Genomic DNA, 113,383 nt, shown 5'->3' with positions numbered 1-113,383 from the left:
GTACGACCTGCCGTACACCTCCGGCCCGTTCCTGGTGCAATACGCCAAGGCGTGGCGGACCATCGCCAAGCTGTCATTGCCGGACAAGTACCTGAAATACACTGCCGACAACGCCCCGGAAACCCGCAGCGTCAAGATGTTTGACGATTTGGAGCCGCGCGAACGGCGCGGGCTGAAGTCCGCCTTTGCGGCCGTGCGCGAACGCAGGAAGACCCGGCGTAGCGTCAAGGTCTGACGAGAGAACGTAAAAGCCCCCGAACGCTTGCGAGCGTCGGGGGCTTTTACGTTGGATTGCGGTGCGGCTATCCCAGGCCGGAGACGGATAGCCACATGGTTGCCCAGGCAGCGACACCACATGCGGAAATGGCTGCCACGCTTGCGATTCTGCGGAAGTAACTCGTCATCTGTCAGCCCCTGACCCTCATTGGCTGTCTCCGTCGCAGCCACTGATGGCAACGCTAATCGGTGTGTGCTGTTCGCGCGATCCGAGAAGGGCCTCGCAACCAAGAGTTAGGACGTTGTTAACACAGAAAGCAACTGGCGAACCGCTATCACCCGTTTCGCCGATGCCCCCGTCAGCTCGTCGAGCATGCATTCGGGATCTGCCGGTGGGCCAAGGTGCTGGCAGCCGCGCGGGCAGTCATCGATGGCCCCGGCCAGGTCGCTGAACGCGGCCACCACATCGGACGGCTGGATATGGGCCAAACCGAACGACCTGATACCCGGGGTGTCGATGACCCAGCCCGACGGATGCAGCGGGAGCGCTATCGATTGGGTCGAGGTGTGGCGCCCCTTACCGACCCCAGTCACCTCACCTGTGGCTCGGTGGGCCTCGGGGACAAGGCGATTCACCAATGTGGACTTGCCCACACCGGAATGGCCGAGCAGCGCGGTGAGACGGCCGGACAGTATTTCCATGATGGGTTCTAGCGGCGCATCGCGTCCCACCTTGATGACCTGCAGGTCGAGATCGGCGAATTGCATGGCGAACGAATCGGGGTCCGCGAGGTCGGTTTTGGTGAGGGCCAGGATTGGGATGAGGCCTCCCGCATAGGCCGCGATAAGCGTGCGCTCGACCAGTCCGGTGCGCGGTGGGGGATCGGCGACCGCCACCACGATCAGCAGTTGGTCGGCGTTGGCCACAAAGATGCGTTCGAAGGGGTCGGTGTCATCGGCGGTGCGGCGCAACACCGTTCGCCGTTCCTCCAGCCTTACGATGCGGGCCAGTGCGTCGGGGCGCCCGGATAGATCGCCGACCAGGCTTACGGTGTCGCCCACCACAATCGGGGTACGGCCGAGTTCTCGTGCCCGCATTGCGGTGACGTGACGGCGGGCGTCCGGTGCCGAACCATCCTGCAACACACAACCCCAGCGGCCGCGGTCCACGGTGATGACCATCGCGGGCACCGCGTCGGCATGCTCGGGACGATTCTTGGTGCGAGGCCGCGAGCGTCGGCCCGGCCGGATGCGGGCGTCGGACTCGTCGTACTCGCGTGGGCTCAAGAGGCGCGACCGCCCGGTCCCGATGAGCCGTTTACGCGAGGAGCTTCGGCCTGGGCGAGCATGTCGGCCCACATTCCGGGGAAGTCGGGCAGCGTCTTGCTAGTGGTGGCGATGTCGTCGACGGACACTCCCGGGACCTTCAGGCCGACAAGGGCTCCGGCCGTGGCCATCCGGTGATCTGCGTACGAGCCCCAGACCCCGCCGTGCAGACCTGTGGCGACTATCCGCAGCCCGTCCTCAGTTTCCTCACATCGCCCGCCGAGGGAGTTGATTTCGTGGGCGAGCGCCTTGAGTCGATCTGTTTCGTGCCCTCGCAGATGGGCGACGCCGCGCAGTGTGGAGACGCTCCCGGGCTCGGCAAGAGCGGCCAGAGCCGCCACCGTCGGGGTCAGCTCGCCGACCTCGCCGAGGTCCAGATCGACACCGCCATAGCCGCTCTGGCCGGTGACCTCCAGATGCGAATCCGTCAGCGAGACGCTGTCTGCGAACCGGCGCACCACGTCCTCGATCTGGCGTGCGGGCTGAGTGGATTTTCGCGGCCAGCCGATGATGCGCACGGTTCCGCCGGTAGCCAACGCCGGTGCGATAAAGGCCAGTGCGTTCGATAAATCCGGCTCGATCACCCAGTGGTGCGCCGGAATTGGCTGTGGATCGATATGCCAGCGGCCCGGGGTGGAGTCGTCTACCGCGATGCCCGCCTCACGCAACATCGTCACCGTCATGACCACATGCGGCCCCGAGGGCAGCACGTCCGCCGTGTTTACCGCCGTCAGGCCGTCTGTGAATGCGGCGCCGGAAAGCAGCAGGCCGGAAACGAATTGGGACGAGCCGGAGGCGTCGACGCCAACCTCGCCGCCGCGCACCTGCCCGGTGCCGGTCACTGTGAACGGCAGGTGCTGCCCGTCGATGCCGACTCCGATCGCACGCAGTGCGTCCAGCAGGGGAGCGATGGGCCGGGCACGTGCCTGATCGTCACCGTCAAAGATGGTGGGGGCGTGGCGAAGTGCGGCTACCGGCGGCAGGAAGCGAAGGACCGTTCCGGCCAGGCCGCAGTCGACGGTCGAGGTGTCACCGTCGCCGGCTCCGGGGGAGATCGTCAGGTCGGTGCCGTCGCCCGCGACATCACATCCCAGCGCGCGTAGCGCGCCGATCATGAGGTCGGTGTCACGGCTGCGCAATGCGCCGGACACCGTTGAGGTGCCGCCCCCACGTGCGGCCAGCGCGGCGAGGACGAACGCCCGATTGGTCTGAGATTTCGAGCCGGGCATGGTGATGGTCGCGTTGACGGAACCGCCGATCGTGGGTGCCTGCCAGTGTCCGCTTGTCACCGTCCTATTGTCCCGGACGCACACCTGCGGTGACCGCACCGGCCCCTACCGGTGGCACGATGGCGATATGTGCGGACGGTTCGCGGTGACGATCGACCCGGCGCTGCTCGCCGCCGAGATCGACGCGGCGGACGAGATCGGCAGGGTGAGTCAGTCAACCGAATCGCAGCAGCTTCCCACCATCCCGAACTACAACGTCGCACCGACCGATCCGGTACTCACGGTAGTGGCAAGACATCGCGAGCCCGGCGACGTTCCCACCCGTCGTATCCGCGCCATGCGCTGGGGTTTGGTGCCGACGTGGGCCAAGGCACGCGAAGACGGCCGGCCGCAGGCCAAGGGCGCGCCGCTGATCAATGCCCGAGCCGAAACTCTCGCCACGGCCGCAACCTTCCGTGTCGCGGCGCAGTCCAAGCGGTGCCTCGTTCCGATGGATGGGTGGTACGAGTGGCGTAAACAGGAAGGCGCCAAGACGGCGTTCTATATGAACGCCGGCGAGGGGAAGCGATTGTTCGCGGCGGGTTTGTGGTCGGTGTGGAAGCCCGCCGGCGTACAACGGCAGGACGCGGCGCCCCTGTTGAGCTGCACGATCGTCACCACCGATGCCGTCGGCCCATTGCTGGAGATTCACGATCGGATGCCGTTGATGCTGGGGGCCGAATCGTGGGATCGATGGCTGGATCCGGACCAGGACCTGGATCAGCGCCTGCTGCAGCCCGCGGGCCAGACAACCGGCATCGAAACGCGGCAGGTGTCATCGCTGGTGAACAGTGTCGCGAACAATGGTCCGGACCTGCTCGTACCGGATGACGGGTCCCCGGCCGTGGGGGAGCAGATCACCCTGCTGTGACGGATGCCGTCACAGCGTTGGCGAGCCGGACCAGGTCGCTGGGTGCCAGCGCCATCTGCAGCCCGCGCTTTCCGGCACTGCACAGGATGCGATCCCAGGTGAGGGCGGACGAATCGATAACGGTGGGCAATGGTTTTCGTTGCCCGAGCGGAGAGATCCCGCCGACCACGTAGCCGGAACTGCGCTCGGCTGCCGCCGGATCGGCCATGGTGGCCTTCCCGCGGCCGAGAGCCGCCGCCGCAGCCTTAAGCGAGAGGGTCGCGGGGACCGGGATGACCGCGACCGCTAGATCCGTCCCGCGGTCCAGTGAGATCAGCAGTGTCTTGAAGATCTGCTCGGGAACTAAGGCGGTGCCCACCGGCGCGCCCGCCAGCGCGCGTACCGCCTCGTCGCCAAACGCGTTCTCTCCGGGGCGGTGTTCATACGGCAACAGTTCATAGTCGACCCCGGCAGCGATCAGCGCGGCGACGGCCGGAGTAGCAGCTTTGACGGCCTTGGAACCCACGATGTGGACAGTAGCGCTCCGGGTCCAGTGAATTTCGAGTTGACAGTCGAGATACTTTGGGAAATACCCCGGCATGCGTCGGTGTTGAGCACTATGTCCGCAACGAGCGGACTATGGTCCTCAACACGGAAGGGGTATTGCAGGTGACAATGGCGTGCCTCGAACGTCCGATGTCGGTGCCGATCCGTATGGTCGGTGTCGCTACCGAAAGGACCGCCGTGACAAGCATGGACAGCGCTGCAGAACTCCCGGGTCTGGTTCGTGTCGAGACGGAGGCTGAGCGGGCCGCACGCTTCGAGCGTGACGCGTTACCGCTGCTGGATCAGCTGTACGGCGCCGCCTTACGGATGACGAGAAACCCCGCGGACGCGGAGGACCTGGTTCAGGAGACGATGGTCAAGGCCTATGCCGGGTTCGGAACCTTCAAAGAGGGCACCAATCTCAAGGCCTGGCTGTACCGGATTCTGACGAATACCTACATCAATATCTATCGCAAGAAGCAGCGTCAGCCGGCGGAGTATCCGACCGAGGAGATCACCGACTGGCAGCTGGCCGCGAATGCCGAGCACACCTCGACGGGGCTGCGGTCGGCCGAGATCGAGGCGCTCGATGCGCTGCCTGACGACGAAATCAAAGAAGCGTTGAATAAGCTGCCGGAAGAATTCCGGATGGCCGTGTACTACGCGGACGTCGAAGGCTTCCCCTACAAGGAGATCGCCGAGATCATGGACACCCCGATCGGCACGGTCATGTCGCGGTTGCACCGCGGCCGCCGGCAGCTTCGCGAATTGCTGGCCGAAGTGGCCAAGGACCGTGGCTTCCTGCGCAAGAATGAGTTGGCGGAGGGCCGGGCATGACCGACGGTGAACTGAAGAAGAGTGCCGGCAGTGCCGACAAGGGTGGCAACTGCGAGGTATCGGGTTGCGCCGAGGTGATCGCGGAGGTGTGGACCCTCCTCGACGGTGAATGCAGTGCGGAGAACAGCGCGCGGCTGCGGCATCATCTCGAAGAATGCCCGGGCTGCCTACAGCATTACGGCATTGAAGAGCAGATCAAAACACTCGTAGCCCGCAAGTGCGGTGGAGAAAAGGCACCTGACGGGCTACGTGAGCGTCTTAAGTTGAAGATCACTCAGACCACTGTCATCGAGCAGCGGGCTGAGAGCTCTTAGCGCTAGCTGTTGGGACGCTTGCCGTGGTTGGCGGCGTTGTGCTTACGGCTGCGCTTCTTGCGACCACGCTTGGCCATGGGAATCTCCTTACCGATCAAATGGGTTCCGGGTGTGAGCCCGGCTGACAGGCCAGCTGCGCATAACGCGCGCCGGTGTGTGTACCCATTCTCTCATGCCGGTGAGGGTGGTTGAACGCGTGGATCCCGTACGTGTGGTTCGATACTGAGGACCAGTAACCGGATGTCGACGAGAGCGAGGTGGCGCGCAGGTGGCCGAGGAAGTACACGCCGAGATCGTGGCCAGCGTGCTGGAAGTGCTCGTCGAGAAGGGTGACGCAATCGCTGAAGGCGACACCATTGTCCTGCTGGAGTCCATGAAGATGGAGATTCCGGTGCTTGCCGAAGTGGCGGGAACCGTCGGTGACGTGAGCGTTTCTGTGGGCGACGTGATCCAGGCCGGCGACTTGATCGCCGTCATCGACAACTAGATCGCCACCACATGTCGACTCTCGGTGACCTGCTTGCCGAGCACACCATGCTGCCAGGTGAAGCGGTCGATCACCTGCACGCTGTCGTTGCCGAATGGCAGCTGCTGGCAGACCTCTCCTTCGCCGACTACCTGATGTGGGTGCGCCGCGACGACGACGCCTTCGTCTGCGTCGCCCAGTGCCGCCCCAACACCGCGCCGACCATCATCGACAGCGACGCCGTGGGCACCATCGCCAAGACTTCAGACGTTCCGCTGGTAGAAGCGGCGTTCACCTCGGGTGCCATCGAGCGTGAAAGTGACTCGGACCTGACCGAGCACGCCTCCGAGCTCAACGTGGAGGCGGTCCCGGTGCGTTGTGGGGACCGGACGGTGGCCGTACTGACCCATCAGACCGCGTTGGCCTCTCGGCTTAAGAAGGGCGTGCTGGAACGGGCGTATCTGGAGTGTGCGGGCGATCTGCTGCTGATGCTCACCGAGGGAACGTTTCCGAACGTGGCAGATCAGGCGATGTCGCGCTCCAGCCCCCGGGTAGGCGACGGGTTCATCAGACTCGATGTCTCCGGTGAGGTTCGATACGCCAGCCCCAACGCGTTGTCGGCGTATCACCGCATGGGATTGGCCAGTGATCTGCAGGGACATGACCTCATGGAGGTCACCAAGCCGCTGATCTCGGACCCCTTCGAGGGACAGGAGCTGGCTGCGCACATCCGCGATGTGCTTTCCGGCGGTCCGAGTATGCGCATGGAGGTCGACGCACGCGGTGCCGCGGTGCTCATCCGCACGCTGCCGCTCATCGTGCGCGGTGCATCGGTGGGGGCGCTGCTGCTGACCCGTGACGTGACCGAGGTCAAGCGCCGCGATCGGGCACTGCTGTCCAAGGACGCCACCATCCGCGAGATCCACCACCGGGTGAAAAACAATTTGCAGACCGTGGCCGCGCTGCTGCGGCTGCAGGCCCGACGGACCCAGAACGAGGAAGCCCGCGAAGCGCTCTTCGAGTCGGTCCGGCGGGTGTCGTCTATCGCGTTGGTCCACGATGCGTTGTCGATGTCGGTGGACGAGGAGGTCAACCTCGACGAGGTGATCGACCGGATCATGCCGATCATGACCGATGTGGCCACCGTCGACACCAAGGTCCGTGTCTCCCGGGAGGGTGCGCTGGGAGTGCTCGACTCCGACCGTGCGACACCGCTGATCATGGTGATCACCGAGCTGGTGCAGAACGCCATTGAGCACGCCTTCGAAGAGGGTGCTCAGGGCCAGGTGATCATCAGGGCTGAGCGGTCGGCGCGCTGGCTTGACGTCGTCGTGCACGACGACGGGCGCGGACTTCCCGACGGATTCAGCGTGGAGACGTCGGACCGGCTGGGATTGCAGATCGTCAGGACGCTGGTGTCGGCGGAGATCGACGGCTCACTGGATATGCGCAGCGACCCAGCGGGTGGAACAAACGCGGTGCTTCGGGTGCCGTTGGGCCGGCGTGCTCGCTTGATGGCCTGACGTTTCTGCGCGGCACGCGATCCGGCCCCGAACAGCAAAGAACCCGGCACCAACTGTGCCGGGTTCTGTAATGCTGCGGCGTTAGACGGCGCTGCGGGCGCGAGCGCGAGCGTTGCGACGCTTGAGGGCACGGCGCTCATCCTCGCTGAGACCACCCCACACACCAGCGTCCTGGCCCGACTCCAGCGCCCAGGTAAGGCACTCGGTCGTCACCGGACAGCGGTTACAGACGAGCTTTGCGTCAGCGATCTGGGCGAGGGCCGGTCCGCTGTTCCCTACGGGGAAAAACAGTTCGGGATCCTCGTCGCGACAGACCGCCTTATGGCGCCAATCCATAGTTGTGCACTCCTTTTTCATCGCGCGCGCCAGAAGCGCACGAGATCAATGTTTTTCGGCTGTTAACGCGTGCGTACCAAATGTTTCTGCACTGTTGCTTCCGATCGTTTCACAAGCTCAGCAGAAGTCAATAGCGTGAGTTAACACGTGGTCAATCTCACTTGGGGGTGGTGTCTGCGGACTCCACATTCGTTTGTACTACACTAAACCGATCTGCGCCTTGAATCTGGCGAGATTCCCCTATTTTCCCAGGTTACCTAGTGCTACCGGTGAGTAACATCACGGCCCGCCGAACCTCGACTACATGAAGTAGTACAGCCCACCCGGTCCAGGTGTGACGTGGACCGCGTTTCGCCTGTGAGTCGGCTGTGTCCGGAACGGGCTGGCGCCCAACACTATTGCGCCTCAGGTAGGGCTCAGAAACGTGCGTCGACGGGTTTTGCCGGCGCAACTACGTCGAGAACGTCGGGCTCCGCCGTGAACGTCAGGTCACTGCGCATCCCCAGGAAATCACCGTCGACCTGCGTGGCGATCGGTGCTGACGCCCGTATCCGCACCCAGGGGACATCGTCTTCCCGCAGCAGATGACTGGCAGAGGGACGGTCCAGGCGAGGTGTGCCCACCATGTGGCGTACCAGGCGAAGATTCGCCATCACGTTCATGCTCTTCGACGCGAAGACGCCCAAACCGCTCTCGAAACCGGTGCCAGGATTTGTCCAGATGGCGCGCTCGTTGGCGTACGTCCACGGGTTGGAGTTGTTGATGAACGCGAAATGGATACCCGTTTGCGGCTCGTGGCCGGGCAGCTCGACGGTGAGGGTCGGCTGGCGCCGGGCGGCGCGGAAGAAGCTCAGTACCGCGCGCGTGACATAGCGCCCCGCCGTCACCTGCTTGCCCTTGTTGCGGTGAGCCTCCATCGCGGCAACCACCTCGCCGTCCAAGCCCATACCCGCGTTGAAGATGAACCAGCGCTCGCCGCAGTGCCCAAGTCCGATACGGCGCCATCGTCGCTGTTCGCGACGGTGCTCGTCCAGAAGATCGACGACTTGATTGGTGGCCTGAACCGGGTCTGCCGATATGCCCAGCGTCCGGGCGAACACATTGGCCGAACCGCCCGGAACCACCGCGATGGCGGGCAACGGACCGGGCGCCGGATGTCCCGGTTGACCAAGCAGCCCGTTCACCACCTCGCTGACCGTGCCATCGCCGCCGTGTACGACGATGACCGCCGCCCCATTGTCGGCGGCACGGCGGGCCAGCTCGCTGGCGTGACCGCGGTGGTCGGTGTGCAGAACCTCCAGGTGCACACGGCTTTCGAGTGCGTGAGCCAACAGGTCACGCCCAGCCGCCGTCGTCGAGGTGGCATTGGGATTCACGATGAGGACCGCACGCACGGGGCATGAGCCTAGTCGGATGTTCTCCGCGCAAGCTGCTCATCACAGTGGCGATGGGTCCACATAGGCTTGTCATGTGACCACAGCTGTTCCGAACACCGTCCGCCGCGCCGGGATGATCGTTGCCGGTGAAGGCGCCGTCGGATTGGTGATCGCGGTGGTTCTGGTGGTGCGCGCGGCCAGCGGCGCCGATCAGCATCTGGTGAACGGGTACGGCACGGCCGCCTGGTTCGCAACATTCGGCACTGCGGTGCTTGCCGCGGGTCTCGCCCTCGCCACAGGGAAACGTTGGGGCAGAGGTATCGCGGTGATGATGCAGCTGCTGCTCCTGCCCGTCGCCTGGTACGCGGCCGTCGGGTCGCATCAGCCCGCGCTGGGTGTACCCATCGCCATCGTCGCGGTGGTCGCGCTGGCGCTACTGTTCAGCCCCACCGCCCAGATGTGGGCCAGCGGTGACGAGGTCGCCGCTGACGAATCCGACTAGCGTCAGCGGTTTGAGGCCAGCTCCGCCAACGCCGGGCCCTGTAGCCGGTAGGTGATCCAGTCCGATTGCGGATTGGCGCCCAGCGAGTCGTAGAACGTGATGGACGGTGTGTTCCAGTCCAGTACAGCCCAATCCAGTCGTGTGTAGCCGTTGGCCACGCATTCTGCGGCCAGTGCCGACAACAACGCCTTGCCCAGGCCGGTACCACGCTGCTCGGGCTTGACGTATAGGTCCTCAAGGTAGATGCCGTGTTGACCGGTCCAGGTGGAGAAGTTCAGGAACCACACCGCGGTGCCACAGACCACGCCGTCTGCCTCCGCGACGTGCGCGAAAAGGGCTGGAGCCGAACCGAATAGCGCCTTGTGGAGCTGTTCCTGGTTGATCTGGCACTCATCACGCGCCTTCTCGTACTCCGCGAGATCCTCGATCAGGCCGACAATGGCCGGGACGTCGGTTTCGGTGGCACGGCGTACCCGGGTGTTACTCACTGTTGGATTCTCTTCGCCCAAGTGGCTCATCGATCTCGGCTCCTAATCCTGCCAATACGGTCCGGAATTTGACGGTGGTCTCGGACAGCTCGTCTTGGGGGTCCGATTCGGCAACAAGGCCGCCGCCGGCGTAGGCGCGGATCCCGGTGCCGTCGGCCGACAGTTCGGCGCAGCGGATCGATACGGCCCAGCGTCCGTCCCCGCTGCCGTTACACCAGCCGACCGCGCCCGCATAGAATCCGCGATCACCCTCGATGCGCGCGATCAGGTTGGCGGCCGTCTCGGTGGGGGTGCCGCATACCGCCGGAGTGGGATGCAGTGCCACGGCCAAATCAAGTGCAGTGGTAGAACTTTGGCGTAGCCGGGCGCTGATCGAGGTGCTGAGGTGCCAGAGTGCGGCGGTGCGGCTCAGCGTCGGCTCCGGCGGAACCTGGACATCGACGCATAGCGACGCCAGGTCCTCACGCAGCTGATCGATCACCACGGAGTGTTCGTGACGGTTCTTGTGCGAGCCCGCAAGGTTTTCGCCCGTGCGCCGATCCAGTGATGGATCGTCGGACCGAGGGGCGGAACCGGCGAACGGGTGACAGATCACCATGTCTCCGCGGCGTTCCACCAACAGTTCCGGACTGCAACCCACCAGGGTGTGCCCGCGGAATCGGTCACCGGCGGGGGAGAGGTCCACACAAAAACTGTTGGCGTCGGTGTCGTTTCGGATCAGCCGATGCGTCAGCATCAACGCATCCACGGGTGCGTCGGCTTGCATTTCGAGCACGCGCGCGAGGACGACCTTGGATAGCCCACTGGTGGTGTCGCGAAGCACATCGATGGCCTCGGTGACGCGCCGCAGATGTTCGGAGGGCTCCGGTATTTGTTGTGTTACAAGAATATTCGGCATGGTGCCGTAGAACTCTTGTGGCTGCCTGTGTTCGACCGTCACCGGAACTGTCAGCGCTGCCGGTGTGGAGGTGTCAAAAGGAAGTGCACCGACCAGTATGTGGTGCCGTCCGGTGCGCAGGGCCTCCGCGGCGCTCGCGATGTCGTCGTACGCGGCCTCGCGGCCGTACGCGTACAGCGCATCGGCGGCTCGCGACATTACGAAATGTGGGCGCGCGGGGGAGTCGGTGGCCGTCATGTCAGCTTGACGGTACCGGGTGCCGATACCCGGTCAGCCCCAGTGCGGCCACCTGGCGCTGGCCGTGCTCATGCCCGCCCACCGCAATGGAGGCCGTAGCCATACCGAGGCGAGTGCCCTGTTCCAGCGGAAGATCGATCCACCGGGTCATGAGCGCGCGCGAAAAATGGCCATGACCCACCAGCAGCACATCGCGTTGGCTGAGCTCGGCGGCGATCTTGGCGATGACCTGATCGGCTCGGGCCTGTACCTGAGTCACCGATTCGCCACCGGGGCAGCCGTGCGTCCACACCAGCCAACCCGGGTCGTTCTCGCGGATCTGCGGCGTGGTGAGGCCTTCGTAGTCGCCGTAGTCCCATTCGGCCAGATCCTCCCAGGCCTCGGCGACGTTCAGACCTGCCAGCTCGGCAGTCTGAATCGCGCGCCGGCGCGGACTGCTCAGCACCAAGGGCTCATTCAGATCGAGATTGGCCAGTACCTCTCGTGCCGCCACGGCCTGGGCACGACCGATTTCCGTGAGATCTAGGTCGGTGCGACCGGTATGTCTGCCGTTCTTTGACCATTCGGTTTCGCCGTGGCGTAGCAACAACATTCGGTTTTGGGGGGCGGACACAGGTTGATTGTGCCGTACCGACTTCCGTCGTGATCGCCTTCGGCATGCCAGTATGTGGGCGTGACTCGGGTGCTGGCGGTAGCCAATCAAAAGGGCGGGGTGGCCAAAACCACGACGGTCGCGTCCCTCGGCGCGGCGTTGGCCCAGGCCGGTAAGAAGGTTCTGCTGGTTGACTTGGATCCGCAGGGCTGCCTGACGTTCTCGTTGGGGCAGGACCCGGACCGGCTGGGGGTCTCGGTGCATGAGGTGCTGTTGGGGCAGGCAGATATCAAGGAAGCGCTGGTCACCACGGCTGAGGATCTGACGCTACTGCCCGCGAACATCGACCTGGCCGGCGCCGAGGCGATGCTGCTGATGCGAGCCGGCCGCGAGTACGCGCTGAAGCGGGCGCTCGAATCGCTGGGGGACGGGTTCGATGTGGTGATCATCGACTGCCCGCCATCGCTGGGCGTGTTGACTCTGAACGGCTTGACGGCGGCCGACTCGGTGATGGTGCCGCTGCAATGCGAGACGTTGGCGCACCGGGGAGTGGGCCAGTTCCTGCGGACGGTGACTGATGTCCAGCAGATCACGAACCCTGGGCTGACGCTGCTTGGTGCGCTGCCCACGCTGTACGACTCGCGAACCACGCACAGCCGCGATGTGCTGCTGGATGTGGCCGATCGTTACGAGCTGCCGGTGCTTGCGCCGCCGATTCCCCGGACAGTGCGGTTCGCGGAGGCGAGTGCCTCGGGTGCGTCGGTGCTTGCGGGCCGCAAGAACAAGGGTGCGGTGGCCTATCGCGAGCTGGCGCAGAGCCTGGTGAAGCACTGGAAGAGCGGCAAGGCCATGCCGACTTTCGCCCCGCCCGTGGACTGATATCCGTTCTCCCGTCGAGTCTGCATTTCACGACGGTTTCCGGCCTGAAAACGTCGTGAGCCGCAGACTCGGCACAGGGGATTCACCCCAGCGCGAAGACTCGTGACCCGCGCTGTTCGATCAACGTATTGCCGATGACAGCGCTGATGACAGGCCCCTTTTCCTCGGCCGGGCCACGTTGCACTGCAATGGATTTCCGGAATTCTCCGGTGGTCATGTTGAAGACGTCGATCCCGCCTTCGACGGGGATCAACAGCTCACCGGCCATGGCAGTGCCCGGCCCCAAGGGCTTTTTGGTGGTGGGAAGCACGAATCGGTAGGAGAGATCGAAGGCGCCCAGTACCAACACCTGATTGCCCGTCCACCAGGTGACAACGTCGCCGGCTTGGGCGGCGGTGTTCGACTGGACCACCTCACCCGGCAGGGCCGTGGCGCCGACGCGCATGCCGTGGTCGTCGAACACCACCAGCTCATTGTGGGTGCCGGGCAGGTATACGGCCGACCGGGTGTCCGCGACAGCGAGCACCTTGGCAGCCGAGCCACGTTCAACCCCCGGCAGCGCCTTCGAGTAGAGCTCCTCGGGTTTGTCGTTGTCCTTCGGTGTCGGCTTCTGCAGCGTCAGCCGCAGGGTGGAGTCCTGCGGGCAGGTCTCCAGCACTGCGAGCACGCTGGACCCCACGGCACCCGATTTCAGCGTGCAGTCCACTCGGGGCTGGCTGTTGGGATTCAGGGGAGCCACGACCCGTCCGTACTCCAGGGTGCGCACCATGTCCGAACGCCACAGCTCGAGCCGGGTACTACCGAGTGCCAGCACGTAAGTGCCGTCGGTCGACAGTGAGACCTTCGGGTCATTCGCGCTGCTGCGCAACGGACCCCTACGGCCGGTCTGCCCGTCGATCATGGTGACCTGGCCGCATCCGCGTGCATCTCGATAGACCGCCACCGCGTCGTCGATGAAGCCGATCGCGCCGCACAGATCGAGGTTGCGGCGCGCATAGGACCACAGCTGTGCACCGGTCATCGGGTCATGGCCCACCACGTCGTGCCCATCGGCGCTGACGATCGCACCGCCCGCGATGACCGGTCCCTTCGTGGCTGCACTTGCGGCCGACCACAGCTCGCGCACCGAGTCGGGAACCCGGGTAGCGCTCATCGGGCGTTTGATGTTCCCGGCGGCGGGGTGGCTGACGGTGGCGCGAGCATCGCTGGTCCACCAGATTGTGGTGCCGGTAACGGCGACCGCGACGGCGATCACCGCCGCAGCAATGATGTCGGCCCGGGTGCGCCGCTCCGGTGCGATCACGCCGTGGCGGTGGTCGCAGCCGGACGACGGCGCCGACGACGGCGCGCGGGAGCGGGCTGGTCACCTTCCGTGGTGGCCACCGCCGCAGGCGCTTCGGCGACCGAATTGTCGGCGGCCTCGCCTGCGCGAGTACGTCGACGGGTGCGGGTGCGCTTGGGCTTGTCGCTTTCTGTGCGCTCAGCGCGGGGCTCGCGGCGCTTTGGTCCGCCGGTGAACTTGGCTCCGACCGAGCCGGCGACGCCAGTGGGGATGTTCATCTCGGTGAACAAATGCGCTGAGGTCGAATAGGTTTCGTCGGGATCGGGCACACCGAGGCCGAGTGCCTTGTCGATCAGCTGCCAGCGCGCAATGTCGTCCCAGTCTACGAGGGTGACCGCGATACCGGTGCGTCCGGCACGGCCGGTGCGTCCGATGCGGTGCACGTAGGTCTTGTCGTCCTCGGGACACTGGTAGTTGATGACGTGTGTGACATCGTCGATGTCGATACCGCGGGCGGCCACGTCGGTGGCGACCAGCACGGTGATCTCACCGGAGCGGAAGGCGGACAGTGCCTTTTCGCGAGCGATCTGACCGAGGTCGCCGTGTACCGCGCCGACGATGAAACCGCGCTCCGCCAGCTCGTCGGACACCTTCTGCGCGGTCCGCTTGGTGCGGGTGAAGATCATGGTGGCGCCGCGGCCCTCGGCCTGCAGGATGCGGCTGACCAGCTCGATCTTGTCCAGGGCGTGCGCCCGGTAGACGAACTGCTCGGTCGTATCGTGCACCGACGATGAGTGGGGAGCTTCGGCCCGGATGTGGGTCGGACGATTCATGAAGGTGCGGGCCAGGGTGATGATCGCGTCGGGCATCGTCGCCGAGAACAGCATCGATTGCCGCCCCGATTCGGCGGACGGCGCCAGCGCAAGAATGCGCTCGATATCGGGCAGGAAGCCCAGGTCCAGCATCTCGTCGGCCTCATCGAGTACCAGCATCGCCAGACCGCCCAGCTGCAGGTGCCCCTGCTGCGCGAGGTCCAGGAGTCGACCCGGCGTCCCCACTACGACGTCGGCGCCGGCACGGAGCGACTCGATCTGCGCCTCGTACGGGCGTCCGCCGTAGATGGCGACAACGCTGAAGTCGCGGTCACCGGCCGACAGGTACTTGGACGCTCTGGTGAGGTCTTCATAGACCTGGATGCACAGCTCGCGAGTCGGTACCACGACGAGGGCGCGGGGGGTGCCGTTGAGCGGTCGGTCCTCGACGCCGGTGGCGATGCGATGTAGCAGTGGGACGCCGAATGCGTAGGTCTTGCCCATGCCGGTGCGGGCCTGGCCGATGAGGTCGGAGCCGGCGAGGGCGAGGGGAAGAGTGAGCTCTTGGATGGCGAACGGATGCTCGATTCCCGCTTCGCTCAGGGCCCGGACAATCTCGTCGCGAACGCCGAGCTGGGCAAAGGTGTGTTCGATATGACTCATGTGTGGGTGTACGTACCTTTCGTGTTTTCGCTCAGCGCGCACGATCGGTAGGTCGGATTCCTAGGATTCCAAGGGGCCGGGCTCGCATCTGGCGGCGAGGGCAGCACGTGCACGCACATTTCCTGTGGGAGAACTCTCTGAGCACTTCATGGTCAGCGCGTTCGTCCCGTATCCATGATAGCGGGTGAGCTGCGATTTTCCGATTCGCCGTGGTTTGCCGCGCGGATCGGTGTTCTCCTGTGGGCGCCCGACTAGAGTTCCAGACATGACTGGGCCTGATTCCCTTCGCGCAAGCGGCTCGTCGGCGGACCTCGATCCTCCCGGTGTCAATCAGCTGTTCGCGGTGATCGCGTACGGCGAGATCGCGGCTTTCTACCGGTTGACGGACGAGTCCAAGATGGCGCCCGATCTGGCCAGCAAGATCGCCATCGCCAGCATGGCCGCCTCGCAGATGCGCCACTACGAGGTTCTGCGAGATGCGATGGAGGCTCGAGGAGTTGACGTCCTGACTGCGATGGAGCCGTACGTCAAGACGCTGGAGAACTACCACTCGCTGACTCTGCCGCGTACGTGGTTGGAGGCCATGGTGAAGGCCTACATCGGCGACTCATTGGCGGCCGATTTTTATGGCGAAGTAGTCGCCTCGCTGCCGGGTGAGTCGGCTGCGGTGCTCAAGTCGGTGCTGGGAACCACGGGGCATTCGGAGTTCGTCATCGACCAGGTGCGTCAGGCCGTCAAGGACAACCCGCAGCAGCGCAACCGACTCACCTTGTGGGGTCGGCGGCTGCTCGGTGAGGCCGTCACGCAGGCGCAGCATGTGCTGGCCGGGCACGACGAGCTCGCCGAGCTGGTGATGTCCGGCGGTGCCGGTTTGGGGAACCTGAACGAGTTCTTCGAGCGGCTGCAGGGGGCACACGCCGAGCGGATGGCGGTTCTCGGGCTGGGCGGTTAACCGCTAGCGAACTACTTCGCGCAGCGGGCGATGATGCCGTTATTGCTTTGCACCGCCAGCATCTGGTTCTCGCTGTTGGTGATCGAGCAGTTGATCTGACTCGCGAAGCTCGTCGCAGTGATCGAGCCGCCGGTGATCCCGGGGCTGGGGGTCACAATCATCGTCCAGGGCAGCGAGGCGCCGAGCACGGTCCGAGTCGCGCCGTTGCCGTCGGTGTAGGTGATCGTGAGCAGATCACCCGGTGTCTGGTTACCGGTCACGTAGTACGCGAATGCCGCAGGTGTGATGGGTCGCTGGCCTTCTGGCGGCAGCATGGGGTTGGAGGGGGGTGGCTCGGGTGCGGGTGCCTCCGTGGACGGCACCGTGCTCGGCGTCTCTTGCGCGGGTGTGGTTGTCACGGTTGTCGTCGAGGGTTGCGCCGACGTCGCCGACGGTGAGGGCGCAGGGGGAGTGGTGGTCACGGGCGTCAGCGAGGGCGCGGGTGTGGTGACGGCAGCGGCCGGCGGCTTGTCATCACCACCGCTGAGCACGACCGCCGTCGCGATGACGGCAATCGCCAGCACCGCCCCGGCAATGGACGCGACCCACTTCCAGTTCTCGTTGGAACCCGGCGGCCTGTACTCGAAGTCCTCGTCGAGGCCCGAGTACCCGCTGTACTGGGGCGTCGTCTCGGATTCATACGGGTCGTCGTAGGGGTCGCTTGAGTACCGAGAATCTCCGCGATAACCGACCATGATCAGCGCTTCCTCTCAGCCCCATATCAAATGTGAAACCTGATACTGATGTTACTGCTGTGATTAGCGGACTGGCAGGATCATGCGAGGTGTGTCGGCCGGACTGGCGTCGGCTAACCTCTGCAGTACACGCTTAATGACCTGGAAGGTGCCTTCGTGGAGATCAAGATCGGTGTCACAGATAGCCCGCGCGAGCTGGTCATTTCTAGCGATCAGACCCCGGCTGACGTCGAAAAGGTCGTGTCCGCGGCGTTGTCCAAGGAATCGGATGTGCTGAACCTCACGGACCAGAAGGGTCGCAAGTACCTGATCGCCGCAGCCCGAATCGCCTACGTGGAGATCGGTGCTGCCGACGCACGTCGGGTCGGCTTCAGCGGTTAGTTCAGCGGCTGCAGCGGAACATGTGAGAGCCCGCCCCAGGCGAAACCGACGGTGGCGTTGACCGCGTCGTCCTTGGAGATGGGCTTCTCGTTGTCCAGCCAGTAGCGCGCGCTGACCTGGCTGATTCCGACCAGGCCGACGGCCACCATGCGCGCGTGGTGGGGGTCAAGCCCGGAATCGTGGCTGACCAGGTCGAATACCGCATCGGTGCAGGCGCTGATGGCGCCCTCGACGCGTTCGGAGACCTGCGGGACGCCCACCAAGTCGTTTTCGAAGATGAGCCGATAGCCCTGGCTGTCGTGCTCGACGAAATCGAAGAAGGCCATGACGGCCGCGCGCAACCGCTGACGGTTGTCGGTGGTGGTGCGCAAAGCCTGCCGCACACTGGAGACCAGATTATCGGCATGCTTGTGCAGTACCTCGAGGTACAGCTCCAGCTTGCTCGGAAAGTGTTGGTAGAGAACCGGCTTACTTACGCCTGCGCGTTCGGCGATCTCGTCCATGCCCGCGGCGTGGTAGCCGCGATCGACGAATATCTCACTGGCAGAACCGACCAGCTGACCGCGACGCTCATCGCGAGGCAGTCGTCCACCACGACGTGTATTTCCCTGAGTCGAATCCTGCGTCGCCACCGCCGAGTTCACCCTGCCTCGACGCCCGGCCAGATTCGCAAGATCACGCATGTCCTTATCCTCTGCGCGCACGCGACTTAAAGGTCGCTTACGCCATGTCACTCAAGTGGCTATTCGATCCGCTTGAACCCGAACTACAGACAGTACTCCTGGCATCTGGCGGCGTGCCCGAGGCGTGATGGCCTGTCGCTATGCCATCCTTGCCCGGTGACCTACGACCGGCACCAATGGGCGCATAATCGTAGGTCCATGCCAGAAACATTGGACGATGCTCTTCGCGCGAGCGGCTCATCGATGAGCCGGCTCCCCGCGCAGGAGTCCTCCGAACGCTACGAGCCGCTGCGCGCCCAGCGCGATCCGCTCGCCGAGGGAAGCGGACGCGTCCGATCCGACCGGCGAGATCGCGACCGCTGGCGCAAGCAGACCTGGCTCGGCCGTTTCATCTCCACCTACGGATGGCGCGCGTACGCCATCCCGTTACTGGTCGCGCTGACTGTCTTCGTCGGGTACCAGACCGTTACGCAGCGCGAACCCGCCCACGCGGGTACCGGCCCCAACGAGCCTGTTGCGGATCCTCCGTCCATCGGCGCGCTGGGTGACGCGATCATTGGTGCCCCACCCAAGGGCCTCACCCAATTCGATGCGACGCTGCCCACCGGTGTGCTGCCCGAGGGCGAGCCTTTCACCGAGGCGGGCGCCAAGTCCTGGCATGTCGTACCGGGTACGACGCCCCAGATCGGGACGGGTGCCGCGAAGGTGTTCGCGTACACCATCGAGGTCGAGGACGGCATCGACACCATGGGTTTCGGCGGTGACGATCTCTTCGCGCGGATGGTGACCGAGACGCTGGCCAGCCAGAAGAGCTGGACGCACAACCCTCAGTTTGGATTTGTTCGGATCGACTCCGGCACGCCTGATTTCCGGATCTCGCTGACCTCGCCTGCCACGGTTCGCGAAGGCTGTGGTTACGAGATTCAGCTCGAAGCCTCTTGCTACAACCCGCGTTACGGCGAGAACGGTGACCGCCGCGTGTTCATCAACGAGGCGCGGTGGGTGCGCGGTGCCGTCCCGTTCCAGGGAGACATCACGTCGTACCGTCAGTACGTCATCAACCACGAAGTCGGACATGCCATCGGTTATCGGGTGCACGAACCGTGTGAGCAGGACCAGCAGCTGGCGCCGGTGATGATGCAGCAGACGTTCAGCACCAACAACAACGATGCGGCGAAGTTCGACGCGGACTCGATCAAGCCCGACGGCAAGACCTGCCGCACCAATCCCTGGCCGTATCCGATTCCGTAGCGGGCGGTCCCGGCTCGGGAAGGGTTGGCATCCCGATACTGTTGATGCAGTTGTAGCCCCTCAGACAGCCCTGAGGAACCCGAATCACAGGAGTCACGGTGCCCACATTGCCGCCGTTGGTAAGCCCCGCCGCAGATCTGACCCGCGAGGAAGTCGCGCGGTACAGCCGGCATCTGATCATCCCCGACCTGGGTGTTGACGGGCAGAAACGCCTCAAGAACGCCAAGGTGCTCGTCATCGGCGCCGGCGGCCTCGGATCTCCGACCCTCCTTTACTTGGCCGCCGCAGGTGTCGGCACCATCGGCATCGTCGAGTTCGACGTGGTCGACGAGTCCAACCTGCAGCGCCAGATCATTCACGGCCAGTCCGATATCGGCAGGTCCAAGGCGCAGAGTGCGCGCGATTCAGTGCTGGAGATCAATCCGCTGGTCGAGGTGCGGCTACATGAGCTGCGTTTGGAGCCGGACAACGCGGTCAACCTGTTCAAGCAGTACGACCTGATCCTGGACGGCACCGACAACTTCGCGACGCGTTACCTGGTCAACGACGCTGCGGTGCTCGCGCACAAGCCGTATGTGTGGGGTTCTATTTACCGCTTCGAGGGCCAGGTGTCTGTCTTCTGGGAAGACGCGCCCGAGGGACTCGGTCTGAATTATCGAGATTTGTACCCCGAGCCGCCGCCTCCGGGCATGGTGCCGTCCTGCGCGGAGGGCGGCGTCTTGGGCATCCTGTGCGCTTCCATCGCCTCGGTGATGGGTACTGAGGCCATCAAACTGATCACCGGAATCGGTGACACGCTGCTTGGCCGGCTCATGGTGTACGACGCGCTGGACATGACCTACCGCACCATCAAGATTCGCAAGGATCCCGCCACCCCGAAGATCACCGAACTCATCGACTACGACGCGTTCTGTGGCGTGATCAGCGATGAGGCCTCCGCTGCGGTCGCCGATTCCACTATTACCCCGCGTGAGCTGCGCGAATTGCTTGATGCGGACAAGAAGGTGGCGCTGATCGACGTACGCGAACCCGTCGAATGGGACATCGTCCACATCGACGGTGCCGAGCTGGTGCCCAAGTCGACTCTGGAGTCCGGAGATGGCCTCGCCAAGCTGCCGCAGGACCGTCAGGCGGTGCTGTACTGCAAGACGGGGATTCGGTCGGCAGAGGCGCTGGTAGCCGTGAAGAAGGCGGGTTTCTCTGATGCGGTGCACCTCCAGGGCGGCATCGCAGCCTGGGCCAAGCAGGTGGACCCCGACATGGTCATGTACTGAACGGTGGGCATCAGCAACAGCCTCACATTGCGGGACGTCCCATCTGTGACCGCCGACACGAACACCGAGCGAACACAATCCAGTTCATTGCAGGCGGTAACGTATCCCGCGTGACTGTGGACCGCCCGCCCGAGCACGTGCTCGCGACCTACGGGCTCAGCGGCGTCAAGCCAGTCCAGCTCGGCCCGACGTGGGAGGGCGGCTGGCGCTGCGGTGAAGTGGTGTTGTCACTGGTAGCGGACCATGCGCGTGCCGCGTGGTCCGCCAAGGTGCGCGACACGCTATTCATCGACGGAGTGCGATTGGCCCGGCCAGTTCGGTCCACGGACGGCCGGTACGTCGTATCGGGTTGGCGTGCGGACACATTCGTTGCCGGTGCGCCCGAGCCCCGGCATGACGAGGTGGTGTCGCTGTCGGTACGACTCCATGAGGCCACCTCCAAGCTGGAACGCCCCCGATTTCTCACTCAGCCCCCGGTGGCGCCATGGGCTGACGTCGACGTGTTCATCGCGGCCGACCGCGCAGCCTGGGAGGACCGTCCACTGCAATCCTGGCCCTCCGCAGCCCGGGTGTCGCCCGGCTCGCCGGATGGCCAGCGATCCATTGACCTGATCAACCAGTTGGCGAGTCTGCGTCGGCCCACCAAGAGCCCACCGCAGCTGGTACATGGCGATCTGTACGGCACCGTGCTTTTCGCGGGCGCCGCCGCGCCCGGCATCACCGACATCACGCCGTACTGGCGACCAGCCTCGTGGGCGGCCGGCGTCGCGGTGGTGGATGCCCTGTCATGGGGTGACGCGGACGACGGTCTCATCGAGCGTTGGGCGACCTTACCGGAGTGGCCGCAGATGTTGTTGCGGGCCTTGATCTTCCGGCTGGCCGTGCATGCACTGCACCCTCGTTCGTCGGCGCAGTCCTTCCCGGGGCTGGCGCGTACCGCGGCTCTGGTGCGGCTCACGCTGTAACGCAGGTCACTTTAGAGCCCTCTTGTGGCGTGAGTGGCTTGCTCACCGTCACATGACAGACTCATGTGAGCGAGATGTGATGGCTCGGTCATCGCCAGCAGCGCCGCTGCAACAAGATTTTTCTACCGTGCTGTCATGGCGAACAACACGGCAGCAGCCCCAATTGCACGGCGAGGACGCTGGATTGAGAACTGGGATCCCGAGGACGTCGTCGCCTGGGATAACGGCGGTGCGAAGGTCGCACGCCGTAACCTGATCTGGTCGGTGGTCGCTGAACACGTCGGATTCTCGGTGTGGTCCATCTGGTCGGTGATGGTTCTGTTTATGCCGCAGAACGTCTATCACATCGACGCGGCCGGAAAATTCTTCCTGGTGGCCATGCCGACTCTGGTCGGTGCGGTGCTGCGGTTGCCGTACACCTTCGCCACCGCCTGGTTCGGTGGGCGTAACTGGACCATCTTCAGTGCCCTGGTGCTGGCGGTCCCGACCGCGCTCACGTTGTATTTCATGGCGCACCCGGAAACGTCGTACACCACCTTCATGATCGTGGCGGCAGTCGCGGGCTTCGGTGGGGGAAACTTCGCCTCGTCGATGACCAACATCAATGCCTTTTACCCGCAACGGTTCAAGGGCTGGGCGCTCGGCCTCAACGCCGGTGGCGGCAACATCGGAGTACCGGTGATCCAGGTGCTCGGCCTGCTGGTTATCGCCACCGCCGGGAACCGCTCGCCGCACTGGGTGGCGGGTATCTACCTGGTACTGATCGCCTTCGCTGCCGTGGGCGCGGCACTGTTCATGGACAATCTGGCGAACCAGAAGACCGATGGCCGCTCGCTGATCAACGTGATGAAGTACCGGGATTCGTGGATCATCGCCTTCCTATACATCGGCACTTTCGGTTCCTTCATCGGCTTCAGCTTCGCGTTCGGCCAGGTGCTGCAGCTGAACTTCCTTGCCGGGCTGGCGCACAGCGGCTTGACCCCGGCCCAGGCCGCGGCGCAGGCCTCGCTGCATGCCGCACAGATTGCGTTCATCGGGCCGCTGCTCGGCTCGCTTGCCCGTCCGTTCGGCGGCTGGCTGTCGGACCGCACGGGCGGCGGCAAGATCTCGCTGTACGCCTTTGTCGCGATGATCTTCGGCGCGGGCATCCTGGTGGCCGCGGGAACCATCGACGACCGCGCGGCCGGAGCGCCCTCCGGGGCCATCATGATCGCTTACGTTGCCGGATTCATTGTCCTGTTCATTGTCTCCGGAATCGGCAATGGCTCGGTGTACAAGATGATTCCGTCGATCTTCGCCGCCAAGGCGCATAGCGCGGGACTCGACGAAACCTGGTCGCGAACCATGTCGGGTGCGTTGATCGGCGTGGCCGGGGCCATCGGCGCGCTCGGTGGTGTCGCGATCAACCTGGTGCTCCGCGCCTCCTACCTCAGCGCTGCCAAGTCGGCCACCATGGCGTTCTGGGTCTTCCTCGCTTTCTACGTCCTCTGCGCCGTGGTCACTTGGTACGCATACGTGCGGCGACCGGTGGGCGCCCCGGTTCCGGCCATGTCCAGCTCTAAAGACGAAGTGACGGTGTGAAACTCATGAACAAGAAAGTCGTCGTCATCGGCCATGGAATGGTCGGTCACCGATTTGTCCAGGTGCTGCGCGAGCGCGACGCCACCGACCAGTGGCAGATCACCGTTCTCGGCGAGGAAGCCGACGCTGCCTACGACCGCGTGGCGCTGTCCTCGTATATCGACAGCTGGGACCGGGACACGCTGGCACTGACCGGAAACGACTACGCCGACGACCCCATGGTGACCCTTCAGCTCGGGGATCGGGTGGTCGGTATCGACCGGACGGGCCAGACGGTCACCACCGAGGCCGGTGTCGTGCTGGACTATGACGCGCTGGTCATGGCCACCGGGTCCTATCCGTTCGTGCCGCCGGTGCCGGGCGGGGACGCCGACGGCTGCTTCGTCTACCGCACCATGGACGACCTGGACGCCATCAAGGCCGTCGCCGACAAGTCGCCGGGCTCAGCCGGCGTCGTGATCGGGGGTGGGCTGCTCGGGCTGGAGGCCGCGAATGCGTTGCGCCTGATGGGATTGTCTCCGCATGTCGTGGAGCTCAATCCCCGGCTCATGCATCTGCAGGTCGACGAGGGTGGTGGCGCCCTGCTGACCCGATTGGTGAGCGATCTCGGGTTGACGGTGCACACCAGCGTCTCGACCCAGGCCATCGAGACAACAGCGGACGGCGCGCTCTCCGTGCAGTTGTCGGACGGATCCTCGATCGACGCCTCGGTCCTGGTGTTCTCTGCGGGCATCCGGCCGCGCGACGAGCTCGCCCGCGAGTGTGGGCTGGAGCTGGCAGAACGTGGGGGCATCTTCACCGACCTCGGCTGCCAGACAAGCGATCTGCACATCTATGCCATCGGCGAAGTCGCCGCTATCGAGGGTCGCTGCTACGGGCTCGTCGCACCGGGATACACCACGGCCGAGATAGTCGCGGACCGCCTGCTCGGTGGAGTCACCGAGTTTCCGGGGGCCGATCTGTCCACCAAGCTCAAGCTGCTCGGGGTGGATGTCGCCAGCTTCGGTGATGCCCATGCCGCCGCAGAGGGTGCGCTCGAGGTTGTCTTCAACGACGCCACCAAGGGCACCTACGCCAAGCTCGTGGTCTCCGATGACGCACGAACCCTGTTGGGCGGCATACTCGTCGGTGACGCCAGCTTGTACGGCACCTTGCGGCCCATGCTCGGCCGGGAGCTGCCCTCGGATCCGGCTTCCCTGATCGCTCCGTCCGGCGCCGAGATCGGTGTGGGCGCACTGCCCGACGACGCGCAGATCTGCTCGTGCAACGCGGTCACCAAGGGCGCGATTTGCGGTGCGATTTGCGCGGGCGCCACCGACGTGCCCGCGCTGAAGGCGGCCACATGCGCCGGAACATCGTGCGGTAGCTGCATTCCCATGCTCAAGCAGATCCTTGCCGCGCAGGGAGTCGAGCAGTCCAAGGCGCTGTGCGAGCATTTCGCCCAATCGCGCGCCGAGCTGTTCCAAGTGGTGCAGGTGACGGGTATCCGGACCTTCTCGGAGCTGATCGCCAAGCACGGCACCGGAACTGGCTGCGATATCTGCAAGCCCACCGTCGCGTCGATCTTGGCCTCTACGTCCAGCGATCACATCCTGGAAGGGGAGCAGGCCGCGCTGCAGGACACCAACGACCACTTCCTGGCCAACATGCAGAAGAACGGCACCTATTCGGTGGTGCCGCGGCTCCCCGGCGGTGAGGTGACCCCGGAGAAGCTCATCGTGATCGGCGAAGTGGCCCAGGAATTCGGGCTGTATACCAAGATCACCGGTGGTCAGCGTATTGACCTGTTCGGTGCTCGCGTCGAGCAGCTCCCGTTGATCTGGAAACGGCTCATCGACGCCGGCATGGAATCCGGCCAGGCCTACGGCAAGTCGCTGCGCACCGTGAAGAGCTGTGTGGGTTCGACGTGGTGCCGGTACGGGGTTCAGGATTCGGTGGCGATGGCCGTCGAACTCGAATTGCGCTACCGCGGGCTGCGTTCCCCACACAAGCTCAAGATGGGGGTTTCCGGGTGTGCGCGCGAGTGCGCCGAGGCGCGGGGCAAGGACGTCGGTGTCATCGCCACCGAGAATGGCTGGAACCTGTATGTCGGAGGCAACGGTGGCGCCACCCCGGTGCATGCCAAACTGCTTGCCGGCGATCTGGATTCAGAGACGCTGATCAGGTACATCGACCGTTACCTGATGTTCTACATCCGCACGGCGGACCGGCTTCAGCGCACGGCTCCCTGGCAGGAAACGATCGAGGGCGGCCTGGATCACATCCGGGCGGTGGTGTGCGAGGACGCGCTCGGTATCGCCGACGAGCTGGAAGCCGCGATGGCCCGCCACGTTGAGGGTTACGCCGACGAATGGGCGGCCGTCCTGGCCGACGAGGACAAACTGCGTCGGTTCGTGTCGTTCGTGAACGCGCCCGAAGAACCGGACTCGACTATCGCCTTTGACGACAGTGGTCCGCGGAAGGTGCCGGTGCTGTTGGGTACACCGGGATTCAGGTCGGCCGCCGAGTCTGCAACCTAAGGCGTCGGCGGCGGTAATACCCGGGTAACACAACCCAGGTAGACATGACAGAACACAACGAGAAGAAAGGCCGGAGATGACAATTCTGGACGCTCGCCCCCGTTTGAGGCGGTACCAGTACGTGTGGTCGACGGTCTGTGCGGTGGATTCGCTCACCCCCGGCCGGGGTGCGGCGGTTTTGCTTCCGGACGACGTGCAGGCCGCGCTGTTTCTGCTACCAGACGGGGAGCTCTACGCGGTCGGTAACATCGATCCATATGGCCAGGCCGCGGTCATGTCGCGCGGTTTGACCGGAGACCGTGGTGGTGAGCCAACGGTGGCCTCGCCGCTGCTCAAGCAGGTCTTCTCGCTAATTGACGGGCGTTGTCTCGATGATGCGTCGCGCCGGTTACCAGTCTTCGAGGTGCGGGTGAGCAATGGAAATGTCGAAATCGGAATGCTCAGGAGTCGACACCGGGACTCGGTTGCCGCCTAACGAGCAAGATCGTCGGCTCGACGGCTTCACCATTGGTGTCACGGCCGCGCGCCGGTCGGAGGAATTGATCGCGCTCTTGGAGCGCCGCGGGGCCGCCACCGTGCACGCCGCGGCGATCAGGATCATCCCGTTGGCCGACGATGCCGAGCTGCAGCTCGCCACCGAACTCGTCATCGCCAACCCGCCCGATGTCACGGTGGCCACCACGGGAATCGGGTTCCGCGGCTGGATCGAGGCAGCCGACGAATGGGGCGTGGCCGAAAGTCTCAAGTCGGCGTTGGAGTCCGGGCGCTTGGTCGCCCGCGGGCCCAAGGCCACCGGGGCGATTCGTCAAGCGGGGCTGCGTGAAGAGTGGTCGCCCGCGTCGGAGTCGTCGGCGGAGGTGCTGGATCGTCTACTCGAGGAGGGTGTCGAAGGCCGGCGCATCGCCGTACAACTTCATGGTGCTGCCACCGAGTGGGAACCGATCGCCGACCTCTGTGAGGCGTTGACAATCGCTGGTGCACAGGTAATTCGGATCCCGGTGTACCGCTGGGAGCCGCCGGAGGATCAACGGCCGATGGATCGCATGATCTCCATGGCCATCAACGCCGATCTGGATGGGATAAGTTTCACCAGCGCGCCCGCGGTGGCGTCGATGCTTGGTCGTGCCAAGGCAACCGGTCGGCTGGATGAGCTGCTGATCGCGTTGCGGGGAAGAGTGGCGCCGCTGTGCGTCGGACCGGTGACCGCTGCGCCGCTGGAAGTGCTGGGTGTGTCCACGACGCAGCCCGAACGCGCGCGGCTGGGCGCGTTGGCCCGACACATGGCCGACGAGCTGACCAGGCGGGCACCGCGTTTCCAGGCCGGCGGGCATGTGGTGAGTGTGCGCAGCTGTGGGATCGCCGTCGACGGTGAAACACGGCAGATCTCGCCGGCGGGAATGGCGTTGATGAAGCGGCTGATGGTGCGCCCCGGTCAGGTGGTATCCCGCGAGGACCTGTTGGGCGTGCTACCTGGCGGTGGAGACGACACCCACGCCGTCGAGACGGCTATGACGCGCCTACGATCGGCGCTTGGTGCGCCGAAAGTGATTCAGACAGTGGTCAAGCGCGGTTACCGGCTGGCCATCGATCCGACCATGATTGGGGAATGTGGTGGATGATGGTCTTCGCGCACGCGGCTCATCCGGCCCTGATGGTCTTCGCGCACGCGGCTCATCCGGCCCTGATGGTCTTCGCGCACGCGGCTCATCCGCGGTTGAATTCGTTCTGGTCGCGCATGGAACGCGTTCCGCCGCCGGGGTGGAGAACATCGCGGCGCTCGCCGAGGCGGTATCGCTGCGTGTCGGTTCGGTGCGCACCGCGTTCGTCGATGTGCTGGGGCCGACCCCGTCGGAGGTACTGTCGACGATCGAGGGTCCCGCGGTTCTGCTTCCGGCCTTTCTGGCATCGGGATACCATGTGCACCACGATATTCCGCAGCACGTCGAGCTGAGTGGACATTCCGATGTAGCCGTGACGCAAACGTTGGGGCCCGATCCGGTGTTGGCCAGGGTGATGGCCGAGCGGCTACGTGAGGCGGGGTGGCGCCGTGGTGATGCGGTGGTGCTGGCCGCAGCGGGTTCCTCTGACCCCCATGCCCGCCATGAGGTTCACGCCGCCGCGAGCATGCTGGCGCGGCATACCGGGCCCGTCGGGGTGGGCTATGTCGCGACAGGTGAGCCACGGGTACCCGAGATGGTCGCGGCGGCGCGCGCGAGCGGCCGACGTGTCTTCATTGCGTCATATCTGTTGGCGCAGGGGTTGTTTCAGGAGCGCCTCGCCGAGTGTGGCGCCGATGGTGTCGCGCAGCCGTTGGGCGTGCATCCCGAGATTGTGGAACTCCTGGTGCGACGGTTCGCGTCGGCCGCGGTGGTACCGGGTGCGCTAGAAGCCATAGCGGACGTCGCGTAACGGGATTCGACCGTCCACCGCCAGTACGCCCTCGGCCCTGAGTAGTTCGAGCTGGCGAGTCCGGATGTGAGGTGCGGGGCGACCGCTTGCCCCGATGACGCGATGCCATGGCAGATCGGCAGAGTCGGTGCGCATGATCCAACCCACGATCCGCGGGCTGGAAAGGCCTGCCGCGTCGGCGATATCGCCGTACGTGGCCACCCGTCCGACCGGTATGGACGCGACCAATGAGCGCACCAGCTCGACTTGTTCCTCGGTAACTGTCGCCATGATTACTCCAGGTGTGACCGTATCGCGGCGACAGTCTCAGCAGGCCGAGATTGGGACACCATGTGATCGCAGTCGGCGTTCACCAGTTCGAACCGATCGCCAAGCCTGGCCGTAAGCCCATCCAGCAGCCCGGTGGTCACGTAGGGCGGCGTGGTCCGGGTAGCTCGCAACAAAGTGACACGAATGCTGCTGGTAGGTAAGGTGATATCGCGTGCCAGCTCACTCCATGCGGTGACCACGGCGGGCAGATTCATGCGCCAGCCCCATCGGCCGTTTGGCAGCTGGATCAGGTGTTCATCGAGTTCTGCTTCGATGACGTAATCCGGTACGTCCGACCAGGCTCCTGCGACCTTGTCCGATCGTGCCTCGGCGCGGTCGGTGTAGTCCGGGTAGGCCACCATCTGTTCGGCGATCTGACGCATCCAATCGCCGTCCAGCCCGATCGCCGGATCCAAGAGCACGAGCGACTTTACGAGGTCGGGTCTGCGCGCGGCCAGGTGCAGTGCGGTGGCGCCGCCAAACGAGTGCGCCACCACCACGATGGGCCCGGTCTGGATCTCGTCCAGCACGGCGGCGACCGCATCGGCGTGGGCTTCCAGCGACCACGGCGCGGTCGCGGGGGAGTGTCCGTGGCCCAGCAGGTCGGGCGCCAGGGCGGACACGTCGGCGAGATGCTCGTCGAAAAGCGGCGCCCAGCGCTTGCCATGTCCGGTGAGTCCGTGCAACGCCACGAGACGCGCGGGTTCATCGGGGCCGTATCGGTAGGTGTTCAGCGTGGGTGTCACCCGTGGAATCCTGCCACGATCCTCGCGCGGTCCTTGAACGGATACCCAGGTCAGGTCCGCTTGTCGGACCCTCGTGCTGTGATCTGCACATGCCGATGCCGACCGCCTCGACCCGATCCTGGGACGGTGCCGCGGCGGATCTGCTGGCTCCAGAACGGCAGGGCCGGTTCGTGGTGGTCGGCGGTAGCGGAACCGGGAAGACAAGCCTGTTGGTCGACATTGTGGCCGCGCGCATTGCCGCGGGTGCGAGCCCGGAATCCGTTCTCGTGCTCACCGGTTCCGCCCGGGCGCGCGCCGACCTGCGGAGCCGGATCTCGGCTGCCGTGTTCGAGCGACGGGGATCCATCGCCATCCGCGAACCCATGGTCCGCACTGTGCACTCGTATGCGTTCGCCGTGCTTGCCGCCCACGCGGCACGCCAGGGCAATCCACCGCCGCGCTTGATCACCGCTGCCGAACAAGACAGCATTGTGCGGGAGTTGTTGTGTGGCAATGCTGAAGACAACAGTGGTTCCTGGCCTGCTTCGCTGCGGCCCGCGTTGACGACGGCCGGTTTCGCGACAGGTGTTCGAGATCTCATGGCGCGTTGTACCGAGCGCGGGGTGGATGCCAGGGAGCTTCGTGCGATCGGGCGACGACACAATCGACCGGAGTGGGTCGCGGTCGCCGATCTTGCCCGGCAATATGAGGAAGTCATGCTGCTGCGCTCGGCGGTGGGGATGGCGACTCCGCAAGCCACGGTACCGGCACTCGGTGCCGCCGAGCTGGTTGGGTCGGCGCTGGAAACCTTCGCCATCGAGCCGGGAATTCTTGCCGCGGAACGTGATCGCATCGATCTTCTGCTCGTCGACGATTCCCAGCATCTTGATCCGCAGGCAGCGCTGCTGGTGCGGCTGCTGGCGGGGGGCGCCTTGTTGTCGGTGTTCACGGGTGACCCCAACCAAACCGTGTACGGGTTTCGTGGCGCCGACACCCAGCTGTTGCAGACCGGTCCCGACAGCGCGGCCACGACGATCACACTTGACAGTTCGTACCGGTGCGCCGCACCGGTCGCCGAACTTGCGAATGCGGTGGCGGGTCGGCTGCCGGGAAGCTCACCTGCGCGCACGATCGCGGGGACGGAAAACCCCTCGGCTGCGGTTCGTCTTGCCGCCGTGGCCACCGAAACCGCAGAGGCGTCGCTGGTTGTCGACCTCCTGCGGCGGTCTCACTTGATCGACGGCGTGCCATGGTCTCGGATGGCGGTGATCGTCAGGTCGGTACCGCGCAGTGGTGCGGCTCTGCGGCGGGCGCTGCAGTCGGCGGGCGTTCCCGTACATGCGGAATCGTATGACGGTCCTCTTGCCGCTGTTCCCGCCGTGCACGCGCTGCTGCTGGCGGTCTCTGCCGCACACGGCAGACTGAACGACGAGGACGCGGTGACGCTGGTGACCGGCCCGATCGGGCGAGTGGATCCGGTGGCGCTCAGGCGCTTACGGCGCCAATTGTTGCGCGCGGAAGAGGCCCGGGGCGGGGACGGAAGCAGTGCTGAGCTGTTGCGTGCGGTTCTTGCCGATGCCGATGACAGACGCGTCGCCGCACTCACCGACATACAGGCCGCGCCGCTGCGGCGGGTGCGAGCAGTGGTCGCCTCGGCACGTGAGGCCGTCACTTCCGGCGCCAGCGCTCTCGACGTGCTGTGGGCCGCATGGGCCCGGTCGGGTCTGCAGCGGCGCTGGGACGGGTTGTCTCAACGCGGAGGTCCGGTGGGTGCTCAGGCAGATCGGGACCTCGAAGCGGTGTCCGCGCTGTTCGACCTGGCATCCGAACATGTGGCACGCACACCGGGCATCGGCGTGACGGGATTGATCGACCACATCAGGTCACTGGCGCTCGCGGGTCAGCGCGCGGCCGGTGAGCCTGCCGCGGTCTCCATCGTCAGCGCGCACGCTGCCGTGGGCCGCCAGTGGGATGTGGTGGCGATCCCCGGTGTACAGGAAGGGCTGTGGCCCAACACGGCGGTGCGGGGCGGGGTGCTGCGCACCCAGGAACTGATGGATGTATTGGCGGGCATCGAGCATGTCGCCCATATCGACGGGGCGGCGGTGGCGTTGGCCGAGGAACGTCGGCTGCTGCTGCTCGCCGTGGGCAGAGCCGCTCGCCGGGTTCTCGTCACCGCCGTCGACAACGAGAACGCCGATATCGGCGGGGGCCCGGCGATGGCTTCACGCTTTCTCACCGAACTCATGGCGGCGCATCCGGAATGGGTGATGCCGGAACGTCGTCCGGGAGCACCGGAGTCCCGGGCGCTGACCGTTGCGAACCTCGTTGGCGAACTGCGCGCCGTCGTCACCGCATCCACCGACGCGGTGAGCGAGGCGCGCCGGCGCGCCGCCGCCCGACAACTTGCCCGGCTCGCGAACGCCGGTGTTGCCGGCGCGGACCCTGAATCCTGGTACGGGCTTGCCGACGTCAGCAGTGCGGAACCGCTGTGGCGCGCCGAGGATGGTCCGGTCCGCCTGTCGCCGTCCAACATCGAGATGCTCATGGCCTGCCCGCTGCGCTGGCTGTTGGAACGGCACGGTGGCACTGACCTCACGGACCCGCGCCGGGCGCTCGGAACCTTGGTGCATGCACTCGTCGGCGAGCATTCCGCGGATGCCGACACGATGCGCCGGGGGCTCGACGAGGCGTGGGAGTCATTGGAGTTTGAGTCACAGTGGTACGCGCGTAACGAGCTGCGTAGGCATCAGGAGCTGTTGGAGGCCTTCACTACATGGCGCGCGGTGACGCGCGGTGAACTCACTGAGGTTGGTCGAGAGATCGGCGTCGACGGAGTGCTCACGCACGCGGACTATCCGCAGGTGCGGCTGGTGGGCCGCATTGACCGACTGGAGCGGGATGCCGCAGGGCGTGCCGTGGTCATCGATATCAAGACCGGGAAGAGCCCCGCCACCAAAGACGATGCGCAACAACACGCGCAGCTCGCTACATATCAGGTCGCTGCTGCCGAAGGGCTCATCGCCGGTCAGCCCGCGGGCGAGCCGGGCGGCGGCCGGCTGGTGTACGTCGCCAAACCGAACCTTGACGACGGCGCCACCCAACGTCACCAGGATCCGTTGACCCCCGCCGCTCAGAACACCTGGCGTGAAACCATTCACGCCGCCGCGGCCAACACCCAGGGCCCCATGTTCATCGCGCGGGTCAACGAGGGATGCGGGCACTGCCCATTGCGGGCATGCTGCCCCGCGCAGGCTGATGGGCAGGCGGTGTGCCAGTCGTGAGCACGTACTCGCCATCCGAACTATCCAGGGCGTTAGGGCTTTTCGAGCCTACCGAGGAGCAGGCCGCCGTCATCGGGGCTCCACCCGGTCCCATGGTGGTCATCGCGGGTGCCGGCGCGGGCAAGACAGAGACGATGGCCGCCCGGGTGGTGTGGCTGGTGGCCAACGGTTACGCCACCCCCGGCCAGGTGCTCGGGTTGACGTTTACCCGCAAGGCCGCGGGCCAGTTGTTGCGTCGGGTCCGATCGCGGCTCGCTCGGCTGGCAGGAAGCGGGATCATGGCCCCCGTCACGGCCGATGAACCAGATCCGGTGATCGCCACGTACCACGCCTATGCCGGAACCCTGCTGCGCGAGCACGGATTGCTGCTGCCCATCGAGCCCAATGCGCGCCTGCTGACCGAAACGCAGCTGTGGCAGTTGGCGTTCCGGTTGGTCTGCGACTTCGATGGAGATCTGGATACCGAGAAGACGCCCGGGGCGGTCACCGCTCAGGTGCTGGCTCTGGCCGGTCAGCTGTCGGAGCATCTGGTGGACGCCAGCGATCTGCTGTCCTCGCATGACGAACTGGAGCAGCTGATTCATACTCTGCCGCCCGGCCCCTATCAGCGGGAGGGGCGTCCGAGCGCGTGGTTGTTGCGTCTGGTCGAGACGCAGCGTGAACGAGCACAGCTCGTCGCGATCGTGGAACAGTTGATGCAGCAGATGCGCGCCCGCGGCGTTCTCGATTTCGGAGCGCAAATGTCACTGTCGGCTCGTCTGGCTGCCGATCACCCCGTCGTCGGACAAACTCAGCGGGATCGGTACCGCGTGGTGCTGCTCGACGAGTACCAGGACACCGGACATGCTCAACGCATCTTGCTGTCGTCCTTGTTCGGTCGGGGCGTCGATCCCGGGCTGGCGTTGACTGCGGTGGGCGACCCGATCCAGTCCATCTATGGCTGGCGCGGCGCGTCGGCGACCAATTTGCCCCGGTTCACCACCGATTTCCCGCTGCCGGACGGATCACCCGCCCCGACAAGGGAACTGCGCACCAGCTGGCGTAACCCGCCCGAGGCGCTGCACCTGGCCAATGCGGTGTCCGAGGAAGCGCGACGACGTTCGGTGGCAGTCCGGCCGCTGCGCCCCCGGCCGGACGCTTCCGCCGGCACCATCGCCTGCGCACTGTTCGGCGATATCGTCGCCGAACGAGAATGGGTCGCCACAAAACTGGCCTCGGTGTACGAGGAGGCACGTCGTGGCGGCAATCGTCCGCCATCGTCGGCGGTGCTGGTCCGGCGCAACAGCGATGCCGCTCCCATGGCTGAGATCCTTGCCGCGCACGGTGTTCCGGTCGAAGTGGTCGGATTGACGGGTCTGCTCGGTCTTCCGGAGGTGGCCGACACCGTGGCAATGCTGCGTCTTGTCGCGGATCCGACCGCAGGTCCGGCCGCTTTGCGCGTGTTGACCGGTCCGAGATGGCGCCTTGGCGCTCACGACCTGGCGGTGCTGTGGCGACGGGCGACGGGATTCGGAAGAGCCAGCACCGGCATGGTGGGCGAGCACGCGGACATCCCGTGCCTGGCCGATGCCATCAGCGATCCCGGCGCGCCCGAGCAATATTCGTCGGAGGGCTGGACGCGCCTGGCTGCATTGCGACGGGAACTGTCCGCGTTGCGTGCCCGTCTTGGTATGCCGCTCACCGACCTGATCTCCGAGGTGCAGCGAGTGTTGGCGCTCGATGTCGAGCTCGTCGCCGGTCGTCGCATGGGCGGCTTGGAGCAGCTGCGCGCATTCACGGATGTCGCTGCCGGCTTCGCCGAGGCCGCCGACCAGAGCGACCCGATTGGGGTGATCGCCGCGTTTCTGCAATACCTGGACGCGGCGTGGGAGGTTGAAAAGGGCTTCACACCGGTGGAAGTCGCGACCAGCCCAGGGCGGGTGCAGATCCTGACTGTGCATTCGGCCAAGGGGCTGGAATGGGATGTGGTTGCTGTCCCGCATCTGAGCGCTGGAGTGTTCCCGTCGGGTGTGGCCGCGCCGACCTGGCTGACAAGCGCGACCGAGCTGCCGCCATTGGTGCGTGGTGACCGCGCCACGTCGGGGGATCGTTTCGGAGTCCCTCAGCTGGACACCGAGGGCATCACGAACCGTAAACAGCTCTCCGATGCCATCGCACGGCACAAGGACAGCCTGGCCACTCGCCGGATCGACGAGGAGCGTCGACTCTTGTATGTGGCAGTGACCCGATCGGCCGAACAGCTCTTTGTTTCTGGGCATCATTGGGGCCAGACCGGACTCAAGCCCAAGGGGCCGTCTGACTTTTTGATTGAGTTGCGCGATGTGATCGAAAAAGCTGCCGCCGAGGGTATTCCATGCGGAACCGTCGAGGAATGGGCTCCCGCTCCCGCGGCGGGTGAGCGTAATCCCATGCTCGACCAGACCGTCGAGACACGATGGCCCGCCGACCCACTCGCGGGCAGGCGGAGCGAGATCGAAGCGGGAGCGCAGATGGTCCGGGAAGCGCGCGCCGGTACAGCACCTCGGGCCGAGGATGAAGACGAGGATCTCGACGGTTGGGCCGCTGATGTCGACGCGCTGCTTCGTGAACGAGAGCAAGCCCATCGTCGTCCGGAAATTACTCTTCCGCAGCATCTTTCGGTGACAAGTCTCGTCGAGCTGCGTCACGACCCGCAGGCGCTGGCGCGCCGGTTGACGCGTCCGCGTCCCACACGTCCGGACCTTGAGGCGCGCCGTGGCACCGCATTCCACTCCTGGGTGCAACGTCACTACGGGTCGGTACGCCTCATCGATTTCGAAGATCTTCCGGGTGACGGCTACGGAGAGTTCGAGGACGCCGAGGATCTCGCGGTGTTGCAGTCGGCGTTCCTTGCCTCGCGGTGGGCGGACCGAACCCCCGCCGAGATCGAGGTGCCGTTCGAGATTTCCGTCGACGGGACCATTGTCCGCGGGCGGATCGACGCGGTGTTCGGACCAGACAGCGGCACAGACGGCACCTGGACCGTCGTGGACTGGAAGACCGGTCAGGAGCCCTCGGGCGCCGAGATGGAGGCCGCCGCGCTACAGCTGGCCGTGTACCGGCAGGCGTGGGCGGCGTTACAGAACATCGATCCCGCTCAGGTGAGCGCGGCGTTCCATTATGTGCGCACGGGGCGCACCGTCGCCCCCGCCGAACTACCCGAGCTGCCGCAGGCAACGGAGCTCGCGGCACTGACCCGGGATGGAGATCCGGCCGAACTTCGGCGCCAACTCGCTAGCCAACGCGAATCATGGACGCCATGTGAGTAGATTGACACCCGTGCAACCGGTGACTCGGATGCGATGCGGCCAGATCCGGTGGTCCTCGCGCAAATGGCTCATCCATGGCCGGTAAGTTCCGCCAGCGGTTTCGTGGCATCGATCAGGCGCTGACCGCACAGCCAGACCACGCTCTCGTCGGTGTTCTGCGTATCCCCGAAAATGCGGCCAGCCCGTGGCTGGCCATCGGAAAACGCATCCTCATCGCGGTGGGCACGCTCTTCGCCGCCGTATTGGTGGTGTACGCGGATCGCAGCGGCTACCGGGACGTCGCATCCACCCCGGAAGAGAGCGATCCGCTCAGCTTCCTGGATTGCTTCTACTACGCCACCGTCTCGCTCTCCACCACCGGCTACGGCGATATCACCCCGTACACCGAGGGCGCGCGGCTGGTGAACATCCTCGTGATCACACCGCTGCGGCTGCTGTTCCTGATTGTTCTGGTCGGCACCACGGTGGAAGCACTCACCGAACGTTCGCGTCAAGCACTGAAGATCCAGCGATGGAGGGCCCGCGTGCGCAACCACACCGTTGTCGTCGGATACGGCACCAAGGGGAAGACCGCCGTTCAGGCGATGCTCTCCGATGGCGCCACCCCGGCCGAGATCGTGGTCGTCGATGAAGATCAGTTGGCCCTGGATGCCGCGGCCGCCTCAGACTTGGTGACCGTGCGCGGAAGCGCCACCAAATCGGATGTGCTGCGGCTCGCGGGTGTGCAGCACGCAAAGTCGATCATCGTGGCCGCCAATCGGGACGACACTTCGGTGCTGGTCACGCTGACCGCACGTGAACTGGCCCCCAACGCCAAGATCGTCGCCGCGATCCGCGAGGCCGAGAACGTTCACCTGCTGCGCCAGTCGGGCGCCGACTCGGTGGTGGTGTCCTCGGAAACGGCGGGACGGCTCCTGGGCATCGCCACCTCGACACCGCGCGTCGTCGAGATGATCGAGGACCTGTTGACCCCCGAGGCGGGGTTCGCGATCGCCGAACGCGAGGTGGAGCGCAGCGAGGTCGGCGGTTCACCGCGTCATCTCTCGGACATCGTCCTAGGTGTGGTGCGTGATGGCACTCTGCACCGGGTGGATGCGCCCGAGGTTGATTCCATCGAGGCCTCAGATCGTCTCTTGTACGTCCGCAACGCCGGAGCCTGACATGACCTTCCGTCTTCGCAATGTTCCCCTGCTCTCGCGCGTTGGGCTCGATCGGGCCGACGAACTGCGTTCCAATCCCGAGGAATTGGTCAAGGGCTGGGCAGAGGCGGGACTGATCACGCTGGATATCCGCGGACGCGTGAACATCGTTGACGGGCAGGTGGTACTCGAAGACGCGGCGCGTGTCGGCGACGGTCCGCCGGAGCACGCCGTGTTCCTGGGACGCATTCCGGGGGGCCGCCACGTGTGGGCGGTGCGCGCCGAACTGGAGGACGGCAGCGCTCCGCTACTGGATCTGCGTCGCTCCGGTGAGTTGTTCGACGACACCAGCGCCGCCCTACTGGCCACGGCGATGGCGATGCTCGCCTGGCACGACAGCGCCGGCTACAGCCCCGTCGACGGATCGCCCACCACCCCGGCCAAGGGCGGTTGGGTTCGGGTGAACTCGACCACCGGCCAGGAAGAATTTCCGCGTACCGATCCGGCCGTCATCTGCCTGGTGCACGACGGCGGTGATCGTGCGGTGCTTGGCCGTCAGAAGTTCTGGCCCGAGCGGATGTTCTCGCTGCTGGCCGGATTCGTCGAGGCGGGTGAATCGCTGGAGGCATGTGTGGCCCGTGAGATCGCCGAGGAAGTGGGCCTCACCGTCACCGATGTGCAGTACTTGGGCAGCCAGCCGTGGCCGTTCCCGCGATCGATCATGCTGGGCTTCCACGCCGTTGGCGACCCGTCGCAGCCGTTCTCTTTCAACGACGGAGAAATCGCCGAGGCCGACTGGTTCACGCGCGACGAGGTGAAGGCCGCACTGGAGGCGGGGGATTGGACCACGGCGTCCGACTCCCGGCTCATGCTGCCCGGGTCGATCTCCATCGCCCGGGAGATCATCGAGTCCTGGGTCTACGCCTGACCCTGGCGGCCCGGACTACACGCCGAGCTTGGCCTTCACCTGCGCCAGCGACGGATTGGTCAGTGCGCTGCCGTCCGGGAACTTCACCGTTGGCACGGTCTGGTTCCCGCCGTTGACGTTCGCGACGTAGTCGGCTGCGGCGGGGTCCTGTTCGATGTCGACCTTGGTGTAATCGATACCCGCGGCCTTGAGCTGCGTCTCGAGTCGACGGCAATAGCCGCACCAGGTGGTGGAGTACATGATGAGACTGGAGTCGCTCGCTGTAGTCACGTAGGCATTCAACGTCATACCGCGCTGGGGTGTTCCGTTGGGGTATGTGAGATGTCTCAATGCCGAGATCGGGGCCAGCGGCCGGTGTTGTCGGCGGTTGCTGCGAAGATGGCCCGGTGGCGCGTTCCCTCCTCGATGGTCTTGACGATGAGCAGCGCGCCGCTGTCACGGCACCGCGCGGCCCCGTCTGTGTGCTCGCCGGAGCGGGAACCGGCAAGACACGCACCATTACCCATCGCATCGCGCACCTGGTCGAATCCGGTCATGTCGCTCCCGGTCAGATCCTCGCGGTCACCTTCACCCAGCGGGCAGCCGGTGAGATGCGCGGACGGCTGCGTGACCTCGGTGTCGGATCCGCACAGGCCGTCACGTTCCACGCCGCGGGTCTGCGGCAGCTGCGGTACTTCTGGCCGCAGCTGGTCGGCGACACACACTGGGAGCTGATCGATAGCAAGTTCACCATCGTCGCCCAAGCGGCGAACCGCGCCAAACTGAGCACCACCACCGACACCGTGCGCGACCTCGCCGGTGAAATCGAGTGGGCCAAGGCCTCTTTGATCAGCCCCGAGGACTATCCGGCCGCCGCGGCGAAATTCACGCGCGATACGCCGGTCCCGCCCGAACAGGTCGCCAAGGTCTACGCAGGCTACGAGAAACTCAAGGCCCGGCCTGATGGGTCCACCCTGCTCGATTTCGATGACCTGCTGCTACATACCGCGGCCGCCATCGAGAACTCGGCATCTGTCGCCGAGGAATTCCGGGACCGCTACCGCTGTTTCGTGGTCGACGAATACCAGGACGTCACGCCGCTGCAGCAGCGGGTGCTCGATGCGTGGCTCGGTCCCCGCGACGACCTGACCGTCGTGGGCGACGCCAACCAGACCATCTATTCCTTCACCGGGGCCACCCCGCAATATCTGCTCGGCTTCTCCCGCCGGTTCCCCGATGCGACGGTGGTTCGTCTCGAACGTGACTATCGCTCGACCCCGCAGGTGGTTTCGCTCGCTAACCGGGTGATTGCGGCCGCGCAAGGGCGCGTTGCGGGCAGCAAGCTGCAACTTATCGGCCAGCGGCCGGAAGGCCCCGCCCCCAGATTCTCCGAGCACGACGACGAGGCGGCAGAGGCTAAATCGGTCGCGAAATCCATTGCTGCACTGATTGAATCGGGAACTCCGGCATCGGAGATCGCGGTGCTCTACCGGATCAATGCGCAATCGGAGGTGTACGAGGGGGCGCTTACCGAGGCTGGCGTGCCGTTCCAGGTGCGCGGCGGCGAGGGGTTCTTCACCCGGCAAGAGGTGCGTCAGGCGCTGGTGGCCCTGCAACGTGCGGCGGGTCGCGAAAGTGCAGATATTCCTGTGCCGCAGCAGGTTCAGGACATTCTGGAACCCCTGGGATTGTCTGCCGAGGAACCGCACGGCACCCAGGCCCGCGAACGGTGGGGATCGCTACAGGCACTCGTCGAGCTCGCCGAGGAGGAATGCGCGCGCCTGCCGGAGCTGGATCTGCCAGGGCTCGTTCGCGAGCTCCGGGTGCGGGCCGAGGCGCGCCACCCACCGACGGTGCAGGGCGTGACCCTTGCCTCGCTGCATGCAGCGAAGGGGCTGGAATGGGACGCGGTGTTCCTGGTGGGACTGGCCGACGGCACGTTGCCCATTTCGCACGCCTTGTCGCGCGCCGGGGACATCGAACCGGTTGAGGAGGAGCGGCGCCTGCTCTACGTCGGGATCACGCGCGCGCGTGTCCATGTGAATCTGAGCTGGGCGCTCGCGCGGGCTGCGGGCGGCCGCAAGACGCGTAAGCATTCACGATTCCTCAATGGTGTCGCTCCCACCGCGCAAGTTTCCGCTGCGGTGGCACCGCGGCGCCGGGGTAGTGGCGCACGCTGCCGAATCTGCAATGCGGCACTCAACACTCCGGCGGCGGTGCTGCTGCGGCGCTGTGAGAGCTGCCCGTCCGATATTGACGAGGAACTCCTTGTCGCACTGAAGGATTGGCGACTCAAGACGGCCAAGGAGATGAAGGTACCGGCATTCGTGGTCTTCACCGATAACACCCTGATCGCCATCGCGGAACTGCTTCCCGGTGACGACGCCGCCCTGGTCGCCATTCCCGGGATCGGTGCGCGCAAGTTGGAGCAATATGGACCCGACGTGCTGCGTTTGGTACGCGCCAGATCCTCGTAATCTTTATTCAACACGTGTCTAGCGCGGATCGTGATCTCGTCCTAGGCTCGCCCCATGGCCGACGATGACCTCCGCGATTTCGAAGCAGGCACCTTCACCCATGAGGGTGAGACCAAGATCGTGTTGAGAAAGGGCAGTGGACCGGCGGTGATCGTGATCGCCGAGATGCCCGGAATCAGCCCCAAGGTCGCAAATTTCGCACGCAAGGTGGCCGATATCGGTTGCACCGCAGTCATGCCGCACCTGTTCGGGAATCCTGGCCAGAGCGTGGATCCGAAGGCCGACGGCTGGTTGCGTACTGCCACATATGGGTTGTCGTCAATGTTCCGCGGCTGTGTGAGCCGTGAATTCACGGTGCTGGCGACGGGGAAGAGCTCGCCGGTGGTGACGTGGCTGCGCGCACTTGCCCAGAACGAGCATGAGCGCAATGGCGGTCCCGGCGTGGGCGCCATCGGTATGTGTTTCACCGGGGGGTACGCGCTCGCCATGGCTGCGGACGACCGTCTGCTCGCGCCCGTGCTATCACAGCCATCACTGCCGTTCGGGCTCAGCAAGAGGGCGCGGCGCAACATCGATATCTCTGCGGCAGACCTGGACAAGGTCAAGCAGCGCTGCCAGCACGACGGGCTCAAGGTGCTCGGCATGCGTTTCACCACCGACAAACTGGTTCCGGCCGAGCGGTTTGAGTTCCTCAAGGAAGAGCTGGGCGACGGATTCATCGCCATCGAACTGCCGGGTGAGGCCGCGAATCCCCATTCGCTCATGCCGCCGCATTCGGTGGTCACCGAGCATCTCATCGATGAGCCCGGTCAGCCCACGCGCGCGGCCCTCGATCAGGTGTTGGACTTGTTCCGATCCCGATTACTCACTGGCGCATAGGGCATTTGTCGATCGCCGAGTGAGCACGCCGATCGCGGGAAAGATGCCAGTTCGACAAAACTGGTCTTGAAGTATCGCCGCAGGTCAAAAATAACTTGTCAACCGATAGATGACCTTTTACTCTGGGCGTCAGGAATTCGTGAGAATTCAAATCCAGACCTGTTCACGCACGAGTAGACGGAAGGAGGAGCGATGAACACACCCACCAATTACGGCGACACCTTGTGGCGTGATGCCCATGGTGCCTTTGTCGTATTGCCGATCGCTCCGCCGTCGCTCCCGACGCATGTCGCCGCTGCCAAGCCGGCGGCCCAGAGCATGTCGGCCGCCGGCATTAAGCACCGCGCCGTCGTCGCAGCAGCCGCGAATGTCGCGTCCGTGAACAGGGGATACATCTAGGTAGCCCCACAACCGCCTCCCAGGCCACGGACCCGACACCACCGGGATCCGTGGCCACTTTTGTTTGAGCCTCAACCTCAGACGTGGTTCCGGATCTCGATCGATACGACACCGATACGAGACCAGCAGTTTTACCAGGAACCGAAGAGGAAGCAGGTGAACGGACACATGATGACCGTCGAAACGGAGGCCCGAAGGCGTACCCTGCCGTGCCATGTTGCGGACGCGGACCTGTGGTTCGCGGAGAGCCCCGCAGACCTGGAGCGGGCTAAGACGCTATGTGCGGACTGCCCGATCCGGTCGCAGTGCCTGGCCGCTGCGCTGGACCGCGCAGAGCCCTGGGGTGTGTGGGGTGGCGAGATTTTCGAGCAGGGTGCCATCGTGGCGCGTAAGCGTCCGCGTGGTCGCCCCCGCAAGAGCCCGCTGCCGGCAGCAGATCCCGCCGCGGCATGACCGCGCATGTCGGGACTGTCGTCGGGCCCGCCAAGCAATGCTCCCCATCGCCATGTGGCGGTGGGGAGCATTGTTATCAGGCCGATTTCGCGTTGGGTTCGAAGAACCCCGGCATCCATTCCTCGGCGATTGCCGCGTAGTTCACATGCGCACCCAGCTGCACGAGGACTCCGATCATGCCGCCCAGCGTGCGCAGCAGCATGACGTAGCCGGGCGGCACCGTCATTTGGCGCGCCAGCTTGAATCGTTCGGTGAATCCCTCGTCCAGGAGATCGGTCGATGCGACCGCGGCCTGCTGGAACCACTCACGTGTGAAATGGAATTCGCCTGAGCGCAGCGGATCGACATAGGGCCATAGCGGCCTGATGTAGTCCATCACTTGGTTCCCGGACAATTGGACCTCCGGCGGCATGAATCCGAGCTGCTTGATGAGCCGGATCACCTGCTCCCACTGCTCATCTCGGGCCCAGCACAGCACCTCACCGAATTCCGGCGGAATCCCGCCGGGGTGTTCGGAGACCGCGCCGAAATCGATGATGCCGAAACGTCCGTCGGGCAACAGCATGAAATTGCCCGGGTGGGGGTCGGCGTGCACCAGACCCACTGTTTCCGGCGACTTCACCGTGAATTCGAGCATCAGGGCGCCGGCGGAGTCCCGTTCCTCACGAGTGCCCTCGGAGATGATCTTCGAGAGCCGGCGGCCCTCCATCCATTCGGCGATGAGCACCTTGGGCGCGCTGGCGACCACCGCCGGCACAGAGAATTTCGGATCGTCGGCGAAGGCCTTGGCGAATGCGCGCTGGTTGGACGCCTCCTGGCGGTAGTCCAGTTCGGCCTCGATGCGGTCGCTGATCTCGGCCACCAACCTATCGATATCTGCTTTGGGCGCAATCTGTTTGGCCAGCGGTGTCATCCGCTGGATCAGCTTGAGATCTGCGCGCAGCGCGTCGTCGGCGCCGGGGTATTGGATCTTGACGGCCACCTCGCGGCCGTCCTTCCAGATTCCCTTGTGCACCTGACCGATGCTCGCGGAGGCCACGGGTGTGTCGTCGAAGGATTGGAAGCGTTCGCGCCATTTGGTGCCGAGCTGGGCGTCGAGCACGCGGTGCACCTTCGCCACGGGCAGCGGCGGGGCCTCGCTCTGTAGTTTGACCAGGGCCTCACGGAACGGATCGGCGAACTGTGGCGGTATCGCCGCCTCCATCACCGACAGAGCCTGGCCCACCTTCATGGCGCCGCCCTTGAGCTCGCCGAGCACGTTGAACAGCTCGTCGGCCGCCTTCTCCAGGAGTTCGGCGTTGACCTCGTCCGCGGAGGACCCGGTCAACCGTTTGCCAACTCCGAGGACCGCGCGACCGGCCATACCTGCCGGCAGGCTTGCCAGTTTGGTCATTCGGCTGAGTCCGCCGCGGCGAATATCTGCCATGTCACCTCATATCGTTCAGTGTGGCGTCGTTGCCTCACGTCTTCACGGAATGCTAGCTGTTGCTAGCTGGCGGCGACGGGCTCGTCCTCGCGGAAACCGGGAACCCAGTCGCCAATGATGCGGGCATACGGGACCGTCGCGTCGAGCTGCGCCAGAATGCCGGACAGGCTGCCGAGCACCCGGAACATCATCAGGTAGACGGGCGGCAGGTCCAGATGCCGGCCGGTCTGGAACTGCGCACCGCGCACGTCGCTGGATTTGGCGGCCACCCGCTGCATCCACGTCCGGGTGAAGTGGAACTCGTCGGACTTCAGCGGGTCGATGAACGGCTTGAGGTACTCGTCGATCTCATCCGGTGATACGTCGGTACGCGGCGGAATGAAGCCCTCCTCGCGCATCAGGGGGATGAGCTCATCCCAGACCCCGTCCCGCTCCAGACGCCAGATGGGTCCCAGGTTGGGAGGAAACCCGCCTTCATGGGTGGCGACGGCGCCGAAGTCCATCACGCCGAGGCGCCCGTCCGGCAGCAGCATGAAGTTTCCCGGGTGGGTGTCGGCGTGCAGCAGTCCGCACCGGTAGGGAGAGCTGACGGTGAATTTCAACAACAGGCGCCCGCATTCGTTGCGCTCGTCTTCTGTTCCCCCGCTGATGATTTCGGAGAGCTTGCGGCCCTGCATCCACTCACTGATGACGACCTTGGGCGCAGAGGCGACGACCGGCGACACGTAGAACTCGGGGTCGTCTTTGAAGGCCTTGGCGAAGGTGCGCTGGTTGGTGGCCTCGATGCGGTAGTCGAGTTCTTCCTCGGTGCGTTCGATGAGTTCGTCGATGATGCTTTTGACGTCCGCCCCGGGCACGATCTGTTTGAACAGCGATGCCAGCCGCTGCATGGTCTTGAGATCGGAGCGGACGGCATCGTCGGCGCCCGGGTACTGCACCTTGACCGCGACGGCGCGGCCATCGCTCCAGATGGCCTTGTGCACCTGGCCGATGCTGGCTGAGGCGACGGGCTTGTCGTCGAATGATTGGAAGCGCTCACGCCACTTCGTGCCGAGCTGGGCATCGAGAACCCGATGGACCTTGTCGGCAGGCAACGGCGGGGCATCGCTCTGCAGCTTCGTCAAGGCGTCGCGGAAGGGTTCGGCGAAGGCCGGGGGAATCGCGGCTTCGAACACCGACAGGGCCTGTCCGAGCTTCATGGCCGCGCCCTTGAGTTCCCCGAGCACCTGGAACAGCTGTTCGGCCGCCTTCTCCATCATCTCGGCGTTGACTTCGTCCTTGGACTTGCCGGTGAGACGTTTCCCCACGCCCAGGGCGGCGCGACCGGCGATACCGGCCGGCAGGGATGCGAGTTTTGCGGCGCGCGCGGCGCGGCCACGACGGATCTCAGCCATGCGTTACATCATGCCGGAGGACCGGGCGAGTCTGACAACGCAGGTTGTCTTCTCGCTTAGGTGGCGGCGGGTGTCTTGCTGTCCTCGTGGAATCCCGGCACCCACTTGTCGACGATGGCCGCGTAATCCACCGGGGCATCGAGCTGCGCGGCGATGCCGATGAGGCCGCCGAGTACCCGGAAGAACATGAGGTAGTTGGGCGGCAGGTTCATCTGCCGACTGGTTTTGAACGACTCGAGGAACTCGTCGCTGCGGAAATCGGTGGCCTTGGCGGTGAGCCGTTGCAGCCACTTGCGGCTGAAGTGGAATGTCTCGTGGTTGAGCGGCTCGATGTACGGCTCAAGGTAGGAGTTGACCTCCTCATGAGAGACGGAGGTCGCGCTCGGCGGGATGAAGCCCTCCGAACGGAGCACCTCTGTCAGCTCTTCCCACTTCTCGTCGCGGGCGAGACGCAGGATCGGTCCGAAGCCGGCAGGGAGGCCACCCTCGTGCGCGGCGCAGGCGCCGAAGTCCATGATGCCGAAGCGGCCGTCCTCCAGCAGCATGAAGTTTCCCGGGTGGGTGTCGGCATGCAGAAGTCCGCACCGGTATGGCGAGCTGATGCTGAACTCAAGGAGAAAGTGCGCGCAATTGCTGCGCTCTTCCTCGGTGCCCTTGGCGATGATCTCCGAGAGCTTCCGGCCCTGCATCCACTCGGTGATGATCACCTTGGGGGAGGAGGCCACGACCGACGGGACGTAGAACTCCGGGTCGTCCTTGAAGGCCTTGGCGAAGGTGCGCTGGTTGGTGGCCTCGATGCGGTAGTCGAGTTCTTCCTCGGTGCGCTCGATGAGTTCGTCGACGATGGCCTTGATATCGGCACCGGGCGCCACCTGCTTGAACAGGGACGAGAGACGCTGAATGGTCTTGAGGTCCGAGCGGACGGCATCGTCGGCGCCCGGGTACTGCACCTTGACCGCGACGGCGCGGCCGTCCTTCCAGATGGCCTTGTGCACCTGGCCGATGCTGGCTGAGGCGACGGGCTTGTCGTCGAATGATTGGAAGCGCTCACGCCACTTCGTGCCGAGCTGGGCATCGAGGACGCGATGGACCTTGTCGGCAGGCAGCGGCGGGGCATCGCTCTGCAGCTTGGTCAGTGCTTCCCGATAGGGCTCCCCGAACTCGGGAGGAATCGCGGCCTCCATCACCGAGAGCATCTGACCGATCTTCATAGCCGCGCCCTTGAGTTCCCCGAGAACTTGGAACAGCTGTTCGGCCGCCTTCTCCACGAGTTCGGCGTTCACTTCGTCCTTGGATTTCCCGGCGATCCGCTTCCCCACACCGAGGGCGGCGCGGCCCGCGATACCGGCCGGAAGCGATGCGAGTTTTGCGGCGCGCGCGGCGCGGCCACGACGGATCTCTGCCATGCGCACATCATGCCCGCTCGTGATGAAGTTAACAAAAAGTGGGTCTTCGTCAATTTCCGGCGAAGTAGGCGCCACATCGGCACAGCGGGTGTGCGGTCCAATGTCGGGCGGTCAACGCGTGTGTGGACAGGTCGAGTTCGAGTGTCGCGTTGAGTGTGGCCAGCGGTCCCGGTGCCTGTCCGCGGATGGCCGCTAACACCCGATCGATCTGTGCCAGTGCCACCGCCACCGTGCCCAGGACCGTGGCGGGCGCCGCGACGCCGACGGTTCCGGTGAGTTGGGCGGCGACCGCGGGCCACTGCTCATCACGGTCATGCCGATGACGGTCCGCGCATTCCAGGCAACTGGTGATGCCGGGCAGAACCATGGGCCCGATGAGTCCGGTGCCATCGCGCGCGCGGACGGATAGGTGAGGTACCTCCGCGTCGGTAAGCATCCGCAGCAAGCGGGTATCGGCAATCAGATCATCGGCGAGTACCGCCAAATCCACGTGGTCCCAGGACTTTCCGTGAGTCGGCTGGGTTGAGCGCTGGATGCGCGCCGAAGTATGCCGGAGCGCTTCGGCGAGGGCATCCGAAAGAGGACCGCGGCCGACGAGCCGGATCACCGGCGATGCGGCCGCGACGGATCGGGTTCTGCGGATCACCGCACCGGCGTCCACCAGCTCGTCCAGCAGTGAGCGAATGTCCTCTGCATCGTGAAAGTCCTTGACGCACTGAAGGTTAAGAATCTGGCTCCAGGTGAGTTCGTCCGTCAGCGAGCTCAGCAGCTGGCGCACCGCGGTGGCCGGCGCAGTCGTCGAGGGGTGCACGATCACGGCATGACACGGCATCCATCCGATCTGAACCCCGTCGTCCGGCCGCGGCAGCACCGGGCGCGCCGGGTCGAGGGTGAACGTCGGCTCGCTGGACATGACCCACTGTGACACATCGTGTGCGTTCGGCAGGCGGGCGAAAGCCTTTTATCCACAGCCCGATTCGGTCGCTGACCAGCGCCGAATGGGCGGGCGCCAGATTTATCCGTCTTCTCGGTTTTGTTCGGGGCTCCCCGGATCGAGCTTCTCGATCTGCGCGATGGCGTCGTCCACCGCGTCGCCGCCGCCGATGATGCGATCGATAAATGCGGCGGGGTTGTCCAGGTCGCCGGCGTCGGGGATCAGATCAGGATGTGCCCAGATCGCGTCGCGCTTGTCCGTGCCGACGGCGTCGGTGAGCTTGCGCCAGAGATCCGCGGCCTCGCGTAGCTTGCGCGGCCGCAGCTCCAGGCCCACCAGGGTGCTGAAGGTCTGCTCGGCCGGGCCGCCCGTCGCACGGCGGCGTCGCAACGTCTCGCTGAGGGCGGCGGTTGCCGGGATGCGTTCGCCGAGCGCGTCGGTCACCACGGTCTGCACCCAGCCCTCGATCAGAGCGAGCAGGGTTTCGAGGCGCTCCAGGGCCTGCACCTGCTGCGGTGTGGTCTTCGGCTCGAAAATGCCTTGGGACAGAATCTGTTCCATATCGGACGGATCGCCGAGCGAGGCGGGGTTGAAGCCGCGCGCAGCCTCCTCGATGGCGCTCATGTCAATCGAAATGCCCTTGGCGTATTGCTCGACGGTGTCCATCAGCCGGATGGTCAGCCAGCCGACGCCACTGAACAAGCGGTGATGCGCGGCTTCCCGCGCGGCCAAGAAGGTCATGATTTCGCTCTTGGACTGCTCGAGGCCCTCCGAGAACGCTTCGATGGCGGCTGGGAGCAGGGCCGCGGTGCCCTTGGGGCCCAACGGCAAGCCGATATCGGTGGAGGTCAACACCTCACGGGACAGTTGTCCGAGGGCCTGGCCGAGCTGCGATCCGAAGGCCATGCCGCCCATCTGGGTCATCATGCCCAGCAGCGGACCAGCCATGCTCTGTGCCTCTTCCGGCAGACTCGCCGCCCACATACCCGAGATCTGTTCGGCCACAGGATCGACGAGCCGCTTCCAGTTTTCCAGCGTGTTGTCCACCCAGTCCGTCGCGGTCCAGGCCGCAGTGCGGGTGGTACCGGCGGGCAAGGCAGTGGCCCCGTCCAGCCAGGTGTCGGCCAGGTGCACGGCATCGGCGATGGCCGATGCCGTGCTCTCGGTGATGGGCGCGATGAAACCGATTGAGCTTGAGGCGAGCTGCCGGGCGATGTCGTAGTTGACCGCACCCGCGGGCTCACCGCTGGTGGCGCCGGCGGCAGCGCCGCTGAACATCTGGCCCAACTGGGTGAAGATCTGGCCGAGATCGGCAGGATTGAATCCACCGGATCCGAAGCCGAACGGGTCTCCGCCCGAGCCGGGCCCCGGTCGCGCGCCGTCGCCCCGCTCACGGTCGGGGTCGTCGCCAGAAGCGAATCCAAAGGGGAGGTCGGCCATATCTCCACGGTACCGCTGGTAGAGACGACCGGATCACGCTGACGGCGTAATTTGCGGAACGCGCTGCTTGTGGCGCGGATCAGGCCAGGAAGCGTGCACGAACCTCGGGCGGGGGTACCGGGCAGGTGTCGTACCGGCCGAATATCCGGTACCGGGTGCGTGCCACCACCCGGTAGAGCGCATCGCGGATCGGACGCGGGACCAGCCGTGCGATGAGGGCGGCTCGCCGGGTACCGCCCAGGTACTCCATGATGCGGAGCACTCCGTCGGACCGGATGTGAATTCGTTCGACGGGCTCGCCCGGATTGTCGACGATCACGAAGGAATCGACGCCGACAAGTTCGGGGTGCCGCGCGATCACCTGATCGCCATACTCGCTGTCGAGCGCGGCGAACCGCATTGTCCCGACCTTGTCGTCGCGCAGGATCTTCTTCACCGCACCGTTGCACAGGGCGCAGATGCCGTCGTACAGCAGGACGGGGGCATGCTCGTTCATCGAACCTCCACCACGAGACTACCGGCGGGGTGCTGATCAGGCCTTGCCATAGGGTGCAGGCATGAATCGCCGCGTAGCGACGCTGCTGGTCGCGCTGGTCCCGATCATTGCCTTTGCGTTGTTGATGTCGGTGATCACCGTGCCGTTCGTATCCCTGGGCCCGGGCCCCACCTTCAACACCCTCGGTCAAGTCGAGGGCAAGGAGGTCGTCGACATCAAGGGCACCAAGGTAGACCCGGTTTCTGGTCACCTCAACATGACGACGGTTTCCCAGCGCGACGGGCTGACCCTGGCCGATGCGTTGCGGCTGTGGGCTAGCGGTCGTGAGCAGTTGGTACCGCGCGATGTGGTGTATCCGCCTAACCGGTCCAAGGATCAGGTGGACAAGGAGAACGACCTCGAGTTCAAGAAGTCAGAGGAGAGCGCCGAGTTCGCGGCGCTCGGGTATCTCAAATACCCGACGGCCGTCACTGTTCTGACCATCAGCGAGGACGGACCGTCCAAGGGCAAGCTGCAGGAGAACGATGCGGTCACCGCCGTGAATGGGCGCCCGGTTGCAACGCTTGAGGAGTTCACCGGAGCACTCAAGGCGACCAAGCCGGGTGACGTGGTGACTCTCGATTACAAGCGCAAGAATTCCCCTAACGGCACGGTGACGATCACGCTCGGCAAGAACAAGGATCGTGACTACGGGTTCTTGGGGGTCGGCGTGGTGCAGGCACCGTGGGCGCCGTTCACCATCGATTTCAATCTGGCCAATATCGGTGGGCCATCGGCCGGGCTGATGTTCAGCCTCGCGGTGATCGACAAGCTGACCCCCGATGAGCTCGACGGCGGAAAGTTCGTCGCCGGAACAGGAACCATCGATGCCGAGGGCAAGGTGGGGCCGATCGGTGGGATCACGCACAAGATGTTGGCCGCCAAAGATGCTGGAGCGACGGTGTTCCTAGTGCCCGCGGCCAACTGCGCCGAGGCGAAGACGGACGGCGGGCAGGGGCTCACCCTGGTCAAGGTCGGCACATTGACCGAAGCGGTGGATGGACTCCGTGCCCTCAATCGCGGTGATCAAGCGCCCAGTTGTTAGTCAACCTCATCACCATCGATGCAGGACGATGCCCGCTGTTCTGCGGCTACAGTGGGGCTGAGAATCGAAGCGCGAAAACTGAGCCGTGCTTGAACACTCGATGAGGAGCGTAGCGACGTGGGAATGCGGCCAAATGGGGCTCTGCCACGACTGACCCGACGGAGCCGGCGATTGGTCGCCGCTGCGCTGGTGATCGTGGTGTTGTTGTTGATAGGCCCACGCCTTGTCGACACCTACATCAACTGGCTGTGGTTCGGTGAGCTCGGATTCCGCGGCGTGTTCACGACCGTGCTGCTGACCCGGCTCGCATTGTTCCTGATTGTCGGAACCCTGGTCGGTGCCGTGGTTTTCGCGGGCTTCGGGTTGGCCTATCGGGCGCGGCCCGTGTTCGTGCCCACGAGGGGCCCCGGCGACGCACTGGCGCAGTACCGGGCTCTCATCCTGTCGCGGGTGCGGCTCTTCGTCATCGGTGTTCCCGTGCTCATCGGGGTGCTGGCAGGTGTTGTGGCCCAAAGTTATTGGATGCCCGTGCAGCTGTTCCTGGAGGGCGGGGACTTCGGCATCAAGGATCCGCAGTTCGGTTTGGATCTCGGCTTCTTCGCCTTTGAGCTGCCGTTCTACCGATTCGTGCTGACCTACCTGTTTATCGCCGTGTTCATCGCGCTGGTTGTCAACGCCTTGGTGCACTACATTTTTGGCGGTATTCGGCTGACGGGTCGTTCCGGCACACTGTCGCGTCCGGCCCGTGTCCAGTTGGTCACTCTCGCCGGAATCCTGGTGCTGCTCAAGGTCGCCGCATATTGGCTCGATCGGTACGAGCTGCTCTCGCACACGCGGGCAGGTAAGCCGTTCACCGGCGCCGGTTACACCGATATCAATGCGGTGCTGCCCGCCAAGCTGATCCTGTTGGCCATCGCGGTGATTTGCGCGGTCGCGGTGTTCTCCGCCCTGGTGCTCAAGGATCTGCGGATCCCGGCGATCGGCCTGGCGCTGCTGCTGCTGTCCTCGCTGGTGGTGGGCGCCGGATGGCCGCTCATCGTCGAGCAGTTCAGTGTCAAACCCAATGCGGCGCAGAAAGAAAGCGAGTACATCGCGCGCAGCATCAAGGCAACCCGCGATGCCTACGGCCTGACAGACGACATCGTGACGTACCGCGACTACAGCGGCACGGCCTCGGCGCCCACCGGCAGCGAACAGCTGGCCAAACAGGTTGCCGCCGACCGCGCGACGATGGCCAACATTCGTGTGCTGGACCCGAATATCGTGAGCCCGGCCTTCACACAATTGCAGCAGGGCAAGAACTTCTATGCCTTCCCCGATTCGTTGTCCATCGATCGGTACCAGGACAAGAACGGGTCGCTGCGCGACTATGTGGTCGCCGCCCGCGAGCTCGATCCGGCCAAACTTCGTGATAACCAGCGAGACTGGATCAACCGGCACACCGTGTACACGCACGGCAACGGGTTCATCGCGGCCCCGGCCAATACTGTGCGAGGAGTGGCCGACAAGCCGGACGAGAACGGCGGGTACCCGGAGTTCCTGGTTAATGCCGTCGACGACAGCGGCAAGGTGCTCTCCGACGGGCCGGCGCCGTTGGCTCAGCCGCGCGTGTACTACGGCCCGATCATCGCCAGCGATAACAACGACTACGCGATCGTCGGCAAGAACGGCAACGATCGCGAGTACGACTACGAGAACAATGCCGGTACCAAGAACAGCACCTACACCGGCGGCGGCGGCATTCCCGTGGGCGGTGCGCTGGCGCGGACGGTGTTCGGACTGAAGTATGCCGAGCGGAACTTCCTGTTCTCCAATGTGATCGGAGACAACAGCAAGATCCTGTTCAACCGCGATCCGAGCCGCCGCGTGGAAGCGGTGGCGCCGTGGTTGACCGTCGACAGCGGCACCTACCCGGCCATCGTAGACAAGCGCATGGTCTGGATCGTGGACGGCTACACCACGCTGGACAACTACCCGTACTCGCAGCAGACGTCGTTGTCGGAGGCCACCTTTGACAGCCAGGTGGGCCGGACCGGGGGAGCGCTGCCCAACCAGCAGGTTTCGTACATCCGGAACTCGGTGAAGGCGACGGTGGATGCCTACGACGGCACGGTGACCCTGTACCAGCAGGACGAGAAGGACCCCGTGCTTAAGGCATGGATGAAAATCTTCCCGGGAACGGTGAAGCCGAAGAGTGACATCTCATCGGATCTCGCGCGGCATCTGCGCTACCCGGAGGATCTGTTCAAGGTGCAGCGGACGCTGTTGGCGCGCTACCACGTCAACGACCCGGTGACGTTCTTCTCGACCAGCGATTTCTGGCAGGTTCCCGATGATCCGAACGCACCCACCGGGTCTCAGCCGCCGTATTACATTGTCGCGAAGGATATTACGAAGAACGACAGTGCGGCGTCGTTCCAGTTGACCAGCGCGCTCAATAGATTCCAGCGTGACTTCCTGGCCGCCTATGTCAGTGCCAGCTCCGATCCCGAAACCTACGGAAAGATCACCGTTCTCACGGTGCCGGGAACCGTCCAGGGCCCCAAGCTGGTGAACAATGCGATTACCACCGACAACCAGGTGTCCTCGCATGTCGGCATCATCAAGAACCAGAACATCCTCAAATGGGGCAACCTGCTGACGCTGCCGGTCGCCAATGGGGGACTGTTGTTCGTCGAACCGCTGTATGCCTCGCCGGGCCAGGGTGATCAATCGTCATATCCGCGCCTGATCCGTGTGGGCATGTTCTACAACGGCAAGGTCGGCTATGCGACCACGGTCAGGGACGCGCTCGACATGGTGTTCGGGCCGGGGGCCGGTGCGACGGCCACCGCTCCGGCGGTGGAGCCCGGCAGCGTCGCCCCTCCGCCGCCCAGCGGTCAGAGTGTTCCGATCGTCCCTCCGGTGGCACCGCCGCCGGCAGGATCCTCGGAAGTGTCCGCTGCGAAGGCTGCCGCGCTGCAGGAGGTTCAGCGGGCCATCGGAGAGGTGAAGGACGCTCAGAAGAGCGGGGACTTCGCACGGTATGGACAGGCCCTGAAGAGCCTCGATGACGCGATGACGAAGTTCACACAGGCCAAGTAGAAGGGCTCGTCCCTGCTACCGCGTGAAAGCGCAAGTGGCGGGGACGAAACCACTACGTGGTGCCGAGAACGTGCAGGCCAGGTGAACGATTTGGCGCCACGCAGTGCGACCGGTAACCTTGTGTTTACCGCCGCGGGGTGGAGCAGCTCGGTAGCTCGCTGGGCTCATAACCCAGAGGTCGCAGGTTCAAATCCTGTCCCCGCTACTAGGTCCCCAGGCCAGAGGATTAATCTCCTCTGGCCTGGGGTTTTTTCTTGCCCTGTATCACCCCAGGTCTCCAAAAAGTCTCCACTAATTCGCAGGGTGTTCCAGCATGTGATCCAGCACGGCCGGGGCCTCCGGATGCGCCTTGCCGCGAGCCAGATAGTGCCGCTGTGTGGTCAGGATGTCGGCTTGGCCAAGGGAGTCGGCGATGATGTGTGTGGGGAGTCCCGCATCGTCCTTGAAGGTTGCACCGGCCTTGCGGAAGCTGTGCGCGGTGATGTCATCGGCGATGCCCAGGGCAGCGCGGATCCGGCGCCATTGCGTCGCGACGTTGGTGATGCCTTCGGCGTCTCACAGCTGATTCGCGGATGGTCAACTCGTCGACGGTGCATGTTGCGACCCACGCACCGCGCAAGCGGCGATGGCGATCGGAGCTCAAATAGACGTCGACATCGAGCGTGCGCATGAAACACTTCTGCGGTGAAGCTTTGGGATCTTGCGTGGTGGATGGCAGCACTCGCCATCGCGGTCCCGGCGTTGCTGAGCATTAGGAGCGCTGTCAGCAAGCGGCAGCGAGAACTGAGGGGGCAGCTACGGGCGGTGCTGCGGGATGTCTCGAAGGCGTGCAAAAACTATGAGATCAAGGACTGGAGGCCGGCCGCATCCCGCGTAATGCTTGAAGCGGTGGAGAAGCTGAAAATCGTTGAAGATGAAGGCATTCGGTCGCCGAGCCCGCGTCAGATCAAAGAGCTGCATTTGGCCCTGTACGACCTCCGGACTACCCAGAAGAGTCGAGCCCGCTTCGAGGCAATGAGGCCTGCTGTTCTGGGGCCCGAGCAGATGGCCGACTCGATGAAGGCCGTTGCCCATAGGACTGAGGCCAACAGGCGTTATATCGAACGTCTCGCTGAGTGTTATCGGAAAGCTACGGCGAGGATGGACAACGGGAATGTCCTCACGTGTTGGAGGTATCGACTATTGCCGCCGTTCATAGTGAGGTGCTGAGGAAGCCCCGGCGACCAGCGAATTTCTCCGCTCTCCCGCGGCTGCCAAATGCCTCGAAAATTGTTGGAACCGAATTGTCCCTAGTGTCGTCGTATCTAGATGAATGCCGGTTGTGACGATGAAAGGCGAGGTGGGCTGTGGGTGAGTACAAGTTCGACATCAATGGGATGTCTCAGGATGCTCGCCAGGAGGCCGCCGAGGCTGCCCGCACCACGCTGAAATTCAAGGATGGCTATGGTGTGGAGCTCGCTGGGGACATGCTGCGGGCCCGCGACATCGTTGAGGCGCAGATCTCAACTGTGAGCCTTGATCAGGATCTTGCGCTCGGGGACCTGCCTTCTGGACACGAGGCGGCCAAGCACTACGCCGCCCAGCGCGCAGCGGCCGTCGATGCTCTCAAGAAAATCTCGGCCCATTACAAGAGCCACGCCGACCACTTCATCGCTACGGAGATGTTGTTCCGTAACACCGAGGAACGCAACGCTGGCCGGATAAATCCGTACAAGGACGGAACGGCGACGGTGAAGTACTGATGATGCGTATGGGCCTAGCGTGCGCGGCGGCTCTAACGGTGGCCGGCTGCTCGACATCGACGGGCATCACGAAGCCGGCGGACATTACAGGTTCAGTGATGTCTTCGGCGTCGGCCACCGCGAGTTCGCAACCGCAGGTGTCAAGCACGTTGACGGCGCCGCACCCACCGCCGAGCCATTGGAATGACGGCACGAGCTATGACCCATGCTTTGGCTATTCAGCTGAGCAGATTCGTTCTTGGGGTTTGGATCCGTCGAAAGTGACCGATGTAGGCACCAAGGATCCGCAGTTGCGCGGCTGCCAGTGGGGTGGCCTCAGCGGTGGTTGGACAGGTGCATTAACGATTGCCAACACCAAGGTGTCTTCGTACTTAGATGCCGAGCTGTACACAAATCCTCAGCCCATCACGGTGGCCGGACTTGACGGAGTGATTTACCAGGGCCGCGTCGCTTCGGTACCTACCTGCACCGTGATACTGCCGTCGCAACAGGCAACCGTCGCTGTCGTCGTGGTCGTAGTCGACGTTCAGGAAGCCAAAGACGTGCCCGATGCGTGCGCAAAATCAAAGCAAGTGGCCGCTGCGGTGGCTCCGACTCTTCCGAAGTGAAATGGGGTGTGAGTAATGGCTGATGATGGTTGGCAGGGGATGTCGCATCAGGAGATCGCCTCCAAGCTGACGGGGTTGGGGGTCGAGTCGGCACGTGCAGAAGCGGACCGCTGGAGCAGCGTGTACGGGGCCGTGTCCGAGTCGGTGGATATGGCGATGAAGGTGCGCAGCAAGTTGCTTGACTCCGAGTCGTGGTCGGGTGAGGCGGCCAATTCGGCGTACGACGCGGTGGATCGCACCTACAAGAAGATCGCGGCCCCGGATACGGGTTTGGCGGCCGAGGCAGGGAAGCTGAGTCAGGCTGCTGAGCAGGATGGCGAGACGTTGATCGCGGCTAGCCGGGTTCCGAACAGCTATCCGGTTCCGGACAAGAACGCGTCGAAGGACGAAAAGCAGCAGGCTCTGAATGCGATTCGCGCTGCTGCGCAAAGCACGTACACCAACCCGATGTCGACGGATCGTCCCAAGGTGACGGACCCCGACGTGCAACAGCTAGGGGTGATGCCCGGTGATCAGGGCGGTGGCAACGGCGGTGGGGGAGGCAATAGCGGGGGCGGTTCCGGTAGCGGCACCCAGACCCCGTCCCCGTCAGATGGCTTGGCCAACAAGGACACCAAGCCTCAGCTGGCTGGTGGTGATGGTCAGCAGGCAGGCGCAGGCCAAGGTCAAGGTCAGGGTGGTGGGCAAGGCAGCGGTTCTGGTGGTGGTCAGGGATCCGGGTCGGGCGCTGGCTCGGGTTCCGGTGGTGCAGGTTCTGGGTTGGGCTCTGGCTCTGGAGGTTCCGGTCTTCCGTTGGGTAGTACAACCGCGGCCGGATTCTCGCAGTCCTCGACGGGCACCGGTGTAGGAGGGCCGGGCGCAGGTGCTGGCGGCCCCGGAGGGTTGAGTGCACTTCGTGGTGGTGCGGGTCTGCCCGGCGGTGCTGCTGGCGGCAGTGGGTCTGGCGTCAATCCGGCGGCGGTGGCTGCTGCCGGTGTGCGTGGTGGTGGCCCGATGGGGATGATGGGCAGCCCGGGAGCGCATGGTCGGGGCGGCAAGGGTGAGGACGATGGTGAGAAGGCGACACCGCAGATTCTGATCAATTACGACAACACCGACGAGTTCCTGGGCGATATGCCGGCAGCTTCACCGGGGGTGATTGGTGACTGGTCCGAGCAGGAGAAAGCCGAAAAGGCCAAGCGCGACAGAGAGATCCGCCGCTACAAGGCCCTTGGCTGGGACGTGAAGTTCGAGTGAGAATTTTTGGGGGTTGGTTGTGAAGGTTGATCCGGTGAATGTGCGTCAGGGTGCAGGCAAGGTAGACGGCGCGCAGTCCGATGTCTCCAAGCTCAAAGCCCCGGATTCTGGTGGTGCGGCATCGGGTTTGAAGGGCTTCGCCACAGCAGGGGCCTTGCCCGCAGCGAGCGATGCGGTGAAGACCTCGTTGACGGTGGTGGCGGGCCGCTATGAGCAGATGGGGGTGCTGTTGCGGCGCTCGGCCGATGGTTATGAGCATCAGGACGGTAAGACTGCGGTGTCGTTGACCCAGATGGTGGGTGACGGGTTGACATCGTTGGGTGATTTGAACGCGGCCAAGTAGAAGTGGCTGTGGCGGGAGGGATTTGGTGTGAGCAGACCGGGTAAGAGTGTGGTGTACAGCGCGGACGCGACCGGGCTGGGTGATTTGGCCGAGCCCACGCGCACGGTGGGGTCTAAGGTTTTGGACGCGGCGGGCACGGTGCATGGCGCGATCGTTGATCTGGAGTGGCAGGGCCTGGGCAAGGATGCAGCGGTGGGGCGCGCCGATCACGAACTGGCCCAGGATAAGCGAGTTGTGCAGGGATACAACACGCTAGCTAACGCATACCGTGATGGTGCTGCGGCGATGGCGCCGATGATCGGCGATTTGAAGAAGACCGGCCAGGGCTTGGAGGCCGATTCGTTTGCGGTGTCCGAAGATTGGGTAGTCAGCGATATGTTCGACTACCGTGCGGGCAAGGCCGCCATGATCGCGATGGGTTCTTCGGAGAAAGCGGCCACGGATCGGATGAACCAGCTGCAGGCCCAGCGCGGTAACGAGGCCAAGACTGACACGGTGAATCTGCAGCAGCGCGCCGACGCACTCGGGAAGGCCGACCAGGACACCGGGGCAGCGATCAACGCGGCCAAGGGCGATATCGGTGCGGCTGCTCCGCTGTCCGCGGGTTTGACGGGTGAAGAGGGCAAGAACGACTTCAATAGCGCCTTCCCCAACACGTTCATGTCGCCTGAGCAGAACGCGGCAGCTTGGGCGCGGATGGTCGCCGCTGGCACGTTATCGCCCGCTGACTTGGATAAGTTGGCGCGCGGGGAGAAGGTACAAATTCCCGCCGGGCAGATGGCGTACCTGTATCAAATGTCGCAGTCGCTCAACGGCAAAAGCCCCGAAGACATCAAGATGTTGGAGCAGATGCTGCCAACACCGGAGACGCGCGCGGCGTTCGCGCAGGGATTGAAAATCGTGTCGAATCCTAACGTGGAAGTCTTTGGCGCTGACCAGCTCAAGGGGTATGCGCAAGGGGCCACCGATGAAACACGGGGCTCGTTTGTCCCAGTGTCTGGCTCCAAGGTGAATCTGCCCTCGGAGATCGCTAAGGAGTTGTCCCGCACCGATCGGGTGACGCAGGAGCCGTCGCGGGGGTTTGTCACCACGCACCTCAATGGGGTGGGTGCGTTGCAGGACATCAACGACATCTTCAAACCCGGTGCCACGATTACCGGCAGCGAAGCCACCAAATCGATGCTGGAGGCGGCAAACCAGTACGCCGCCGTTGATGTCAAGCACAACGAAGGCATCGTGCACGGCCTGAAAACCGATGCGCACGGCCCACTGACCAGTGCCCTTGCCGATGTGTATCAGAACACCGGCAAGGATCACCTCGCCGTGCATGACATGGTGACCGGCAAGGACGGTGACAGCTTCCTGCGCACCGTCACCCACGAGCAATGGGGTGCTGACTCGGGCAAGGTCGGTGATGCCTTCCGTTGGATGCAAGAGGGCAACAATCCGTTGGCCACCGACACCGCCAGCAAGGTCGCCCACTACCTGGCCGACAACAAGCCCGAACTCAATTCGATGCCCGGCACCGAAAAACTGCTTCTGTCCGGACCGAAGTCGTTCGCCGAGATCAATCCCGGTCTTGCCAAGGCGATGGCCGAAGGCGTCTCCCCGTACTTGGCTGATCTTGCGCAGGCGCCCAACGATTCCGGGCTCACCCACCCCGGCATCGAGGCATTCAAAAACGGCGGACAGCTACAAAACCTGTTTTCCGTGTTCGACAAGAACGCCGACTCGGCAGGTGTCATCAACGATGCCGCCTACAAGCAATACCAGCACCTCATCGAAAACACCGCTCACCCTGGCCTGCACGGTATGCAAGCCGAAGTTGCCGGGCGCCTCACCAACGCCATGACCGATGGAGCGCTGGACTCCATCAAACCCGGCACCAGCAGCGATGCCGAACTCTTCAAAGCAATCTTCAAAAAGATCCCCGGCGCAGGAGACGCCTTCGACGCAATCGACATCTTCAACAAAGTCCAAAGCGGAACCCCGCCAAGCGACTTCGCCCAACAACTGGCCACCGCAGGAACCAGCAGCACCGCACTACGCGCATCCATCCTCAACGGCATGATCGACGCCAACCCATCCATCGCCCACGACGACCTCATCAAGCAATACATCAAAGACAACCGAATCGACCTAAGCGGGCTCAACACGACGGATGCAATCGCAGCCTCCAACGCCATAGCAAAATACTTTGAAGGCAGAGCCCCAGGCGTCGACACCGATATCGCTACTAAGGTAGTGATGGGCAACAACGACAGTTGGGCGGTGTCTCGATAGCGATGAGGACTTTCAGCACCATCGCTATCGTGACGCTCGTTCTGGTGAGCTGCTCGCCCGCGACGCCACAGGAGCCAGCGAAACCTCAGGATCTCTACCAAGTCAGCATGCGATGGATTCCCAATCCGTCTGTAGACCTCATGTCCCCCGAAGGCACCTTCATCCGGGCTGCTGCTGAATCTTGGGACCGGGCATGGACATCGCGAAAACACGGCATCGATGCAATCAGGGACCGCAGCTATCCGGGGTTCGAACACGCATTCAACAACTCCTTCAAGACGCTAATAGGAGGCACAGGAGTCTCGCGGCCCATTGTCGGCACCGACTACTACGAGGTCGTGAACTTCCAGCGTGATGGCGATCAGTTCATCGCCGATGTCTGTAGCTACAGCTCGCAAGTGGCAGACAGGACAGACGATGGGAAGTATTTCAGTAACGGTTCGAAGATTTACTATCACGGGAATTCTTTTGTGTTTGGGCCGGATCCAGCCCTGCGGCCCGAGCAGCAGCACGCGCCGCCAGCACATCAGACAGGACCGGCAAACCGTCCAGCCGACAACGTGTTCGGTTCGTGGGTGCTAACCAAGTCCGGGGTTCGTGGACTGGACGACGCTGGTATGCACGCCTTTCTAGCCAAGTGCAACAAGCTGGCTCCTGGCACTCCGGATAACTTGCCTGATCCGTACATCCGGGCTGATCCACCGCCCACCCTGCTGCCCGATCCAGGTTGGCCCGAGGCAGGCAGCGCATAAGTTATGTCACATCAATGGCCAATATCTACGAAGGGGCGCCGTAGCCGTGGCTGACACCTCCGATCTTCATCCGGCCGTCGTACACGCCCTACGTACCGGGGATGTGGGCCCGGCACGGGATGCCGCCAAGCTCAACGCGTCGACCTCCGCTACCAGGTCTGAGCGAACCTCCCGAACGGAATCGCCACGCGGGACAAAGAAGCAACCCCCACCTACAGCCCTCGAAGAGGACGATTTTTACCAGAATTTCCGGAGTAACCCGTTGGGCCGACGATGAAGAGTCCGCAGGCAATGCTGCAGTTTCTGCGCAAGCGGCGTCAAGGCGCCACCGAAAAGCTGGCAGGCAACGGGGATTTTGGAGTCGCGGTGTGTGAAGTGCTCGATGAATTGATCCGCCGCGCCCAGGTTATCGCCGACGAATACCCGGCTGGCTCAAAGATGACTCTGCGGGATATTGAGGAGATGCCTGCGGTGGTCGGGGCCATGCAAGCGCTCATGAACACCATCGCCGCGCTCGCTGATCTGGCGAATGAATGTGCTGAGGTGACGGCGGCCCGACGTGACCCCGTGCTCAAGTTCGTCGCGCGGGTAAGGGCCGAAGGCTTCGAGGTCGCGAACGACTGGACACTCACCGAAACCCGCGAGCAGCCGCACACCCACACCGACGACCCCGAGTTACTTGTGCAACGCGAAGCCGAAAAGATCGCCCGCACAGAACAAGCCGCCGCCTATCACGAGCGCCTTCTGCGCATGACCGCCGAGTTCGAAGACACAACGATCGAATACACCCGGCGAGTCCGCAGTCTCGTCGATACCGTGCTCGGCGGAAATTGCTTGAGCTGAATCATGATCAAGCCACAGCCCCAACTTGATCCGCCGAGATTGGACCTGGCCGCAGGCCTATACGAGGTGGCGGCTTGGCAGCTCGATGCGTTCCTTGATGATGCTGCGGGCTATGGGATTTCACCGCAGGACGCCGCGAGCATTCAGGCGCTTACCGACTTGATGCGGTGGCAGGCCGAGGGATACCGGCGCTATTCGGTGAAGATGCGCGCCGATGATGAGATGGTCGATGCGTACTTTGCAGGTCAAGTGGTTGCGCCGAACACAGCGGCAGTTTTCGAAGCGTCAATCACCCGTGACGAACATCCCCCGTTTCCGAAGCGGTCCAACGGCGTCGATTATGAGCTGCTGCGGCCTGTGCGGGATCTACTCGAAGAGGCGTACACAGTTCTATTCCGCGGCTCCAGGCCGGCGATGGGCTATGCGGCCAAACAGGCTGCTGCTCTTTACTCTTGGTGCCATCCGCCGCTGTCAGTGTGATCGGCATCTGTTCTCCACCCCCAACTACAACCCCAAGTCCAACAAGTCCAACAACTCACCCGGCCGGTAGCCAAATCGCCGGCACGGCCGGGCAAGTCGCCAGCGGCGTCTCCCAAGTCTCCGGGGCCCGTAATGAACGTTGTCTACCCACCTGGGAGCGAGGGGCGACCATACGACAAGGTACGTCGAGCAGGAAGATCTGAGTGCGCCCTTGCAGCTGGTGCAGGAGAAGACGATCAACACGATCAGGTCTCTAGTGGTTGACGCCTTTTGAGCTAGGTGAGGACCCTGCTGGCGCAGAAGGTTTCACCGCGTCGGAGGACCTAGAGGGAACAATCCGCGAAACCTGCAAGGAGTACATCGACGACTTCGACACGTGGGGTTGGCGGTATCACTGGTGTCTCAGTATCACGCCGAAAGGCGAACAACTCGCCGAGCCGTTGATGGAGGCATACCGACGGGAGCTGGCCGCGCAGCGTGGTGACTCGGAGGGGTAGGGGCGGCGCGCGCCATGTGTCAACAACTTTTGAACTTTGACCCCGTGCTGTGCTGTTGTCACTGTGCGAGATTGGACTTTCGAACGGGACGGCAGCGTGCGGTTGAACGAGGGTCGTCAACTTATGGTTGACGGGCGCTCGCTCTAAGAGGTGCTGTGCCGGCGCGATTCTCCTTCGCGTGCAGGCGGCGGCGCTGCGGGAAACTGTACGAGTCAGCCGTTGGCGGGCTGAAGTATCGTTTCCCATTTCTGCTGGCTCGTCAGCACCGGAAGCGCCTTGCGATACTCCTTGCGCAGTCTGTTGAACTCGCGGGCCAGCCGTGACTGCTGGCGCAGTGAAGCCCGCAGCAGCGCAACCATTTTCGCCCGATCACGCTGGCGATAGACGACACCGCGGCCGTCAGCGGTGGTCACCGTGACACCATCGACCTTTGACAACAGGAACCAGCGGGCGTCCTGGGTCGCCACGTTGAGCTGCGGGCGCTCGTGGTGCGCCGGGTCGTGCTGGGTGAGCTGATGGGCCAGGCCACGAGCCAGCCGGACCGCGATACGCGGCGGCGACGTCGGGATCTTGATCTTCTTGCGGCGCTTGTCCGACGGCGTGGGCAACGCGGTCGCCCCGGGGAGCACCACCGCGTCCGGATACTGCTCACGCATCTTGCGGACCTCGGGCAGCGCCGACTCGAGGATCGAGAAGATGTGCTCCGGGCCGGCGAGGAAGTCCGCCATCGCCTTGTTCTGAATCGCGACGGTCGAATACTCAAGGCAGAGAAGGTGTTTTATGGTCGCCTTCAGATGGCTCGCGAGCAGACCGCTGACGTTGCCGTCCCAGTGCATGGCCGCCACCACCAACCGGTTGCGCAGGTGGAAGTAGGCCTGCCAGTCGATGGCGTCGTCCTTGTCGCTCCACGCCATGTGCCAGATCGCACAACCCGGCAGGGTCACCGTCCCGTAGCCGTGCTCGGCGGCGCGCACGCCGTACTCGACGTCGTCCCACTTGATGAACAGCGGCAACGGCTGACCGAGCACCTCGGCCACCTGGCGCGGGATCATGCACATCCACCAACCGTTGAAGTCGGCGTCGATGCGGCGGTGCAGCAGCCGGCTGCGGTACTCCCCTTGGTTATTGAGCGAGTATGTGGCGAAGTCGTGGTCATACTCGGTGCCCACGGCGCCTGACCAGATGAAGTTCGTCGAATCGATCATTTCGCCCATCACATGCAGGTGTGAGGGCTCCTGCAGGTTGAGCATCTGGCCGCCCACCAGGGTGGGCCGCTTGGCGAACCGGTTCATCGCCAGCGCCCGCAGGATCGAGTCCGGCTCGATGCGGATGTCGTCGTCCATGAACAGGATCTGCTCGCAGTCAGTGTGCTTCAGCGCCTCGCGCATCACCCGGCTGTATCCGCCCGAACCACCGAGATTGGGCTGATTGTGAATGGCGAGCCGGTCACCCAGCGGCGCCGACGCCGCGTCGAACCCGGGGTGGTCCTTCGCCTTGCGGTTACCCTGATCAGACACGATGACCGCACCGATCACCTTGTCCACCAACGGGTCTGAGGTGAGCGCAGCCAACGCGCTGACACAGTCGGCGGGCCGGTTGAAGGTGGGGATACCGACCGTCACATTGGCCCGGCCCGGTGCGGGCTCACTGGCGTACCAGCCGGCCGAGCGCACCGAGACGTCGGTGTCGGTGGTGATGTCGAACCAGATCCAGCCGCCGTCCTCGAACGGGGACAGATCGATCTCGAACTCGACCACGCCGGGCTCGGCCTCGGTGCCGGACACCCCCTCGCCACCGACGGTGATGCGCGCCCCGGTGGCCTTGGTGCGGTAGACGTCCACCCGCGCGGTGCCGACCAGTTCAATCCGCAGCACGACGGTGTCCAACGTCGACCACCGTCGCCAGTAGCTGGCCGGGAACGCGTTGAAGTACGTCGCGAACGACACCTCGGACTCGGCGCCGATCTCCAGCGTGGTGCGGGTGGGCGCGTGGGCACGCTTGGCGTTGGTGTCCGATTCCTCTATATAGAGCTTGCGGACGTCGAGGGGCTCACCCGGGCGGGGCAGGATGATCCGGGACAGCAGGCTGACCGCGCGGGTGTCGTCCGCGTCGAGGGCGCCGGAGGGGATGTCGCTCATGCTGTTGCGCTTTCTGTGCCTGATCCGTGCAGGGCAGCACGGTGAAGATCTCTCGTCGGACGGTGTATGCGAACGTGGGGATTGTGTCCGACGGTAGTGAACAAGGTCCGCCAGACCATGCAGAAGCGCTCGATCGAGGCATTGATACGGCAGCTGTTCGAGCGTGCCAGCGACGGCCACAATGCCGCGGACACTGTCGTCGGTGGCCATGAGCGTGTGCTGCGTCAAACCGTCATCGCACTGCGCGAGGGTTCCGCCCTGGGCGAGCATGAGAACCCGGGCGAGGCCACGATCTACGTCATCCAGGGTTCGGTTCGGCTGGTGGTCGGCGACGAACACTGGGACGGCCGTGCCGGAGATCTGATCGAGATCCCCGATGTCCGGCATTCGTTGCAGGCGCTGGCAGATTCGGCGGTCTTGCTCACCGTTGCGAAGCACCGCTGAGCCGCGGCTAGCGCGCCAGGGCTATCCGTGGCAGGTGGCGGTTGAATCTTGGCCCGCGGCGGTGTCCTCGACCTTGACCTTGCCGTTGATGATCAGGCGGCACGTGACCGGTGCCCCGGCGGACTGGGCGCTGACGAAGTACGGCGGATCGGCGATGTCGCTGGTGAAGGTCCAGGACCAGGTGTGCTGGGTGCCATCGACGGGCTGTTCACGCATGTGCCCGAGGCTGTCTCTCCACGTGATCGCCGATATCGGCCGATCTGAACTGATGACGTAGAGGATGGTGTCTGGCGGCTGCGGGGTGATGGCAAGCGAGGCGCCGAATGCTGTCGCGCCGACCGCGGTGGTGCAGGCGGTGATGAGAGTTGCTGCGAGTGCCACGGGTCATCCCTCGCGATTCTGGGGGATCGGGGCCATGAGCGTCATTGCCCATCCTTATCTCGTTGTGATCTTGTTCTGCTGAGGGCACAATACGCCCGAACACGTTCACGCCGTGGCGATTTGGCGGCCTGAATTTGGGGGAATCGATCCCGGCCGCGCGCTTCGGCGTCTGTCGCGAGATGATGGGTGTATGGGTCTTATCGCGCTACCTACCGCGGAGCTCTCCGATACCGATATCGCCGACGTATTGAGCCGTGCGGTCCGGGTGATCAATCCTGTGCTTGCTGTGCTGGCGGAGTCCGATCCGTTCGGCCTTAAGGAGCGCACCTACGAATTGGGCGTCGGCGACGGAGTCGTCGACAAGGCGCTAGATGCGTTGGCCTGTGCTTTGAACACGGCGACCACCCCCGGCACGAAGGCCTGGGAGCAGCTGGACACCCGTGGGAAGGCGCACTGGTGGGTTCAGCGCGTCGGCGCCGTCAACACCGTATTGGTCGCTTTCCCAGGTATTTTCGGCGCGCTCGCGGCCCGGCTGCCCGTGCAGGATCTCCTCGGATTCTCCAACCAGGCCATCGTGCTGGTCTCTATCGCCCGCGAACTCGGTATCGACGACCACCAGGAGCAGGTCCGGCTGCTTGCGAAGGTGCTGTGCGATCGCACCCTCAGTGATGGGGCACTGGTTGGCGCTGACGGCGGTCAGGAACCGGAGACACCCCGAAGCTGGTCGCCGTTCGCCCTGGCCCGCACCCTCTGGCACCTGGCGGGGATCCTGCGGGCCGTCGGCGACGAGCTGGAGAAGCGGCCGCAACCCAAACCGATCTTTCGTTATCTCGGAATGCTGCCCGCCATAGGCGGTCTGGCCGGATACATCGGTGAGTACGGGGCCCTGCGGCGGGCCGCGAGCGCGGGTGAGCAGAGCATCGCCGTGCAGTCACGACCTGTGCGCGCCTAATCGCCGAGGTTCTCGTCCAGGTGCGCCCGGACGTTATCCCAAAGATCGAGAACATCCACGTTGAGTCTCTCCCATATCTGGATGATGACGGGATCTGCGGCGTCGACGAGGCCCAAAAGTAGGTGCCCCGTGCAGATCTCCGTGTGCCGCCTGCTCGTTGAGGCGGTCATCGCCAGCTCGAGTGTCCGCTGGGCGCCCGGAGTGAACGGCATCTTCTCCGTCGGTGGCTCCTGGCCCAACGGGATGATCTGCTGAATCACCCGTGTTGCGTTCTCAAATCGGACTCCGGCCGTTGCGAGCAGCCGCGCGCCGAGCCCGGTTCCCTCACCGACCAGACCCAGCAGAAGGTGTTCTGCGCCGAGGTAGTTGTGCTGCCGTTCACGTGCTTCCTCTTGTGCGATCACGATGACCTGTCGCGAGCGCTCGTTGAACAGATGGAACATGACCCTCCCTATCGCCGGCTCAAGGTACATCTTGCCGGAGTCGGGTTCGGCGATGAGTTACTGTCAGCGCATGACCGCTGTGAAGGTATTGGCTGGAACCGGTTTCGTGGCAGTCGCCCTGGTGACGGGGTGCTCGGGTGTCGTCAATCAGGGTGGTGACACCACATGCAAGAACTTCATCGCCGCCGAGGAGCAGAAGCAGAACGACGCGGTGAGCAAGATGCTCAAGGACCAGCGCGGGCGTGACGCGTCAAATCTGGAGATCTCCGCGACCCGCACTTCGGTCACGATGTACTGCAAGACGCTCGGGAACGACGGCAGCAAGATCCGCGAGGCCCCCCACGTCTAGCTCAGGTCCCCTCACGGGGTAGCTAGTGGCACGGCGCCCGATCGGGTGGGTGAACCCTTGGGCGTCGCCGGCCGTCACGCGGCGGCCGATTTGCCGGTCAGACATGTCGTGTCGAGGTTGCCGATGGTTCGCCTGGGCCGGCGTTTGGCAATCTGGTCACGTCAGTGACATGAACCACAACAGTTCCTGGGCAGTGATGCGCGTCATCGGGTACGCTCGCGCGGTGCATGACCGAAAACCCCAGGTAGGACTACTATTATGGTCGCTGATGTAATCAGTTGCGACAAGTTGCTCAAGCACCCGCGCGGCCTTGTGTGGGAGCTGATCAGCTCACCCGACATGTACCCCATGTTCTTTACCGGGGTCGGTTCCTGCGAGACCTTGATCGAGAGCACCGAAACGGGACCGGACCCGGAATACGTGGTGTTGTCCGCCCAGACCAAGGCCCGTGTTCGCCTGATTCTCAGCAACACCAAGGAGAGCCTCGCGATCGAGGGAGTCGACAACGACGGGCTGATCTCCGTGCGGTTGTTCGAGGAACGGTCCGCGCAGACTCGGGTGCGCATCACGGTGTTGCGGGCGGCGTCCGTCCTGCCCGCCGGTATCAAGAAGCCGAGTGTGGCCGTCAATCAATGGTTGATGGATGGGCTGGACAGAATTGATGACTATCTGTCCAGCGCGTCGACTTCCACCGTGTCCAACATGGGTGATAAAGGAAATATTCAAGTCAGCATCGCCCGGCTGATGATCGGGGTCGGTGTGGTGCGCATCCCGCGCCCCGATCGCGGACTTCGCCAGCTGGGTTCACTGGCGCGGTGGGGCTTCACCCTCCAGGGTGGATACGCCGCCGCTGCGGCACGCGCCCCCAAGCAGCTCGCGATCGCGGACGACGCCGGGCAGCTGACTTTCGAGCAACTTGACCGGCGCGCCGAGGGAATGGCCACGGGTCTGATGCGCGACGGCATCAACGAGACATCGAAGATTGGCCTGCTGGCTCGCAACAACATTGCCATGGTGGAGTGCCTTATTGCCTTCGGCATGCTCGGGGTGGACGTGATGCTGCTCAACAATGCGTTGGCAGCAACACAGATCCAGATTGCTGTAGCGCGTAACAACCTCACCAAGGTCTTCGTCGACGATGATCTGGACGAGCTCGTCAGGTACGTGCCCTGGGAGGTTGAGCTCATCAGCACCGGTCGCCGCAGTGCCATCAACGGGCGCCGCGGGCTGGATGATTTCGTGGTAGCCGACAAGCCGGGAGTGTTGCCGCCCACGCGCCCCGGGCATCAGGTGGTGCAAACCTCAGGAACCTCGGGAACGCCCAAGGGGGCGTTGCGGCCCACCCCGCGCGGGTTCGCCGTCATCGCCGCGATGCTTTCGCGGATGCCGATGAAGATGAACGAGACCATGCTCATCTCGGCCCCCGTCTTCCATGCCTGGGGACTGGGCTGTCTGCAGATCAGCACACCGCTGCGGGCGACGGTGATCCTGCAGGAGAAGTTTGATCCCGAAGAGTGCCTGCGTGCCATCGCGACCCGCAAGGTGACCACGCTGATCGCCGTCCCCGTCATGTTGCAGCGCATTGTGGATCTGCCCGCCAAGGTGCGCCAGAAGTACGACACATCGAGCCTGCGGCTGGTTGCCTGCAGTGGGTCACCGCTGAATGCCTCACTGGTACAACGGTTTACCGAGGCATTCGGTGAGGTTCTGTACAACTTCTACGGGTCCACCGAGGTGTCTTGGGCCACCATCGCCGATCCTGAGGACCTGGCAATCGCCCCCACCACGGTGGGTCGCCCGCCGCTGGGCACCACCATCGCGATTCTCGATGCCGACCGGCGGCCGGTGCCGCGCGGTGTCACGGGCAGGATCTTCGTCGGCAATGAGATGTTGTTCGACGGATACGTGGCCGACCCGTCACCGGCGTCGGTCAACGGTCTGCTGGACACCGGCGATCTGGGCCACCTGGACGCCGATGGACGTCTGTACATCGACGGTCGCGATGACGAAATGATCATCTCCGGCGGTGAGAACGTGTTCCCCAGGCCGGTGGAGGACGCGTTGGCCTTCCTGCCGCAGGTTGCCGACGTGGCCGTTGTCGGGACATCCGATGACAGCTTCGGTCAGCGGCTGTCGGCATTCGTCGTGCTACACCAGGATGCCGGCCTCGATGGAGACATGGTGCGCGCCTTCATCAAGAACCGGCTCAGCAAGTTTCACGTGCCCCGTGACGTGTACTTCGTCAAGGCGCTGCCGCGTACGTCGACCGGCAAGGTCATCAAGCGACTGCTGCTCGCGGACTGCGAGCGCGACGGGATCAGGCCGGAGTAGTCACGCCGAAACAGGGGAGGCGGCCCATCCACTCCACCGGGAGACATCGGTCAGCACCATAGGCCCGGTAGGTGGCGTTTCTCGGTACTGCCGATATTTATTGGCCAGCAAGTTGATCCAGGTGGAATCGGGTGTATCGAGAGTCCGCGCGGTGCCGTCGGCGCGGGCCCACCACAGCGCTGACCAATCCTCGTCATAGTGGTCTACCAGGAAGCTGACTGCGGGGTTCGCGGCGATGTTTCGCAGTCGCTGTAAATCGCGGCCTGACTTCGGTTTGTGATCAACCGCCCAGCAGATGGTGTCGCCAGCGATGGCGAAGGTCACCGGAACCAGATGCGGCACACCGGATTCGTTGATTGTCGCCAGCCTTGCCACCGCCGCCGCCTGGAAGCGGTGGCGCGCATCGGCTGGGTGGAGTCGCACGCCTAGCGTGCGCCTCCGTTGCAGATGTTGGCCAGCACATGGAAATTGTTGACGCCGTCGAACAGTAGGCCGCCGACCGCGCCTCCGCGATCGATGATCTCGGGGGAGGAGCGCACCTCCGGGGTGGCGACGAGCCAGGCCCCCGCGAGGTCGTAGGCACCGCTCAGGCCGTCGGCGAACGCGGTGAGCTGCTGGCGTGCGCCGGGCTCGGTGACTCCGTCCAGATTGGCCCGCACACCGTCGTTGGCCCGCCCCCACATGTCGCGGGCCTGTCCAATGGCCTCGACCTGCCGGTCCAGCCCGGAGTAGGCGGGATTGTCGCCGCGCAGGTACATCAGGGCCTCGGTGACGATCGGGCCGTTGTTGGCCGGATCGTCGACCGTCTTCGACATCTGGTCGATCGCAGCGCAGGTCGACTCCTCCGCGCCAGCCACCGGAATGCCGGCGCCGAACGGAATGAGAGCACAGCTCACCGCGGTAAGCAGACCTGACCGAACCCACATATGTCCTCCACAAGATGATGTGTCGCGTCGATAGAAACGGGAGCTTAGCTGTCTTTGCCAGACTTCGCTCAAGTGGCTCATAGGTTTGTTGTTACTCGTCGCGCAAGCGCTCATCGCGCAGGTGGTTGTTCTTCGCGCAAGCGCTCATCGAAATGATGCGGCCCCTCCGGGTGAAGTTCCCGGAAGGGCCGCAGTGGATCTTGATTCAGTGCGTCACTTGAGCTCTGCGGAGCTCAGCCCCAGCAGACGGCGGGCCACCACCAGCTGCTGGATCTGCTGAGTGCCCTCGAAGATGTCCAGGATCTTCGAGTCGCGGCCCCACTTCTCCAACAAGGTGCGCTCGGAATAGCCGGTGGTGCCGGCCATTTCGACGGCCTTGAGGGTGATGTCGCTGCCGACGCGGCCGGCCTTGGCCTTGGCCATCGAGGCTTCCATCGAGTTGGGGATGTTGTTATCGGCCTGCCAGGCGCTGCGCAGCGTCAGCAGGTACGACGCCTCCCAGTCGGCCTCCATCCGGAGGAACTCCGCGGCGGCCGAGTGCTGAGCATGCGCCGGCCTGTCGTAGGAGATCTCGATACCGGCGTCCTCGAGGATCTTGCGCAGTTCCTCCAGCGAGGCCCGCGAGACACCCACGGCCATGGCCGCCACGATCGGGCGGGTGTTGTCGAAGGTGCTCATCACACCGCCGAAACCCTTCTCGGTGTTGATCTCCGGATCGGACAGAATGTAGTCCTTGGGGATCCGGGCGTTGTCGAAGCGGATGACGGCGGTGTCGGACGCCTTGATGCCGAGCTTCTCCTCGAGCCGCTCGATGGTGACACCGGGGTGTTCACGCGGCACCAGGAAGGACTTGATGGCGGGGCGGCCCTTGGTCTTGTCCAGGGTCGCCCACACCACGATGTGGGTGGCACGTGAACCGGCGGTGACGAAGATCTTCTCGCCGTTGATGACGTACTCGTCACCGTCGAGCTTGGCGGTGGTGGTGACCGCCGCCGAGTCCGATCCGAAGCCAGGTTCGGTGATGGCCATGGCGGCCCACACCTTGCCGAACTTGTCGGCGTCTTCCTTGGTGGTCACGCTCGACACGGCGGCGTTGCCCAGGCCCTGGAAGGGGATGGTCAGCAGTAGGCCGCAGTCGCCCCAGCTCATTTCGAGGGCGTTCAGCAGCGCGGACATGTTGGCGCCGTTGACGTTCTGCTTCTCGGTGTTCTCCTCGGCGCGGAAGGCCTCGGCGCCGGCGAAGGCGAAGGTACCTGCGGCACTGACACCGGCGAACAGCGTCTCCAGCGTGTCCAGCTCGACGGGATAGGTGTGCTCGGCCAGGTCGTACTTGCGAGAGATGGGCCGCACCAGCTCGGCAGCGCCCTGGTGCCCCTTCTCCTGAACGGCCTGCAACTTCTTGGGGAGTTCCAAATTGATTGCCATGGAAAGACTTTCGTGTAGTAGAGAAGACGATGGGGGAGAACGGCGCTACAGGACAACCACGCCTTCGGCGACACCGATGGCACGCAGATTGCGGTACCAGCGCTCCACCGGGTGCTCCTTGGTGAAGCCGTGTCCGCCGAGCAGCTGCACGCCGTCGAGGCCGATCTGCATGCCCTTATCGGTGGCGAGCTTGCGGGCCAGCGCGGCCTCGCGGATGAACGGCAGGCCCTGTTCGGCACGAGAGGCGCCGCGCAGCGTGACCAGCCGCAGGCCATCGAGTTCGATGGCGATGTTGGCGCACATGAACGCAACGGCCTGGCGGCGGGCGATGGGCTCGCCGAACGCCTCGCGCTGCTTGACGTAGGGGATCACGTAGTCGAGCACGGCCTGGCCGGTGCCGACCGCGAGTGATGCCCAACCAAGGCGAGCCAGTGCGACGGCCTCGGAGTAATCGGAGGCTGCGGCTCCGTCCTCACCGAGCAGACCGGCGGCGGGAACCGCGACGTTGTTCAGGTTCAGCCGACCCAGCGCAGCGCCGCGGATACCCATGCTCGGGTCTTCCTCGACGGTGATGCCTTCGGTGCCCGACTCGACGATGAACAGCGACGGGCGGCCGTTGTAGTTGGCGGCCACGATGAACAGCTCGGCCTGTGCGGCGGCGGGAACCAACGACTTGACGCCGTTGAGCCGGAAACCGCTGGGGGTGCGGGTGGCCGTGGTCTTGAGGCTGAAGGGATCGAACAGCGCCTGCGGCTCGGCGATGACAACCGAGGCCTGCGGCACGCTCTCGCCCGCGAACTCCTTGAGGTAGGTGGCCTGTTGGTCGGCGCTGCCCCAGTTGGTCAGCGTGGAAGCGACACCTGAGGGAGCCAGGATTGGCAGCGCCAGACCCATGTCGCCGTACGAAAGAGCCTCGGCCACAAGGGAGTTAGTCACTGTCGAGCGTTGCGAAGCGATGCCGTCGAAGTCCTCGGGGATGTTGATGGCGGTGACGCCCAGCTCGGCGACCTTGCTCAGCAGGTCGGCGGGGTAGGTCTTGTTCTTGTCCGACTCATAGGCGGCGGGGCGGACGACCTCGACGGCGAATTCCTTCACCGTGTCGGCGATCATCTTTTGCTCGTCCTCGGGATTGAGGTCGAAGAAGTCGGCGTTCGCCTTGTCGAGGCGCTTGGGCCCGCTCTTGCTGCCGGACACCTTCTTGAAGGTGCGGTTGGCAACGCCAAGGGTGGTGAACAGGCCCTTGGTGGTCTCGAAGATGCCCTTGTTGAAGGCTCCGCGCAGGTTGTACTTGTCCAGCAGCTCCGAACCCGCGATCGGGGTCAGCACCGCGATGAGGATGTCGATCGCGCCGCGCTTGTGCTTCTGGAGGCCTACGCCCGTCTCGTGCTTCGCCAGGCTCTTGCTCTTGGCGGCCTTTTTCTCGTCGCGCGGGGTCAACGTGTTGGTCATGTCACCAGCCGTTTCTGGGGTCAAAGTGGGGTTCTGTCGGAGTATCTGATCGGTACCTTACTCCGAAGTAAGAACCGTATCTTACTAAGCGGTAAGATACGCACAAAAGGAGGCCCAGATCACATCGTGTTTCGGTGCGCGAGCGGGAGTCTCGGGAGTCTCGGGAGTCTTAGGAGAGGGCGCCCAGCACCTCGTCGTGTAACAACCCGTTGGTCGCTACCGCGCTGCCGCCATGCGGACCGGGCTCGCCGGCCAGACTCGTGAATCGGCCGCCGGCCTCGCGAACCAGGATGTCCAGGGGCGCCAGGTCCCACAGCGAGACCTCGGGCTCGGCAGCGATATCGACCGCTCCCTCGGCCACCAGGCAATATGAGAAGAAGTCGCCGTATCCCCGGACCCGCCACACCTCGTCGGTCAGGTCGATGAATCGATCGCGTTTCCCGCGATCCGCCCAGCCCGACAGGCTGGAGAACGACAGGCTTGCCGATGCCAGTTGGTCGACTCCGGAGACATGGATCGGACGATCCTCACCCGACCCGACACGGCTGTGGGCGCCGAGCCCGGCGGCCGCCCACCACCGGCGGGACAGCGCCGGGGCGCTGATCACACCGACGATGGGGATGCCGTCCTCAAGCAACGCGATGAGTGTGGCCCAAACGGGGACTCCGCGCGCGAAGTTCTTGGTGCCGTCGATGGGATCGATCACCCAGCTTCGGCCCAGTCGGCCACTTCCTTCAAAATCGCCGCCGTACTCTTCGCCGAGCACCGAATCCCCCGGACGCGATCGGTGCAGTAGGGAGCGTAGGACGGATTCCACCCCGGTGTCCGCGTCGGTCACCGGGGTCAGGTCGGGTTTGGTGTCCACTCGAAGATCGAGCGCGCCGAACCGCGACGTGGTGATTTCATCGGCGGCATCGGCCAATTCGAGAGCCAGCCGACGGTCTTCGCGCAAGGACACGGTTGCTGGAGATCTTCGCGCGAGCGGCTCATCCGTGGGCGTCATGCCTGCAGTCCTACCATGAAGGTGTGTGGGAATTCCTGGTGCTACTGCTGATCGGTGGATCGCTCGTTTTCGTCATCATGCAGATGCGACGCGGTCGGCAAGCTCAACCCGGTATGAACGCTGCGGAAGGAACCCTGTTGGTGACCGGGGTCAGTCCCCGTCCCGAGGGGGTGACAGGCGGACAGTTGGTCACCATCACCGGTGCCATCAATGGTCCGACGGTCGCCGAATACATCACCTATCGGCAGATCGTGCGCGACGTCAACGACTGGCCGCGCATTGGCGATCTGATCCCGGTGTTGTATTCGCCGAAGAATCCGGAGCGTTGGGATGTGCTGCTCGCTCCGTCGGTTGGATCAACTCCCCAGCAGTATCCGAGTGGGCCGCCATCGATCGAAAACATCGATCCGGTGCCGCCTCCGCCGCCGCCTTCTCTGCCCCCTCCGCCTCCTCCCGGGCCTTATGAGGGGCCGTCATCAACGGAGGATCCGGCCAAAAAGCACGAACCGCCGCCGCGGTACTACGAGCCTCCGCCGCTGTAACGGGGTGGCCCGAACCAGGTCTGCAGCGCGCCGTTGAGCCCGGTTGTCGTACCGTCGCCCACCCATGCGACGTGCCCGTCCGGACGGATCAGCGCCGCGTGTGGAGCTTCGGCCACGCCGATAACCGGAAGTTCCAAAGTTCCTTCCGTGCCTAGGTATTCGGCGTCGACGGCATCGACCCGATGGGACCATCCGGAGATGCCGGTGATGGGCGTACCCAGGTTCAGCAGCACCCCGCGACCGTCGTGCAGCAGCGTGAAGACGCGCACGACTCCCTCGGCGGTGCGCACCTGCAGATCCGGCATGCGCCGGCCCAAGAGAGGATGGCCCGGCCCCAGGTCGTAGTGGATGTCCAGGCCGCTCATCATCGCCGCGATCTGGCGTCGCGGCTTTTCCAGGGTCAATAGGTCGGAGAGGATGTCGCGCAGCGCACCGACGCGCTCGCCGGGGCGGCTGAGTGCTGTTTGCGCCAAGGTGTTGTGGAGTACCCGTGCCGCGACGGGGTGTCGCTCTGCGTGATAGGTGTCCAGCAGGCCTCGGGGCGACGTGCCGTTGACGACCTGGGCCAGTTTCCAACCGAGATTGACCGCATCCTGGACCCCGGTGTTGAGGCCTTGCCCGCCGATGGGGAAGTGCACGTGGGCGGCATCACCAGCAAGCAGCACTCGCCCCTTGCGGTATGTAGCGGCCTGTCGGGTTACGTCAGTGAATCGGGAAATCCAAGTGGGACTGTGCATTCCGTAGTCGGTGCCACGGGCGGACAGCAACGCCTCGCTGAGGTCGCGCAGTGTCGGCTCAGCGGTTCGTCCGAGTTGCGGCTCGGTGACCAGGACTCGAACCGGTCCGCCCTCTTCGAATTTGAAGAAGGAATGCAAGGCGCCCTGGCGGTGGATTCCCCACTCGGGCTCCTCGGTCACCTGGACATCGGCGACCAGGCAACTGGTCGATGGATCCCAACCGGGGAACTCGATTCCGGCGATCTTGCGGACCAGGCTGCGTCCGCCGTCGCAGCCAACGAGGTATTGCGCCCGCAGCGTCGAGCCGTCGGAGAGTTCGACATCGACGGCGTCGCCGGACGGGGTGAATCCGGTGACCTCATGACCGCGATAGATCGGCACGCCATGCTCAACGACCCATTCACACAGGGTGCGCTCGATGCGGTACTGCAACAGCGCGAGCCCGAAGGGGTGCCTGGTCGGCTGGTCGCTCATGTCCAGGAGCAGCGCGGAAAAATGCGCGACGGGTGCACTGAACCCTTGGGGGAGGAAGCGGTCGACGATCCCGCGTTGATCGAGTACTTCGAGGGTGCGTGAGGTCATGCCGCCGGCGCGCGAACCGTCCAGGTCATGGGTCGTGCGCCGCTCGACGATGGCGACATCGACTCCCGCCAACGCGAGTTCGCCGGCCAGCATCAACCCCGTCGGCCCGCCTCCGACAATCACCACCGCGTGTTCAGTCATAAGGACGAAGCTACCCGAAAAATAAGTAAAATAAGAGAACCCTAAGGAAATATTAAGAGGGATGTCTCTGGTGAGCCCCTTGGGCGAAGGGCGACGTCACGGCTCGCCGTGTCGTTCGGCCGCGGCCAGCAGCTGGGGCACCGTCTCCAGCTTCACTCGGGGGCGGCCCTGCGGTTCGCCGGTTGCGCGCTCATGCGAATCAATGGTCAGCCAATCGGATTGAGACACGATGTGCGGTTCGTGGCCCAGCAGCCATTTCTCCAGGGCTGCGGTATCGGGCGCAGCTCCCAAGTCGGCGGTCGCCAGGTCGGCGAGCAAAGTGTCCACCGTCTCCTGTGAGTCGCTCTTGTTGGTTCCGATGACGCCGACCGGCCCGCGTTTGATCCAGCCGACCACATACTCGTTCTCGCGGCCCTCGATGCGTCCCGCGTTGTTGAAGATGACGCCGCGCCGGGAATCGAACGGCAACCCGGGTACCTGAACTCCGCGATAACCAATGGCGCGCACCACCAGGTGGGTGGGCAGCGTGTCGCGTTCACCCGTGTCGTGGGCGACGATGTATCCGTCTTCGTCGACGAGTTCGTTGCGGCCCAACGTGATTGACTCCACCTCGCCATCGCCGTGCAGCTCGATGGGGGAGGTGCGGAACCGAAACACCACCCGGCGATGGCCCTCGGTGTGCGGTCGCTCCGAGAATTTGCGCAAGGTGTCGATGTTGGTGCGGGTTGGCTTGGGTGCGGCAGCCAATTGTTCGTCGGTGATACCTGCCAGGTCTTCGGGGTCCACCACGACGTCGACGCCCGGCAGTTCACCCATCTCGCGCAGCTCCAATGGGGTGAAGGTGGCCTGCAGTGGGCCGCGTCGTCCGATGATCACGACCTCACGGATCGCGTTGTGGTCTAAAGAATCCAGCGCACGGTCGGCGATGTCGGTGGTGTGCAGCGATTCCGGATCCATGCCCAGAATGCGTGCCACGTCCAGCGCCACGTTGCCGTTCCCGACCACCACGGCGCGCTTGCCCGAGAGGTCGACCGACACCTTCTGATGCGTGGGATTGGCGTTGTACCAGCCCACCACGTCGACGGCGGCGATGCAGCCCGGCAGTTGATCACCCGGGATCCCCAGGGGCTTGTCGGACTGGGCGCCAACCGCGTAGATCACCGCGTCGTAGCGCGACGCCAGCTCCTCGGCGGTGATCTGCACACCCACTTCGATGTTGCCGAAGAACCGAAAACGCGGATGCGTCGCCGTCTTCTCGAATACCGCGCTGACCGACTTGATCTTGGGGTGATCCGGAGCCACCCCGGACCGAACCAAACCCCAAGGAGTGGGGAGCATTTCGAGCATGTCGACATGCACGTCGAAATCAGAGTGTTTGAGCAGCGATCCGGCGGCAAAGAACCCGGAGGGCCCCGCACCGACGATGGCGACGTGAACGGCGCGCACCCTCGTCCATCCTTGTCTGCCCGCCAGGGGGCAGCGGCTGTCGTCGGCTATGGGCTGGCCGACAGGGGGCTGGCCGCGGTCCTGTGCGGACGGGTTACCCCACCGATGCTAGCGACGGTTCCGGGGGTGCGTGGGAACTCGACCTATCGAGCTCCGTGTCTAGGCCCGCATTTCGTACACGCCGGACAGCGCCTCGACCCGATTCCAAATCGCATCGAAGCGTTCGGAATTGAATACAGGTTCTGAAATCACGTCCTTGGCCCACTGCCGTTGCGTAGCGGTGGCCTCGCGCTTGCCGATCAGATCGACCGCGTACTGCGAGAAGTCCCGGTTGAGGATCTCGAAGATCTGATCGATGAGCTGCTCGTCGGCGCCCCGCAGCTTGGCTTGTTCCAGGATCAGGCCGCCGTAGACCACGAGGGTGAACAGCTCGCCGATGCTCAGCTGCAGGTCCAGCCCTGCATTCTTGATGGCGTCCTTCTCCGCGGCCACCAGGGTGGCCAGCGCCTCGGCGCGCTCGGTGAAGGCGGCGACATTCGGAATGCCTGCGTTCTCCGCGAACGGCTTGCGCCAATCGTGGAACTGGACCTTGCCCAGGCCGCTCGCCGGACCCTGGTTGAAGAGGAACTCGTCGTCGCGGGCTTCCAGCTGCACTCCGGGAACCGCAAGGTCCTGCGAATGGTGCAGGTAGGCGGGCATGAACTTGAGGATCAGTGCCAGGTTGACGGCCACCGTGCCCTCGAGCTTGGGCAACCCCGCCACGTCGATACGTGCTGCGGTGGTGTAGGTCTCGGCCTCGAATGCCTTGGCCGACATGACATCCCCGAGCAGTGCCAGCACCTTCTCGGCCTCGGTGGTGGCCTTCATCTTGGTGACCGGGTTGAACAGCAGGTAGCGCCGATCCTCGGGGCTCGCGGTGCGGAAGTAGTCCACGGCGCGCTCGCTGAACAGCTTCATGCCCATCAACCGGGCGTAGGCGTCCACGAACTCGCGGCGCACATGGTCGAACTTGGTGACCGGGTTGCCGTACAGAATGCGGTTGTGCGCGTGCGTGACCGATTCGTACAGGGCGTGTGTCGACAGGCCGATGCCGCCGAAGCACAGGTTGAATTTGCCGATGTTGACGGTGTTGAGCGCCGCGCTGAAGGCGTCCGCGCCGACGTGCAGGATGTCGTCTTCGCTCACCGGGTAGTCGTTGAGCTCGAACTCGGCGACATACATCTGGGACGGCACGACGTTCTTGATCACCGTGTAGTTGGGGTGCTCACTGTCGGCGAGGAAGAAGACGTACTGGTCCAGACCGTCGCGGCCCTGGACGCGGCCGAACACCGACACGATGCGGGCGCAGTTGCCGTTGCCGATGTAGTACTTGCTGCCGGAGGCCTTGTATCCGCCGCCTTCTGTGCCTTCCACGGGGGTAAGGACCATGTCGGTGGAGTAGATGTCGGCGCCGTGGGCCTGCTCGGACAGGCCGAAGGCCGCGACGGCACCGCCGTCAAGCAGATCGGCGGCACGCTTGCGGGGGTCGGTGTTGGTGCTCTGCCACACCGGTCCGAGCCCGAGCACGGTTACCTGCCACGGGTACCAGTAGTTCAGGCCGTAGAAGCCGAGGATTTCCGAGAGCTTGGCCACGCGGGCGGTGTCCCAGCGCTTGTCGGCGTTTCCGGCGCTGTCGGCGGCCGGGGTGAGGAAGGTGGCGAACAGCTTCTCGTGCGCCGCGAAGTCCAGGAAGTCCTGGTAGAAGACCTTGTCGACGTAGTCCTTGAGCAGGCGGGTCTTCCCGCGCTCTTCGAACCAATTGACGGTTGCCTTCAGGAGCCGACGTGTCTCGCCGTCGAATTCGGCGAAGTCGTCCTGGGTCGGGTGCAGCAGTTCGGTCTTGGGCGCAGTATTCGTTTCCTGACTCACGGTCAGGAACTTACCAGTGCGTCAGTTTGGATAGGGAGGGACGGGAAACTGAACGCCCAGTGCACAACTGTCGGATCGTCCGTTGAATCCGCCGACCGTGCGCCCATGCGGGTGATCACGTTCCTCGGCGCGTGCGGTGACCGCGGGCGGGGGGCGACCCGCCGGGCCGGAATGTTGTGGTCCGTCGGCCCGGTAGCCTGAACTGTTGTGGATCTGGACTGCCAAGCCGACATCGCTGACCTCGACACGACCCTCACCACGGTGGAGCGGGTGCTCGACGTCGACGGCCTGCGTTCCCGGATCAAGACGCTCGAAGAAGCCGCCGCCGACCCCAACCTCTGGGACGACCAGACGCGCGCTCAGCAGGTGACGAGCCAGCTCTCGCACGCCCAGGGTGAGCTGCGGCGCGTCGAAGCGCTGCGGCAGCGGCTCGATGATCTGCCGGTGCTGTACGAGCTCGCGGAGGAATCCGAAGACGCTTCCGTTGTCGCGGAAGCCGATGCCGACCGCGTCAAGCTGCGCGAGGACATCGAGGCCATGGAGGTCCGGACGCTGCTGTCCGGTGAGTACGACGAGCGCGAGGCCGTGGTCACCATCCGGTCCGGCGCAGGCGGTGTGGACGCCGCGGACTGGGCCGAGATGCTCATGCGCATGTACATCCGCTGGGCCGAGGCGCACAAGTACCCGGTGGAGGTGTTTGACACCTCCTACGCCGAAGAGGCGGGTATCAAGAGCGCGACCTTCGCCGTGCACGCCCCCTTTGCCTACGGCACGCTGTCGGTGGAACAGGGCACGCACCGGTTGGTCCGAATCAGCCCGTTCGACAACCAGAGCCGGCGGCAGACATCGTTCGCCGATGTCGAGGTGCTCCCGGTGGTGGAGACGACCGATCACATCGAGATCCCCGAAGGTGATCTGCGCGTTGACGTTTACCGATCGAGCGGGCCGGGTGGCCAGTCGGTCAACACCACCGACTCGGCCGTGCGGCTCACACACATCCCGACGGGGATCGTCGTCACCTGCCAGAACGAGAAGTCGCAGCTGCAGAACAAGGTCGCGGCGATGCGCGTGCTCCAGGCCAGGCTGCTGGAGCGCAAGCGGCTCGAGGAGCGCGCACAGATGGATGCGCTCAAGGGCGATGGTGGCAGCTCATGGGGCACTCAGATGCGCTCCTATGTGCTGCAGCCGTATCAGATGGTTAAGGACCTGCGTACCGAGTACGAGGTAGGCAATCCCGCGGCGGTACTCGACGGCGACATCGACGGATTCCTCGAGGCGGGCATCCGGTGGCGCAATAGGCGAGATGACTAGCGCCGCCGAGTTCCACGCGGCGGGCCTTCGCCTCGCAGAGCGCTGGGACACCCTGTGGTCCAGTGAGGTTGGCCGTTGGCTACTCAACAACGGTCTGCAGATCGTCATCGCCGTCCTCGGCGCGATGATCCTCGTGCGCTTCATCAACTGGGGCGCCCAAAAGATCACCCGCCGATTGGACCGCTCGTTCACGCAGAGCGATGCGCTGGTGCGCTCCGAGGCCAGTAAGCACCGCCAGGCGCTCGCCTCCGTCATCTCCTGGATCGTCGTGGTACTGGTTGTCGTGGTTACCACCGTGCATGTCGTTGGGGTGCTGGGCATTTCGATAGGCGGCCTCGCGGGTCCGGCAGCCGTGCTGGGTGGTGCGCTGGGTTTCGGCGCTCAACGCGTCGTCCAGGATCTACTGAGTGGGTTCTTTCTTATCACCGAAAAGCAGTACGGCTTCGGCGATCTGGTGGAGCTGTACGTGCAGGGGCAAACCACGGAATCTCGGGGGACCGTCGAGGAGGTCACTTTGCGCGTCACCAAACTGCGCTCGGGTGACGGTGAGGTCATCACCATTCCGAACGGGCTGATCGTCAAGGCGGTCAATCTCTCCAAGGACTGGGCCCGCGCGGTCGTCGACATCCCGGTGCCGACGAGCGTGGACCTGGCGCGCGTCAATGACGTGTTGTACGACGTGTGTCAGCAGGCGCTGGTGGACCGCGATCTGTCTCAGCTGCTGCTCGACGCGCCGTCGCTGATGGGCGTGGAGAGCATCGAGGTGGACCGGGTCAACGTACGCATGGTGGCGCGGACGTTGCCGGGTAAGCAGTTCGAGGTGGGCCGGCGGCTACGTGCCAAGGTCATCGCAGCCCTGGCCAGGGCCGGCGTCGCACTGGTGGGGGACAGCCGCCCGGTGGTGCGCACCATGTCGTCGTCGAGCTCCGGAGAGCTCAAACGCGACAACAAGCGCGAGGAGGGTCGCGAAGAGGGCGTCGACACCAAGCCGCAGCCGATCGTGAAGGACGAGGATCTCAGATGAGTGAACCTCGCCAGGAACCGTTATGGGAAAAGCTCCTGTCCTGGGGAACCAAGGCCAGGGCAAAGGTCAGGATCCGGACCTCGACCGCTGTGCTCATTCTCGCGTTCGTCGCGGCGAGCTGGCTCTACGAGATCAACAAGCCGGAGCCCGCGCCGCCGCAGCCGCCTCCGGGATACACCTGGGTGCCCAAGCCCAGCGTCACCACGTCCACGCCGCGGCCCGTGCCGACCACCACCAGGCGTCCGACGACCACGACTCCGCCTACCACCACGACCACGACGACGGAGCCGACCAACACGATCGTCACGACTTTTCCGACGTCGACGCCTAGCGGAATACCGCCGACACCCCCGACAACGACCCCGCCTCAGCCGCCCGGATGGTTGCCCCCCTGGTTGGTCCCGCCGCAGCTTCCGCCGCTGCCAGGTGCGCCTCCTCCGGCACCTCCACCCCCGGCGCCCTAGTCGCCCTCACGGTCATCACGGGTTTCCCGGCTAGACTGGCGTGCCGTGATCAGCCTCGACAAGGTAACCAAGCTCTACAAATCGTCGGCTCGGCCCGCGTTGGACAACGTGAGCCTCGAGATCGACAAGGGTGAGTTTGTGTTCCTCATCGGTCCTTCGGGTTCGGGTAAGTCGACATTCATGCGGCTGCTGCTGGGCGAGGAGCTGCCCACCAAGGGCGAAATTCAGGTTTCCAAGTTCCACGTCAACAAGCTGCGCGGCCGCGAGATCCCGCACCTCCGGCAGACGATCGGCTGTGTGTTTCAGGACTTCCGGCTGCTCCAGCAGAAGACGGTGTACGAGAATGTGGCCTTCGCGCTTGAGGTGATCGGCAAGCAGACGGACATCATCAACCGCATCGTTCCCGAGGTGCTGGAGATGGTGAACCTGACCGGCAAGGCCAGTCGGTTGCCCTCGGAGCTGTCGGGTGGCGAGCAGCAGCGCGTCGGTATCGCGCGCGCCTTCGTCAATCGTCCGCTGGTGCTACTGGCCGACGAGCCGACCGGGAACCTGGACCCCGAAACCAGTGAGGACATCATGGCGCTGCTGGAGCGGATCAACCGCACCGGTACTACCGTGCTGATGGCGACCCACGACCATCACATCGTCGACTCGATGCGCCAGCGCGTGATCGAGCTGGAACTGGGCAAGCTGATCCGCGACGAGCAGCGCGGTGTCTACGGGGTAGATAGGTAAGTGGAATAGAACATGCGTTTTGGATTCCTGTTCAACGAGGTCCTCACCGGCCTGCGTCGCAATGTGACGATGACGGTGGCGATGATCATCACGACCGCCATCGCGATCGGGTTGTTCGGTGGTGGTCTGCTGGTGATATCACTGGCCAAGAACTCGAAGGCCATCTACTTGGACCGCGTGGAGACGCAGATCTTCCTCACCGAGGACCTGTCCGCCAGCGATACCAACTGCAGCAGCGATATCTGCAAGGGCCTGCGCGACGAGATCGAAAAGCGTTCCGACATCAAGTCGGTGCGTTTCGTGAACCGTGAGGACGCGTACACGGACGCCGAGAAGCGCTTGCCGCAGTTCCGGGACTTGATGAAGGATGTGAGCAAGGACGCGTTCCCCGCCTCCTTCATCGTCAAGCTCAAGAACCCGGAGACCCACGCGGATTTCGATGAGTCATTCGTCGGTAAGCCCGGTGTGAAGGGCGTGCTCAACCAGAAAGATCTGATCGACCGCTTGTTCGCGGTCCTGAACAGCCTGCGTGACGCGGCGTTCATGATCGCGCTGATTCAGGCTGTCGGTGCGGTTCTCTTGATCGCCAACATGGTTCAGGTCGCCGCGTACACGCGGCGCACCGAGGTGGGCATCATGCGGTTGGTGGGTGCCACTCGTTGGTACACACAATTGCCGTTCCTGTTGGAGGCGGTGATCGCGGCGCTTGCCGGTGTGGCGCTGGCGGTGATCGGTCTGATCGTGGCGCGGGTGACCATCCTGAACGGGGCGCTGGAACAGTTCATTCAGGCCAATCTGATTGCCCCGATCACCTATGGCGACGTATTCCTCGCGTCGATTCAGATGGCGGCGCTGGGCATCCTGCTGGCCGGGGTGACCGCCTATGTGACGCTTCGTCTCTACGTGCGTAGATAGGTCCTGGCGATGAGTAAGAAACCGACCGACGGGCGAAAGGTCATCGCGACCAATCGCAAGGCGCGGCACAACTACTCGATCCTCGACGTGTACGAGGCCGGGGTGCAGCTGGTCGGCACCGAGGTCAAGAGCCTGCGCGAGGGCAAGGCCTCCCTGGTGGACGCCTTCGCTACCGTCGACGACGGCGAGGTCTGGCTGCGCGCGTTACATATCCCGCAGTACGACCATGGCACCTGGACCAACCATGCCCCGCTGCGGAACCGGAAGTTGTTGTTGCACAGGGCTCAGATCGACATGCTGGTGGGCAAGACACGTGACGGCAATCTGACGCTGGTGCCGTTGTCGCTGTATTTCCTGGACGGCAAGGTCAAGGTGGAATTGGCGTTGGCGCGCGGCAAGCAGGCCCACGACAAGCGTCAGGACCTGGCCAAGCGGGACGCGACCCGCGAGATCACCCGCGAATTGGGGCGTCGCGCAAAAGGCATGTAGCTCACACTCACACGCCGTCCCCGCCGCTCCTCGTGCCGAGACCGAGGTTGTGGCGGATTCGTCTCGTATCTTCTCGCCACAACCTCGGTCTCGGCAACGGCTAGAAGGCCCGGCTACCCGTGGGGGACAGCACGAATCCGTGCGGACCGTCACCGGTGAAGTTGTTGGGCAGTATGCAGATCGTCTCGCGCTGATCGCTCACGGCGCACGTGACCATCTTGTCGGTGGCCTTGAGGCCAAAGGTGATCTTCTGACCGGGGGCCAGCGGGCGATAGGCGCTGGGGTCGACGGACGCGGGACCGGCCGGCGACGCGTCGGGCCGCGCGACAATCTCCTGCTGGCCCAGGTCGGGCATATGAGTCAGGCTCGCCGCCGGGGTATTGAGCGATACCGTGGCGATGTTCTCGTCACCCGCGACGCCGGGCAGCTTGCCCCAGCAGGTGCCGTCGACGCCGGTGGCCCGGGAGTTCGCGGTGATGCGGCAGTGCAGGCCGTCAGGGGTGATGAACTGCACACCTGTGGTGGCGTACGCGGAGTACGTCTCAAAGGCGGTGGGCTCGACCGGTGCGTACCCGTCGAGGTTGGGTACCAGCGGCTCGGCGGACGCCTGAACAGCGAATACGGTCGCGCCGGCCATAACGACGGCGTAGGTACTCAGCAGCATGCGCATGGTCGTGAACTCCCCAGATTTGGCGATTTCCAGCACGCTACCGCGGCATGGGTAGGTAATTCGGTGGCTTCGTGGATCTGCGGCGGTAGGATGGAGTGTCTCACCGAAGGTCGGTGGGGTGACGGGGCTGAAAGGTTTCGACAGCGAGTCTCGACTTAAGGGAAGCGTGCCGGTGCAGGCAAGAGACCACCGTAAGCGTCATTGCAACCAATTAAGCGCCGATTCTCATCAGCGCGACTACGCACTCGCTGCCTAAGCGACTGCGTGTCTGTCAGACCGGGAGCTCCCGCGGCCCGGACCCTGGCATCAGCTAGCGGGATCAACCGGTGGTTTCGGCCGCGGAGACCACCGGGACATCAAACAGCGGCTGGGATCGTCATCTCGGCTTGTTCGCGGGACCGAGAGATCCAAGTAGAGGCATAGCGAACTGCGCACGGAGAAGCCTTAATGAACGGCCGTTGGACCCGGGTTCAATTCCCGGCAGCTCCACAAAGGAAGACCCCCCGAACACTCGGGGGGTCTTCTTTCGCTCTAGGGTCCGTCAGACCTGTGCTCGGCGCCGGGCAAGAGCGGGGAGCACGTGCTCCGCGAGCAGAGGAGCCAGATCTGTGGGATACGGCTCGTCGAGTAACTGCCAGCGCAGTTCCTCGATTTCGGCGGCCGGTTGATTGACCGGTACCGGCGGATGCGCGAACACCGTTGACTCGACATCGAATCCGGGTTCGTTCGCAGCCGCAGCTCTGAAGACCCCGAGCGCATGCAGTGCGGTCGGTTCCAGATCGATCGACAGCTCTTCGCGGACTTCGCGTACGGCGGTTTCCACTGCGCTTTCGCCCAGGTCGGGCTTACCGCCGGGCAACATAAACCGGGTGCTGCCGCGTTTCCGGACGGTCAGCACCGCGCCGCGGTCATCGCGCAGCACCACAGCGCAGACTCGAATGGTGCCCATGGGCTCGCTCGTACTCACGCCGCCAGCATAGAAGCCGTCAGGCAACGCCACATTGACATGCCAGGAGTCCTTTCTCTTAGGCGTCCCAGCTACCTTGCGGCACTGATGATTTCAGGCATCCTAGTTCCCCGTGGTCGATGGTGCACCTGATTATTTGCCAACCATCACCGCGGCCTTCGCGACCGGACCTCTTGTGCAGCTCGGCTCATTTAGCCGTGCGCTTGCACGCCACCGTGATGTAGGCGATCTGGTGATCGATGTCATGGCTCCAGGTGACGCCCCCACGGGTGCCGTCGCCGACGCCGCCACCGGCCTTGGTCTGCGTGGTGGTATCCGCCCACACTGCCGGGCCGATCCGGGTGCCGACAACCGATCCGGCATCCAAGGGGCAGTTGCCGATTCGCTCGTACTGAACTTTATAGCCCTGGGATTGGAGCTCGGCGCCGAGTTCGCTGGGTGTTTGAGGGGATTTAGGTCCCGCGGATGCGGGCGCTGCGCACAGCAATGCAAGAGAAGTACACGCCGCGGCCGTCAGGCCGAGGGTAGATTTGGACATGCCACACCTTCCTGGAGTGGTTTTGAAGGCGTTGGCGGCGGGAGACTTTGGCGAGACGACCGCCGCCAACGCTTCTGAGAGATTGCACCATTACGCACAACGGCAGCTGAGCTCCATGCATTCCCCGATGGGTGAAGCCACGCTCACATAGCCGTTCTCTGGGGTACGGATGTACTCCAGATATGGCTTGCTGCTTTCGAATCCGACGTTATCGGCGATGACGAGCGCTCCCGGCGCCAGCTTATCCTCGAGAATCTTGAGAATCGGCAAGTCGAGGTCGGGCCAGCCGTCCAGCAGCAGGAAATCGATCGGTCCATCAATCGTCTTCAGTGTCTCGCGAGCATCGCCCTCCAGGATGGTGATGAGGTCGGACACTCCGGCCTCGGCGAAGGTTGCGCGTGAGGCGGTGATCTTCGTGGTGTTCATTTCGGTGGTGATGATGCGGCCGAAACCGTTGTCGCGAACGGCGGCGGCCGAATGCAGGGTCGAGATCCCGTAAGACAGTCCGTACTCGACGATGGTCTTCGGCCTGGTGGCGCGGACCAGGCTGTAGAGCAGCCGCCCGGCATCGGGTGCGACAGGCACGTAGGTGTTCTGGAACAGCTCGACGCGCTCCTCGACGGATTTCTTGTGGAAGGTGTCGCGGTCGACGGGCGGCGCATCGTGCGAAGCGTTCTCGAAGAGGCGGTCCACGATCGTGGCGAATGCTGGTTCGTGAAGTGTCGTTGTCATGAACCTAGAGTAGACGCTACGTACTGTCTAGTCTAGGGTGGTGATTCGATGGGGACTGTGAATGAGACGGCGAAGCCCCGCGAGGCCGGCGACGCGCGCCGTCATTTCGGAAATCGGCATGGCCGTAGCGAGACCGCGCGTGAGGCCGTGATTCACGCTGCCGACGATCTGCTGGTCGCCAAGGGCTATGCCGGAGTGACCATGGAAGGCATCGCCAAGGCCGCGGGCGTGGCCAAGCAGACCGTCTATCGATGGTGGGGTTCCAAGGCGGACGTACTGATGGACGTCTTCCTGGAAGACGCCGCCTCGCAGCTGGATCCACCCGATCTGGGCAGCCTCGAGGCCGATCTGCGGCACCACCTGGGTGCCACCGCGCGGTTCCTGACGACCGATGACGCGGGTGCGGTGTTTCGGGCCCTTATTGGACAGTCGCAGCATGATCCGCAGCTCGCGAATGCGTTCCGGGCTCGCTATCTGCGCGAGCAGCAGGCGCGCGACCAAATTCCGATCGCTCGCGCGGTGCATCGAGGGGAACTGTCCGACGAGGTGAATGTCGCTCGTCTGGCTGAGCAGTTGGTGGCGCCCCTGTACTACCGCGTGATCGTCACGGGGGAGGCGGTCGACGGCGGATTCCTGGATTCGCTCGTCGACGAGTTTCTGGTCCGGCTGGAATAATGTCAACCCAACTGACATTATTCATGGCATGACCGAATTGAATGATCCCGCAGGATTCCATGCCGACGTCATGGCCCAGATTCGCGAAACCGGTGGCGCCGATGGGTTCTTCGCGCAGTTCGACATGCTCATCTTGCATACCGTCGGCGCCAAGTCGGGCGAACCGCGGGAAAACCCGATGGCTTACCAGCCGGGCGAAGAGAGTGACGAGTTCTATGTGTTTGCCTCCAACAATGGACGGGACAGTAGTTCCGCGTGGTACCACAACGCGCTGGCGCATCCCGAGAAGGTGTCCGTCGAAATCGGTGATGAACACTGCCCGGTGACGGTGCGCGATGTGGTGGGTGAGGAGCGCGATCGGATCTATGCGCGCCAGGCGGAGCGCTTCGAGAACTTCGCCGAATACGCACGCAAGACCACTCGGATTATCCCGGTACTGGGGCTCACGCGCGTGGATTAGCGAGCGGCGCTGGCAAATTCACACGTACCTCACAGTTGAGCGCTGATGAGGACTCGCCGGAGAGTCCAAGGCGTGCTTGACGCATTTTGAACGGATTGTCCACGACAATGGTCAACTGTTATGGGCGAGCAGGATTCTGATCAAGCGCAGCGCTGGGTGCTGGAGAAGGGCCGTCTGGTCGTCGGTATCGCTGCGGCATTTGTCATGGCCGTCACGGGTTTTGGCTGGGCCGGATATAACACGGCGGTGGGGCAGATCATCACTTCGCACGTGTTACCCGGGGTATTGACTCCTGTCGGCCAGGACCAGAACATCCTGCTTATGGGCCTGGATAGTCGGCTCGACCAAAACGGGCAGCCGCTGCCACAGGACATGTACGACGCGCTGCATGCCGGTGACGAGACATCCGGTGGGTACAACGCGAATGTGCTGATTGTGGTGCACATCCCGGGCAATGACGGCCCCATCACCGCGGTGTCGATCCCACGCGACGACTATGTGGACCTGGCGGGCTGCCCGGGGTCGGTGTGTAAGGGCAAGGTCAAGCAGGCCTACGGATTTGCCTACCAGCAGGCCTTGGACACGCAGGCAGGCGGCGGTTCGGACACTGCGGGCGCCAACGATCTGACCGCTCGGGAGCAAGCAGCCCGCGAGGCGGGGCGCAAGGCCCAGATCGACACGGTGCGTGACTTCCTGGGTGTGCCGATCGATCACTTCGTGGAAGTGACCCTTGCCGCGTTCTTCCAGATCGCCAAGGCAGTGCAGCCCATCACGGTATGTCTGAACCACGACACGGTCGATGAGTTCTCCGGGGCCAACTTCCACGAGGGTGTTCAGCAGATCGATGCTTCCCAGGCGATGGCTTTCGTCAGACAACGGCGTGACGAAAACGACGGATCGTTCACGGATATGGATCGCACCCGCCGCCAGCAGGCGTTCCTGGTGTCGTTGTTGACCGCAGTCCGTAAGGGTGGTGCGATGTCGAACCCCGCTGCGATACGCAACATTCTCAACGTCGCGCACGAGAATGTCGCGATCGACTCCGGGCTCAACATTGTCGACTTTGCCGCGCGCGCCTCGACGTTGACCAAGAGGCCGATGTCGCTCTATACGCTGCCCATCTCTGACTTTGGCCAGGATTCGAACGGCTCGGACGTCAATATCGTGGATCTCCCGACGATCCGGCAGATCGTCCATGATCGATTCTCCGCCGATATCGCCCCCGCACCGCCCGCTGCGGCGTCGGTTGCTCCCGCGGCTCCGCTCTCGGCACCCGTGGTGCTCAACGTCGTCAACGCGACAGAGCGGGACGGGCTGGGCGCGGCGATCGAAGATGCCTTTACGGCCCGGGGATTCACGCGTGGTCGTGCGACGACGGCAGAGGCCATGTCGACCGAGAGCTCGATTGTGTATGGCTCAGACGCCCAAGAGGGTGCGCAGGCACTCGCCGATCAACTGCGCCTGCCCATGACGGAATCCGGGGCGGTGGCACCCGGAACTGTTCAGTTGACGGTGGGCTCGCAATTCCCTGCGGATGGCTACATCGCACATCACAGCTCCGGGAGGAAGGGCGAATCGTCAGCGGACGCCAATTCCACCGACGTCTTGACCGCGGTTGCCGCGACGGGAACGGGCGTACAGGCGCCGTCGCCTACCGACTTGAGTCAGATGGGTGCCGACGGCGTCCCGTGCGTCAAGTGAGCTGATCAGTCGTCCGTGCGGAATCGAACGTGCAATGCGCGCACATCCCCGGCGAGATCCGGTGCCGGACCGTTGGTCTCCATGCCGGGCGCCACTTCGTTGATGGACAACGCCGTGACCGGCCTCGGGCGAACACCCAGGTCGCTGAGCGATTGCCGAACCCCATAAACTCTACTTATGCCTCTTCCTCCGGGCACACCCGACCTCGACGTGCTGGACCTGCTGATGTCCGTCGCTGAGACGGGCAGTCTCGGAGCGGCTGCGCGCCAGCACGGCATTTCACAACCTGCGGCCAGCATGCGCATCCGTGCGCTGGAACGGCGCCTTCGGCTGGTGCTGCTCGAGCGTGGCCCCACCGGGTCGCGGCTGACCGACGCCGGACTGGCCGTCATCGGCTATGCCACGCCGGTGCTCGCGGCGGCGCGAGAGTTCGTCACCGGTGTGGCCGCGCTGCACTCCGGCCAGGCGCCGCGGCTGGTGGTCGCCGCCTCGCGCACCATCGCCGATCATCGGATGCCGTTGTGGCTGACGGCCCTTCGATCACGGCATGCGGACGTCGCGGTATCGCTGGAAGTCGGCAACACGCAACAGGTCTGTGAGTTGGTGCGGGGCGGTAGTGCGACTCTGGGATTCATCGAGGGGCCGCATGCACCGCCCGGATTGGGTGGGGAGGTGCTGGGCGCCGACGAGCTGGTTGTCGTGGTGGGGCCGGGGCATAAGTGGGCTCGGCGGCGTAAACCCGTGACACTGCGCGAACTTGCCACCACGCCGCTACTCATGCGCGAGCCGGGCTCTGGTACCCGCGACACCGTTTGGGAAGTACTGAGCCAGGTGTGCCAGCCGGCGACTCCGGCGGCAGAACTGGGCTCTGCAGCGGCGATCAAGGCCGCGGCGGCAACGGGTTTGGCGCCGGCTGTGATCAGCCGACTCATCGCGGCCCCCGAGCTGTCGGCGGGCACGCTCTGCGAGGTCGCCCTCGCCGACGAGATGGTGTTCACCCGTCAGTTCCGGGCGGTATGGATGCCGGGGTCTCCGCCGACGGGACCGGCGCGGGCACTGGTGGACCTGGCGTCTGCCGTCGATTAGGGGACCAGCGCCCGCAGGTAGCGATGGCGGAAGACCCGCTGTGCCACCAGGAGTATCGGGAAAACTCGCCGCCAGAAGCCGGATGGCGCCGCCTGCGTCAGTGAGCGCAGTGTCAAAAAGACTGTGCCGTCGCCGCTCCGGTGCACGATGAAAGCCTCCTCGCCTGATACGGGATGTCCCGGTAGCGTGCCGTACGCGAATCCGCACCGGTCGTCGGTGTCGGCCACCGCCACGATCCGCACCGGTTCGTGGACGCTGAGCCGACCCCATCCGAAGCTGATCCGGAACTCGGTGCCTTCGCTCACAGTCATCTCCGGGTCCACCCGGAAGCCACTGTGCCGCTTGACACCCCAGTTCAACACGGCTTGCGAAGCCTTCCGCCATGCTTCGTCCCCGTATCCGATGGGGACGGTCCGCTCGAATCGTCGTAGCCCGAATGAGGCAGCGGTCCAGATGCTTTCGCCCGGACGCGTGGCACCCGCTGGCCCATAAGTCAGGACCTCGGAGTTCATCGCACCCTCCCCAGTCGTCGTGGTGTGAGATCGTCGAACGTCACTGTTTCCCCACAACTCTCGCATGTCGGCTGCACATGCAGCACCGAGCCGCATCGGTGTTCCCAGACGCTCGGTGGGGGTCCCTGAGTGACGAACGTGTCACCCCACTCCATCAAATCGAACAGCACCGGCCGGAGGGCGCGCCCCGATTCGGTCAGCAGGTATTCGTAACGGGGCGGGCGCGCTTCGTACTGTCGCTTTTCCAGGACACCCGCGTCCACGAGCTTGCGCAGCCGGGTAGCCAGGATGTCGCGGCTGGCGCCGGTGTTGCGGACGATCTCGTCGAAGCGTCGGTTGCCCAGCATGATCTCGCGCAGGACCACCAGGGTCCAGCGTTCCCCGATCACCTCGAGGGCATTGGCTATCGAACATACTCTCATAGTCGTGAAATCCAACTTAGCACGTTATGTACTTAGTCACACTTAGTTGTGAATTCAAACTGACTGGGCGTATACCGACAGAAGAGGAGTTCAACGATGAATCCAGGAGGCTTGCCATGAGAGACGCAGTGATTGTCGACGCGGTACGGACACCCGTGGGCAAGGGGAAGCCGGGCGGGTCGCTCTCGGGTGTGCACCCGGTCGATCTGCACGCGCACGCTATCCGAGCGCTCGTCGAGCGCACCGGGATAGACCCGGCCCTCATCGACGATGTCATCAGCGGCGCAGTCGGGCAGGTGGGGGAGCAGAGCTCCAACACGGCACGGTGGGCGGCACTGGCCGCCGGGTTGCCCGAGACCGTCCCGGCGGTGACCGTCGACCGTCAATGTGGCAGCAGTCAGCAGGCCATCCACTTTGCGGCGCAAGGGGTCATCGCGGGGGCTTACGACGTGGTGATCGCCTCGGGTATCGAGTCGATGAGCCGGGTGCCCATGGGCAGCCAAAGCCTGGGCAAGGACTTTTTCGGGTCTGAGGTCGCCGATCGGTATCCGGAAGGGCTAGTCCCGCAAGGCATCAGTGCCGAGCTGATCGCGGCGAAATGGAACCTGTCGCGCGAGCAACTGGATTCCTTCGCCGCCGAGAGTCATCGCCGCGCCGCCCAGGCGCGGTCCGAGGGCAGATTCGCTCGCGACGTGGTGCCGATCAAGGCTCCCACTGCCGATGGTGAACTGAGCGAGGTGACTGCCGATGAATCGGTGCGGCCGTCTAGCACCGCGGACATCTTGGCCGGGCTCCAACCCGCGTTCCGTAATGAGTTGTGGGAGAGGCGCTTCCCTCAGATCGACTGGAAGGTCACCGCGGGAAACTCTTCGCCGATCAACGACGGCGCGTCCGCCGTGCTTATCACCTCCGGCGAGACCGCCAAACGGCTTGGACTTACCCCACGGGCCCGCGTGCATTCGGTCGCGGTGGTGGGGGACGATCCGTTGTACATGCTTACCGGAGTCATCCCTGCGACCGCGAAAGTTCTTGACCGCGCAGGTTTATCGTTGGCGGATATGGACGCCTTCGAGGTCAACGAGGCGTTCGCGTCGGTGGTTCTGGCCTGGCAAGCCGCGACTGGTGCCGACTTGTCCAAGGTCAACATCAATGGCGGTGCCACCGCCATCGGGCACCCGCTGGGGGCCAGCGGTGGGCGGCTCATGACCACCCTGATATCGGTGCTGGAGCAAACCGGTGGACGCTACGGCTTGCAAACGATGTGCGAGGCAGGCGGATTGGCCAACGCGACCATCATTGAGCGGTTGTAGGGCCGTTACGGAAGGGTCGTGCGCATCAACATCACGTTGTACGCCGACCACAGTGACAGATTGAAGTACAGCTCCTTGCCGGTCGTCCACGGATGCAAGTACGGCGCGTAGGGCCCGCCCGGCATCTGTGACTCGGTGACGAGGACCTGCGGCGGGCTCCACGGGCCCTGCGGGGCGGGGGAGGTCGAGAGCAGGACGTCGCCCGATTTGTCGCCATACATCACCAGGTATTTCTTGAGGTAGGTGTTGTACTGCGCGGACATCTCACCGACCGGGCCCGAGATGATCGGAGTCGCTGCGTTGGGGTCACCGGGTACCCAGGAGCCCCGGTCGGTGTTCCAGAACTCATGCTTGGCGGCGTCGGGCAGGTTCCCCGGCAACGCGCGTGACACGAAGCCGGATCCGCTTCGCCCGGCAGGGGTTCCGAAGATGTAGATGTATCCGTCGTTGCCCTTGACGTAGGCGGCCTGCTGGAAGTTCTCATTTCCCGGGGTGAACGGGACCTGGCTGATGGCGTCGGGCGAGGCGGGACGGACGCTCTGCGGGAACGTCTTCCAGTTCTGGCCATTGTCGTTGGAGACCGCGGTGGCCGAGTAATTGGTAGTCCATTCGCCGGCGCTGTCCCAGCTCTTGATGGACATGTAGTTCATGTACTGAGTGCGCCCGACGGAGATGGCGGCCGTGGGAATGATGCCCCGTTCCTGGGCGGCCCATTTGATGGGCGGGATGATCTGCTTGGAGTAACCCGGGCGTGACTGCGGAGAACCGGCGTACGGGTTGGACGTCGATCCCTCGGCCACCGCGAGGCCGCGCGAGAGTGACTTGTCCTGCGTGCGCAGCAGGGTGTTGTACCGCCACTGCTGGCTCTTCATCCCGCAATATCCGTAGGTATCGCCAAAGGCCATCAGAACCTGGCGGCCGGCGGAATCGCCGTTATCCCACATGATTCCGAGGTCGGTCCCGGAGATGCTGAACTTTTGCAGCGTGTTCGCGCCGGTGTCCACGCCGGTCACCCAGCCGACAACGGAGGTCGACGGGGAGACGGCGGCCTCGGCGGCTGGGCCGACCGCGGGTGCCGGGGCGGGCGCGACGGCAGCGGCCTGCTGGTCCTGCAGATTGTTCGGTGAGCCGGGCTCGGGCGGGTTGGGCAGGGCGGGGCGTGCCATCTCCTGCGCCCATCCGGGCTTCTTCTTGGCGCTCTGTTGCGGCAGGACCTGCTTGAGGATGGCCAGGGGCAGCTTGCCCAGCTCCGGCAGGGGTGCCTTGTCGTTGGCGCCAGTGGGCCGGCGCCCGATCGGTGGAGCCTGACCGGGCATGCCGTCATCGGGGACGGGCGTCGGTGGCTGCAGACCCGCGGCGGGGCCGGTGCACGGATCGGCGTAGGCCAACGGGGAGACATCGACCGCGACGCTTGATCCGATAACGGCCGAGGTCATCAAAACCACGGAGATTCGGCGACGCCTCGACATCTCAGACCTTCCCGGGGGCAGGACGTCATCGCGACGTCAGCAATTAACTCCCGTGACGATAGTGGCCTGTGGGGCTGATGTGGCTACTGGTGCATCGATAGGTATGTTCCCGTGACCGGGCCGAAATCCGCCGGGTCGCGTTCGCCGATTTCTGAAGGCGGCGATCAGTTATCTGTTGCCGTCGGTGTTGCTGCTGACGAATTACCTGGACTTCCCCCATCAACGGCGCGATTGAGGTCGCGGACAGCTATCTTGACTACCATGGCTTCAGGGTCGAAGATGCCCACTGTCCGCGTGCATACTCCCAACGGAACCGTCGAAGGCTTCGTGCGGGGAGGCGTGCGGCGCTTCCGGTCCATTCCCTACGCCCGGCCCCCGATCGGACTGCTGCGGCTGCGGGCACCGCAACCGGCGCTGCCGTGGGACGGCGTGCGCGACTGCACCGAATTCGGCGCGGCGGCCCCGCAGCAGCGTCGCTACCGGGTGTTGGGGCCCGGACGCGTCCAGCGGGCCAGCGAGGACTGCCTGACGGTCAACGTCGTCACTCCCGACCGCCCGTCCAACGAGCCGCTGCCGGTCATGTTCTTCATCTACGGCGGCGGTTATCTGCTGGGCAGCTCGGCCACCCCGCTGTACGACGGCGGCTCGCTGGCCCGGCGTGGGTGTGTCTATGTGTCGGTGAACTACCGGGTGGGCGCACTGGGCGCCCTTGATCTGTCATCGTTGTCCAACGCCGGTCACACCATCGATGGCAACCTGTTTCTGCGCGATGTCGTGCTGGCGCTGCAGTGGGTGCGCGACAACATCAGCACATTCGGCGGCGACCCGAACAATGTGACGATCTTCGGGGAAAGCGCGGGCGCGCACTGCGTGGAGACGCTGATGGCCACTCCCGCCGCCGGGGGCCTGTTTCACCGCGCGATCTGCCAGAGCACCGCCAGCGGTATGGCAGTGCCCGCCGACTCGGCCGCGCTATACGCACAGAAGTTTGCACAAATCCTTGGTGCCACACCGGAAACGGCCGCGCTGACCGTGTTGCAGACCACGCCTGCCGAACTCGGGGCGGCGCTCAACACCCTCATCGCCGACATCGTGGCGAACATGCCGGGCGGATCGTTCGCGATCGGTCCGTGCATCGACGGCCACTACCTGCCCCGCCATCCCATTGAGGCGATGGAACACGGTGAGGCACATCGTGTTCCGTTGATAGTTGGCCACAACGCCGATGAGGCCAAACTATTTACCCGGGTCCTCAAGATGATGCCGCTGTCCGAGACTGCGCTGGAGGGAATGCTGATGCGCGGCGGGCCCGTCCATCGTGACCGCATCGTGGCGGCATATCCGGGGTACCCGGCAGGCTCCGCGCGCGTCAAGCTCGCCGGCGATATGAACTTTTCCACGGCGGCGTGGCAAATGGCCGAGGCCCACCATCGGTACGCGCCGGTGTACTTCTACCGGTACGACTACGCACCTGGGGCGCTGCGGATGGCCGGGATGGGCGCCACACATGCCACAGAACTGCTCGCCGTGTTCGATAGTTATCGCGGCGCGATGGGTACCGTGATGGCCGGGGCTATCGGCCGCCGGGATGCCGTGCGGGTCAGTAATGATGTACAGCGCCGCTGGCTTGCGTTTGCGCGCAGTGGAATTCCTGCAGATGGCTGGCCCGCCTATGAACCCCCGGATCGCGCCGTGATGGTGTTCGACCACGCCACCCGGGTGGAGCTGGACCCGGAGGCCACCAGGCGCACGGCATGGGAAGGTTTCAGTCTCACTCTCTGAATCGGGGCATTGTGGGCCAACCGGTTGGTGTCCTTGCTCCGGTCCTAAGATGTGCCGATGGCAAAGAAGCCCATCCGCATCAACACCGTCAACGGCACCGTCGAAGGGTTCACTCGGGGCGGTGTGCACCGCTTCCGTGGAATTCCCTATGCAGAGCCGCCGGTGGGTCCCCTGCGCTTGCGTGCGCCGCGTCCGGTCCAGCCGTGGACCGGGGTACGTAAGTGCCGCACCTGGGGCGCCGCCTCCATCCAGCAGCATCGCTACGCCATCATCCTGCCCGGCAAGCCCCAGAAGCTCAGCGAGGACTGCCTGACGCTTAACGTGGTAGCCCCCGAGGGCCCGATCACCGGGCCGCTGCCGGTCATGTTCTTCATCCACGGCGGCGGGTACTTCCTGGGCAGCTCGGCCACGCCGCTCTACGACGGTGCGAGCCTGGCGCGGCAGGGATGTGTCTACGTCTCGGTCAACTACCGGCTGGGTGCTCTTGGCGCGCTGGATCTTTCGTCGCTGTCCGACGAGAAGCACAGGATTGACAGCAATCTGTATCTGCGTGACCTGGTGCTGGCGTTGCGGTGGGTGCACGACAACATCGGGGCGTTCGGGGGCGACCCGAACAATGTGACGATCTTCGGGGAGAGCGCCGGGTCGCATGCGGTGAACACCCTGCTCGCGGTGCCCTCGGCGGCGGGACTTTTCCACCGTGCCATCTGCCAGAGCACTGCCTCCGGTCTCGTAATCCGTCCCGAGGACGCCGCCGTCAATGCACGCCAGTTCGTGAACTACCTGGGCGCGACGGACTCCAACGCCGCCGAAACGGTGTTGACCGCCAAGCCGCGTCAGCTGGTCAAAGCCTTCTTCCGGTTGATGGGGACAGCCAAACATGTGCCGGGGCTATCGCTGCGGTTCGGGCCGAGCATCGACGGTGATGTGCTCCCTCTGGATCCGAACGAGGCGCTGGAACGCGGTGAGGCACATCGTGTTCCGCTTATCATCGGGTATAACGCCGAGGAGGCCACCCTCTTCACCAAGATGCTCAAAATTCTGCCGATCACGCCGGAGGCACTGGAGCATTCCCTGTCCAAGGGTGGTCCAGAGTATGTGCAGCGGATCATCAATGGCTACGACGGTTACCCGTCGGAGAAGGTGCTCCTACAGCTCGCCGGCGACCTGGCCTTCGGATCGGCGGCCTGGCGCGTGGCCGAGGCGCACGGCCGGCATGCGCCGGTCTACTTCTACCGGTACGACTACGCCACGCGGGCGTTACGTCGCTACGGACTGGGACCCACCCATGCCATCGAGCTACTCGCCGTCTTCGGCACCTATCGAACCGTGGCCGCACCGTTCCTGGCGGGGCGCAGTGACCGCGCTCAGGCACGCGTCGTCAGTGACGAGATGCAAAGGCATTGGCTCACCTTCGCACGCACCGGGGCGCCCGGTGAAGGCTGGCCGACATACACCCTGCCGGACCGCCAGGTGTTGATCATCGACAGTCCGTCGCGTGTGGAGAGCGATCCCGACGGTGATCGGCGCCCGCTCTGGCAGGACGTCGCCGCCATCGCCTAGTGGGCGGGCGGCGGTACGTTGGGCTCATGATCATCGTGACGAGCAACGACATCCCCGGATACAAGATCGCCGCGGTCTTTGGCGAGGTCTTCGGTCTGACCGTGCGGTCGCGGCACATCGGCTCCAACCTCGCCGCCTCCTTCAAATCCATCGCCGGTGGTGAGCTCAAGGGCATCACCCAGTTGCTGCACGAGAGCCGTCGTGAGGCGCTGTCGCGGCTGGCCGCCGAGGCGGAGTCGCGCGGCGCCAACGCCGTGGTCGCGTTCCGATTCGAGACCACCGAGTACGCCAATACGGGCGTCGAGGTGTGCGCATACGGGACAGCTGTCGGCATTCAGCCCCTCCAATAGCGGGCGGTCGGTAAGACACGGTTCACCTGATCCGGGCAGAATCGGGCGTGTGAGCAATGCGCGCGCCGGACAGCCGGCCCAGCCGGAAGACCTGATCGACATCGCCCAGGTGGTGACCGCGTATTACGCGATAGAGCCCGATCCGGAGAACGTCGCGCAGCAGGTCGCCTTCGGGACGTCGGGGCATCGCGGGGCCAGCCTAGACGGCGCCTTCAACGAGGCGCATATCGTCGCCACCACCGCGGCGATCGTCGAATACCGGACGTCGCAGGGCATCACCGGGCCGTTATTCATCGGCCGCGACACCCATGCGCTCTCCGAGCCGGCATGGACGAGCGCCTTGGAGGTGTTGGACGCCAGCGGCGTTGTGGTGGCTGTGGATTCGCGGGATCGGTACACGCCGACCCCGGCGGTGAGTCATGCCATCTTGCGGCATAACCACGGCAAGACGACGGGACTGGCCGACGGGATCGTCGTCACCCCATCGCACAACCCGCCCCGGGACGGCGGATTCAAGTACAACCCGCCGCACGGCGGGCCTGCCGACACCGATGCCACCGGGACGATAGCCGCCCGCGCCAACGAGATTCTGCGCTCGGGATGGCGCTCGGTGAAGCGGGTTTCGTTGGCGCAGGCACTGAAATCCGCGCAGCGGTATGACTTTCAGCAGACGTATGTGGACGATCTGATCAATGTGGTCGACCTCGGGGTTATCAAGGATGCCGGAATCCGGATTGGCGCCGACCCACTTGGCGGGGCCAGCGTCGACTACTGGGCCGCGATCGCCGACCGGTGGTCGCTGGAGTTGACGGTGGTGAACCCGCTGGTGGATGCCACCTGGAGGTTCATGACGCTGGACCACGACGGCAAGATCCGGATGGACTGCTCCTCCCCGGACGCGATGGCCTCGCTGGTGGCATCGCGGGACAAGTACCAGATTGCGACGGGGAACGACGCCGATTCGGATCGGCACGGCATCGTGACTCCCGATGCGGGATTGATGAATCCCAACCACTACCTGGCGGTGGCCATCGATTACCTGTTCAGTCACCGAGAAGGCTGGGCCGCCGAGACTGCGGTGGGCAAGACGCTGGTCAGCTCGTCGATCATCGATCGGGTGGTGGCGGGGCTGGGCCGGACGTTGCTAGAGGTGCCGGTAGGATTCAAGTGGTTTGTGGACGGGTTAATCGGCGGGACAATCGGTTTCGGCGGTGAGGAGAGTGCCGGGGCTTCTTTCTTGCGTCGTGACGGGTCGGTGTGGACCACCGACAAGGACGGCATCATCGCCGCATTACTTGCTTCGGAGATCCTGGCGGTTACGGGAGCCACACCGTCGCAACGATATACAGAGCTGACCGAGAAGTACGGCGCCCCAACGTATGCCCGTGTCGATGCGCCCGCGAGCCGTGCGCAGAAGTCGGTGCTGAGCAAGCTCTCGCCCGAGCAGGTGAGCGCCACCGAGCTGGCCGGTGAGCCCATCGTCGCCAAGCTGACGAACGCGCCTGGCAACGGGGCGCCGATCGGCGGACTCAAGGTTGTCACCGAAAACGCCTGGTTCGCGGCCCGGCCGTCGGGCACCGAGGATGTATACAAGATCTATGCGGAATCGTTCAAGGGTGCAGAACACTTGCGGCAGGTGCAGGACGCTGCCCGCGAGGTGGTCTCATCGGTGATCGGTTGAGTGGCTGTCCCGATTACGACACAGACGTCAGACCGCGCCTGCCGTGGGAGATATGGGTTCTTGTTGTCGCGAGCCTGGTGATCGCGCTCGGGTTCGGCGTGGTGGCGCCCGCGTTGCCGCAATACGCCCGCAGCTTCGGGGTGAGTGTCACCGCGGCGACCGCAGTGGTGAGCTCGTTCGCCGCGTTCCGGTTGCTGTTCGCACCGGCCGCCGGCGCACTGGTGCAGCGCCTGGGGGAGCGCTGGGTCTACATGACCGGGCTGCTGATCGTCGCGGTATCCACCGGCATCTGCGCCTTCGTCCATAGCTATTGGCAGCTGCTGGTGTTCCGGTCGCTCGGTGGTGTCGGCTCCACCATGTTCACCGTGTCGGCTGCCGCGCTGCTGGTGCGCATAGCACCCGAGGAGATTCGCGGACGTGCGCAAGGCCTGTACGGGTCGAGCTTTCTGCTCGGCATGGTGGCGGGGCCGGCCTTGGGTAGTGCCGTTGTGGGGCTGAGCCTTTCGGCGCCCTTCATCATCTACGCCGCAGCGCTGGTCGTTGTCGTCGTGCTGGTGTTCTTCGGGCTGCGGCGCTCCACCCTGTTAGAAGTCGCCGACGAACATCACGGCACCCCGGTGACGTTGACATCCGCACTGCGCCATCGGACATTCCTGGCCGCCCTGATGTCGAATTTCAGTGCAGGATGGGCGATCTTCGGGATCCGCGGCGCGCTGTTGCCGCTATTTGTGATCGAGGTGCTGCATCAGCGACCGGCCGCGGCAGGGCTGGTGTTCGCCGCATTCGCAGCGGGGGATGTGTCCACGGCCTTCCTCGCGGGGGCGTGGTCCGATGACATCGGGCGCAAGCCGCTCGTGGTCGCCGGCCTGGTGGTGTGCGGGTCCACCGTGGTGGCGATGGGCTTCGTGTCATCGCTGCCTCTGCTCATCGTGCTCTCGCTCGTCGGGGGGATCGGTGCGGGGCTGTATGCCTCCCCGCAGCAGGCCGCGGTGGCCGACGTGGTGGGCAGCAGGGGCAGGGCGGGGACGGCCCTGGCCACCTTCCAGATGACGTCCGATATCGGGCTGGTGATCGGGCCCGTGGTCGCCGGGGTGATCGCCGAGCAGACGTCGTACGGATGGGCGTTCGTGGTGGGTGGTGCGATGCCCCTGATCGCGGCGGTGGCGTGGATCTTTGCGCCCGAGACGCTGGGGAGACTTGCGTCACCGCAGGTTAGGAGTATGCAGGAAGTAGCAGAGGATGTCGGTGGGCCGGAGCGCTGAGATTTTGAGAGCCCGTCGCCGTGGTGTAACTTCGTCCGAGCACGCAACTAAATATGGGGCTATGGCGCAGCTGGTAGCGCACCACACTGGCAGTGTGGGGGTCAGGGGTTCGAGTCCCCTTAGCTCCACAATAATCCCAGGTCAACGACCTGGGATTTTTTGGTATGGGCGGGCGGCGGCGTGGGCGGCCAGTAGAGCGGCGGCGACCGTGGGGCCGTCGTCAACGGGCAGCCGTGCTGGGATGTCCACGATGTTGAGCCGGTCGTGCCGTTCATCGACGCGCACTTCGCCGCACGCCCATGCTTGCCCGGTGATCGGCAGTCGGACTGTCCGGCTGCCGTATTCGTCCACCCTCGACCCGTGGCAGCTCGACCACTAGGCATCCTTTGGCGCTGAGTTTGTCGATGAGAGTCGAGGCGATGTGGCTGGCGATTTCTTCCTGCGTGTAGACCTGGGTTTCGGTCTCGCCGCCGGTACCGATCGTGACGTTGCGGGGGGTCAGCTGGAAAAAGTTTGACATCTCTTCGATGACCTCGCGAGTGGCCCTGCTGGCGTCCATTGGCTAGTTGTACGCCGAGGGTCTGACAACGCTCTCAGGGGGCAGGGTCTCACTCTCGGTCTGGTGTCAGCTCAGGTCGTAGCGGATCAGGATGTTCACTTCGCTGGGTCCACTGATTGGGCGCTCGCCATGGTCTCGTGGCGTTCCGTCTTGGAGCGTTTGGCGCGGTTGTCTACTGCGCCAACGCAATCTGGCGGGGCTCAACATCCGGGCCACCGGCGCGTATGAGTGCTCGTGCGGGACTGGGTGAGAATCGACGGGCGATGGGTTCGATCGCTTTCCAGATTTCGTCGCAGCTAGGTCCATACAGGTAGATGGTGGCGGTGCCGTTGCCGATTTCGTTACCGTCTACTTCGCCCAGGTCGCGAGGGGATATGGCTTCTGTCAATTGATCTTCTGCTTCAAAGATGAATTCCAGAGGCGGTTCGATGTCCCATTCGATGATCACCGCTTGTTCAGTCACAAGAGTGCCCGCCTTTCCATAGATGCTCGCCTGTTCGCCAGGCCGAACACCTTTTCGTTTTCAACAGCCATGCTAGTGACGGCCTGTGCGAGAGCGTTTGGCGCGGTTGCCCTTGCCCTTGCCGTTGCTCTTGCTGCCGCTGCTCTTGGAGTGTGAACCGCCACTGCCGTCATGATGCGTCGAAGAGGTAGAGCTACTTCCACTGCTGCCACTGTGTGCGGCAGTGCTGTTCTGTGCTCGGGCCCCCTCAACAGCTCGCGAACGTTGCTTATCGGTCACCTCGCTTGCATGTTCGGTCTGCTGGGAACGTGCTTGTTGCGCCGTCTGGTGGTGCTGCTTTGCCGCGCTTTCGTACTGGCTCTTGTTTGAACTTTTGGGATTGATACCGTTGACCTTGTTGAATCCGCCATTTGCGCGGTCCGCGGTGGCGGAGTATTTCTCTTTGACTTCTTGCTCGAGGCCGCGCAGTTCGGCACGGTCGTCAGATTTGTGCTCAACAACAAAGTCATGCTCGGGTAGCTTGCCTTGTCGGGAGGATCGTGCATGCTCAGCTTCGCGGCGAGCAAGATCATTGGTCATGCCGGTTCTGATTGGCTGTTTCGTTGTCGGATTCTCTAGCCGGTAGACGCCGCCTCGTGCATCCGAAGTTAGGCAGCTGCAGTTCGGTTCCTGGGGTGGAACTGCTTCCTGCTTGGCCGCCGGGGAGCCTGGCCTGGTCTTCGGCATATCTGATGGCTTTGGCGCGCTGGCAGGGGGCGCGTTGGGGGCCTTGGGAACTTCGGGTGTCTTACCTACTGAGGTGGGGATGTCGTCGGCGAGTTTGGTCGGAGGGGTGGGTACGACGGCTTTGGCGGCGTCGTCGGCTTTCGTTGTCAGTTTCGGGGCGAGTTTTTCGACACCTGTTTTGGCGAGGGAAGCGGCTTCTTGGATGCCCTTTTTGGTGATGCCGCCGGGGCCGATATAGGTGGTGGCCTCGGTAACCACGCCTGCAGCTTGCAGCCATTGGTTATCGGGGTTGGCTTCGGCGGCTTTGTTGACCAAACCGGACACGCCGCTGGTGATCAGTCCGGCTCCGAAGCCAGAGCCGACCCCCGAGGCCACAAGTGCTGTGCCGCCGACGATTTGGGCGAACTCTAGCGGATTCTCCTTGACATAGTTGGCGCCCGTCTTAATCCCCGACCAGGCTTGAGAGGCCAACTGCGCATTAGCGGCAGCGAAGGCCTTCACGGCCGGGGCGGCGACCTCGACAGCCTTGTTCACCAACTGCTCACCGGCATTGGCCACAGACGCGGCGGCGTTCTTGGCGGCGGTGATCGGGTTTGGGATGTCGATACCGAACGGGTCGGCATACACCGGCCACACCGTGGAAGCATCGGGCGAAATCACTTGCGACAGCAGATAGAGATTGGGCTGCAACTGTTGGGTGATGTACGCCGAGGGCACTAACGCGCCCTTGGAATCGCGGACCTCTGAGGGCGCGAACATCGCCAGTGTCTCGGCCGTCGGGGTGGCGTTGTTGACGGACAGGAAGCCGTTGGTGTGGGCGAGCATCACGGTACCGGCGGGGGTACGCAAAAACATCGTGACCGTGCGGGTCTTCTCCGGCCCCGAAATACGGGTGACCATCCGTTTGCCGATTGCGGTGTTCTCGGCCATTAGGTCATATCCCGCACCGGCATCCGGATATACGACTTGCCCCACCGGGGTGATCTCACCGGACCCGAGTCCCCCGGGCGGCACCAGCTGCACTGTGCGGCCATCAGTTGTCGGAAGATTCCAGCCCGCTGCGGTGTCGGCCGGGATCCCCGCTGCACGCTGCATGGGAGGCAATACCGCATCTCCCGCGACCTCTCGGCCGAGTTCGGAGGTCGAGAATGCCGCGGTGGCTGCACGCCCAAACTGCTCAGCGGCCGAGACCACCGGCTCTATGGCCGCCGACGGCTGCACACCCGAGAGTGGGATCGCGACCGCGGCTAGGGCAGCCAGCGCCTTCAGCGCCGAGGGCAACCTCGTTGGTCGAGCCTCCAGGAAACCTTGATCAAGGCTTTCTTGTCGACCTGCGGGCCATATCCGGTGGCATTCTCGCACGGAAAGAAGCTTGCCCTTACTGATGCGGGAAGTCTTGTTATCGGACATAGCAAAGTAATGTACGCCCGGATCTTGACATGCGAAACTCGTAGTCAGTCGGTAATTTTGGATCGCCTGCGCTGGATGCATAGAAAACTATCAATAAATTGGCAGCGATCTGCACAGACTTCGCCCAGCGGGACCCGTCACTCCACGGCGTCTCGGGTAATGATTCATCGTCAGGGAACTTCTCGGTTACCTGGCCGCAAACACCTAACCGTGTCCCGGTATGCCGGTCCGGTGCGAAGGCAGCGGAAGTGCTGAGAAATGACAAAGGTGCCCCCGCGCTCGAACCATCGGGGGGGTGAGGTGAGCGCGGGGGCAGCCAGAACTCTAACAGCGGATCGGCAAGTAGTTCGCTACAGACGCCTTCAAGCTGTTCGGGCAATGGCGGCATGTCGCCGCTGCCGCCGTCGGCCGAACCTCCGTACTCACAGAAGCACGACGGTGAAGGAGATCCGTTCGTTGTGTGATGATGGCTGTCCGGGCTCGCAGGATGAAAGGCGTCAGGTCATGACGACGACGATGCGCCGAGCATTAGATCCGCTTCACTTCTGCCTATTTGCGTTGCTCGCACTGATATGTGCACTGTGCGCGACTCCTATTGCTGTGGCCGACGCCGCGCATATCAGCCCGGCGAACGAACGTCGCCTCCAAGAGCTGCTCACCGAGCGCAACCGCGTCGCGGCCGGGAGTCCCACGCAGCTGAGCGCCGCGGTATCGGCGCTTTTTCTGCATGTGCCCTACGGTGCCGAGACCCTGATCGGATCCGCCTCCGTGCCCGAGCAGTTGGTCGTAGAACTCACGCACGTGGACTGCTTCACGTATGCCGACTATGTCGAAGCGCTGAAGCGGTCTAGTAACAGTGCCGATTTCATCGCCCAACTGACCCAGATCCGTTATCGCGGGGGCGATATCAGCTTTACGCAGCGCCGCCATTTCTTCACCGATTGGGCCGCCGATGCGCCAGTTAACGCCACCGATGTGACAGCGAGCCTGGGCGCACCCACGGAGCAGACCGCCAAGATGCTCAACCTGAAGGAGTCCGGCGGCACCTATCTTCCCGGGCTCCCGCCTCGGTCACGCACGGTCGTCTATTTACCGGGTACCCGTGTCTCCGATGGTGTCATCGCAAATCTTCGTGACGGTGACTACCTCGGTGCCTACGCTGTGGCCGGCGGGCTCGACGTCACGCATGTGGGAATCTTCCTGCACACGCCGACGGGGCCGGTGCTGCGCAACGCCTCGTCGTTGAGGGCGAACAACCAAGTCGTCGACACGCCACTGGGGGAGTATCTGGGCACGGTCCCGGGAATTGTCGTGCTACGGCCGACTCGTTGAAGACCTGCATCGGCGCCTGCCGCTGGCTAGGGGTTGGGGCTCAGAGCATCTGCCGTCGTGTGTACTCCAGAGATCCCGCGCGAGGAGTTGGCCGGAGCCGGAGCTGATGCTGCGGGGCTCAGGGCGTCGGCCGATGCAGACACACCAGCGCGTCCTGGGGGCAGTAGTGGAACCCCTACTGCCGCAGGGTATCCCGGTGGCCCGTACTGCAACGGACCGATCACCGGTGGGGGTGGAGGTGTTACCGGGCCTGGGTCTGCGTGTGCAATGCCGGTACCGGCGGACAGCGTCAGGGTGGCGGCCAGGAGCAGTGCGGAACTGCCATGCCGTCGAATTATGTTGAACAAAAACATCTATCGCTCCTAGTTCAGGACGTAAGGGTCGCCGTACACGGACAATTGTGTTTGTTGAACCGCACTGGCGACCGCGAACGTCGCGTAGGAGCGCACTGTCACTGGGCCGCCGCAGGCGTCCACCTTCAAGTGGACATCTTGCATGTCCAGTCGACCTAGGCCTGCCGTCACCGGCATGGTGCCCATCGCGACGGTGGTGATAACGCCAGGCTGCAGGTCGGTCTGCACGAAGCCGCCGATCGCTCCCGTGCCGCCCGCCTGCACTCCCGGCTGGCCGCTGATGGTCGCCCCGACCGATCCCGCCAACTGGCCGGTGCCGCCAATCTGAAGACCCTGCGATACGTCGATCTGGCAGCCGACCTGGTAGCCCGCGACAAAGTTGGCCGCGGTGACGGGATTGCTCCCACTGCCCCCGATATTCGCCTGCGCGGACAGTGTCATGAACGCCTCGCGAGAGTTCTGTGCACCGGCCAAGTTCGGTACCGCGTTGATGACCTCGCCCGAGAGGGCAACTGACAGGTGCCAGCCATCGATGGTCGTGCGTTGGCTCGATTGCGGAGCCATCTCGATGGGGGCGGCCCAGCTGGTCGCCGATGTCGCGAGGGCCCACCCGATCGTCATCGCGGTCAATCCGGCGATCACGCCGGATCGCGTGGATCTGCCCACAATGAAGTCCTCCAATCAAATCGTTTGTGTAGAACTAACGATTTGATTAAAGCAGATCATCTGCATCGATGTACTGTTGGGCCTATGAACGAGTTTCCGCCGGAGGATTACCCCAGGCCACAGGGGTTGTTCGGACCCCTGTTCGAGATCCTCGTGCGACGAATGCATGTCGAAGTGGATGCCGAACTGGGTAAACACGCACTGCGGCTGCTTCATATGGGCGTGCTCAACGTCTTGGATGTGGTCGGCAAGCAGTCTCAGGCGGATCTCGCCGAAGCCCTGCGAGTGGACAAGACCACCATGGTTGGGCTTCTGAACGATCTGGAAGCCATTGGCCTCGTTGAGCGTCAGCGGTCCCCGGAGGACCGCCGCCGCCACGATGTGGTGATGACTGCGCTCGGAAAGCGCCGGAACGCCGAGATGATCGAGGTGCTCAGAGACGCGGAGGGCCGTGTGCTGTCCGCCTTGAGTGCAACGCAGCGATGTGAACTGTTTGTGCTACTCGAAAAGGCATTCCTGGCGGGGTCTGGGGACACCCGGATCGACGGGGACTGATCACGTAAGGCCGGTGACGAACCGGATCCTGCCCTGCATCGTGATGTTGTAACTGATTCGGTGGATCACCGCGTCGCTGTCACGGACGGCCAAATCTACGAGCAGGCCGTCGAACAGACTGTGGATCGTCTGCCCGGGTTGCGCTGCGGTGCCGGTTCGTGTCCGGAAACGCCAACGGTCAACAGCGAATCCAGCGTCTATCGCCTGATGCCGATCGAAGATCGAACTCAGGGTGGCGAAGGGAATGGCGCTGTCCACCTGGAACCAGGGGAAGGTTCCCGCTGGAATCGGGATGTTGTGTCGTGTGGTGATCGCCTTGAATGCATCACTCATGTTCGGTGAGATCAACGCTTGATTCCGCGACCAGTCCACGCTGCTCTGTCCGGGCATATTGACGATGGCAACGCCGTTCGTCTGGAAGACGAAGCGCTGATCGGCAATTGACACCGGCTGTTGCTCGTTGACCGCCAACGCTACTGGAGTAAAGAAGTGTGACTGACTTTCGAAGTTCGGAATGAGGACCATGGTGCACGCGCCTTTCGTCGCTGGATGAATATCCAACCAGCGCAGGGCCATTGCGATAGATCGGTTCTCTTGTTCGGCCGAACGTTGGTGATGCGACGGTATGAGCTCGCCGAGGCCACGGGCGCGAGTAGTGCGCTACCCGATTTCTGTTTAGAGCTTCAGCGCGCGGCCCATGTCTTCGCGCGATCCAGCTTGTCGAGGCCGAACAATGCGATCTCACCGGGAACCATCCACCCGAGCACGTGCAAGGTATGCGCTACCCATTCCTTGTCGGTTACCACCGCGATTTTCTTGAAGGCCGAATGACGCTGGAACAGCATCCCGAAGCCCAGCTCCAGGTCTTCGGCCAGCCCGCCCGGGCCAAAGCCCTCATAGTCACTCGCGATGACTTCCACGACCCGTAGTTCGTCGGATGTCAGCGATTGTTCGATAGTCGGGGTGAACTCGCGCAGTTCATCGCCGGCCAACCTGCCGGACACGCGGAATCCCACCACTCCTTCGGGCATATCAGTGAGTGTTTCGATCACCCTTCCATCGTGCCAATCTTCGAGAGTTATGCAAGAACGGCAGGTCAGTAATCCCAGGTGGCTGGTATGCAGCGAAAGGCGTCACCCGCGGTGGCCACGTGGCAGACGGACGGGAATGGCAAGTGGGTGGCCACCATCGCCTCGCCGGTCGATGCCAGCTCGCGCAGGAGGTGCACTCGCACGCGGGCCGCCTCCTCGGGATCGTGCTCGAAGCCGTTGTGCCACTCGGGGTTATCGAACCCGGGTGCAAACACGGCATCGCCGGCGAACGTCAGCTTCGCCCCGCGCGACTCAAGTCGGACCACGCTGTGTCCAGGGGTGTGGCCGCCGGTGCGAGAGATGAGGACTCCCGGGGCCACCTCATACTCCGTCTCAAACGTCTGCAGCTGGCCGCGATACTGGTCCAAGAACTGCGTGGCGACCCTGCGCAGCACGTCCGGAATCGGCTCCGGCATGGTGACGTGGGAAAAATCGGGTGCCACCCAGAACTCGGCTTCCGCGGTCGCCGCGTGGACCCGCAGATTCGGACGCAGCCGTTCCTTCAGCCCCTCGGTGAGTAGCCCGCCGACGTGGTCCATATGCATGTGGGTGAGCACCACGTCGGTCACCGATGCGAGATCGACGCCCGCGGCCTCTAATCGCGCGACCGTCTGCCCGGCCCTCGGGAAGTCCGGGAACTCCAGCCCCAGCCCGGCGTCTACGAGAATGGTCTGTTCGCCGCTGCGCACCACCACAACGTTGAGTGGCCAGTCCACCACCTCTGGGGGTAGGAACATGCCATCGAGCCAGCCCGCCAGTTCGGCCGGCTCGACGTTGGTGGCCAGCGTCGAGGCGGTAATCGGCAGCACCCCATCGCTGATCACCAGCACTTCGATATCGCCGACGTCTACTGCGTAGCGTGAGGGAACCAGCTCATCCACTCCTAGGCTCCCGAGATGTGTGGCGTTGTCCAAGGTCATGTTTTCTCCTGCTGACTGTTTGGGCCGCGTGTCTTATCAAGATCAGCCTGGCGGCCCGTACGGCGATCCGAACCCTTGGAAGTCCGTAGTCCGTGGTTGACGTCGGAGCCGCTACTCATGCGCAACGGTCGGTTCTCGCATCGTCAGGTTGGTTCTACCCGTGTGGCCTAATCTGGTGGTCGATATGGTTACCGATCGGCAGGGAAGCGTGGCATCGCAGCGGGATTCGCATGAGGGCGATTCGGCTCGGCAGGGACGTCCTCGGAGTGAGGCGTCACGGGTCGCGATTCTGCAGGCGACGTTGGCGCTGATCGAAGAAGTCGGAATCAAGGCGTTGACCATCGAGGCGGTGGCACATCGCGCAAAGGTGGGGAAATCCACAGTTTATCGGTGGTGGCCGTCGCAGGCGGTCTTGATCATCGAAGCAATGGACCAGATTCAGTATCCCGAACTACCGGATACCGGCGATATTGTCATGGATTTGGTTGAACTGGGAATTTTCATGCGGGACAGTGTTTTTGGATCAGTGGTGGGTACGATACTGCTGCACCTTAGGAGTGACCTTGCCGCCTTGGACCCCAGCGTGAGTGAGTACGTTGCTGGCCGAATGATCTGGCCGACGGTCGTGATCGAGCGGGCGATCGACCGGGGCGAACTGGACGGTTCGGTTGATCCGCTTCTGCTTCTGGGCATGGCATCCGGGCCCGTGCTGGCGCATGTCTTGCTCGGTGCGCCTGCGCCGACCAATGAGACGCTGGAACGGGCTGCGCGGATTGCTATTGCCCCTTACTTGCGGCGGATCGAGCAGTCGTAATTATTGCTTCGCGGGCCACCAGTTGGCTTTGCCGAGTAGGACAGCGATGGCCGGAACGGTTAGAGTGCGCACCACGAAGGTGTCGAGTAGCAGCCCGCAGCCGATGACGAATCCGATTTGCGTGATCGTCAGCAGGCTGCTCGACATGAGCCCGAACATGCTGGCAGCAAAGATGAGGCCGGCGGACGTGATGACGGATCCGGTGTGCTTGACCGTCCTGATGACACCGACCCGGATATTGGTGGCGGACTCTTCGCGGAGCCGCGAGATGAGCAGCATGTTGTAATCGGCGCCGACCGCCACCAGGATGATGAAGGCCATCGCCGGCACTGCCCAAAAGATGTCTTTGCCTAGCAGGATTTGGAATACCAACACTGCCAGACCGAGCGAAGAAAGATACGTGAGAGTGACGGTGGCCATCAGGTACAGCGGGGCCAGCAGACTGCGCAGCAGCACGACGAGTATCAGGCCGACGATGGCGACAGTCACCACGATCACCCTCGTAAAGTCAGCTGTGAAAGTGGTTTTCAGGTCGTCGTAGATTGACGCGAATCCAGTGACGCCTACGTCGGCGTCGGCGATACTTGTGTTCGGCAGCGATTGTTGGGCGACGGCTTTAACTTGTCTCGCCAGATTCATTCCGTCCGCGCTGTAGGGGTCAAGACGTGTCTCGATGATGTAGCGGACCGACTTTCCGTCCTTTGCGACGAAGAATTTGGCCATCGTTTTGAAGTCGGTGTTATCGAATGTGTTCTGCGGCAGATAAAAACCGGAAAGTGTAGGGGTACTTGCCTCGGTGTTCATCATCTTGAGAGTGGCCGCGATCTGTCCCATGCCCTCAGCCATCTCCAGGTTCTTGTCGACTAACGCGTGAACGCCGCCAGCCAGTCGGCTTGCGCCATCGCTGAGAGCGTTGATTCCGGCGACCATCTGCTTCACCTGGGCGAGGAGGCCGCCGTTGGTGTGCAGGTTCAGGCCTTTTCCCGCACGGTTCATGGAAGTCGACAACGCCGACGACAGATCGGAGAGTTTAGTAGCGCCGGTGGCAGATACCAGGGTGTCACGGAACGACACCAACCCGTCGAGAAAGCCATTCTCTTGCAAACTAATCAGTGCTTGAAGGTTTTCCTGCACCCGTGCGCATTGCGGGTCGTAGGTGCATAGTTCGGTCGCGCGGAGCGCATCGTTGACTGGAGCCACGGCCCCGGCTGCCCGGCGTACCGCCTCGATGCCGGAGTCGAATGCCGGTCCCAGCGAGGTCAGTCGGTCGACCGTCGGCTTGGCGTCGCCGAGCTTACTGACCAGAACCTGGTATTGGTCGGTGACCCACGACAATTCCGTGAGCACCGGCATTGCCGCACCGAGTGCATCGCGCAATTGGCGCAGCCCCGCGGCAAGCTGGTCGGCGCCCTGCGTCAGCTCAGTGAGTTGCCCGCGGTTCTGTTTGACTTGTCCCAGAGAGGAATCGATGCCCTCAGCGATCTTCCCGGTCTGCCCGGCCAAGGTGGCGTCCTGGAGCTTGGCGCCGGTGGGTCGGGTGATTCCGCGGATCGCAGTCACCCCGGGCAGTTGCGAAATGCGTTGTGCCATTTGCTCGAGGTCGCCCAGGGCCTGACCATTACGTAAGTCATCGGGTGACTGTATGAGCAGCTGCTGGGGGATGATCAGGTTCTTCGGGAAATGCTGGTCGAGAAGCGCGTATCCAAGATTGCTGTCGGTGTCGACCGGTTGGTTGTCCCGGTCGTTGTAACTCAGCCGGATTAGTCCGGCACAACTTGCCAGCAGGACCAGGAGAGCGGCACTGACGGCTAGTGTCGGAATAGGCTTGCGGGCGGACAGAATTCCGACACGAGCCCAATGACGTGCCGTAATATCCTTGCGCTGCAGTGCCTTGCCGCGTTTGGCCGCGAATACCAGAAGGGGAGGGAGCAACGTCACCGATGCTGCGAATCCCACCACCACGGCGATGGCGCATACCGGACCCGTCGTCGACAGCGCTTCAAGGTCGTTGAAGGCCATGATCGCGAATGTGACGGCCACGGTCGCCGCGGACGCCGCGATGACCTTTCCGGTATAGGCCAGTGCCGTATCGACTGCGGCGGCCGGGGATAGGCCCTTGCGTAGTCCTTCGTGGTAGCGGCTGATGACGAAGACTGAATAGTCGGTTCCTGCGCCTAGCAGCACCGCAGTCATGAATGACACTGCGTTCTGCGAGATTGGCAGCCCCACCAGGCCAAGTCCACTCACGGCACCGCGGGTAACCGCAAACGAGACCCCGATGACGAAAAGGGGCAGCAACGCGGTCATCAGCGAGCGGTAGACCAGCAACAAGATCACCGCGATGAGAACGCCGGTGGCAAGGGAGATCTTGCCCAGATCACTGTGGGCGGCCTCGAACGTGTCGCCGAGGGATGCGACCGGGCCGGTGACGTGCGCTGTCACCGTCGACCCGGTAAAGGTGTCGGCGGTGATCTGTTTGACCCGCTGCAACGATTCGGCAGCTTCTGGTGAACCGATCGCCCCGCGTAAACCCACCATCACATACCACGCCCGGCCATCCTTGCTGACAGCTTGCTCGCGAGTGTCCTTGTTGCTCAACAGATCTTGCACGGCAGGGAAGAATTCCGGATGGGTGCGCAGTGAATCCAGCAGTCGCCGATAAAGATTGGATTGGCTTGGGCCCAGCCCCTCCTGATCGCCCATCGCGACCGTGACCACGGTCTGAATTCCGTTCTCGTCGAACGCGTCGGCCATCCGTGAGAGCGTCTGGATGCCCGAAGAATTGTGGGGGAGTACGGAGATGGACTGCTGGCGGACAACAGTCTCCAGCTGTGGGAATGCGATATTCACCGTGCCTGCCGCCAGAAGCCAGCTCAACAGCACCCACACCCCGTGGCGGACCACCAGTGCGCCCAGCCGTGCGAACGCCATGCTTCTACCGTGACTCACCGGCGGGTCACCGCGTGCAGGACATAGCGGAGGCGGCGATTGTTTGCCGCTGGTAAGGCCGCATTTCCTGGCATCGGGGCATCCTCAGATCTCTCAATGTGGCAGTATCGAAACGAATCGTATCGTATCGTTGTGGCGTTCCGTAGGCCGTGAGGAGTCCCCC

The 113,383-nt window shown here is 64.1% G+C and carries 111 protein-coding genes, 2 tRNA genes, 1 other RNA gene and 2 pseudogenes (1 of these 116 cut by a window edge); 65 read left to right on the top strand and 51 right to left on the bottom strand.

The genetic code is table 11. The annotated features are described in order from the left end of the window. Window positions 1-235, top strand: partial view of a fatty acid desaturase family protein gene (locus AC5Y5C_RS11655; protein WP_499972139.1) — the final stretch only. It extends 995 nt beyond the left edge of the window; only the last 235 of its 1,230 coding nucleotides appear in the window; its start codon lies beyond the left edge, outside the window; its stop codon occupies window positions 233-235. 275 nt (window positions 236-510) lie between these two features. On the opposite strand, the gene rsgA is transcribed toward AC5Y5C_RS11655, so the two are convergent. Together rsgA and aroA are read right to left on the bottom strand one after the other, a co-directional pair. Further along, entirely contained in the window at window positions 511-1,503 is a 993-nt protein-coding gene (gene rsgA, locus AC5Y5C_RS11650; protein ID WP_499972138.1) for a ribosome small subunit-dependent GTPase A, read from the bottom strand. Further along, a complete protein-coding gene (aroA, locus tag AC5Y5C_RS11645; protein WP_499972136.1) occupies window positions 1,500-2,831 on the bottom strand; it encodes a 3-phosphoshikimate 1-carboxyvinyltransferase in 1,332 nt (443 codons plus the stop codon). Before aroA ends, rsgA begins: the two co-directional genes overlap by 4 nt. A 67-nt stretch (window positions 2,832-2,898) precedes the next feature. On the opposite strand from aroA, the gene AC5Y5C_RS11640 reads away from it, so the two are divergent. After that, window positions 2,899-3,681 carry an SOS response-associated peptidase gene (locus tag AC5Y5C_RS11640; RefSeq protein ID WP_499972133.1) on the top strand — a complete coding sequence of 261 codons (783 nt, stop codon included), beginning with the start codon at window positions 2,899-2,901 and terminating at the stop codon, window positions 3,679-3,681. Here AC5Y5C_RS11640 and AC5Y5C_RS11635 read toward each other — a convergent pair. Next, a complete protein-coding gene (locus AC5Y5C_RS11635; RefSeq protein WP_499972131.1) occupies window positions 3,668-4,186 on the bottom strand; it encodes an aminoacyl-tRNA deacylase in 519 nt (172 codons plus the stop codon). The two genes, AC5Y5C_RS11640 and AC5Y5C_RS11635, sit on opposite strands and share 14 nt — an antisense overlap. A 227-nt stretch (window positions 4,187-4,413) precedes the next feature. Between AC5Y5C_RS11635 and AC5Y5C_RS11630 the strand changes: the two genes are divergently transcribed. Next, window positions 4,414-5,043: a sigma-70 family RNA polymerase sigma factor gene (locus tag AC5Y5C_RS11630; RefSeq protein ID WP_499973136.1), complete on the top strand. Its 630-nt coding sequence runs from the start codon at window positions 4,414-4,416 to the stop codon at window positions 5,041-5,043. After that, the gene (gene rsrA, locus AC5Y5C_RS11625; RefSeq protein ID WP_499972129.1) at window positions 5,040-5,357 is read left to right on the top strand and encodes a mycothiol system anti-sigma-R factor; all 318 of its coding nucleotides are present in this window, start codon (window positions 5,040-5,042) and stop codon (window positions 5,355-5,357) included. The genes AC5Y5C_RS11630 and rsrA overlap by 4 nt, the downstream gene beginning before the upstream one ends. Window positions 5,358-5,359: 2 nt before the next feature. On the opposite strand, the gene AC5Y5C_RS11620 is transcribed toward rsrA, so the two are convergent. Continuing rightward, window positions 5,360-5,434: a 50S ribosomal protein bL37 gene (locus tag AC5Y5C_RS11620; protein ID WP_085988129.1), complete on the bottom strand. Its 75-nt coding sequence runs from the start codon at window positions 5,432-5,434 to the stop codon at window positions 5,360-5,362. A 17-nt stretch (window positions 5,435-5,451) separates the two neighbouring features. Further along, window positions 5,452-5,643 carry a hypothetical protein gene (locus tag AC5Y5C_RS11615; RefSeq protein ID WP_499972127.1) on the bottom strand — a complete coding sequence of 64 codons (192 nt, stop codon included), beginning with the start codon at window positions 5,641-5,643 and terminating at the stop codon, window positions 5,452-5,454. Here AC5Y5C_RS11615 and AC5Y5C_RS11610 point away from each other — a divergent pair. Beyond that, window positions 5,626-5,844 carry a biotin/lipoyl-binding carrier protein gene (locus AC5Y5C_RS11610; RefSeq protein WP_499972125.1) on the top strand — a complete coding sequence of 73 codons (219 nt, stop codon included), beginning with the start codon at window positions 5,626-5,628 and terminating at the stop codon, window positions 5,842-5,844. The genes AC5Y5C_RS11615 and AC5Y5C_RS11610 overlap by 18 nt on opposite strands. A gap of 11 nt (window positions 5,845-5,855) precedes the next feature. After that, on the top strand, window positions 5,856-7,346 hold the full coding sequence (locus tag AC5Y5C_RS11605) for a sensor histidine kinase (protein WP_499972123.1): 1,491 nt from the start codon (window positions 5,856-5,858) through the stop codon (window positions 7,344-7,346). Between the two features lie 81 nt (window positions 7,347-7,427). Here the strand turns inward: AC5Y5C_RS11605 and AC5Y5C_RS11600 are convergent, their stop codons facing one another. Further along, window positions 7,428-7,682: a WhiB family transcriptional regulator gene (locus AC5Y5C_RS11600; RefSeq protein WP_005056343.1), complete on the bottom strand. Its 255-nt coding sequence runs from the start codon at window positions 7,680-7,682 to the stop codon at window positions 7,428-7,430. A gap of 416 nt (window positions 7,683-8,098) precedes the next feature. Then, complete coding sequence (locus tag AC5Y5C_RS11595) at window positions 8,099-9,076, bottom strand: diacylglycerol/lipid kinase family protein (protein WP_499972120.1); 978 nt, start codon at window positions 9,074-9,076, stop codon at window positions 8,099-8,101. A 76-nt stretch (window positions 9,077-9,152) separates the two neighbouring features. Here AC5Y5C_RS11595 and AC5Y5C_RS11590 point away from each other — a divergent pair, with 76 nt between their 5' ends. Continuing rightward, a complete protein-coding gene (locus AC5Y5C_RS11590) occupies window positions 9,153-9,560 on the top strand; it encodes a hypothetical protein (protein ID WP_499972116.1) in 408 nt (135 codons plus the stop codon). A gap of 2 nt (window positions 9,561-9,562) precedes the next feature. Here AC5Y5C_RS11590 and AC5Y5C_RS11585 read toward each other — a convergent pair whose 3' ends face one another. Genes AC5Y5C_RS11585 through AC5Y5C_RS11575 form a run of 3 tightly spaced genes read right to left on the bottom strand, consistent with a single transcriptional unit; the run spans window position 9,563 to window position 11,796 of the window. Further along, window positions 9,563-10,048 (bottom strand): GNAT family N-acetyltransferase, encoded by a 486-nt coding sequence (locus AC5Y5C_RS11585; RefSeq protein ID WP_499972112.1) that lies wholly within the window; start codon window positions 10,046-10,048, stop codon window positions 9,563-9,565. After that, entirely contained in the window at window positions 10,041-11,183 is a 1,143-nt protein-coding gene (locus tag AC5Y5C_RS11580; protein ID WP_499972109.1) for an isochorismate synthase, read from the bottom strand. Before AC5Y5C_RS11580 ends, AC5Y5C_RS11585 begins: the two co-directional genes overlap by 8 nt. Before the next feature lies 1 nt (window position 11,184). Beyond that, window positions 11,185-11,796 (bottom strand): acid phosphatase, encoded by a 612-nt coding sequence (locus AC5Y5C_RS11575; RefSeq protein WP_499972105.1) that lies wholly within the window; start codon window positions 11,794-11,796, stop codon window positions 11,185-11,187. Window positions 11,797-11,856: 60 nt separating this feature from the next. Here AC5Y5C_RS11575 and AC5Y5C_RS11570 point away from each other — a divergent pair, with 60 nt between their 5' ends. Beyond that, entirely contained in the window at window positions 11,857-12,654 is a 798-nt protein-coding gene (locus tag AC5Y5C_RS11570; RefSeq protein ID WP_499972103.1) for a ParA family protein, read from the top strand. 82 nt (window positions 12,655-12,736) lie between these two features. Here the strand turns inward: AC5Y5C_RS11570 and AC5Y5C_RS11565 are convergent, their stop codons facing one another. Continuing rightward, entirely contained in the window at window positions 12,737-13,957 is a 1,221-nt protein-coding gene (locus AC5Y5C_RS11565) for an Rv3212 family protein (RefSeq protein WP_499972101.1), read from the bottom strand. After that, complete coding sequence (locus tag AC5Y5C_RS11560) at window positions 13,954-15,411, bottom strand: DEAD/DEAH box helicase (RefSeq protein ID WP_499972098.1); 1,458 nt, start codon at window positions 15,409-15,411, stop codon at window positions 13,954-13,956. The genes AC5Y5C_RS11565 and AC5Y5C_RS11560 overlap by 4 nt, the downstream gene beginning before the upstream one ends. Before the next feature lie 265 nt (window positions 15,412-15,676). Here AC5Y5C_RS11560 and AC5Y5C_RS11555 point away from each other — a divergent pair, with 265 nt between their 5' ends. Continuing rightward, a complete protein-coding gene (locus AC5Y5C_RS11555) occupies window positions 15,677-16,363 on the top strand; it encodes a ferritin-like fold-containing protein (protein WP_499972093.1) in 687 nt (228 codons plus the stop codon). A gap of 11 nt (window positions 16,364-16,374) precedes the next feature. On the opposite strand, the gene AC5Y5C_RS11550 is transcribed toward AC5Y5C_RS11555, so the two are convergent. After that, window positions 16,375-17,097, bottom strand: a complete 723-nt coding sequence (locus tag AC5Y5C_RS11550) for an MmpS family transport accessory protein (protein ID WP_499972089.1) — start codon at window positions 17,095-17,097, stop codon at window positions 16,375-16,377. Between the two features lie 156 nt (window positions 17,098-17,253). On the opposite strand from AC5Y5C_RS11550, the gene AC5Y5C_RS11545 reads away from it, so the two are divergent. Beyond that, window positions 17,254-17,478 (top strand): DUF3107 domain-containing protein, encoded by a 225-nt coding sequence (locus AC5Y5C_RS11545; RefSeq protein WP_499972084.1) that lies wholly within the window; start codon window positions 17,254-17,256, stop codon window positions 17,476-17,478. Here AC5Y5C_RS11545 and fasR read toward each other — a convergent pair. Continuing rightward, window positions 17,475-18,161, bottom strand: coding sequence for an HTH-type transcriptional activator FasR (fasR, locus tag AC5Y5C_RS11540; RefSeq protein WP_499972081.1), 687 nt, complete (start codon window positions 18,159-18,161; stop codon window positions 17,475-17,477). The two genes, AC5Y5C_RS11545 and fasR, sit on opposite strands and share 4 nt — an antisense overlap. Before the next feature lie 210 nt (window positions 18,162-18,371). Between fasR and AC5Y5C_RS11535 the strand changes: the two genes are divergently transcribed. From AC5Y5C_RS11535 to AC5Y5C_RS11500, 8 genes are all read left to right on the top strand, one after another. Next, complete coding sequence (locus AC5Y5C_RS11535) at window positions 18,372-19,412, top strand: DUF3152 domain-containing protein (protein WP_499973134.1); 1,041 nt, start codon at window positions 18,372-18,374, stop codon at window positions 19,410-19,412. Window positions 19,413-19,510: 98 nt separating this feature from the next. Next, a complete protein-coding gene (moeZ, locus tag AC5Y5C_RS11530; RefSeq protein ID WP_499972079.1) occupies window positions 19,511-20,686 on the top strand; it encodes an adenylyltransferase/sulfurtransferase MoeZ in 1,176 nt (391 codons plus the stop codon). Between the two features lie 110 nt (window positions 20,687-20,796). Beyond that, the gene (locus tag AC5Y5C_RS11525; protein WP_030096948.1) at window positions 20,797-21,651 is read left to right on the top strand and encodes a TIGR02569 family protein; all 855 of its coding nucleotides are present in this window, start codon (window positions 20,797-20,799) and stop codon (window positions 21,649-21,651) included. A 135-nt stretch (window positions 21,652-21,786) separates the two neighbouring features. Then, a complete protein-coding gene (locus tag AC5Y5C_RS11520) occupies window positions 21,787-23,232 on the top strand; it encodes a nitrate/nitrite transporter (protein WP_499972077.1) in 1,446 nt (481 codons plus the stop codon). A 5-nt stretch (window positions 23,233-23,237) separates the two neighbouring features. Next, on the top strand, window positions 23,238-25,751 hold the full coding sequence (gene nirB, locus AC5Y5C_RS11515) for a nitrite reductase large subunit NirB (protein WP_499972075.1): 2,514 nt from the start codon (window positions 23,238-23,240) through the stop codon (window positions 25,749-25,751). A gap of 121 nt (window positions 25,752-25,872) precedes the next feature. Beyond that, entirely contained in the window at window positions 25,873-26,226 is a 354-nt protein-coding gene (gene nirD / locus AC5Y5C_RS11510) for a nitrite reductase small subunit NirD (protein ID WP_070942004.1), read from the top strand. Continuing rightward, window positions 26,216-27,370, top strand: a complete 1,155-nt coding sequence (locus AC5Y5C_RS11505) for a uroporphyrinogen-III synthase (protein WP_499973132.1) — start codon at window positions 26,216-26,218, stop codon at window positions 27,368-27,370. Before nirD ends, AC5Y5C_RS11505 begins: the two co-directional genes overlap by 11 nt. A 106-nt stretch (window positions 27,371-27,476) precedes the next feature. Further along, window positions 27,477-28,160, top strand: a complete 684-nt coding sequence (locus tag AC5Y5C_RS11500; protein WP_499973130.1) for a sirohydrochlorin chelatase — start codon at window positions 27,477-27,479, stop codon at window positions 28,158-28,160. Here AC5Y5C_RS11500 and AC5Y5C_RS11495 read toward each other — a convergent pair. Together AC5Y5C_RS11495 and AC5Y5C_RS11490 are read right to left on the bottom strand one after the other, a co-directional pair. Next, the gene (locus AC5Y5C_RS11495) at window positions 28,134-28,430 is read right to left on the bottom strand and encodes an MGMT family protein (protein WP_499972073.1); all 297 of its coding nucleotides are present in this window, start codon (window positions 28,428-28,430) and stop codon (window positions 28,134-28,136) included. The genes AC5Y5C_RS11500 and AC5Y5C_RS11495 overlap by 27 nt on opposite strands. Before the next feature lie 2 nt (window positions 28,431-28,432). Then, entirely contained in the window at window positions 28,433-29,215 is a 783-nt protein-coding gene (locus AC5Y5C_RS11490) for an alpha/beta fold hydrolase (protein ID WP_499972069.1), read from the bottom strand. A gap of 89 nt (window positions 29,216-29,304) precedes the next feature. Between AC5Y5C_RS11490 and AC5Y5C_RS11485 the strand changes: the two genes are divergently transcribed. The 4 genes from AC5Y5C_RS11485 (at window position 29,305) to nudC (ending at window position 37,832) form a co-directional block, all read left to right on the top strand. Further along, window positions 29,305-32,478: an ATP-dependent helicase gene (locus AC5Y5C_RS11485; RefSeq protein WP_499972066.1), complete on the top strand. Its 3,174-nt coding sequence runs from the start codon at window positions 29,305-29,307 to the stop codon at window positions 32,476-32,478. Further along, window positions 32,475-35,765: an ATP-dependent helicase gene (locus tag AC5Y5C_RS11480; RefSeq protein ID WP_499972064.1), complete on the top strand. Its 3,291-nt coding sequence runs from the start codon at window positions 32,475-32,477 to the stop codon at window positions 35,763-35,765. Before AC5Y5C_RS11485 ends, AC5Y5C_RS11480 begins: the two co-directional genes overlap by 4 nt. A gap of 74 nt (window positions 35,766-35,839) precedes the next feature. Next, window positions 35,840-36,925 carry a potassium channel family protein gene (locus tag AC5Y5C_RS11475; RefSeq protein ID WP_499972062.1) on the top strand — a complete coding sequence of 362 codons (1,086 nt, stop codon included), beginning with the start codon at window positions 35,840-35,842 and terminating at the stop codon, window positions 36,923-36,925. A gap of 1 nt (window position 36,926) precedes the next feature. Continuing rightward, window positions 36,927-37,832, top strand: coding sequence for an NAD(+) diphosphatase (gene nudC / locus AC5Y5C_RS11470; RefSeq protein ID WP_499972058.1), 906 nt, complete (start codon window positions 36,927-36,929; stop codon window positions 37,830-37,832). Window positions 37,833-37,847: 15 nt separating this feature from the next. On the opposite strand, the gene AC5Y5C_RS11465 is transcribed toward nudC, so the two are convergent. After that, on the bottom strand, window positions 37,848-38,120 hold the full coding sequence (locus AC5Y5C_RS11465; RefSeq protein ID WP_499972056.1) for a mycoredoxin: 273 nt from the start codon (window positions 38,118-38,120) through the stop codon (window positions 37,848-37,850). A gap of 98 nt (window positions 38,121-38,218) precedes the next feature. On the opposite strand from AC5Y5C_RS11465, the gene AC5Y5C_RS11460 reads away from it, so the two are divergent. The 4 genes from AC5Y5C_RS11460 (at window position 38,219) to AC5Y5C_RS11445 (ending at window position 42,019) form a co-directional block, all read left to right on the top strand. Next, the gene (locus tag AC5Y5C_RS11460) at window positions 38,219-40,288 is read left to right on the top strand and encodes an ATP-dependent DNA helicase UvrD2 (protein WP_499972054.1); all 2,070 of its coding nucleotides are present in this window, start codon (window positions 38,219-38,221) and stop codon (window positions 40,286-40,288) included. A gap of 54 nt (window positions 40,289-40,342) precedes the next feature. After that, a complete protein-coding gene (locus AC5Y5C_RS11455) occupies window positions 40,343-41,167 on the top strand; it encodes a dienelactone hydrolase family protein (RefSeq protein WP_499972052.1) in 825 nt (274 codons plus the stop codon). A gap of 192 nt (window positions 41,168-41,359) precedes the next feature. Continuing rightward, window positions 41,360-41,566: a hypothetical protein gene (locus AC5Y5C_RS11450; protein ID WP_499972050.1), complete on the top strand. Its 207-nt coding sequence runs from the start codon at window positions 41,360-41,362 to the stop codon at window positions 41,564-41,566. Between the two features lie 168 nt (window positions 41,567-41,734). Then, window positions 41,735-42,019, top strand: coding sequence for a WhiB family transcriptional regulator (locus AC5Y5C_RS11445; RefSeq protein WP_499972046.1), 285 nt, complete (start codon window positions 41,735-41,737; stop codon window positions 42,017-42,019). 76 nt (window positions 42,020-42,095) lie between these two features. Here AC5Y5C_RS11445 and AC5Y5C_RS11440 read toward each other — a convergent pair whose 3' ends face one another. The 6 genes from AC5Y5C_RS11440 to AC5Y5C_RS11415 form a co-directional block, all read right to left on the bottom strand. After that, complete coding sequence (locus AC5Y5C_RS11440) at window positions 42,096-43,445, bottom strand: ABC1 kinase family protein (RefSeq protein WP_499972042.1); 1,350 nt, start codon at window positions 43,443-43,445, stop codon at window positions 42,096-42,098. A 62-nt stretch (window positions 43,446-43,507) separates the two neighbouring features. Next, a complete protein-coding gene (locus AC5Y5C_RS11435; RefSeq protein WP_499972039.1) occupies window positions 43,508-44,839 on the bottom strand; it encodes an ABC1 kinase family protein in 1,332 nt (443 codons plus the stop codon). Between the two features lie 56 nt (window positions 44,840-44,895). Beyond that, window positions 44,896-46,245 (bottom strand): ABC1 kinase family protein, encoded by a 1,350-nt coding sequence (locus tag AC5Y5C_RS11430; RefSeq protein ID WP_499972037.1) that lies wholly within the window; start codon window positions 46,243-46,245, stop codon window positions 44,896-44,898. A gap of 49 nt (window positions 46,246-46,294) precedes the next feature. Beyond that, window positions 46,295-47,173: a hypothetical protein gene (locus tag AC5Y5C_RS11425; RefSeq protein WP_499972034.1), complete on the bottom strand. Its 879-nt coding sequence runs from the start codon at window positions 47,171-47,173 to the stop codon at window positions 46,295-46,297. Between the two features lie 87 nt (window positions 47,174-47,260). Further along, on the bottom strand, window positions 47,261-48,619 hold the full coding sequence (locus tag AC5Y5C_RS11420) for a zinc-dependent metalloprotease (protein WP_499972033.1): 1,359 nt from the start codon (window positions 48,617-48,619) through the stop codon (window positions 47,261-47,263). 79 nt (window positions 48,620-48,698) lie between these two features. Next, window positions 48,699-49,115 (bottom strand): thiol-disulfide oxidoreductase DCC family protein, encoded by a 417-nt coding sequence (locus tag AC5Y5C_RS11415; protein ID WP_499972030.1) that lies wholly within the window; start codon window positions 49,113-49,115, stop codon window positions 48,699-48,701. Window positions 49,116-49,176: 61 nt separating this feature from the next. On the opposite strand from AC5Y5C_RS11415, the gene AC5Y5C_RS11410 reads away from it, so the two are divergent. The 13 genes from AC5Y5C_RS11410 to AC5Y5C_RS11350 all read left to right on the top strand — a co-directional run bounded on the left by AC5Y5C_RS11410 (window position 49,177) and on the right by AC5Y5C_RS11350 (window position 62,067). Next, on the top strand, window positions 49,177-50,199 hold the full coding sequence (locus AC5Y5C_RS11410) for a YlbL family protein (protein WP_499972028.1): 1,023 nt from the start codon (window positions 49,177-49,179) through the stop codon (window positions 50,197-50,199). Between the two features lie 117 nt (window positions 50,200-50,316). After that, window positions 50,317-53,283: a UPF0182 family protein gene (locus AC5Y5C_RS11405; protein WP_499972027.1), complete on the top strand. Its 2,967-nt coding sequence runs from the start codon at window positions 50,317-50,319 to the stop codon at window positions 53,281-53,283. 131 nt (window positions 53,284-53,414) lie between these two features. Continuing rightward, window positions 53,415-53,488: transfer RNA gene (locus AC5Y5C_RS11400), tRNA-Met, on the top strand. Window positions 53,489-53,967: 479 nt separating this feature from the next. Continuing rightward, a complete protein-coding gene (locus AC5Y5C_RS11395; protein WP_499972025.1) occupies window positions 53,968-54,492 on the top strand; it encodes a hypothetical protein in 525 nt (174 codons plus the stop codon). A gap of 137 nt (window positions 54,493-54,629) precedes the next feature. Next, window positions 54,630-55,025: a hypothetical protein gene (locus AC5Y5C_RS11390; protein WP_499972023.1), complete on the top strand. Its 396-nt coding sequence runs from the start codon at window positions 54,630-54,632 to the stop codon at window positions 55,023-55,025. Continuing rightward, window positions 55,025-55,633, top strand: a complete 609-nt coding sequence (locus tag AC5Y5C_RS11385; RefSeq protein WP_499972021.1) for a DUF3558 family protein — start codon at window positions 55,025-55,027, stop codon at window positions 55,631-55,633. Before AC5Y5C_RS11390 ends, AC5Y5C_RS11385 begins: the two co-directional genes overlap by 1 nt. Before the next feature lie 15 nt (window positions 55,634-55,648). Continuing rightward, a complete protein-coding gene (locus AC5Y5C_RS11380; RefSeq protein WP_499972019.1) occupies window positions 55,649-56,869 on the top strand; it encodes a hypothetical protein in 1,221 nt (406 codons plus the stop codon). Between the two features lie 19 nt (window positions 56,870-56,888). Next, the gene (locus AC5Y5C_RS11375; RefSeq protein ID WP_499972017.1) at window positions 56,889-57,212 is read left to right on the top strand and encodes a hypothetical protein; all 324 of its coding nucleotides are present in this window, start codon (window positions 56,889-56,891) and stop codon (window positions 57,210-57,212) included. 27 nt (window positions 57,213-57,239) lie between these two features. Further along, window positions 57,240-59,495 (top strand): TPR repeat domain-containing protein, encoded by a 2,256-nt coding sequence (locus AC5Y5C_RS11370; RefSeq protein ID WP_499972015.1) that lies wholly within the window; start codon window positions 57,240-57,242, stop codon window positions 59,493-59,495. Window positions 59,496-59,497: 2 nt separating this feature from the next. Further along, window positions 59,498-60,247: a hypothetical protein gene (locus AC5Y5C_RS11365; RefSeq protein WP_499972013.1), complete on the top strand. Its 750-nt coding sequence runs from the start codon at window positions 59,498-59,500 to the stop codon at window positions 60,245-60,247. 273 nt (window positions 60,248-60,520) lie between these two features. Further along, window positions 60,521-61,090, top strand: coding sequence for a hypothetical protein (locus AC5Y5C_RS11360; RefSeq protein ID WP_499972010.1), 570 nt, complete (start codon window positions 60,521-60,523; stop codon window positions 61,088-61,090). A gap of 3 nt (window positions 61,091-61,093) precedes the next feature. Continuing rightward, complete coding sequence (locus tag AC5Y5C_RS11355) at window positions 61,094-61,570, top strand: hypothetical protein (protein ID WP_499972008.1); 477 nt, start codon at window positions 61,094-61,096, stop codon at window positions 61,568-61,570. 260 nt (window positions 61,571-61,830) lie between these two features. Next, window positions 61,831-62,067, top strand: coding sequence for a hypothetical protein (locus AC5Y5C_RS11350; RefSeq protein ID WP_499972006.1), 237 nt, complete (start codon window positions 61,831-61,833; stop codon window positions 62,065-62,067). Window positions 62,068-62,279: 212 nt separating this feature from the next. Here the strand turns inward: AC5Y5C_RS11350 and AC5Y5C_RS11345 are convergent, their stop codons facing one another. After that, a complete protein-coding gene (locus AC5Y5C_RS11345; RefSeq protein WP_499972004.1) occupies window positions 62,280-64,205 on the bottom strand; it encodes a glycosyltransferase in 1,926 nt (641 codons plus the stop codon). Window positions 64,206-64,322: 117 nt separating this feature from the next. Between AC5Y5C_RS11345 and AC5Y5C_RS11340 the strand changes: the two genes are divergently transcribed. Further along, complete coding sequence (locus tag AC5Y5C_RS11340) at window positions 64,323-64,649, top strand: cupin domain-containing protein (protein WP_499973128.1); 327 nt, start codon at window positions 64,323-64,325, stop codon at window positions 64,647-64,649. Between the two features lie 21 nt (window positions 64,650-64,670). Here AC5Y5C_RS11340 and AC5Y5C_RS11335 read toward each other — a convergent pair whose 3' ends face one another. Further along, window positions 64,671-65,030: an MmpS family transport accessory protein gene (locus tag AC5Y5C_RS11335; protein WP_499972002.1), complete on the bottom strand. Its 360-nt coding sequence runs from the start codon at window positions 65,028-65,030 to the stop codon at window positions 64,671-64,673. Between the two features lie 190 nt (window positions 65,031-65,220). On the opposite strand from AC5Y5C_RS11335, the gene AC5Y5C_RS11330 reads away from it, so the two are divergent. Then, window positions 65,221-65,982 (top strand): hypothetical protein, encoded by a 762-nt coding sequence (locus AC5Y5C_RS11330; protein ID WP_499972001.1) that lies wholly within the window; start codon window positions 65,221-65,223, stop codon window positions 65,980-65,982. Here AC5Y5C_RS11330 and AC5Y5C_RS11325 read toward each other — a convergent pair. Continuing rightward, window positions 65,979-66,425: a Clp protease N-terminal domain-containing protein gene (locus AC5Y5C_RS11325; protein WP_499971999.1), complete on the bottom strand. Its 447-nt coding sequence runs from the start codon at window positions 66,423-66,425 to the stop codon at window positions 65,979-65,981. The two genes, AC5Y5C_RS11330 and AC5Y5C_RS11325, sit on opposite strands and share 4 nt — an antisense overlap. Window positions 66,426-66,477: 52 nt before the next feature. Here AC5Y5C_RS11325 and AC5Y5C_RS11320 point away from each other — a divergent pair, with 52 nt between their 5' ends. Together AC5Y5C_RS11320 and AC5Y5C_RS11315 are read left to right on the top strand one after the other, a co-directional pair. After that, window positions 66,478-66,774, top strand: coding sequence for a hypothetical protein (locus AC5Y5C_RS11320; RefSeq protein ID WP_499973124.1), 297 nt, complete (start codon window positions 66,478-66,480; stop codon window positions 66,772-66,774). Window positions 66,775-67,032: 258 nt separating this feature from the next. Next, window positions 67,033-69,105 (top strand): acyl-CoA synthetase, encoded by a 2,073-nt coding sequence (locus AC5Y5C_RS11315; RefSeq protein WP_499971997.1) that lies wholly within the window; start codon window positions 67,033-67,035, stop codon window positions 69,103-69,105. On the opposite strand, the gene AC5Y5C_RS11310 is transcribed toward AC5Y5C_RS11315, so the two are convergent. The 5 genes from AC5Y5C_RS11310 to hisN all read right to left on the bottom strand — a co-directional run bounded on the left by AC5Y5C_RS11310 (window position 69,106) and on the right by hisN (window position 73,863). Continuing rightward, window positions 69,106-69,528: a TIGR03668 family PPOX class F420-dependent oxidoreductase gene (locus tag AC5Y5C_RS11310; protein WP_499971995.1), complete on the bottom strand. Its 423-nt coding sequence runs from the start codon at window positions 69,526-69,528 to the stop codon at window positions 69,106-69,108. A gap of 2 nt (window positions 69,529-69,530) precedes the next feature. After that, complete coding sequence (locus AC5Y5C_RS11305) at window positions 69,531-70,031, bottom strand: hypothetical protein (RefSeq protein WP_499971993.1); 501 nt, start codon at window positions 70,029-70,031, stop codon at window positions 69,531-69,533. Window positions 70,032-70,244: 213 nt separating this feature from the next. Continuing rightward, window positions 70,245-71,456 (bottom strand): acyl-CoA dehydrogenase family protein, encoded by a 1,212-nt coding sequence (locus tag AC5Y5C_RS11300; protein ID WP_499971991.1) that lies wholly within the window; start codon window positions 71,454-71,456, stop codon window positions 70,245-70,247. 45 nt (window positions 71,457-71,501) lie between these two features. Further along, window positions 71,502-72,905 (bottom strand): acyl-CoA dehydrogenase family protein, encoded by a 1,404-nt coding sequence (locus AC5Y5C_RS11295; protein WP_499971989.1) that lies wholly within the window; start codon window positions 72,903-72,905, stop codon window positions 71,502-71,504. Window positions 72,906-73,074: 169 nt separating this feature from the next. Beyond that, window positions 73,075-73,863 carry a histidinol-phosphatase gene (gene hisN, locus AC5Y5C_RS11290; protein WP_499973122.1) on the bottom strand — a complete coding sequence of 263 codons (789 nt, stop codon included), beginning with the start codon at window positions 73,861-73,863 and terminating at the stop codon, window positions 73,075-73,077. 68 nt (window positions 73,864-73,931) lie between these two features. Here hisN and AC5Y5C_RS11285 point away from each other — a divergent pair, with 68 nt between their 5' ends. Beyond that, window positions 73,932-74,450 (top strand): DUF3592 domain-containing protein, encoded by a 519-nt coding sequence (locus AC5Y5C_RS11285; RefSeq protein ID WP_499971987.1) that lies wholly within the window; start codon window positions 73,932-73,934, stop codon window positions 74,448-74,450. On the opposite strand, the gene AC5Y5C_RS11280 is transcribed toward AC5Y5C_RS11285, so the two are convergent. The 3 genes from AC5Y5C_RS11280 to AC5Y5C_RS11270 all read right to left on the bottom strand — a co-directional run bounded on the left by AC5Y5C_RS11280 (window position 74,429) and on the right by AC5Y5C_RS11270 (window position 79,264). Beyond that, window positions 74,429-75,910: an FAD-dependent monooxygenase gene (locus tag AC5Y5C_RS11280; RefSeq protein ID WP_499971984.1), complete on the bottom strand. Its 1,482-nt coding sequence runs from the start codon at window positions 75,908-75,910 to the stop codon at window positions 74,429-74,431. The two genes, AC5Y5C_RS11285 and AC5Y5C_RS11280, sit on opposite strands and share 22 nt — an antisense overlap. A gap of 96 nt (window positions 75,911-76,006) precedes the next feature. Then, window positions 76,007-77,356: an FAD-dependent oxidoreductase gene (locus tag AC5Y5C_RS11275; protein ID WP_499971982.1), complete on the bottom strand. Its 1,350-nt coding sequence runs from the start codon at window positions 77,354-77,356 to the stop codon at window positions 76,007-76,009. A 159-nt stretch (window positions 77,357-77,515) separates the two neighbouring features. Further along, window positions 77,516-79,264, bottom strand: a complete 1,749-nt coding sequence (locus AC5Y5C_RS11270) for an acyl-CoA dehydrogenase family protein (protein WP_499971980.1) — start codon at window positions 79,262-79,264, stop codon at window positions 77,516-77,518. Between the two features lie 207 nt (window positions 79,265-79,471). On the opposite strand from AC5Y5C_RS11270, the gene prfB reads away from it, so the two are divergent. The 3 genes and pseudogenes from prfB to AC5Y5C_RS11255 all read left to right on the top strand — a co-directional run. Further along, window positions 79,472-80,575 (top strand): peptide chain release factor 2, encoded by a 1,104-nt coding sequence (gene prfB / locus AC5Y5C_RS11265; protein ID WP_499971978.1) that lies wholly within the window; start codon window positions 79,472-79,474, stop codon window positions 80,573-80,575. Next, window positions 80,568-81,599: a mechanosensitive ion channel family protein gene (locus AC5Y5C_RS11260; RefSeq protein WP_499971976.1), complete on the top strand. Its 1,032-nt coding sequence runs from the start codon at window positions 80,568-80,570 to the stop codon at window positions 81,597-81,599. The genes prfB and AC5Y5C_RS11260 overlap by 8 nt, the downstream gene beginning before the upstream one ends. Next, a pseudogene (locus tag AC5Y5C_RS11255) lies at window positions 81,596-81,709 on the top strand (Rv3103c transmembrane domain-containing protein); the annotation flags it as partial. The gene AC5Y5C_RS11260 and the pseudogene AC5Y5C_RS11255, both read left to right, overlap by 4 nt. Window positions 81,710-81,723: 14 nt before the next feature. On the opposite strand, the gene AC5Y5C_RS11250 reads toward AC5Y5C_RS11255, so the two are convergent. Further along, a complete protein-coding gene (locus tag AC5Y5C_RS11250; RefSeq protein WP_499973120.1) occupies window positions 81,724-81,936 on the bottom strand; it encodes a hypothetical protein in 213 nt (70 codons plus the stop codon). A gap of 172 nt (window positions 81,937-82,108) precedes the next feature. Here AC5Y5C_RS11250 and ftsE point away from each other — a divergent pair, with 172 nt between their 5' ends. From ftsE to smpB, 3 genes are read left to right on the top strand one after another with little or no spacing between them, the layout of a single operon-like run. Beyond that, window positions 82,109-82,798: a cell division ATP-binding protein FtsE gene (gene ftsE / locus AC5Y5C_RS11245; RefSeq protein WP_046254400.1), complete on the top strand. Its 690-nt coding sequence runs from the start codon at window positions 82,109-82,111 to the stop codon at window positions 82,796-82,798. Between the two features lie 12 nt (window positions 82,799-82,810). Further along, window positions 82,811-83,713, top strand: a complete 903-nt coding sequence (ftsX, locus tag AC5Y5C_RS11240) for a permease-like cell division protein FtsX (RefSeq protein WP_499971973.1) — start codon at window positions 82,811-82,813, stop codon at window positions 83,711-83,713. Between the two features lie 9 nt (window positions 83,714-83,722). After that, window positions 83,723-84,202, top strand: a complete 480-nt coding sequence (gene smpB / locus AC5Y5C_RS11235) for an SsrA-binding protein SmpB (RefSeq protein WP_499971971.1) — start codon at window positions 83,723-83,725, stop codon at window positions 84,200-84,202. A 100-nt stretch (window positions 84,203-84,302) separates the two neighbouring features. Here smpB and AC5Y5C_RS11230 read toward each other — a convergent pair whose 3' ends face one another. After that, a complete protein-coding gene (locus AC5Y5C_RS11230; protein ID WP_499973118.1) occupies window positions 84,303-84,872 on the bottom strand; it encodes a hypothetical protein in 570 nt (189 codons plus the stop codon). Between the two features lie 123 nt (window positions 84,873-84,995). Here AC5Y5C_RS11230 and ssrA point away from each other — a divergent pair. Continuing rightward, window positions 84,996-85,364, top strand: a transfer-messenger RNA (tmRNA) gene (ssrA, locus tag AC5Y5C_RS11225). Between the two features lie 49 nt (window positions 85,365-85,413). On the opposite strand, the gene AC5Y5C_RS11220 is transcribed toward ssrA, so the two are convergent. The 3 genes from AC5Y5C_RS11220 to AC5Y5C_RS11210 all read right to left on the bottom strand — a co-directional run bounded on the left by AC5Y5C_RS11220 (window position 85,414) and on the right by AC5Y5C_RS11210 (window position 87,109). After that, entirely contained in the window at window positions 85,414-85,770 is a 357-nt protein-coding gene (locus tag AC5Y5C_RS11220) for an NUDIX hydrolase (protein ID WP_499973116.1), read from the bottom strand. A gap of 256 nt (window positions 85,771-86,026) precedes the next feature. Beyond that, window positions 86,027-86,377: a hypothetical protein gene (locus AC5Y5C_RS11215; RefSeq protein WP_499973272.1), complete on the bottom strand. Its 351-nt coding sequence runs from the start codon at window positions 86,375-86,377 to the stop codon at window positions 86,027-86,029. 90 nt (window positions 86,378-86,467) lie between these two features. Next, window positions 86,468-87,109 (bottom strand): O-methyltransferase, encoded by a 642-nt coding sequence (locus AC5Y5C_RS11210; protein WP_499971968.1) that lies wholly within the window; start codon window positions 87,107-87,109, stop codon window positions 86,468-86,470. Between the two features lie 57 nt (window positions 87,110-87,166). Here AC5Y5C_RS11210 and AC5Y5C_RS11205 point away from each other — a divergent pair, with 57 nt between their 5' ends. The 3 genes from AC5Y5C_RS11205 to AC5Y5C_RS11195 all read left to right on the top strand — a co-directional run bounded on the left by AC5Y5C_RS11205 (window position 87,167) and on the right by AC5Y5C_RS11195 (window position 89,945). Further along, window positions 87,167-87,784 carry a TetR/AcrR family transcriptional regulator gene (locus AC5Y5C_RS11205; RefSeq protein ID WP_499971965.1) on the top strand — a complete coding sequence of 206 codons (618 nt, stop codon included), beginning with the start codon at window positions 87,167-87,169 and terminating at the stop codon, window positions 87,782-87,784. Between the two features lie 28 nt (window positions 87,785-87,812). After that, a complete protein-coding gene (locus AC5Y5C_RS11200) occupies window positions 87,813-88,244 on the top strand; it encodes a nitroreductase/quinone reductase family protein (protein WP_499971962.1) in 432 nt (143 codons plus the stop codon). A 120-nt stretch (window positions 88,245-88,364) separates the two neighbouring features. After that, entirely contained in the window at window positions 88,365-89,945 is a 1,581-nt protein-coding gene (locus AC5Y5C_RS11195; RefSeq protein ID WP_499971960.1) for an LCP family protein, read from the top strand. Between the two features lie 5 nt (window positions 89,946-89,950). Here the strand turns inward: AC5Y5C_RS11195 and AC5Y5C_RS11190 are convergent. Beyond that, window positions 89,951-90,100, bottom strand: a pseudogene (locus AC5Y5C_RS11190) (nucleoside deaminase); the annotation flags it as partial. Between the two features lie 22 nt (window positions 90,101-90,122). Here AC5Y5C_RS11190 and AC5Y5C_RS11185 point away from each other — a divergent pair. Continuing rightward, window positions 90,123-91,031 carry a LysR family transcriptional regulator gene (locus AC5Y5C_RS11185; RefSeq protein ID WP_499971958.1) on the top strand — a complete coding sequence of 303 codons (909 nt, stop codon included), beginning with the start codon at window positions 90,123-90,125 and terminating at the stop codon, window positions 91,029-91,031. Here the strand turns inward: AC5Y5C_RS11185 and AC5Y5C_RS11180 are convergent. Further along, window positions 91,028-91,543, bottom strand: coding sequence for a DUF1990 domain-containing protein (locus AC5Y5C_RS11180; protein ID WP_499971957.1), 516 nt, complete (start codon window positions 91,541-91,543; stop codon window positions 91,028-91,030). The two genes, AC5Y5C_RS11185 and AC5Y5C_RS11180, sit on opposite strands and share 4 nt — an antisense overlap. Continuing rightward, window positions 91,540-91,965, bottom strand: a complete 426-nt coding sequence (locus AC5Y5C_RS11175; protein ID WP_499971955.1) for a winged helix-turn-helix transcriptional regulator — start codon at window positions 91,963-91,965, stop codon at window positions 91,540-91,542. The genes AC5Y5C_RS11180 and AC5Y5C_RS11175 overlap by 4 nt, the downstream gene beginning before the upstream one ends. A 116-nt stretch (window positions 91,966-92,081) precedes the next feature. On the opposite strand from AC5Y5C_RS11175, the gene AC5Y5C_RS11170 reads away from it, so the two are divergent. Beyond that, on the top strand, window positions 92,082-93,275 hold the full coding sequence (locus AC5Y5C_RS11170; protein WP_499971953.1) for a thiolase family protein: 1,194 nt from the start codon (window positions 92,082-92,084) through the stop codon (window positions 93,273-93,275). Window positions 93,276-93,280: 5 nt separating this feature from the next. Here AC5Y5C_RS11170 and AC5Y5C_RS11165 read toward each other — a convergent pair whose 3' ends face one another. Next, window positions 93,281-94,744 (bottom strand): glycoside hydrolase family 183 protein, encoded by a 1,464-nt coding sequence (locus AC5Y5C_RS11165; protein WP_499971950.1) that lies wholly within the window; start codon window positions 94,742-94,744, stop codon window positions 93,281-93,283. A 261-nt stretch (window positions 94,745-95,005) separates the two neighbouring features. Here AC5Y5C_RS11165 and AC5Y5C_RS11160 point away from each other — a divergent pair, with 261 nt between their 5' ends. From AC5Y5C_RS11160 to AC5Y5C_RS11135, 6 genes are all read left to right on the top strand, one after another. Next, a complete protein-coding gene (locus AC5Y5C_RS11160) occupies window positions 95,006-96,526 on the top strand; it encodes a carboxylesterase/lipase family protein (RefSeq protein ID WP_499971948.1) in 1,521 nt (506 codons plus the stop codon). A gap of 57 nt (window positions 96,527-96,583) precedes the next feature. Further along, the gene (locus tag AC5Y5C_RS11155; protein WP_499971946.1) at window positions 96,584-98,089 is read left to right on the top strand and encodes a carboxylesterase/lipase family protein; all 1,506 of its coding nucleotides are present in this window, start codon (window positions 96,584-96,586) and stop codon (window positions 98,087-98,089) included. A 26-nt stretch (window positions 98,090-98,115) separates the two neighbouring features. Next, window positions 98,116-98,439, top strand: coding sequence for a YbjQ family protein (locus AC5Y5C_RS11150; RefSeq protein ID WP_030097012.1), 324 nt, complete (start codon window positions 98,116-98,118; stop codon window positions 98,437-98,439). A 49-nt stretch (window positions 98,440-98,488) separates the two neighbouring features. After that, on the top strand, window positions 98,489-100,120 hold the full coding sequence (gene pgm / locus AC5Y5C_RS11145; protein ID WP_499971944.1) for a phosphoglucomutase (alpha-D-glucose-1,6-bisphosphate-dependent): 1,632 nt from the start codon (window positions 98,489-98,491) through the stop codon (window positions 100,118-100,120). Next, on the top strand, window positions 100,117-101,382 hold the full coding sequence (locus AC5Y5C_RS11140; protein WP_499971942.1) for an MFS transporter: 1,266 nt from the start codon (window positions 100,117-100,119) through the stop codon (window positions 101,380-101,382). The genes pgm and AC5Y5C_RS11140 overlap by 4 nt, the downstream gene beginning before the upstream one ends. Window positions 101,383-101,437: 55 nt before the next feature. Further along, window positions 101,438-101,510 (top strand) — tRNA-Ala (locus tag AC5Y5C_RS11135). Between the two features lie 143 nt (window positions 101,511-101,653). Here the strand turns inward: AC5Y5C_RS11135 and AC5Y5C_RS11130 are convergent. From AC5Y5C_RS11130 to AC5Y5C_RS11120, 3 genes are all read right to left on the bottom strand, one after another. Then, window positions 101,654-101,941 (bottom strand): hypothetical protein, encoded by a 288-nt coding sequence (locus AC5Y5C_RS11130; RefSeq protein WP_499971940.1) that lies wholly within the window; start codon window positions 101,939-101,941, stop codon window positions 101,654-101,656. A gap of 172 nt (window positions 101,942-102,113) precedes the next feature. Next, complete coding sequence (locus AC5Y5C_RS11125; RefSeq protein ID WP_499971938.1) at window positions 102,114-102,404, bottom strand: hypothetical protein; 291 nt, start codon at window positions 102,402-102,404, stop codon at window positions 102,114-102,116. 72 nt (window positions 102,405-102,476) lie between these two features. Beyond that, window positions 102,477-104,540 carry a GIY-YIG nuclease family protein gene (locus AC5Y5C_RS11120; protein WP_499971936.1) on the bottom strand — a complete coding sequence of 688 codons (2,064 nt, stop codon included), beginning with the start codon at window positions 104,538-104,540 and terminating at the stop codon, window positions 102,477-102,479. A gap of 504 nt (window positions 104,541-105,044) precedes the next feature. Between AC5Y5C_RS11120 and AC5Y5C_RS11115 the strand changes: the two genes are divergently transcribed. After that, entirely contained in the window at window positions 105,045-105,872 is an 828-nt protein-coding gene (locus AC5Y5C_RS11115; RefSeq protein ID WP_499971934.1) for an N-acetylmuramoyl-L-alanine amidase-like domain-containing protein, read from the top strand. Between the two features lie 362 nt (window positions 105,873-106,234). Here the strand turns inward: AC5Y5C_RS11115 and AC5Y5C_RS11110 are convergent, their stop codons facing one another. Then, a complete protein-coding gene (locus AC5Y5C_RS11110) occupies window positions 106,235-106,891 on the bottom strand; it encodes an MspA family porin (protein ID WP_499971932.1) in 657 nt (218 codons plus the stop codon). 84 nt (window positions 106,892-106,975) lie between these two features. Between AC5Y5C_RS11110 and AC5Y5C_RS11105 the strand changes: the two genes are divergently transcribed. Beyond that, entirely contained in the window at window positions 106,976-107,446 is a 471-nt protein-coding gene (locus AC5Y5C_RS11105; RefSeq protein WP_499971930.1) for a MarR family winged helix-turn-helix transcriptional regulator, read from the top strand. On the opposite strand, the gene AC5Y5C_RS11100 is transcribed toward AC5Y5C_RS11105, so the two are convergent. The 3 genes from AC5Y5C_RS11100 to AC5Y5C_RS11090 all read right to left on the bottom strand — a co-directional run bounded on the left by AC5Y5C_RS11100 (window position 107,447) and on the right by AC5Y5C_RS11090 (window position 109,457). Beyond that, on the bottom strand, window positions 107,447-107,971 hold the full coding sequence (locus tag AC5Y5C_RS11100; protein WP_499971929.1) for a hypothetical protein: 525 nt from the start codon (window positions 107,969-107,971) through the stop codon (window positions 107,447-107,449). Window positions 107,972-108,129: 158 nt separating this feature from the next. Beyond that, the gene (locus AC5Y5C_RS11095) at window positions 108,130-108,498 is read right to left on the bottom strand and encodes a SpoIIAA family protein (protein ID WP_499971928.1); all 369 of its coding nucleotides are present in this window, start codon (window positions 108,496-108,498) and stop codon (window positions 108,130-108,132) included. Window positions 108,499-108,542: 44 nt separating this feature from the next. Further along, a complete protein-coding gene (locus AC5Y5C_RS11090; protein WP_499971924.1) occupies window positions 108,543-109,457 on the bottom strand; it encodes an MBL fold metallo-hydrolase in 915 nt (304 codons plus the stop codon). A 184-nt stretch (window positions 109,458-109,641) separates the two neighbouring features. Between AC5Y5C_RS11090 and AC5Y5C_RS11085 the strand changes: the two genes are divergently transcribed. Beyond that, window positions 109,642-110,271, top strand: coding sequence for a TetR/AcrR family transcriptional regulator (locus AC5Y5C_RS11085; protein WP_499971922.1), 630 nt, complete (start codon window positions 109,642-109,644; stop codon window positions 110,269-110,271). Here the strand turns inward: AC5Y5C_RS11085 and AC5Y5C_RS11080 are convergent, their stop codons facing one another. After that, window positions 110,272-113,202 carry an MMPL/RND family transporter gene (locus AC5Y5C_RS11080; protein ID WP_499971920.1) on the bottom strand — a complete coding sequence of 977 codons (2,931 nt, stop codon included), beginning with the start codon at window positions 113,200-113,202 and terminating at the stop codon, window positions 110,272-110,274. Window positions 113,203-113,383: the final 181 nt, after the last annotated feature.

The sequence above is a fragment of the Mycobacterium sp. NGS15 genome, from assembly GCF_059813245.1.
Note: the sequence above shows the minus strand (reverse complement) of the source record. Positions and strands in the feature narration are given on the sequence as shown.

Bases quoted from the DNA above. Each gene is read 5' to 3' on its own strand.
- AC5Y5C_RS11640 (WP_499972133.1), top strand. From the start codon at position 2,899: ATGTGCGGACGGTTCGCGGTGACGATCGACCCGGCGCTGCTCGCCGCC.
- AC5Y5C_RS11630 (WP_499973136.1), top strand. From the start codon at position 4,414: ATGGACAGCGCTGCAGAACTCCCGGGTCTGGTTCGTGTCGAGACGGAG.
- rsrA (WP_499972129.1), top strand. From the start codon at position 5,040: ATGACCGACGGTGAACTGAAGAAGAGTGCCGGCAGTGCCGACAAGGGT.
- AC5Y5C_RS11605 (WP_499972123.1), top strand. From the start codon at position 5,856: ATGTCGACTCTCGGTGACCTGCTTGCCGAGCACACCATGCTGCCAGGT.
- AC5Y5C_RS11600 (WP_005056343.1), bottom strand. From the start codon at position 7,682: ATGGATTGGCGCCATAAGGCGGTCTGTCGCGACGAGGATCCCGAACTG.
- AC5Y5C_RS11580 (WP_499972109.1), bottom strand. From the start codon at position 11,183: ATGACGGCCACCGACTCCCCCGCGCGCCCACATTTCGTAATGTCGCGA.
- AC5Y5C_RS11560 (WP_499972098.1), bottom strand. From the start codon at position 15,411: ATGAGTCATATCGAACACACCTTTGCCCAGCTCGGCGTTCGCGACGAG.
- AC5Y5C_RS11555 (WP_499972093.1), top strand. From the start codon at position 15,677: ATGACTGGGCCTGATTCCCTTCGCGCAAGCGGCTCGTCGGCGGACCTC.
- AC5Y5C_RS11550 (WP_499972089.1), bottom strand. From the start codon at position 17,097: ATGGTCGGTTATCGCGGAGATTCTCGGTACTCAAGCGACCCCTACGAC.
- fasR (WP_499972081.1), bottom strand. From the start codon at position 18,161: ATGCGTGATCTTGCGAATCTGGCCGGGCGTCGAGGCAGGGTGAACTCG.
- AC5Y5C_RS11520 (WP_499972077.1), top strand. From the start codon at position 21,787: ATGGCGAACAACACGGCAGCAGCCCCAATTGCACGGCGAGGACGCTGG.
- nirB (WP_499972075.1), top strand. From the start codon at position 23,238: ATGAACAAGAAAGTCGTCGTCATCGGCCATGGAATGGTCGGTCACCGA.
- AC5Y5C_RS11495 (WP_499972073.1), bottom strand. From the start codon at position 28,430: ATGGCGACAGTTACCGAGGAACAAGTCGAGCTGGTGCGCTCATTGGTC.
- AC5Y5C_RS11485 (WP_499972066.1), top strand. From the start codon at position 29,305: ATGCCGATGCCGACCGCCTCGACCCGATCCTGGGACGGTGCCGCGGCG.
- AC5Y5C_RS11475 (WP_499972062.1), top strand. From the start codon at position 35,840: ATGGCCGGTAAGTTCCGCCAGCGGTTTCGTGGCATCGATCAGGCGCTG.
- nudC (WP_499972058.1), top strand. From the start codon at position 36,927: ATGACCTTCCGTCTTCGCAATGTTCCCCTGCTCTCGCGCGTTGGGCTC.
- AC5Y5C_RS11465 (WP_499972056.1), bottom strand. From the start codon at position 38,120: ATGACGTTGAATGCCTACGTGACTACAGCGAGCGACTCCAGTCTCATC.
- AC5Y5C_RS11455 (WP_499972052.1), top strand. From the start codon at position 40,343: ATGGCCGACGATGACCTCCGCGATTTCGAAGCAGGCACCTTCACCCAT.
- AC5Y5C_RS11450 (WP_499972050.1), top strand. From the start codon at position 41,360: ATGAACACACCCACCAATTACGGCGACACCTTGTGGCGTGATGCCCAT.
- AC5Y5C_RS11445 (WP_499972046.1), top strand. From the start codon at position 41,735: ATGATGACCGTCGAAACGGAGGCCCGAAGGCGTACCCTGCCGTGCCAT.
- AC5Y5C_RS11440 (WP_499972042.1), bottom strand. From the start codon at position 43,445: ATGGCAGATATTCGCCGCGGCGGACTCAGCCGAATGACCAAACTGGCA.
- AC5Y5C_RS11435 (WP_499972039.1), bottom strand. From the start codon at position 44,839: ATGGCTGAGATCCGTCGTGGCCGCGCCGCGCGCGCCGCAAAACTCGCA.
- AC5Y5C_RS11430 (WP_499972037.1), bottom strand. From the start codon at position 46,245: ATGGCAGAGATCCGTCGTGGCCGCGCCGCGCGCGCCGCAAAACTCGCA.
- AC5Y5C_RS11420 (WP_499972033.1), bottom strand. From the start codon at position 48,619: ATGGCCGACCTCCCCTTTGGATTCGCTTCTGGCGACGACCCCGACCGT.
- AC5Y5C_RS11415 (WP_499972030.1), bottom strand. From the start codon at position 49,115: ATGAACGAGCATGCCCCCGTCCTGCTGTACGACGGCATCTGCGCCCTG.
- AC5Y5C_RS11410 (WP_499972028.1), top strand. From the start codon at position 49,177: ATGAATCGCCGCGTAGCGACGCTGCTGGTCGCGCTGGTCCCGATCATT.
- AC5Y5C_RS11385 (WP_499972021.1), top strand. From the start codon at position 55,025: ATGATGCGTATGGGCCTAGCGTGCGCGGCGGCTCTAACGGTGGCCGGC.
- AC5Y5C_RS11380 (WP_499972019.1), top strand. From the start codon at position 55,649: ATGGCTGATGATGGTTGGCAGGGGATGTCGCATCAGGAGATCGCCTCC.
- AC5Y5C_RS11365 (WP_499972013.1), top strand. From the start codon at position 59,498: ATGAGGACTTTCAGCACCATCGCTATCGTGACGCTCGTTCTGGTGAGC.
- AC5Y5C_RS11360 (WP_499972010.1), top strand. From the start codon at position 60,521: ATGAAGAGTCCGCAGGCAATGCTGCAGTTTCTGCGCAAGCGGCGTCAA.
- AC5Y5C_RS11355 (WP_499972008.1), top strand. From the start codon at position 61,094: ATGATCAAGCCACAGCCCCAACTTGATCCGCCGAGATTGGACCTGGCC.
- AC5Y5C_RS11345 (WP_499972004.1), bottom strand. From the start codon at position 64,205: ATGAGCGACATCCCCTCCGGCGCCCTCGACGCGGACGACACCCGCGCG.
- AC5Y5C_RS11340 (WP_499973128.1), top strand. From the start codon at position 64,323: ATGCAGAAGCGCTCGATCGAGGCATTGATACGGCAGCTGTTCGAGCGT.
- AC5Y5C_RS11330 (WP_499972001.1), top strand. From the start codon at position 65,221: ATGGGTCTTATCGCGCTACCTACCGCGGAGCTCTCCGATACCGATATC.
- AC5Y5C_RS11325 (WP_499971999.1), bottom strand. From the start codon at position 66,425: ATGTTCCATCTGTTCAACGAGCGCTCGCGACAGGTCATCGTGATCGCA.
- AC5Y5C_RS11320 (WP_499973124.1), top strand. From the start codon at position 66,478: ATGAGTTACTGTCAGCGCATGACCGCTGTGAAGGTATTGGCTGGAACC.
- AC5Y5C_RS11315 (WP_499971997.1), top strand. From the start codon at position 67,033: ATGGTCGCTGATGTAATCAGTTGCGACAAGTTGCTCAAGCACCCGCGC.
- AC5Y5C_RS11305 (WP_499971993.1), bottom strand. From the start codon at position 70,031: ATGTGGGTTCGGTCAGGTCTGCTTACCGCGGTGAGCTGTGCTCTCATT.
- AC5Y5C_RS11300 (WP_499971991.1), bottom strand. From the start codon at position 71,456: ATGGCAATCAATTTGGAACTCCCCAAGAAGTTGCAGGCCGTTCAGGAG.
- AC5Y5C_RS11295 (WP_499971989.1), bottom strand. From the start codon at position 72,905: ATGACCAACACGTTGACCCCGCGCGACGAGAAAAAGGCCGCCAAGAGC.
- AC5Y5C_RS11280 (WP_499971984.1), bottom strand. From the start codon at position 75,910: ATGACTGAACACGCGGTGGTGATTGTCGGAGGCGGGCCGACGGGGTTG.
- AC5Y5C_RS11260 (WP_499971976.1), top strand. From the start codon at position 80,568: ATGACTAGCGCCGCCGAGTTCCACGCGGCGGGCCTTCGCCTCGCAGAG.
- ftsX (WP_499971973.1), top strand. From the start codon at position 82,811: ATGCGTTTTGGATTCCTGTTCAACGAGGTCCTCACCGGCCTGCGTCGC.
- smpB (WP_499971971.1), top strand. From the start codon at position 83,723: ATGAGTAAGAAACCGACCGACGGGCGAAAGGTCATCGCGACCAATCGC.
- AC5Y5C_RS11230 (WP_499973118.1), bottom strand. From the start codon at position 84,872: ATGCGCATGCTGCTGAGTACCTACGCCGTCGTTATGGCCGGCGCGACC.
- AC5Y5C_RS11215 (WP_499973272.1), bottom strand. From the start codon at position 86,377: ATGTCCAAATCTACCCTCGGCCTGACGGCCGCGGCGTGTACTTCTCTT.
- AC5Y5C_RS11210 (WP_499971968.1), bottom strand. From the start codon at position 87,109: ATGACAACGACACTTCACGAACCAGCATTCGCCACGATCGTGGACCGC.
- AC5Y5C_RS11200 (WP_499971962.1), top strand. From the start codon at position 87,813: ATGACCGAATTGAATGATCCCGCAGGATTCCATGCCGACGTCATGGCC.
- AC5Y5C_RS11195 (WP_499971960.1), top strand. From the start codon at position 88,365: ATGGGCGAGCAGGATTCTGATCAAGCGCAGCGCTGGGTGCTGGAGAAG.
- AC5Y5C_RS11185 (WP_499971958.1), top strand. From the start codon at position 90,123: ATGCCTCTTCCTCCGGGCACACCCGACCTCGACGTGCTGGACCTGCTG.
- AC5Y5C_RS11180 (WP_499971957.1), bottom strand. From the start codon at position 91,543: ATGAACTCCGAGGTCCTGACTTATGGGCCAGCGGGTGCCACGCGTCCG.
- AC5Y5C_RS11175 (WP_499971955.1), bottom strand. From the start codon at position 91,965: ATGAGAGTATGTTCGATAGCCAATGCCCTCGAGGTGATCGGGGAACGC.
- AC5Y5C_RS11170 (WP_499971953.1), top strand. From the start codon at position 92,082: ATGAGAGACGCAGTGATTGTCGACGCGGTACGGACACCCGTGGGCAAG.
- AC5Y5C_RS11165 (WP_499971950.1), bottom strand. From the start codon at position 94,744: ATGTCGAGGCGTCGCCGAATCTCCGTGGTTTTGATGACCTCGGCCGTT.
- AC5Y5C_RS11160 (WP_499971948.1), top strand. From the start codon at position 95,006: ATGGCTTCAGGGTCGAAGATGCCCACTGTCCGCGTGCATACTCCCAAC.
- AC5Y5C_RS11155 (WP_499971946.1), top strand. From the start codon at position 96,584: ATGGCAAAGAAGCCCATCCGCATCAACACCGTCAACGGCACCGTCGAA.
- AC5Y5C_RS11150 (WP_030097012.1), top strand. From the start codon at position 98,116: ATGATCATCGTGACGAGCAACGACATCCCCGGATACAAGATCGCCGCG.
- AC5Y5C_RS11130 (WP_499971940.1), bottom strand. From the start codon at position 101,941: ATGGACGCCAGCAGGGCCACTCGCGAGGTCATCGAAGAGATGTCAAAC.
- AC5Y5C_RS11120 (WP_499971936.1), bottom strand. From the start codon at position 104,540: ATGTCCGATAACAAGACTTCCCGCATCAGTAAGGGCAAGCTTCTTTCC.
- AC5Y5C_RS11115 (WP_499971934.1), top strand. From the start codon at position 105,045: ATGACGACGACGATGCGCCGAGCATTAGATCCGCTTCACTTCTGCCTA.
- AC5Y5C_RS11105 (WP_499971930.1), top strand. From the start codon at position 106,976: ATGAACGAGTTTCCGCCGGAGGATTACCCCAGGCCACAGGGGTTGTTC.
- AC5Y5C_RS11100 (WP_499971929.1), bottom strand. From the start codon at position 107,971: ATGGTCCTCATTCCGAACTTCGAAAGTCAGTCACACTTCTTTACTCCA.
- AC5Y5C_RS11090 (WP_499971924.1), bottom strand. From the start codon at position 109,457: ATGACCTTGGACAACGCCACACATCTCGGGAGCCTAGGAGTGGATGAG.
- AC5Y5C_RS11085 (WP_499971922.1), top strand. From the start codon at position 109,642: ATGGTTACCGATCGGCAGGGAAGCGTGGCATCGCAGCGGGATTCGCAT.
- AC5Y5C_RS11080 (WP_499971920.1), bottom strand. From the start codon at position 113,202: ATGGCGTTCGCACGGCTGGGCGCACTGGTGGTCCGCCACGGGGTGTGG.